This window comes from Pseudomonas sp. p1(2021b) (assembly GCF_020151015.1).
GTDB lineage: Bacteria > Pseudomonadota > Gammaproteobacteria > Pseudomonadales > Pseudomonadaceae > Aquipseudomonas > Aquipseudomonas putida_K.
Window position 1 is genome coordinate 57,672 of sequence record NZ_CP083746.1, and the last position, 115,343, is coordinate 173,014.

Here is a 115,343-nt window from a genome sequence, read left to right on the forward strand (position 1 = left end):
TGCTCACGCCTTGTCCTCCAACAGGGTCTGGACCCTGGTTTTGAACAACGTAAGGGAAAGCAGCAGCAGACCGAGCACATTGGCGGGTGTGAAATTCCATCGCCAGAGCGCCGCACTCAGGCCAAGCACAAGCGCGAGCACCACGCCCCAGGCTGCGAGCGGTTGCAGCAACAGGCGGCGTCGGCTTCCGGTTTGCGAGGTGGTCAACACCGGGCTTTCCAGGCGCCCCTTGAGGCTGGCGATGAGCGCCAGCAACAACAACTCGCCTACATCCAGCACGTCCACCGAGCCGGTGCCGGGCACACCCAGCTCGGCCAGGCTCTGCGTCGATCGGTAATAGCCCATGCCCCAATTGATCAGGTTGTCCAAGGCCATCGCATGGACATACACGCCGGCTATCTTGCCGTGCAGCGGTGAGAGCGTGACGTCACCGGTTCCGGCGATACGGGCACCTACCAGCACCAACTTGCCGGTCAGTAGTTGCTTGAGCAGCGCTTGGTCGTCGGCGTCCGTCGCTTCAAGATCGCTGGCAGACAATGTCAGGCTATAGGCGCAGTTCGCCTGAGCCTGGCTGCCAAGCTTCCAGAACACCGCGTGTAACAACTGGTCGGCCAGGCCAGGGAAGGAGCATTCGCTGATATCCGAAACCTTTGCCTGCGACGGCGACTGCTTCAGCCCCCACTGCACGGCCATGTCGGGCAAGCGTGCCGCAGCAATAGCATCGGCCGGCAACGGTGCGCAGGCATGGTGGTGGCAATATTCGCGGTAAAGCTGCAGGGCCGGTGTCTCCAGAACGCCGACCGCGGTGGGCACAGCTAAGGGATATTGGTTGCCATGGCCGCTCCAGCTCACCAAGGCGGGTTCGCTGACCTCGGCAAACCGTGGCAAGGCGTTGACCGCACCTTGGGTGTCTGCGGAAAAACCGGTATTGGCCAGGAAAAGAGGAATGCCTTGATGCCGGTAACGCTCCAAGACGTTGGCCAGCAATTGGCTTTCCATCCGTGGAGCCTGACCGGGGGTTTCCCGGGAATGATCATGGCTATACAGCAGGTCGATAAACACTGCGCCAGGCTTGTAGGCGAGCAGGCGTTTGAACAGTTTGCTCTGCTCGCTGTAAGGCAATGGCCAATAGGTCTGGTTGCGCTGCAGGTAAGCGTCGTCGATTAGAATGACGACCACCTGTTGCTGGCCTTTTTCTGCGTACCAACTGGCCAACAGCCGGTTCAACCAACGGGAAGACGCATCATCCGTGGCGCTGGCCAGGCCGAAGGGATCGAGGAGGGCGATGAGGACGACTGCAAGGCCAAAGAGCAATTGGCGCAGGACCAAGGGCGATAACGTGAGCATCCATGTCTCAGGCAATTGAATGGTGCCATTTTGCCATCACTTCTCAGTGGCATGAAAGTGCCATCAGTCTGGTCTTGACGGCCCCGTCCCTGGGCCGAGGATTTAAGGGCTACAGGCCACGCCCGGTCCGTGACCCGTACATGTCATTTCAAGCCAGTTGGCCGAGCTCCACGCCCAGTTGACGGGATAGGCATGGCCAGCGCTTCCAGGCGGCGCCGGTCTCGGGGCTGCAGAGTTTCTCCCGGTAGGCTTCCACCGACTCGACGGCGAAGCTTTCGTCGTCAAGCATTTGGTCCACCGAGTGGTGCACCACTTCATCGAGCTGGTTGGCGAAGGTTTCGCCGATCAGCTGATGGGCGATCAGGTTGGCCACGGTCGTATCCACCGGGATCAGCGGCTGCTGGAAGTGGCGGATGTACAGGTCGTTGACTTCTTCGACCAGGCGATGGGCCAGGTAGGCTTCGTCCAGCAGGCAATCCAGGCCGACATGGCCTTGCATGACGCTGGGCGGTTGCAGGAAATAGGTTTCGGCGATTTTCAGCACGGGCTTGATCTGTGACTCGATGCCAGCTTCGCGGGCCACGTCATGGGCGGCCTCCAGCAGCTCCGGAACCTGGTCGATGTAGGCGCTGACGAAACGCGCCAAGGTACCCTGGGCATCCTGCTCGGGCAGATGGATCGAAGGATGCAGATGCGGCAGTTGTTGTTCCAGACGCTGTTTCAGTTGGCCGGTCTGGCCCTCGTGTTGATGGGCGTGGGTGATCTGCTCGCGGACAGCAGCGATGTTCATGACAACTCCAGGGACAAGGCGTTACAAACGGAAGACACTAAATTAGCTCGGTTGTGAGAATGCCTAAGACGCATTTGTTATAACCCTGAGGCACGTTTGCCAGTGTGGTTATATCAATGTGCCATCATTTTGCTCCGCCCCAGTAACCATAAGGCTTTCAAACGATTGCGTGAATCGATGAAGTTGATTTCATGGCGGTCGTTGCGTGCCGTTGGTCGCTGTCTATACTCCCGGTGAACGTGATTCGTTGATGAGGCCCGACTGCCGTTTGCAGGGGCTCGGTCGTCGAAGTCAGGCAGTCTTGGCCACCCACCCCTCCTTAGCCGTAAGGTCGTCCACGCCTCCGGGACAACAAGAACGATAAGGGGAACCCGCAATGATGCGACATCCACATGTCTGGATGGGCCTCCTGTTGTGGTTGGTGTTTGGCCAGGCCCATGCCGCCTGGACCGTGAACATGGCACCGGGGGCGACGGACGTTTCCAACGCCGTGTTCGACCTGCACATGACCATCTTCTGGATCTGCGTGGTCATCGGCATCGTCGTGTTCGGTGCGATGTTCTGGTCGATGGTCATCCACCGCCGCTCCACGGGCCAGGAGCCTGCGCATTTCCACGAGCACACCTGGGTGGAAATCCTCTGGACCGTGGTTCCCTTCCTGATTCTCGTGGCCATGGCCATTCCGGCCACCAAGACCCTCATCGACATCTACGATGCCAGCGAGTCGGACATCGATATCCAGGTTACCGGCTACCAGTGGAAGTGGCACTACAAGTACCTGGGCCAGGACGTGGAGTTCTTCAGCAACCTGGCCACGCCCACCGAACAGATCCATAACAAGGCCCCCAAGGACGAGCACTACCTGCTCGAAGTCGACCAGCCGCTGGTACTGCCGGTCGGCGCCAAGGTGCGTTTCCTGGTGACCGCCGCCGATGTCATCCACTCCTGGTGGGTGCCGGCTTTCGCGGTCAAGCGTGACGCTATCCCCGGCTTCGTCAACGAGGCCTGGACGCGTATCGAGAAGCCCGGCATCTACCGCGGCCAGTGCACCGAGCTGTGCGGCAAGGACCACGGTTTCATGCCGGTGGTGGTCGAGGTCAAGTCCAAGGCCGACTACGACACCTGGCTCGGCGAGCGCAAGGCCGAGGCGGCCAAGCTCAAGGAGCTGACCAGCAAGGAGTGGACCCTTGAAGAGCTGGTCGAACGAGGCGACAAGGTCTACCACACCACCTGCGTGTCCTGTCACCAGGCCGAAGGCCAGGGCCTGCCACCGATGTTCCCGGCGCTCAAGGGCTCGAAGATCGCCACCGGGCCCAAGGAAGACCACCTGAGCGTGGTGTTCCATGGCCGGCCCGGCACTGCCATGGCCGCATTCGGCAAGCAGCTGTCGGAAGTCGACATCGCCGCCGTGGTGACCTACGAGCGCAACGCCTGGGGCAACAACAAGGGTGACATGGTCACGCCGAAGGACGTGCTGGCGCTCAAGCAGGCAGAAGGCCAATGAACCGGGCCGAAGGGTGTTCCCACGCCAGCCACCGGATTGCAGGAGACAGGACATGAGTGCAGTGATCGACGACCACGCCCAAGGCCACGACCATGCCCACGGCCCGGCCAAGGGCTTGATGCGCTGGGTGCTGACCACCAACCATAAGGACATCGGCACGATGTACCTGTGGTTCGCCTTCACCATGTTCCTGCTTGGCGGCTCCTTCGCCATGGTGATCCGTGCCGAGCTGTTCCAGCCCGGGCTGCAGATCGTGGAACCAGCGTTCTTCAACCAGATGACCACCATGCACGGCCTGATCATGGTGTTCGGTGCCGTGATGCCGGCCTTCGTCGGCCTCGCCAACTGGATGATCCCGCTGATGATCGGCGCGCCGGACATGGCCCTGCCACGGATGAACAACTTCAGCTTCTGGTTGCTGCCGGCGGCCTTCCTGCTGCTGGTCTCGACCCTGTTCAGCCCCGGCGGCGGGCCGAACTTCGGCTGGACCTTCTACGCCCCGCTGTCGACCACCTATGCTCCGGCCAGCGTGACCTTCTTCATATTCGCCATCCACCTGATGGGCATCAGCTCGATCATGGGCGCCATCAACGTGATCGCCACTGTACTCAACCTGCGCGCACCTGGCATGACCTTGATGAAGATGCCGCTGTTCGTCTGGACCTGGCTGATCACCGCGTTCCTGTTGATCGCGGTGATGCCGGTGCTGGCCGGCGTGGTGACCATGATGTTGATGGACATCCATTTCGGCACCAGCTTCTTCAGCGCGGCCGGGGGCGGTGACCCGGTGTTGTTCCAGCATGTGTTCTGGTTCTTCGGTCACCCCGAGGTGTACATCATGATCCTGCCGGCGTTCGGTGCGGTCAGCTCGATCATTCCGGCGTTCTCGCGCAAGCCGCTGTTCGGCTACACCTCGATGGTCTATGCCACCGGCGCCATTGCCTTCCTGTCGTTCATCGTCTGGGCTCACCACATGTTCGTGGTCGGCATTCCGGTGGTGGGCGAGCTGTTCTTCATGTACGCCACCATGCTGATCGCCGTACCTACAGGGGTGAAGGTGTTCAACTGGGTCAGCACCATGTGGCAGGGCTCGCTGACCTTCGAGGCGCCGATGCTGTTCGCCATCGCCTTCGTCATCCTGTTCACCATCGGTGGGTTCTCCGGCCTGATGCTGGCCATCGCCCCGGCGGACTTCCAATACCACGACACCTATTTCGTGGTCGCCCACTTCCACTACGTGCTGGTGCCGGGGGCGATCTTCGGCATCTTCGCCTCGGCCTACTACTGGTTGCCGAAATGGACCGGGCACATGTACGACGAAACCCTGGCCAAGCTGCATTTCTGGCTGTCGTTCATCGGCATGAACCTGGCCTTCTTCCCCATGCACTTCGTGGGGCTGGCCGGCATGCCGAGGCGCATTCCGGACTACAACCTGCAGTTCGCCGACTTCAACATGGTGTCCTCGATCGGTGCCTTCATGTTCGGCGCCACGCAGATCTTCTTCCTGTTCATCGTCATCAAGTGCATCCGCGGTGGCGCGCCGGCACCGGCCAAGCCCTGGGATGGCGCCGACGGGCTGGAATGGTCGGTGCCTTCGCCGGCGCCCTACCACACCTTCCAGACCCCGCCGGAAGTGAAGTAGGGCCCGGGCTATGAACGGCCTCTCGCTCAAGCGCCTGGTCACGCGCCTGTTGATGCTGACGGTGGTGATGTTCGCCTTCGGCTTCGCCCTGGTGCCGATCTACGACGTGATGTGCAAGGCGTTCGGCATCAACGGCAAGACCGGCGGGCAGTACGAGGGCAGCCAGGTCAGCGACCTGACGCGCACGGTGCGGGTGCAGTTCATGTCGACCAATGCCAGCGACATGGTCTGGGAGTTCCATTCCACCGCCGACCAGTTGGAAGTCAACCCGGGAGCGGTCAACCAGATGGTTTTCATCGCCCGCAACCCGACCGACAAGCCCATGAGCGCCCAGGCGATCCCCAGCATCACCCCGGCCGAGGCCGCGGCGTACTTCCACAAGACCGAATGCTTCTGCTTCACCCAGCAGGTGCTGCAGCCTGGCGAACGCATCGAGATGCCGGTGCGGTTCATCGTCGACCGCGACCTGCCGGCCAGTGTGAAGCACCTGACACTGGCCTACACCTTGTTCGACATCACCGCTCGCCACCCGCCGGTCGCCCATGTCGCGGCCCAGGACGACCAGGGCGCCCGTTAAGGGAAGGAGAACAGCAATGGCAAGTCACGAGCACTACTACGTCCCGGCGCAGAGCAAGTGGCCGATCATCGCGACGATCGGCATGTTCATCACGGTGTTCGGCCTGGGTACCTGGTTCAACGACCTCAAGGCCGGCCACCCCGAGTCCCATGGGCCGCTGATCTTCTTCATCGGTGCGCTGTTCCTGGCCTACATGCTGTTCGGCTGGTTCGGTGCGGTGGTCAAGGAGAGCCGTGCCGGGCTGTACAGCGCACAGATGGACCGCTCGTTCCGCTGGGGCATGAGCTGGTTCATCTTCTCCGAGGTGATGTTCTTCCTGGCGTTCTTCGGCGCGCTGTTCTACGTACGGGTGCTGGCCGGACCCTGGCTGGGTGGCGAGGGGCACAAGGGCATCGCCCATATGCTCTGGCCGACGTTCGAGTTCGCCTGGCCGCTGCTGCACACGCCGGACCCGAAACTGTTCCCGCCACCGAAGGAAATCATCGACCCGTGGCACCTGCCGCTGATCAATACCATCCTGCTGGTCAGCTCCAGCGTGACCGTGACCATCGCCCACCATGCCCTGCGCAAGAACCATCGTGGGCCGCTGAAGCTGTGGCTTGGGCTGACCATCGTCCTGGGCCTGTCGTTCCTGGCACTGCAGGCCTACGAGTATCACGAGGCGTATACCAAGCTCGGGTTGACCCTGGGGTCGGGGATCTACGGGGCGACCTTTTTTATGCTCACGGGGTTCCACGGTGCCCACGTGACCCTGGGTACCTTGATATTGATCGTGATGTTCGTGCGGGTTTTACGGGGGCATTTCGACCCTGACAAGCACTTCGGCTTCGAGGCGGCCAGCTGGTATTGGCACTTCGTGGATGTGGTGTGGGTGGGGTTGTTCATCTTTGTGTATGTGCTCTGACCCCGACATTTCGGGGTCGCAGCGCGGCCTATGTGAAGACGACACGGCCCTCTGTAGGAGCGGCCTTGTGCCGCGAAAGGGGCGCGAAGCGGCCCTGGGGTTTGAGCTCGAATGCACGACTGGCTGGGGCTGCTACGCAGCCCTTTCGCGGCACGAGGCCGCTCCAGGGATGGCGATGTGGGGATTAGAAGGGGGCGTGGGAGACCAACTGGCCGCTGATCAGGCCCCAGGCCACCAGGGCGATGGTCAAGGTAGCCAGGGTGACACGCACGGTGAGGGCTTTGAGCAAGCGGGTCGACTGGTCGTCGTCCTTGACCAGGAACACCAGGCCGCTGAACAGGCTGGCGATGGTGGCCAACAGCATCAGGACAATCGCGGCCTTGAGCATGGCGAAACTCCGGGGGGATGCAGTGATGAACATCAGTATAGCGATCGGCCTGGCGAGGCTGTGGTGAGGCCGTTTCGCCCAGGCGTGGTACCGACCCTGGTGGTGCTCGCGCTACTGCCAGGGTTGATCGCGCTCGGCTGCTGGCAACTGGGGCGTGCCGACGAAAAGCGGGCCCTGCTGGCCATCCATGCCGAGCGCCGTGTCGAAGCGCCACTGGCCAGCGGTCAGCTGGCGCAGGTGCCTGACCCAGCCTACCGCCGCGTGCACCTGTACGGACGCTTCGACAGCGAGCACAGCCTGCTGCTGGACAACCGCATGCGCGATGGCCGGGCTGGCGTCGAGCTGCTGCAACCCTTCCATGACCAGGCGTCCGGGCTGTGGCTGCTGGTCAATCGCGGCTGGTTGCCCTGGCCGGACCGCCGCGAGCCTGTGCAATTCGACACACCCACCCAGACCCTGGCCCTCGAAGCCACGGTTTATGTCGCTCCCGGCGCCACCTTCCAGCTGCACCCCGACCCGGTGGGCGGCCAATGGCCGCACCTGTTGACGGCCATCGACCCGGCCCGGCTGTGGCAACAACTGGGGCGTGAAGGTTTCGCCCATGAACTGCGTCTGGAGCCAGGCCCCGCCAGCTATCGACTGGACTGGCCGGTGGTCGCCATGGGCCCGGAAAAGCACTTGGGCTACGCCGTGCAGTGGTTTGCCCTGGCCACGGCACTGGTGCTGCTCTTCCTCTATTTCGGCTGGCATGACAAGAAAAAGGAGAACGACCATGGGCGCCGCAACGAGTCCACTGGACATGCCTGAACGCGGCAAACCCCGTGCGCGCGGGCGTTTGCAACTGATGCTGATCCTGCTGGTGGTGCTGGGGCCGATGATTCTCGCCACCAGTATGTACAAGCTCAAGTTCTGGGTGCCGGATGGCCGCAGCTATCACGGCCAGATGATCGGCAACGGCCAGGGCCGCAGTGATATCGGTATCGACGCCCAGGAGACGCGCTGGCAACTGCTGGTCAGTGCGCCGTCGGCCTGTGCTGCGGATTGCCAGCAGCTGGTGTACCTGGCGCGGCAAATCCAGATCGGCCTGGGCCGGGATGCCGCCCGTGCCAGCCATGCACTGGCCACGGCGCAACCGTTGGCAGCCGACTACCAAGCCTTGCTCGGCCGTGAGTACCCGCAGTTGCAGCGCTATTCGCTGGATACCCAGCGCTACGGCCAGAGCGTCAGTGAGCCGGGCCCGCAGCTGTGGATCGTCGACCCCCACGGCAATCTGGTGCTGCGCTACGACGCCAAGGTCAACGGCAAGCATGTGCTCGACGACCTGCGGCACCTGCTCAAGCTGTCCAACATCGGCTAGGAGGCCCCCATGGCCAGACCCGGATACCGCCTCGCTGTGTTCGCCACCCTGCTGGCACTGCTGGTCGTCCTGCTCGGTGCCTATACTCGCCTCACCCACGCCGGCCTCGGCTGCCCGGACTGGCCGGGTTGCTACGGTTTCATCGGGGTGCCCAAGACCGAAGCGCAGCTTGCCCATGCCGAACTGCGCTTCCCGGACCATCCGGTTGAGCAGGCCAAGGGCTGGGCAGAGATGGTCCATCGCTATTTCGCTGGCACCCTGGCGGCGGTGATTGCACTGCTGGCGCTCCAGGCCGTGCGCCGCCATGCCCGCGATGGTCAGCCCTATCGCTTGCCGCTGCTGTTGCTCGGGGTGGTGCTCGCCCAGGCGGCGTTCGGCATGTGGACGGTCACGCTCAAGCTCTGGCCCCAGGTGGTCACGGCCCATCTGCTGGGGGGCTTTACCACGCTGAGTTTGTTGTTCCTGTTGTCGCTGCGCCTGTCCCGGGCCTTTGCGCCATTGCCCAAGCTGCCCTTGAGCCTGCGTCGGATCGCGGCGCTGGCCTTGCTGGTGGTGATCGGGCAGATCGCCCTGGGGGGCTGGGTCAGCGCCAACTACGCGGCGGTGGCCTGCATCGACCTGCCTACCTGCCATGGCCAGTGGTGGCCAGCGGCGGATTTCAGCAACGGTTTCCACCTGACCCAGCACGTAGGGCCCAACTACCTGGGCGGGCAGCTGGACAGCGATGCGCGTACGGCCATTCACATCAGCCACCGCCTCGGTGCCCTGATGGTGGTCGCGGTACTGTTGATGCTCAGCTGGAAACTGCATCGCAATGGCCTTACCGCGCTGGCGCGCCTGGTGTTGCTGGCGCTGGCTGTGCAGGTGGGCCTGGGCATCAGCAACATACTGCTGCACCTGCCCCTGGGCGTTGCGGTGGCGCACAACGCCGGTGGCGCCCTGCTGCTGCTATGCATGGTGCTGGTCAACTACCGCATCCGCGTGGTCGACAAGGTCCGCGTGGGCCATGGCTGGCGCTTGACACCGGTGGCTGGCGTGGCGATCACTCCACAGATGAGGCATGAGTCGTGCCGACGCTTCTAGATCAAGGCTGGCGACAGGCCAGCTGGCGCGACTACCTGGAGCTGACCAAGCCGAAGGTGGTGGTGCTGATGCTGATCACGTCCCTGGTGGGCATGTTCCTCGCCACCCGCGCCGGCGTGCCCTGGACCGTGCTGGTGTTCGGCAACCTCGGCATCGCGCTGTGCGCCGGCGGTGCCGCGGCGGTCAACCATGTAGTGGACCGGCGCATCGATGCACTGATGGCCCGCACCCACAAGCGCCCGCTGGCCGAAGGCCGGGTTGCGCCCATGCCCGCCTTGGCCTTCGCCCTGGTCCTGGCGCTGCTGGGCATGGCGTTGCTGCTGGTGTTCACCAATGCCCTGACCGCTTGGCTGACGCTGGGCTCGCTAGTCGGCTACGCCGTGATCTACACGGGCTTTCTCAAGCGGGCCACGCCGCAGAACATCGTCATCGGCGGCCTGGCAGGCGCGACGCCTCCCTTGTTGGGCTGGGTGGCCGTCAGTGGGCACGTCAGCGCCGAGCCGCTGCTGCTGGTGCTGATCATCTTCGCCTGGACGCCGCCGCATTTCTGGGCCTTGGCCATCCACCGCAAGGAAGAATACGCCAAGGCGGATATCCCCATGCTGCCGGTCACCCATGGCGAGCGCTACACCAAGCTGCATATCCTGCTCTATGCCTTCGTGCTGCTGGCGGTGAGCCTGCTGCCCTTCGTCATCCACATGAGCGGCCTGCTGTACCTGGCCTGTGCCCTGGCGCTTGGCCTGCGCTTTGTCCGTTGGGCCTGGGTGTTGTACCGTGGTACCCAGCCGCACGCTGCGATCGGCACCTTCAAGTACTCCATCGGGTACCTGTTCCTGCTGTTCATCGCGCTGCTCTTGGACCACTACCTGTTGCCGAGCCTATGACCCGAACCCAGAAAACCGTCTTTATCCTCGTCGCCGTGGTCGCCCTGATCCTTGGGCTGACCGTCAACAAGGTACTCAACGACCGCGGCCAGGCGAACCCGGCCGAGTTGATCGATGCCGGCATCATTCTCCTGCCGCAGAGCCGTACCGTGCCGGACGTGAAGATGACCGACCAGGACGGCCAGCCGGTGGCGCTGGACGCGCTCAAGGGCAAATGGTCGCTACTGTTCTTCGGCTACACCTACTGCCCGGACATCTGCCCGACCACCCTGGCCCAGCTGCGTCAGGTGAAGAGCGAGCTGCCCAAGGAGGCGGTCGACCGTCTGCGGGTGGTGCTGGTGAGCGTCGACCCGAACCGGGACACGCCGAACCAGCTCAAGCAGTACCTGGGATATTTCGACAAGGATTTCGTCGGGGTGACGGGGTCGATCGAGGATACCCAGGCGCTGGCCAACGCCTTGAGCATTCCGTTCATCCCGGCCGATACCAGCAAGCCTGGGTACACCGTGGATCACAGCGGCAACCTGGCGATCGTCGGGCCGGATGGGCGCCAGCGTGGGTTCATTCGTGCGCCGGTTAACAATCAGAAACTAGTGGCGCAACTGCCAGGGCTGCTCAAGCAGGACTGACATCCGCGGGTCGGTTAGGATAACCACCCGTCCAACTGGCATGGAGTGCCCTACATGACGTCGCGTGACAAACGCACCTTGGCCTGGCGCCTGGTCTTGCTGCCATTGCTGCTGATGGCCATGGCCATCTGGCAAGGCCAGCGTGCCGACGCCCACCGCAGCCTGCTGCTGGAAGAGCAGGCAAAGTTGCATGGCTTCATCGCCGATGTGACGTACATGGAAACGGTAAACGACAGGCGCCTCGTCGAATTCAACGGCAAGTCCCATGAGCCCTACGTCGCCCACAGCCTGGCCGTCAATTGGCTCGGGTACGTCGAGCGTGAGCTGGGCTTCGCGAAGGTCGGCACCTGGTTGCCGCATTTCTCCCTGCGCTTTTCGATCCTGCTGATACTGCTGGGGATAGCGTCGCTGCTGGCCTTCCACTGGGCCGGCAAGGCCGCGCTGCAGTCCAGGGACCGCCTGGTGCGGCTTTTCTTCACGCTCAGCCAGGTGCTGCCGGTGGTGCTGGTCGCTTGTATCCTGCTGCTGACGCTGACGGTCGTATTGGAGATCGGTTATGAGGCGCTGTGGCTGTTTGCCTTGCAGCCGACGTCGGCCGGTGTGATCAAGCTGCAGTTGCTGGTGGGGCTCCTGATGCTGGCGATGCTCTGGCCGTTGTATCGCCTGCCTGGCCAGTTGAAAGACATGCTGCAGCTGTTCAAGACCGAGCCCCATGACATCTACGGCGGCGAGCTCGCCGAGCAACAGGCCCCGGCGTTGTGGGCCCGGGTGCGGGGCCTGGCCAAGCAGTTGGATGCACTGGAGCCGGACAATATCGTGGTCGGCTTCCTCGACGGGTTCTATGTGACTTCCAGCGATGTGCTTCTGTACCCCGGCGAGCGACGCCTGCAGGGGCGTACCTTGTACCTGCCGTTGCCTTTGCTCGCGGTACTCAGTCGCAGTGAAAGCGATGCGGTGATCGCCCACGAACTGGCGCATTTCTCGGGCGAGGATACCGAGTACAGCATGCGCTTCATGCCCATCTATCAAGGCGCTGGGCGCAATATCGGCGTTGTCGGGGGGCACATGGAGGCTGGTATGCTGCAGGGCCTGCTGACACTGCCCGCGTATGCATTGGCGGTGCATTTCATGCAGCGTTTCGACTTTGCTGTCAGCCACTGGAGCCGTAAACGCGAGCTGCAGGCCGATGCCGCAGGCGCTCGGGTCGGTGGCCCGCAAGCCGTGGTGGACTCATTGGTGCGTATCAGCGCGCTGGAGCCGTTGATCGAGCAGCACCAGGCCGAGCTGTGCATGAAGCCCCAGGCGTGGCCCGAGGACCTGCTTGCTGCCACGCTCGAATATCTGGCCACCCAAGATATTTGCCTGTCGGACGACGAGCTGGCTGATGAATTGGCCCACCCCAGCGACAGCCACCCGCCCACCCGTCAGCGCATTCTGGCGCTGGGCCTGTCTGTCGAAAACGCCCGTGGCGGCGAGGCCCTGCGCCCGGTCGTGCCGGCGCAAGCGCTGGCCTGGCTTGCCGAGCAAGTGCCCGACCTGAACGCCCTGTCGCGGGCGTTGGGGGCCGCGATCGGCAGCCGCCTGCTGGAGCAGCGCAACGAGGTGCATGAGTATCTGCTGACCCGCGCCGAGGCTGTTACAGGTGACTGTATGCTCCACGAAGGTGCGCAGTGGCGCGGCCGGTTCCTGGTGGCCGTGGGCATTGCCTGCCTGGGCGCGGCGCTGTGGGTGCGCTTCGGGTCGCACGTTCAAGGAGGCAAGCCAGGGCTGGTCTCGTTCCTGAGCTTCTCGGCACTCTTTATCGTTGCCGTAGGCCTGTGGGCCGGTGTGCAGGGCTGGCGCATGGTCCGGCGCGCGGCCACCCCGGCGATGATCTTCACGCCACACTCCGTGCGGTTCGCCAATACCCCGGAGCCGATCCCGTTGCATCGGTTCGACCAGTACATGATCAAAGTCTCGCCCCGGCTGTCGGTGGGGCTCAAGTTGGCAGACGACGCACCGCTGCCGCTATTCAACAAGCGGCGCTTCTGGGAGCCGGATGCCAGGCTCGATGCCAAGACACGGTGGGTCAGCCTGGCGCTGGGCCGCTGGAGTATCGGCGGGAAAGGCCTGAAGGCCGGGGAATTGGCTGCGCTGGTCGAGCGCTATCTGGAAGCAGGGGCGGCGCGAGAGGCGCTACAAGCGTTCGAAGCGCCAACGGGCCCTACTGATGGGCAGAGTTAGCCAGCCTCTCTGGATACTTCTTGACGGGCCTGCTGCGCAGGCCATCGCCGCGCAAAGCCGCACACAGGGATTTTGCAAGCCTTGAGAGGGGCGCAATCTCGGTGGGAGCTGGCGACAGCCTGCGATGGGCTGCAAAGCAGCCCCAAGCTCTCAAACGGTGGAGCCCCTCCAGACTTATGGGGCCGCTTTGCGGCCCATCGCAGGCTCCGCCAGCTCCCACGAAGTAAGCGGAGTCTGGGCCGTATTTGCACGGCTGGGAAAACCAACCGAAGGCAATTTGAGTTAGTCCAGCACCATAGAATTTCCCATCAAGAGCGATGGCAAACCTGTAGGAGCGGGCTTGCCCCGCGATGGGGCCGCAAGGCGGCCCCTCTGGATAGCGGCTCAGAACGCCGGGATCACCGCACCTTTGTACTTCTCGGTGATGAACTGCTTCACCTCGGGCGAGTGCAGGGCATCGGCCAGTTTCTTCATGGCGGCGGAATCCTTGTTGTCCGGGCGGGCCACCAGGATGTTCACGTACGGCGAGTCGCTGCCTTCAATGACCAGGGCGTCTTTTTCCGGGTTCAGCTTGGCTTCCAGCGCATAGTTGGTGTTGATCAGCGCCAGGTCGACCTGGGTCAGTACGCGCGGGATGGTGGCCGCTTCCAGCTCGCGGAACTTCAGATTCTTGTCGTTACTGGTGATGTCTTTCACGGTCGACAGGATGTTCTTGTTGTCCTTGAGCTTGATCACGCCGGCCTTGTCCAGCAGCAACAGGGCACGGCCGCCGTTGGTGGCGTCGTTGGGGATGACCACGGTGGCGCCGGACGGCAGCTCGTCGAGCTTCTTGATCTTGCTGGAGTAGGCGCCCAGGGGCTCCAGGTGCACGCCGGTGACGCTCACCAGCTCGGTGCCCTTGGCTTTGTTGAATTCATCCAGGTACGGCTGGTGCTGGAAGAAGTTGGCGTCCAGGCGTTTTTCCGCAACCTGCACGTTGGGCTGGATGTAGTCGGTGAATTCCTTGACCTTCAGCTCCACGCCTTCCTTGGCCAATTGCGGCTTCACGAAGTTGAGGATCTCGGCGTGGGGTACCGGGGTGGCCGCGACGGTCAGGGATTCGGCGTTGGCCGAGAAGGCCGCGACAGCGGCGACAACAGCAAGCAGTTTCTTCATTGATCACTCCTTGTGAGGGCCGCGACGGCCCCCGAACGGGTCGGCCAGGCCGACCCCATTGGGGTTACTTACGGGAAAAATGCACCACCAGTTTGTCGCCGACGCTCTGCAGAACTTGAACCAGGATCAGCAGCAGCACCACGGTGACCACCATCACATCGGTCTGGAAGCGTTGGTAGCCGAAGCGGATGGCCAGGTCGCCCAGGCCGCCGGCACCGACCACACCAGCCATGGCGGTGTACGACACCAGGGTAATGGCGGTGACGGTGATGGCCGCAAAGATGCCCGGACGGGCCTCCGGCAGCAGGGCGCTCATGATGATCTGGCGCGTGGTGGCGCCCATCGACTGGGTGGCTTCGATGATGCCGCGGTCCACTTCACGCAGGGCCGTTTCCACCAGCCGCGCGAAGAACGGCGTGGCCCCTACCACCAAGGGTGGGATGGCACCGGCGACACCGAGCGAGGTGCCGGTGATAAGCACGGTGATCGGGATCATGACGATCAGCAGGATGATGAACGGCAGCGAGCGCAGGATGTTCACCACCAGCGACAGCAGCGCGTACACGCCCTTCTGTTCGAACATCTGCCGTGGGCCGCAGAGGAACAGCAGCACGCCCAGGGGCAGGCCCAGCAGCACGGTAAAGAACAGAGAGCCGAACAGCATGATCATGGTGTCGATGGTGGCCAGCCAGATTTCGGCCCAGTCGACGTTGGCGAAGAAATTCAGGGCGTCCATCAACGCAGTACCTCCATATGAACATCAGCTGCCTTGAAGCGCGCGAACGCCGCTTCCATGTCGCCGCCGGTGACGGCGAGCGTGAGCTGCCCATAGGGGACATCCTTGATGCGGTCGATACGCCCGGCCAGGATGCTGTAGTCCACACCTGTTTCGCGAGCCACGGTGCCCAGCAGCGGCGCATAGGTGGCGTCGCCCTGGAAGGTCAGGCGCACGATGCGGCCCGGCACATGGGCGAAGTCGTCGCGCTGCTCGCTTTCGTCGATCTGTTCGTCTTCCTGGACGAAGCGCTTGGTGGTCGGGTGCTGCGGGTGGAGGAACACATCGGCCACCGGGCCTTGCTCGACGATCTGCCCGGCATCCATCACCGCCACGCGGTCGCAGACCCGGCGGATCACGTCCATCTCATGGGTGATCAGCACGATGGTCAGTTTCAGCTCGCGGTTGATCTCGGCCAGCAACTGCAGGACCTGCCCGGTCGTCTGCGGGTCGAGCGCGCTGGTGGCCTCGTCGCACAGCAGGATCTTGGGGTTGGTGGACAGCGCGCGAGCGATGCCGACGCGTTGCTTCTGGCCGCCGGAGAGCTGGGCCGGGTACTTCTTCGCGTGGTCCGAAAGGCCCACGCGGGCCAGCAGTTCGACCACGCGCTTGTCGATCTCGGCGCGCGACAGCTCGCCAGCCAGGGTCAACGGCAGGGCCACGTTGTCGGCCACGGTCTTGGAGGCCAGCAGGTTGAAGTGCTGGAAGATCATCCCGACCTGCTGGCGGAAGCGGCGCAGCTGGTTGGCATCGAAGGCGGTGACGTCCTCGCCGTCGACGATGATCTTGCCGCCGGTGGGCGCTTCCAGGCGGTTGATCAGGCGCAGCAAGGTGCTCTTGCCGGCGCCGGAGTGCCCGATCAGGCCGAACACCTGGCCATTTTCGATGGCCAGGCTGGTCGGATTGAGGGCGGGAATATCCCTACCGCCGACGCGGTAGGTTTTGTGGACATTTTGAAACTCGATCACTGAGCGAACCTTGTGGGGCGCATGGAATTTGGGTCAGCGGTAAGCCGGGCCGCGCATTTTAGCCTGTTCCCATAGTTGTTCTTAGCATTTATTTCGACTTCAACCAATCCGTTGGGCATAACGCGACAACCGGTAATCCGATTGAACGCTCACGAACGGCTGCCAGTCACTACTTGAACGAGCCCGAACGGGCCGCCTGTAGACAGCTGAGGAGAGCCGACCATGTCCAGCAAGACCCCGGATTCGCCCAAGGAAAGCCAACTCGCGGGCACCCACACCCCCGATCGCGCCAACACCAACGCCAAGCTGCAAAGCCTGGAGGATGTACGCCGCGACGCCACCGGCCAGGCCTTGCGCACCAACCAGGGGGTGAAGATCGCCGACAACCAGAACACCCTGAAAGCCGGTGCGCGTGGGCCTTCGCTGCTCGAAGACTTCATCATGCGCGAGAAGATCACCCACTTCGACCATGAGCGCATACCCGAACGCATCGTCCATGCCCGCGGGACCGGCGCCCATGGCTACTTCCAGAGCTATGGCTGCCATGCGCAGCTGACCAAGGCCGGGTTCCTGCAGGACCCGGAAAAGATCACCCCGGTATTCGTGCGCTTCTCCACGGTACAAGGGCCGCGCGGCTCAGGCGATACGGTGCGCGACGTGCGTGGCTTCGCGGTGAAGTTCTACACCGACGAAGGCAATTTCGACCTGGTGGGCAACAACATGCCGGTGTTCTTCATCCAGGACGCGATCAAGTTTCCTGATTTCGTCCACGCGGTGAAGCCCGAGCCGCACAATGAGGTCCCCACCGGCGCTTCGGCCCACGACACGTTCTGGGACTTCGTCTCGCTGGTGCCGGAGTCGGCGCACATGGTGATGTGGGCGATGTCCGACCGCGCCATCCCCCGCAGCCTGCGGATGATGGAGGGCTTCGGCGTGCACACCTTCCGCCTGGTCAATGCCCAGGGCGAGGCGACCTTCGTCAAGTTCCACTGGAAGCCGCGCCAGGGCGTGCATTCGGTGCTCTGGGACGAAGCCCAGAAGCTTGGCGGCAAAGACCCCGACTTCCACCGCCGCGACCTGTGGGAAGCCATCGAGACCGGCGACTACCCCGAGTGGGAACTGGGCGTACAGATCGTCCCAGAAGCAGACGAACACGCATTCGACTTCGACCTGCTCGACCCGACCAAGATCATCCCCGAGGAGCTGGTGCCGGTGACGCCGCTGGGCAAGATGGTGCTCAACCGCAATCCGGACAACTTCTTCGCCGAAGTCGAGCAGGTGGCGTTCTGCCCGGGCCACATCGTGCCGGGCATCGACTTCACCAACGACCCGCTGCTGCAGGGCCGGTTGTTCTCCTATACCGACACCCAGCTCAGCCGCCTCGGTGGGCCGAACTTCCACGAAATCCCGATCAACCGGCCGATCGTGCCGAACCACAGCGGCCAGCGCGACGCCATGCACCGCATGACCATCGACAAAGGCCGAACCTCCTACGAGCCCAATTCCATCGATGGCGGCTGGCCCAAGGAAACGCCGCCGGCCGCACGTGATGGTGGCTTCGAGAGCTACCAGGAGCGCATCGATGCGCACAAGATCCGCCAGCGCAGCGACTCGTTCGGCGACCATTTCTCCCAGGCGCGCCTGTTCTTCCAGAGCATGAGCCCTACCGAGCAACAGCACATCATCAAGGCCTACAGCTTCGAGCTGGGCAAGGTGGAGCGCGAGGCCATCCGGGCCCGGGAAGTCAACGAAATCCTGGCCAATATCGACCTGAAGCTCGCCGCTGCGGTGGCCGCCAACCTGGGCCTGCCCGCACCCACGGCCGGTACCGTGCAGGTCAAGGGGCCAACGCCGGCGCAGTCTCCGGCCCTGAGCCAGATGAACCACCCCGGCAGTGTCGGCATCAAGGGGCGTAAGGTCGCCTTGCTGGTCGCCGAGGGTGTCGATGGTGCGGATGTCGATCGGCTGGTCAAGGCGTTCGAGGCCCAGAGTGCGCGCATCCTGGTACTGGGGCCGACCTCGGCGCCGGTCACCACCGCCCAGGGCCAGACGTTGCCGGTGGATGCCTCGATGGAAGGCATGCCGTCGGTGATGGTGGATGGCCTGTGGGTGCCGGCTGGCAAGGCGGCGTTGGAGGCGTTGGGCAAGAGCGGCCTGGCCAAGCATTACCTGCTCGAGGCCTACAAGCACCTCAAGCCCATGGGGTTGGCCAGGGATGGCAAGGCGCTGCTGGATGCGCTGGGGCTCAAGGAGGATGCTGGCTTGCTGTTGGGCGATGACCAGGCGGCGGTGGATGCCTTCGTGAAGGCGTTGGAGCAGCACCGGGTATGGGCGCGGGAGGCGATGGCCGAGGCGATTCCCGCATGAAGGCCAAGGCGACCCGCTTTCCATAGCGACCCCCAGCCCCTGTGGCGGACTTGACCCGCGATCAGGCCGGGCCCGATAACACCGTCGCCTGGCAAGGGCTGCGCCCTTGATCGCGGGACAAGCCCGCTACAAAGAGTGCGCAGGATCAGATGGGGCGCAAAGCGCCCCCGGATTCGTCAGGACCGATGCGGAACCAGCACCACCTGCGCTGGCAGCGCGCGCTGGATCTCATGCCGCTGCTTGAGCTCGAACCCGCTATCGAGCTTGTGCACACGCTTGTGCAGCAAGGTCTTGAGCCATGGCGCGTCGTCCTTGCGCGGTACCTGGAACACCACCTCGCACTGGTAGTTCACCACGTCGGCGGCGATGTCATCCAGCTGGCGGCGCATGGCGCGAATATCGGTGGTCTTCAAGGCCACCACGGTGCTGGGCGCGCTCGGGTCGAGCACGCGGGCCTTGGGCTTGGCCTCGGCCGCCTTCAGCGCAGCTTCTGCTTTCTCCAGCTCGGCCCTGCGTGCCTGGGCCACGGCATCGCCACCGGTGACCGCCGGTGCCTGAGGCATCAGCGCGCGCGCGCGGGCCAGTGCGACGGCGGCGGCATTGACGTCACCTTTTTGCAACACGATCTGGCTGCGCTGCAGGTAGGCTTCGGCCAGTTGGCGCTGGTAGGGCTCCAGGCGCGCATCACCGGGCGACTGGGCCTGCAGAGCTGCCAGCTGGTCTTCGGCGGTGGCCAACTCGTTGCTGGCGATACTCTGTTGCAATGCCTGCCAGGCATCGACCTGGGCCGGTGCGGCCGGTTCGGTCGGGGTACTGGAACAGGCTGCCAGGAACAGGGAAAACGCGGCAACAAGCAGAAAACGGGAGGCGAACGGCTTCATTCCTGCGACTCTCTATTTGCGCAAAAAGCGAGCAAGTCTACACCCAGGTGCGCACGCTCGAAAATAAGTCTTACAGACCCTTTACCCACGAAAAGGTTGCAGGTGTACCTGTGTGACCATCCTGAAATTTTCAGCGTTTGGGCAACGCCAGGCTCAGCAAGAATAGCACTGCGGCGCAGACCACGATCGACGGGCCGGCCGGGGTGTCCTTGAACCAGGACATGGCCAGGCCGCCGCAGACCGCGACGACGCCCAGCAGGCTGGCACCCAGGGCCATCTGTTCGGGCGAGCGGGCGTGACGTTGCGCCGCGGCCGCAGGAATGATCAGCAGCGAGGTGATCAGCAGCACGCCAACGATCTTCATGGCCACGGCGATCACCACGGCGATCAACAGCATCAGCGCCAGGCGCAGGCCGGTCACTGGCAGCCCCTCGACCATCGCCAGCTCCTCATGCACGGTCACTGCCAGCAACGGCCGCCACAGGGCGGCGAGCAGCAGCAGGACCAAGGCGCTGCCGCCCAGGATCCAGGCCAGGTCGGTGGGGCTGATGGCCAGAAGGTCGCCAAACAGGTAGGCCATCAGGTCGATGCGTACATCGCGCATGAAGCTCAGGGCCACCAGGCCCAGCGACAGGGTACTGGGTGCGAGGATGCCGAGCAGGGTGTCGGAGGCCAGGGGCTGGCGTTGCTGCAGGGTGACCAACAGGATGGCCAGCAGCAGGCAGCCGACGGTGACCGCCAGCGCCGGGCTGATGTCCAGCGCCAGGCCCAAGGCGACGCCGAGCAATGCGGCGTGGGACAGGGTATCGCCGAAATAGGCCATGCGCCGCCACACCACGAACGAACCCAGGGGGCCAGCCACCAGCGCCAGGGCCAGGCCTGCAAGCAAGGCGTAGAGAAGAAAATCAGCCATGCTTGCAGTGCTCTCCGTGAACATGGGTGCCGGGGGCTATCACCGAGCCGTGCAGGTCGTGGCGGTGATCGTGATGATGGTGGTAGACGGCCAGGCTCGGGGCGTTCTGGCCGAACAGCTCGACGAAGGCCGGATCGCCGCTGACCTGCTCCGGGTGGCCCGAACAGCACACATGGCGGTTCAGGCAGACCACTTGGTCGGTGGTGCTCATCACCAGGTGCAGGTCGTGGGATACCATCAGCACGCCGCAGCCATGGCGGTCGCGCAGACGGGTGATCAGGCTGTACAGCTCGGCCTGGCCGGCCACGTCGACGCCCTGCACGGGTTCGTCGAGCACCAGCAGCTCCGGTTCACGCAGCAGTGCACGGGCCAGCAGCACGCGTTGCATCTCGCCGCCGGAGATGGTCTGGATGGGGCTGTCGATGACCTGCTCGGCGCCCACTTCCTGCAACGCGGCCAGCGCTGCGGCGCGGTCGACACCCGGCACCAGGCGCAGGAAGCGCAGCACGGACAGCGGTAGGGTGGCATCCACCTGGATTTTCTGCGGCATGTAGCCGATGCGCAGCCGGGGTTTGCGCCAGACCTTGCCACGGTGGGGCTTGAGCAGGCCGAGCACGGCGCGTACCAACGTGGTCTTGCCGGCGCCATTGGGGCCGATCAGGGTCACGATCTGGCGCGGGGCTACCGACAGGTCGATGCTGTCGAGCACCGCCTCGCCGGCGAAGGTGACCCCGACCTGCTCGAGGCGGATCAGCGCGTCGCTCATGCTTGCCCCTGGCAGTTGCCACACAGGCCGACCACCTCGACGGTTTGCGTCTCGACGGTGAAGCCCACGCCCTTGGCGCTGCTGACGATGGCGTCGCTGATGCTCTCCTGCTCCAGCTCGATGGCTACGTGGCAGTGGCGGCAGATCAGGAACTGCCCCTGATGCGCGTGCTCGGGGTGGCTGCAGCCGATGAAGGCATTGAGCGAGGCGATGCGGTGTACCAGGCCATTCTCCAACAGGAAGTCCAGGGCGCGGTACACGGTTGGTGGTGCGGCGCGGCGGCCGTCCTGCTCGCTCAATACCGCGAGGATATCGTAGGCGCCCAGCGGTTTGTGGCTCTGCCAGACCAACTCCAGCACACGCCGGCGCAAGGCGGTCAGGCGCAGCCCTTGGCGGTTGCACAGGGTATCGGCTTCGGCCAACGCACTGTGGACGCAGTGGGAGTGATCGTGTGGACGGTTGGCCAGCGGCGTGATGGACATGGGCAGCGACGGTTCTGGATGGAGACGTTATTATGTTACTCCTTTCTGGCCCGCCGAGTATTCATCGTGTCCCGATTGCTAGCTCTTTTTGTCGCTTTCATCGCCTTCTCGGCCCATGCCGAGGTGCGCGTGCTGACCAGTATCAAGCCCTTGCAGCAGATCGCCGCGGCGGTCCAGGACGGGATGGGCAGCCCGGAAGTATTGCTCCCGCCTGGCGCTTCGCCGCATCACTACGCCTTGCGCCCTTCCGATGTGCGGCGTGTCGCCGAGGCCGACCTGCTGTACTGGATCGGCCCGGACATGGAAAGTTTCCTGCCTCGCGTGCTCACGGGTCGCAGCAAAGCAAGCGTGGCGGTGCAGTCGCTCGAAGGCATGCATTTGCGTCACTTCGGCGAAGGTGGCGAAGCCCATGAGGAAGACCACGACGACCATGACCATGACCATCGCCCGGGCAGCCTCGATGCGCACCTGTGGCTGGCGTCGGCCAATGCACGGGTGATCGCGGCGAAGATGGCCAGCGATATGGCTGCCGCCGACCCGGCCAATGCCGCCCGCTACCAGGCCAACCTCAAGGCCTTCGTCGCGCGCCTGGACGCCCTCGACCAGCGCTTGCAGGCCCGCGTCGCCGGCATCAAGGGCAAGCCCTACTTCGTGTTCCACGAGGCGTTCGACTACTTCGAGGCGGCCTATGGCCTGGCTCATGCCGGAGTGTTCAGCGTGGCCTCGGAAGTGCAGCCGGGCGCACAGCATGTCGCGGCCATGCGCAAACGCCTGCAGGCAGTGGGCAAGACCTGTGTGTTCAGCGAGCCACCGCTGCGTCCGCGCCTGGCCGAGACCCTGACGGCCGGCCTGCCGGTGCGGTTGGCCGAGCTCGATGCCCTGGGCGGGAACGACCCTGTGGATGCCAAGGGGTATGAGCGGTTGCTGGAGAAGCTGGGCAATGACCTGGCGGGGTGCCTGGAACAGCTGTAAATCGATGGAGACCTTTTCGCGAGTAAACTCGCTCCCACGGGGCTAGCGCACATTTCGAGGCTGGCGCTGTGGGGAGCGGGTTCACCCGCGAAGAAGCAGGCGAGGTCAGAGGGCGAACGGCAGGCTCAGCGCCACCTGCTGGCGCTGCGCCAGGCGCACTTCGAACTCGCTCGGGTCATGGATCATCACGTCCATCCCGGCGAACGCCTGGGCCGCGATCAGCCGCGACAGCCAGAATCGCACGCAACCTACGCGCAGCATGACCGGCCATAGCTCGGCCTCGGCAGCGGTGAACGGGCGCAGCGCTGCATAGGCTGCCAGCAGCGCCTGGGCGCGGGGCACGTCGATGCCGCCGGCCTCGTCCAGGCACCAGTCGTTCACGGTGATGGCGATGTCATACAGCATCGGGCCCGAGCAGGCGTTGTAGAAGTCGATCAAGCCTGTCAGGTGCGTGCCTTCGAACATCACGTTGTCGCGGAACAGGTCGGCATGCAGGTTGGCCCGTGGCAAGGCCAGGATCTGTGCCTTGTGCGCGGTGATTTCATCCAGTGCCGGCGTCAACAGCGCGGCCTGCGCCTGACTCAGGCCCGGCAGCAGCTGCGCACCGGAGGCCAGCATCCAGTCCAGGCCGCGGTCGGTGCGGCGTTCGATGATGCGCTCGCGGGTAGCCAGGTGAATGTGCGCCAGCAGCTCACCCACCTGGGCGCAATGCTGATTGTTCGGCGCCTTGATGTGCTTGCCCGACAGCCGCGGCTGCAGCAGCGCAGGCTTGCCGCACAGCTCGCGCAGGCCTTTGCCGTTGCGGTCGCGCACGGCATAGGGCACCGGCATGTCGGCATCGTGCAGCACGTCGAGCAGCTCGATGAAGAACGGCATGTCTTCGGCCGGCCCGCGCTCGATCAGTGTGAGGACGAATTCCCCTTGCTCCAGGCTGACGAAGAAATTGCTGTTCTCGGTACCGGCGGCGATGCCCTGGAAGTCGAGCAAGCGGCCCAGCTCGTATGGCGCCAGAAAGGTTTCCAGCTCAGGCCGGGTCACGGGGGTGAAGACTGACATGATGAAAAGAAGCCCATGCGGGCACTCCCACCCGGAAGTGCCTGGTTGATAAGAACGATACGCCTCAGATTACCACTCGAAGATCTTCCAGGACGGAATCAGCATGTCCGGCTGGTCGGAACGAATGAAATTACCTTCGGAGCCATCGGCGCGTACCAGGAAATAAGGCTTGCCGTGCTTGGGCGTCACCTTGATCGCATACAGGAAGCCGTTCTGCCGGTACTCCTGGATGGTTTTGTCGCCTTCCGTGCGAATGGTCACATCGGGATCAGCCGATGGGGCGTCTTCCGCCGCCAGGGTGACGACTGGCATGGTGGCCAACAGACCGAGCAGTAACAGGCGATTGAGTGTACGCATGATAACCTTGTCCCTTTGTCGTCAATTGTTCCCGCTATTCTAGCGCCGGACCTGCCGAAAAGGTTGATTCTCCTCATGAGCCAAGCGCCTCTCGTCCTGGTGGACGGTTCCTCCTACCTCTACCGCGCCTTCCATGCGCTGCCGCCGCTGACCACGTCCAAGGGCATGCCCACCGGTGCGGTCAAGGGCGTGCTGAACATGCTCAAGAGCCTGCGCAAGCAGTACCCGGACAGCCTGTTCGCGGTGGTCTTCGACGCCAAGGGTGGCACCTTCCGCGACGCCATGTTCGCCGAATACAAGGCCAACCGCCCCAGCATGCCTGACGACCTGCGGGTACAGATCGAGCCGTTGCATGCCAGCGTCAAGGCGCTGGGCTATCCACTGCTGTGCGTCGAAGGGGTCGAGGCCGACGACGTCATCGGCACCCTGGCGCGCAGCAGTGCGGCCCTGGGCCGACCGGTGGTCATCTCCACCGGTGACAAGGACATGGCGCAGCTGGTGGACGGGCACATTACCTTGGTCAACACCATGACCGGTAGCGTGCTGGACGTGGCTGGCGTGCACGAGAAATTTGGCGTCGGCCCGGAACACATCATCGACTTCCTGGCCTTGATGGGCGACAAGGTCGACAACATTCCCGGCGTACCTGGCGTAGGCGAGAAGACCGCGGTCGGCCTGCTGACCGGTATCGGCGGCGGCCTGAGCGAGCTGTACGCCAACCTGGACAAGGTGCCGGCCCTGCCGATCCGCGGCGCCAAGGGCCTGCCGGCCAAGCTCGAGGAACACCGTGACGCGGCGTTCCTGTCCTATGAGCTGGCGACCATCAAGGTCGATGTGCCGCTGGATATCGAGGTCGAGGCGCTGGTGTGCGGCGAGCCCGACCGTGAAGCCTTGCTGGCGCTGTATACCGAGATGGAGTTCAAGAGCTGGATCGCCGAGGTGCAGCGCGACGCCGCCCAGGCGGGCGAAGCCATTGCCCCGCTGGAAGCACCGCAGGCCAAGGTCGAACCCAAGTACGAGACGATCCTCGACCAGGCGCGCTTCGAGGTCTGGCTGGCCAAGCTGCGCCAGGCGCCGCTGTTCGCCTTCGACACCGAGACCACCAGCCTGGACGCCCAGCAGGCGAAACTGGTGGGCCTGTCGTTCGCGGTCGAGCCCCACGAAGCCGCCTATGTGCCGCTGGCTCATGACTACGAAGGCGCGCCTGCCCAGCTGGACCGTGACAGCGTGCTGCTGGCACTCAAGCCGCTGCTGGAAGACCCTGCCAAAGGCAAGATCGGCCAGAACGCCAAGTACGACATCAACATCCTGGCCAATTGCGCCATCGGTGGCGACCCGACCCAGGGCATCCAGATGCGGGGCGTGGCCTACGACACCATGCTCGAGTCCTACGTACTCGACTCCACCGCCACCCGCCACGACATGGACAGCCTGGCGCTCAAGTACCTGGATCACAGCACCATCGCCTTCGAGGACATCGCCGGCAAGGGTGCCAAGCAGCTGACCTTCAACCAGATCCCATTGGACAAAGCCGGCCCCTACGCTGCCGAGGACGCCGACATCACCCTGCGCCTGCACCATGCCCTGCAGGCACGCCTGGCCAAGACGCCCAGCGTGCAGCCGGTGTTGATGGACATCGAGATGCCGCTGGTGCCGGTGCTGGCCAAGATCGAGCGCCAGGGCGCACTGGTCGATGCTGCGTTGCTCAAGGTGCAGAGCACCGAGCTGGGCGTGAAGATGGCAGAGCTCGAGCGCACGGCCTTCGCCCTGGCGGGCGAGGAATTCAACCTGGGTTCGCCCAAGCAGCTTGGGGTGATCCTCTACGACAAGCTGGGCATGCCGGTGCTGAGCAAGACCGCCAAGGGCCAGCCCTCCACCGCCGAGGCCGTGCTCGCGGAGCTCGCCGAGCAGGACTACCCGCTGCCGACGGTTTTGATGGAGTACCGCTCCCTGAGCAAGCTCAAGAGCACCTACACCGACAAGCTGCCGGAGCAGATCAACCCGCGCACCGGGCGTATCCACACGTCCTACCAGCAGGCCGTGGCTGCCACCGGGCGTCTGTCTTCCAGCGACCCGAATCTGCAGAACATCCCGGTGCGCACGGCCGAGGGCCGGCGCATCCGCCAGGCATTCGTCGCCAGCCCCGGCTACAAGTTGCTGGCCGCCGACTATTCGCAGATCGAGCTGCGCATCATGGCCCACCTGGCCAAGGACGAAGGTTTGCTGCACGCCTTCCGCAACGACCTGGACGTGCACCGCGCCACCGCCGCCGAAGTCTTCGGCGTGCCGCTGGAGCAGGTGACCACCGACCAGCGCCGCAGCGCCAAGGCGATCAACTTCGGGCTCATCTATGGCATGAGCGCCTTCGGCCTGGCCAAGCAGATCGGCGTGGACCGCAAGCAGTCCCAGGACTATATCGATCGGTACTTCGCTCGCTACCCAGGCGTGCTGGCCTACATGGAACGTACCCGTGCCCAGGCCGCCGAGCAGGGCTTCGTCGAAACCCTCTTTGGCCGGCGCCTGTACCTGCCGGACATCAACGCGAAGAACCCGGCACTGCGCAAGGGTGCCGAGCGCACGGCGATCAACGCGCCGATGCAGGGCACCGCGGCGGACATCATCAAACGCGCCATGGTGGCAGTGGACACCTGGCTGACCGACAGCGGCCTGGATGCACGGGTGATCCTGCAGGTGCACGACGAACTGGTGCTGGAGGTGCGCGAGGACTTGGTCGAGCAGGTGAAGGAACAGATCCGCCCGTACATGAGCAACGCCGCGCAACTGGACGTTCCGCTGCTGGTGGAAGTAGGCGTTGGTTCGAATTGGGACGAAGCTCACTGAATCGGAGCCTGAAGGCAGGGTAGGATCTGCGATGTGGTGTCGTGGATCCGCGAAGGCTCAGTGCCAGGGGTTCTCAAGTTTCATGAAACTATCGCAAATAGTTTCCAGGGCTTTGGAACTAAACCGGTGAACCGGGACTCAGAGTAACTGAATGGCTGGTGAAGCCTTTCGATGCTCCTATGTTGTGTTAAGTGTTGGCAGATACCCGGACCCCGCCCTAGCGGTCCGGACTTGAACCCCGAACTTCTCCCTCCCCATACGAAGTCCGGGGTTTTTTTTGCCCGGAATTTGACTTATGGCTTGTAGAGATACCCTGTGGGAGATTACCCAGCCCTTCGGGCTGCGCTGTCGCGCAGAGAACAAGTGGCTAGCGCCGCCTTCTTCTGTAGGAGCGGGCTTGTCCCGCGATCAAGGGCGAAGCCCTTGCCAGGCGACGGTGATATCGGGCCCGGCCTAATCGCGGGACAAGCCCGCTCCTACAGGGTGCCGCAAATCAAACGGTTATGCGTTGTTCTATGAGAGCGGGTTAACCCGTTCCCACAGATTACGAGCAAACCTTCAAATGACGGGCTTGTCTTCCAGCTCCATCCACTCGGCCAGCACGCCGTAGGCTTCTTCCAGACCCATGCGCTTGGGCGCCGAGAACAGCTGGATGGTCACCCCGTCGCCCCAGCCCTTGCGGATTTCCGACTGCACCTTGAGCAGCGTGTTCTTGGCCGCGCCGAAGGTGAGCTTGTCGGCCTTGGTCAGCAGGATGTGCATGGGCATGGCGCTGGCCTTGGACCAGTCGAGCATCATCTTGTCGAAATCGGTCATCGGGTGACGCACGTCCATCAACAGGATCACCCCGCGCAGGCACTCGCGGCTGCCCAGGTAGGCCTCCAGGTGATGCTGCCAGTGCTGCTTGAGCGGAATCGGCACTTTTGCATATCCGTAGCCCGGCAGGTCGACCAAACGCCGTTCATCGTCCAGACTGAAGAAATTCAACAACTGAGTGCGACCCGGAGTCTTGGAGGTACGCGCCAGGCTGGCATGGGTCAGGGTGTTGAGAGCGCTGGATTTGCCGGCATTGGAACGGCCGGCGAAAGCCACCTCGTAACCCTGGTCTTGAGGGCATTGTTCGACCTTGGCGGCGCTGAGGGCGAATTTGGCTTTCTGGCAGAGGCCGAGGATGGGGTTTTTGACTTGCATGGGATATCCGATGTGGGTGTTGCCAAGGCCCGCCATTCAGGCACTGGGCGCGGCAAGCGGTGTCGTTTCCGTTTGGATGGCGGAAGTATATAATGCCCCAGTTTTTGTGTGCGCATTATCCCGGCGTAGGGTGATGTGCATGGGGTGTCGAACAATAGCTCGCGCATCAGAACGCAGCGCGGCCCCCAACCCTGAAAGGTCGTTGCGCATGGCGAAATGGCTGCTTGCTGTCGGTTTGTTCCTGCCGATTTTCAGCGCTCAGGCTACACAGGATCCCGAGGCGTTGTACAACCGCACCTGTGCGGCCTGTCACGCCGGCCAGTTGCCCCAGGCCCCCAAGCAGGGAGACCGGGCAGCATGGGAACCCAGGCTGGCGCAAGGCATGGAGACACTGGTGGCACATGTTACCCAGGGTTTCAAGGCTATGCCGCCGCGTGGATTGTGCATGGATTGCAGTAACGAGGACTACCGCAACCTCATCCTCTGGATGAGCGGCAGCCCCGATACATAACATTTCACCCCTAGCCGTGTTGGATTAGCTGATGAACAAACTATTCGTGAGTCTGCTGTTGACCATGGGTGTCGCAGGTGCGGCCAATGCTGCGCAACCCATCAAAGGCGATGCTGCTGCCGGCCAGGCCAAGACAGCTGTCTGTGGAGCCTGCCACAACCCCGATGGCAACAGCTTGGCGCCGAACTTCCCCAAACTCGCCGGCCAAGGCCAGCGCTACCTCGAAAAACAACTGCACGACATCAAGTCCGGCAAGCGTACCGTGCTGGAAATGACCGGCATGCTGGCCAACTTCAGCGACCAGGACCTGGCCGATATCGCCGCCTATTTCTCCAGCCAGAAAGGCAGCGTCGGCGCAGCCGATCCGAAACTGGTCGAGCGTGGCCGGGCGCTGTTCAACGGCGGCGACCTGGAGAAAGGCATGCCGGCCTGCACGGGCTGCCACTCGCCGAACGGCGCTGGCATCGCCCTGGCCGGTTTCCCGCACTTGGGCGGCCAGCATGCTCAGTACGTGGCCAAGCAGCTCACCGACTTCCGTGAAGGCAACCGCACCAACGACGGCGATGCCATGACCATGCGTTCGATCGCCGGCAAGCTGAGCAACAAGGACATCGAGGCCTTGGCCAGCTATATCCAGGGGCTGCACTGAGGCCTGTGGGGCCCTATCGCCGGCAAGCCGGCTCCTACAAGGCTGGCGCTGTACCTGTGGGGGCGGCTTTACCCGCGAACCGGCCCATGCATTAACATTCGGTTAATGCTGTGCGGCAAAGATGAAAGGGCGGCTCGGGCCGTCCTTTTTTCCTTCCGTAGCCGTACACTAGAGAACTCGAGCCCTTCCCGGCCGGTCACAGTACCGGTCGCGTCGAGGCGACCAATGACTGCTCAGGAGTAAAGCATGCGTAAACTGATTCTCAGCGCTGCGCTGGTCGCCGCCAGCGTATTCGGAATGACCGCCGTCCAGGCTGCGGAGCCTGTCGAGGGCCAGCAGTATTTCGAGCTGAGCAACCCTGTCCCTGTTTCCGAACCGGGCAAGATCGAAGTCGTCGAGCTGTTCTGGTACGGCTGCCCGCATTGCTACCACTTCGAACCGACCATCAACCCATGGGCCGAGAAACTGCCGGCCGATGTCCACTTCAAGCGCGTACCGGCCATGTTCGGTGGCCCTTGGGATGCCCACGGCCAGATGTTCCTGACCCTCGAAGCCATGGGTGTCGAACACAAAGTTCACGCCGCCGTCTTCGATGCCATCCAGAACCAGCGCAAGCGCCTGACCAAGCCTGAAGAAATGGCCGACTTCCTGGCCACCCAGGGTGTGGACAAGGACAAGTTCCTCGCCACCTTCAATTCCTTCGCCATCAAAGGCCAGGTGCAGCAGGCCAAGGACCTGGCGAAGAAATACGAAATCACAGGCGTGCCGAGCATGGTGGTCAACGGCAAGTACCGCTTCGACCTGGGTACCGCCGGCGGGCCGGAAGGTGTGCTGGACGTTGCCGACCAGCTGATCGCCAAGGAGCGCGCCGCCAAGTAAGCGGCGTTGCCCATGAACCGCTTTCGGTCCACCCGCCTGGTCGGCCTGCGACAACCGCAGGTCAACGAGCACCACCTGCAGGCCCCTGGCCTGCCGGAGGACGGGCGCCTGCGGTTGCTCAGCTTCAATATCCAGGTGGGCATCAGCACCGAGCGCTACCGGCACTACCTGACCCGCAGCTGGCAGCACTTGCTGCCGCACAACGGGCGTGCCGGCAACCTGCAGAAAATCGGTGACCTGCTCGCCGATTTCGACCTGGTGGCCTTGCAGGAAGCCGATGGCGGCAGCCTGCGGTCGGGTTATGTCAATCAGGTCGAACACCTGGCCCAGCTCGGTGCCTTTCCCTATTGGTACCAGCAATTGAACCGCAACCTGGGCCGTTTCGCACAGCACAGCAATGGTGTGCTCAGCCGGCTCAAGCCCCAGCATCTGGAGGACCACCCCCTGCCCGGCCCTGCCGGCCGCGGTGCGATCCTGGTACGTTTCGGCGAAGGCGACGATGCCCTGATCGTGGTGATGATGCACCTGGCCCTGGGCGCCAAGACCCGTGCTCGGCAACTGGCCTACGTGCGCGAGTTGATTGGCGGCTATCGCCACCAGGTGCTGATGGGAGACATGAACACCCATGCCACCGACCTGCTCGAGCATTCGCCGCTGCGTGACCTTGGGCTGGTCGCCCCCCAGGTCGAGGCGACGTTCCCCAGCTGGCGCCCACAGCGTTGCCTGGACCATATCCTGCTCAGCCCCAGCCTGACCTTGGAGCGGGTCGAGGTATTGGCCCAGCCGATTTCCGATCACCTTCCGGTTGCCGTCGAGATTCGTTTGCCTGATGCATTGACTGTGGATACGCTGCCGGTTTTGGGCTAGTTGCCATCACCGGTTCGCGGATTCAGGCATGACAGACGAAGGCGAGCGCTGGAAAGAGAAGTACCTCAAGAGCATTGAACGGCAAGAGCAGCTTGAGCGCCGCTGGGAGGCTCGCCTGGACCTGTTGCGTCGTGGTCTGGTGCGCAGCACCCTCGCGGCCGAGGGTAGCGACAAGACTGTCGACCAGTGCATGAAGGAGCTGCGCGAAGTCATCCGCAGCGACAATATGGATGCTGGCCTGGCAGGGCTACTGCCACGCTTGGAAAAGGCCGTGCTCGACTCCGAGCAGCGCCGCGAGACGCGCATGACCCAGGTCAGCGAGGCGCTGACAGCGTTGGTTGATCAACTGCAGGGCCTGTCGTTGCCCGGCGAGGTGGCTCGCCCGCTGAAAAAGCTGTCCAAGAAGCTCGAGGCGGGTGTCAGCCAATCCCGCGAGCTGCCGCCCCTGCTGGGCGAGCTCAGTGGCCTGCAGGGGCGTGCGTTGAGCGCGCTGCAACGGCCGGACGAAGAGATACGGCCAGGCTTTCTCCAGCGCCTGTTTGGCGGCCGGGAGGCCGAGGCGGAGCCCGCCGCCGCGTCGGTGGATGTCACTCATGTCGATCCCGCACCTCAACCGCCAAGTGAACCTTCGCTTCCGGTCGACGTGGATGCCCTGCAACCCTTGACTGAGCCGCAAGAATCAACCACCCCACCGAACGAACCAGACGCGCAGGCGCGGCCCATCGACCCGATGACGCCTTCGGAAGAAACGGTCTTGGCACCTGCCACCCAGCCCCCGGCGCCAGCGCTGCAACCGCAACCGGTCGAGGTCGAGGCGCCAGAGGCCTTGCCGATGACAATTCTGGATGGCCCCGGCGAGGGCTCCTTCGACCTGCCCGACGCCGTCGAACCGCCCTACAGCATGGTTGCCATGCATATCGAGCAGACGTTGATCGGGTTGCTCGATGACCTGAGCCTGCCGGAGCCCTACAAGGCCCAGGCGCAGGCCATGCGTGAGCGGGTGTCACGAGGGCTGAACTGGTACGAGCTGATCCCGGTACTGGATGACCTGGCCGTGCTGATGCTGGCGATCACCGACAGCGGCCAGCATGAATTCGAGGCCTACCTGCAACAGCTCAACGAACGCCTGGCCACCTTCCAGAGCCATCTGCACGAGGCCAGCGCCGGGCATGCCGACAACAGCAGTGCTGCCCGCCAGTTGGATCATCAGTTGCGCGAGCAGGTCGACGGGCTGCAGAGCAGCGTCCAGGGCGCGGCTGACCTGGGTAGCCTCAAGCGCGTGCTGGAGACCCGCCTGGAAGGCCTGTTGTCCACCATGGACGAACACCAGCACGAGCGCGACCGTCGTGAACAGGAACTGGCGAGTCGCCTGCAAGGCCTGGCCGAGCGCGTGCAGAACATGGAGCAGGAAGCCCTCGGCTACCGCGAGCACCTGGAGGAGCAGCGCCAGAAAGCCCTGCTCGACCCCCTGACTGGCCTGCCCAACCGCGCGGCCTGGTCGGAGCGTGTGGAGCAGGAAGTGAAGAAATGGCAGGTCCAAGGTGGCACCCTGCTGATGGCGATCCTCGACCTCGATCACTTCAAGCGGATCAACGACAGCTATGGCCACCTGGCCGGTGACAAGGTGCTGAAGATCGTCGCAGGCCAGCTGCGCAAACGCCTGCGTGGGCAGGACTTCATTGCCCGGTTCGGGGGAGAGGAGTTCGTTCTGCTGCTGCCGCAGACCGTTCCGGAGGTCGGCGCCAAGCTGGCAGAGGTGCTGCGGGCGACGGTCGAGGCCTGTCCATTCCACTTCAAGGGAGAACGGGTGGTCATCACCACTTCCATCGGTTTCAGTGCGTTCCGCGTCGGTGAGCGCGCCGACCAGGTTCTCAAACGTGCCGATGCAGCGCTCTACCGCGCCAAGGACCAGGGACGCAACCGGGTGGAACAGGCATAGATATGTACTGCAGCTGACACCTGTCTCGGTCTGACAATTGCCTGCCGTATGCCTGATGGTCAGGCGGCGGCGCGTCGATCAGACAGGAGTAGCTGATGAAAATCACCAAAGGGCTTGCAGCATTGGTAATCGGTCTGGGTATTCAGACTTCCGTAGTGGCCAAGGAACACCTGTTCACCGCTCAAGTGGCGGCGGATGGTACGGTTCTTCGGCAATGGCCGGAATGGATCGTGAAGGTCGAGCACCAGCCTCAGCCAAACTACTTCAGTTTGTACAAGCTTCATCTGAACAAGCGCATCGTTCACCAAGACCCCGGCTTTTGCAGCGTGTCCCCCATCGATGCGAGCGATTACGACCGGCAGCTGTACGGGCAGGCCAAGGTCATCGGTAAACCCGTGGTGGCCAAAGTCGATGTGATGACCCAGTTGGTCGACAAGAACGGAAGCAGCGGTGACAACTCGCTGGAATTCCTTGTCATGTGCACCCGCTGATGGTCGTTTACTGAAGCACCGGATCAGGGGGCACGTTATACTGTAGCGCTTACGCGATCATTGATGTGCCCTCTCCCATGAAAACGCTATTTGGCGGGCTGTTGCTCTTATTGCTGGTGGGCTGCTCCACCGGCCTGCGCATCGACCGCAATCACCCTTCGGTCAACCACGACAGCCGTATCCAGTTCGTGGTCCTGCATTACACCAACGCTTCGCTGGAACGCTCGCTGGCGCTGCTGACCCATGGCGAAGTCAGCAGCCACTACCTGATCGGCGACGGGCCTGCCACGGTCTACCAGCTGGTCGACGAGAACCGCCGGGCCTGGCATGCCGGCGATAGCCAATGGCAAGACCGCACTTGGCTGAACTCCAGCTCCATCGGCATTGAAATCGTCAACCCAGGCTACACCGACACGCCCAACGGGCGGGTCTGGCACCCCTACAGCGAGGCGCAGATCCAGGCGTTGATCGCGCTGCTCAAGGACATCGTCAAGCGCAACAATATCGAGCCCCGACACATCATTGGCCACAGCGACATCGCACCGTTGCGCAAGCTCGACCCGGGGCCGATGTTCCCCTGGAAACGCCTGGCCGATGCTGGGCTGGGTGTGTGGCCAGAGGCCAATGCGGTGGCTCGCCAGCAGGCCTACTTCAGCGTCAACCCGCCGACGATCACCTGGTATCAGCAGCAGCTGGCACGCTTCGGCTACGCCATCGACCAGACCGGCGAGCTGGATGTGTCCACCCGTCACGTAATCGCGGCTTTCCAAATGCGCTTCCGCCCGCAGCGTTTCGATGGCATGCCTGACGCCCAGACCGCCGCCATGCTGCAGGTGCTCAACCGCACACGCTGATCGGTTATTGCCCCGAACGGGTCGGGATTGCGCCCAACGGCAACGCTGACCGTGTGCACAGTTGCTATACCTCTTGGTAATCAACTGGATGTCTGCGATGTCAGCGTTCCTTGCGGCACTGCGTCAATTTTTCCACCGTCCCTGGATGCTGGCTGGGCTGGCCGCATTTTCCAGCGCCGTCCTGTTGCTCACGGCAAGCCTCGGCGTGGCCTTCCAGCAGGTGAAGCAGAACGAAAGCGCGCAGATGAATGCCCGGGGCGAGCGTTTCCTGGAGCGGCTGGAACAGATCTTCGGGCAACTGCGCGAAGGGGTCGACCAGCTCCAGGCGCAACCGTTGCGTGGTTGCGATGCCGCGATGATCGCCGCGTTGCAGCAAGTGGGGCTGAGTTCGCGCTTCATCTACGAGGCGGCGTACGTCGATGGTGCCGAAGCGTGCTCCAACCGCGGCGGCGAACGAGCCATCGAGCCGTTCCGGGCCCCGGACATCCAAGGGCCGACCTACAGCTATTGGCTCAATACCTCCACCGAGCCCAACGAGAACCTGGCGGCGTTGATGCTTGGCCGGGGCAAGTTCCTGGTCTCCACTTCGCGGGGGCACCTCACCGATGTGGTCGACCTGCCCCTGGGCAGCAGCGTGTTGGTGGTCCTCGACCACGGCAGCCGCGCCATCCCGGTGCTTGGCCCGCCCCAGCGCTGGCCGCCGGCGGCTGATTGGCCGCCACCGTCGCGTCAGCCCCTGGTGGAACAGGATGACCGGCTGCTCTATTACATGCAGACCAAATCGCCGGACTACCAACTGGTGCTGATCGCGCCGCGAGCAAGCCTGCCCCTGAAAATGAACGGCATGCTCTGGCTGTTGTTCCCTGGCAGCCTGGTGCTGGCGTGCTGCATCGGCTGGCTGGTCCTGCAACTGATCCTGCAACGGCGCTCGATGAGTTCGGAATTGCAGAACGCCCTGCGCCGGGGAGAGTTGCAGGTGCTCTACCAGCCGATCTTCGAATTGAACAGCCGGCGCTGCGTCGGTGCCGAGGCGCTGGTGCGCTGGCTACGGCCCGATGGCACCCTGACCAGCCCGGAGCTGTTCATCCCCTTGGCCGAGAACACCGGGCAGATCCGCCAGATAACCGACTTCGTCCTGCAGCGGGTACTGGAGCAGCTGAGCCAGTTGCTGCGGGCCAACCCTGAACTGTATATCTCGGTGAACCTCGCGGCGTGCGATGTCATGGTCCCCCGTATCGGCCGGGTGGCGGCCCGGCTGCTGGCGCATCACCGGGTGGCTGCCAGCCAGATAGCCTTCGAAGTGACTGAACGTGGCCTGATCGATGTGGTGGTGGCGCGTAACAACCTGCAGGCCCTGAGGGCCGTGGGCCACCAGGTGCTGATCGACGACTTCGGCACCGGCTACTGCAGCCTGGCCTACTTGCAGACCCTGCCGGTGGACTGTCTGAAGATCGACAAGGCCTTCGTCGATGCCTTGGGTCACGATGCGGCGAGCAGTGGCGTAGCGCCGCACATCATCCGCATGGCCCATTCCCTGCACTTGCGGGTGATCGCCGAGGGCATCGAATGCGAAGACCAGGCGGTACTGCTCAACAGCGAAGGGGTCAATTACGGCCAGGGCTGGCTGTTCGCCCATCCACTCACCGCCCGCCAGTTCACCGTGCTGGTCACCCGCGAGCGGCGCAACCGCAGGTAGCCGAGTGTGGTGTTCACAAATACCACCACACTAGACAGGCAAGGCCATGTAGAACTGGGTGCCCTGCCCAGGCCGGGAGTACACGCCCATGCGGCCACCATGCAGCTGGACGATTTCCTTGCACAAGGCCAGGCCAAGCCCGGCACCGCCCTTCTTGCGACCGACCTGGACGAACGGCTCGAAGATTCGGCCTTGTTGGCCATAGGCGATGCCTTCGCCGTTGTCCTCGACCCCGATGATGACCCGTTCGGCATGCCGCCGCGCGTGCAGGCGAATGCGCCCGCCGCTGGCGGTATGGCGGATGGCGTTGTGCAGCAGGTTGTCCAATACTCGGTCCAGCTGGGCTGCGTCCGCCTGGATACGTGGCAAGGGCGACTCCAGGTCGATGAACAGCTCGATCGCCTTCTGCGCGGCCAGCTCGGCGAAGCGCGCCTGAGCATGCTCAAGCAACTGGTCGATGGCGCAAGGGGCCAGCTCCAGCTTCTGCAGGCCACTCTGGTAGCGGGAGAAGTTGAGCAGGTCGTTGATCAGCTGGGTCAGGCGCTGCATTTCCTCGCCAATGGTCTCGAGCAGGTCGTTCTCCCGCGCTTCGGGTGGAAAGCTCACGCGCTCGCGCAGCAGGCCGAAGGCCATGTGCATGCCGGTGACCGGCGTGCGCAATTCGTGGGAGGCTCTTAGGACGAATTCACTGCGAACCCGTTCGAAGGCACGTTGCTCGGTGACGTCATGCAGTACCATCACGGCGCCCAGGATCGGCCCCTGTGGGTGGCAGACCGGCGTAAGGCTGTAGGTCAGCAGCCGGGTCTCCTCGTCTATTTCGATGCTCAGGTCATCGGGCGGCCGGTCCAGGCTACCGCCGCGCAGGACCTGGCGAAGTTGCTGCTCCAGTTCCGGGCGTTGCAACGCCTCGGCCAGGCCGCTGCCAACTCGGCCTGCGTCCCAGCCCAGTTGGCGCTGGGCCACGGGGTTCAGGTGCTCCAGGCAACCCTGGCGATCGATGATCAGCAGGCCGTCGTCGATGCTGTCGAGCACTGCCTGAAGGCGTTGCTGGCCGGCCAGCAATTCATCGACATTGGTAGCCTGGTGCTTGCGCAAGGCATCGGCCATCAGCCCGAAGCGCCGGGTGAGCTGGTTGAGCTCGCTGGCCTGGGTGATCGGCAAGGTGACATCGAAATTGCCTTGGCCGACCTGGTCGGCGGCCTTGGCCAAGGCCTCGATCGGCTGGCCGAAGCGCTGGGCGATGTTGTGGGCGGTGGCGAACCCCAGTACCAATACTGCCAGGCCAAGCAGGCTGAGCAGACCACTGACCAGCAAGGCGCGATCGCGGGTATGGGCCTCTGCGCTGGTGATATGTTCAAGGGCCTGCCTGTGGGAGTCGATGAGGTCGTTGCGGACCTGGTGGAAGGCGGCTCCCAGCGGCAGGTCGGGGCTCATGTTTCGCGCGGGTGCCGTACTGTCCCGGTAGGCCTGGAGAAACGCCTGGTAGTTGCTGCTGGTCTTGCTGAAAGCGGTACGTTCTGCGCCTTCGGCCAGGTCCTGGTTGAGCAGGGACTGGAAGTCTTCCTGCAACGCCAGCAGGCTGCGCGAGTCAGTGTTTTCATCGAGAATCAGGGTCAACTGCTCACCGAGGTTTTGCCGCAGCTTCAGCCCGATCTCCAATGTTCGCGTGGTTTCCTCCACCAGCCGCTGGTGAACGGTGGCCATCTGCACCACGCTCACCAGCCCGAGCAACAGGCCAAGCAAGGCGACGCTGACCAGCGCCGAGATGCTCAGGAAAAGCCGCGTACGCAGCTTCATCGGCCATTTCATAGGTTGTACTGCTTGCGCTTGCGGTACAGGGTCGAGGCATCGATACCCAAGGTTTTGGCCGCCTGGTCCAGGGTATCGCTGGCTGCCAGGACCGCGCCGATGTGCGCGCGCTCAAGCTCGTCCAGGCTCAAGGCGGCGCCGATACGCGGTGCGTTGCTGGTGGGCGCTTCGGCCATGCCCAGGTGGGCGATTTCCACCCGTTCCTGTGGGCAGATGATGCTCGCCCGTTCCACCACGTTGCGCAGTTCCCGGATGTTGCCGGGCCAGCGGTAGTTGAGCAGCGCCGTGCGCGCCTCGTCGCTGAACACCCGGGCTGGGCGTGCGTACTCCTTGACGAAGCGGGCCAGGAAGCGCTCGGCCAGGGTGAGGATGTCTTCGCTGCGCTCACGCAGCGGCGGCAGGTGCAGGGTGATGACGTTCAGGCGATAGAGCAGGTCTTCACGGAAGCGCCCGTCGCGGACCATTTCCTCGAGGTTGAGGTTGGTCGCGGCAAGGATGCGGACATCGGCGCGGCGGGTGACCGGGTCGCCGACCCGCTCGTATTCCTTGTCCTGGATGAAACGCAGCAGCTTGGGTTGCAAGGTCAGGGGGAAATCGCCGATCTCATCGAGGAACAGGGTGCCGCCGTCGGCCTGGTTGACTCGCCCCAGGGTACTTTCGCTGGCGCCGGTAAAGGCCCCGCGGGTATGGCCGAACAGTTCGCTTTCCATCAGTTCGGCATTCAGCGACGGGCAGTTGATGGTCACGCAGGCCTTGCGCGTTCGCTTGCTCCAGCCGTGGATGGCGCGTGCCAGTTCGCCCTTGCCGGTGCCTGACTCGCCGAGGATGAGAATGTTGGCATCGGTGCTCGCTACCTGCCGGGCGGTTTCCAGTACTGCCATCATCGCTGGGCTGTGGGAGTCCAGGCCGTCCTTGGGCTTGCGTACTTCGCCTTCCAGCGCCTCCAGGCGTGCCGACAGCTGGCGCACCTCCAGCTGCTTGGCGGTGGCAAGGCGCAATTGGTCCGGGCTGCATGGCTTGACCAGGTAATCGGCGGCGCCGGCCTGGATGGCATCCACTGCGGTGTCCACCGCGGAATGGGCTGTCACGATGACCACGCGCATCCAGGGGGCCTGGATGCGCATCTGGGCGAGTACGTCGAGGCCGTTGTCTTCGCCCAGGCGCAAATCGAGGAAGCACAGGTCGAACACCTGGCGCTGCAGCAAGGCATCGGCCTGGGCAGCGCTGCTGGCCGTGGCCACGCTATAGCCTTCATCTTCGAGGCAGTAGCGGAAGGTTCGCAGGATTGCGGATTCATCATCCACCAGCAGAATGCGGCCTTGGTTGTCCTGGGCTGATTCCATTTTCCTACGCTCCTTCGGGATTGATCTCAATTAGTGTCGGAAAAATCGGGCAAGTTGCATGGTCCATTCTGAAGGAATCTGTCGTTTGCATGCTAGCCATTGGCCTGTTCATTCACCGATGCGAAACAGATCGGGCGTTTTGACAGACCATTCGACTGGCATGGCAGTTGCGACGATCTTCAATTTTTTGCCACGAAAGGAGGTGCCCCCATGCCTGTATTCCCTCGAACCGCTCTGCTGGCAGCCTTGTTGTTGCCCACGCTTACGCCTGCCTTGGCCGATACCGCGCAAAACGCCCGCCTCGAAGGTGCGCTGCAAACGGCCCTGTCGCTCAACCGGGTGCTCAACCCGTTCCGTATCGAGGTGGCTGTGGATGGGCCCAAAGCCATGCTGTCCGGTGAGGTGGAGAACGAGGTGGAGCGCCAGCTGGCCGAGCATGTCGCCTTGGCGACCCGTGGTATCGAACAGGTCGACAACCAGCTGCGGGTCAACCCCCAACTCGTCGAGCGTCCGCTGGAACTGCGCGCCTATGCCCAGCGGTTGGAGGACGCGACGCTGGCTGCGGTCATACGCGCCCGATTGCTTTGGAGCACGGTCACCGAAAAGGCATCGATCGAAGTGGAGAGCCGTGAGGGCGTGGTGACTTTACGCGGCAAGGTCGACAGCGCCGAGGCCAAGGAGCTTGCCGGTGTGCTGGCGCGCACCACCGAAGGGGTGCACCTGGTCAACAACCTGGTCAGCCTGGACAGCGCGGCCATGGCCAAGGCCCGGGAAAAACCCGTGGATGCACCGACCGGGCCGCAGCCGAGCGATAACTGGATCGTCGATAAGATCCAGGCGAGCTACCGCTTCAGCCGAAACCTCGACGGCCTCAACCTCAAGGTGGCCAGCGAACAAGGCCTGGTGCGCCTTTCAGGCGAGGTGGTCAGCAGTGAGCAGAAAACCATCGCCGTCGAAGTGGCGCGCCAGATCATCGGCGTAAGAGGAGTGGACGCGGACCTGTTGAAAGTGGCCAGTAAAGTCGAAGGCTGATCGTGCAAAACGCACGGCTTGGAAAAGGCCATCGTGCAGGATACGTGCCCAGGGAGGACTCTAAATTTGCCTAACTCTTTGAAATAAAAGGATTTTAAAAGTCGGCCCGGGCTGGCATGCAGGCTGCAACTTCCCTGTCAGGTTCGAATAAAAAACACAGCAGGAGGAGCCGGCATGAATCGCCAATCCGTCAACCGCTCGCAGACCGCCGAACTGCCCTGGCGCCAGTGCCTGTACCTCGGCCTGGCCCTGCTGCTGACGCTCGCCGCTGGCCAGTTCTACTACAGCTGGCAGACCGCACGGCTCGCCGAGCAGGTCGCGGCGCAGACCGCATTGTTGACGCAGTTGCAGTCGACTCGTGCCAACACCCTGGTGAGAGCGGCAGCGCCGCTGCCAGCGGAAAACGTTTCATCCGACACTCTGGAGAGCGTCGTCACTCAGGAACGCTGGGTGTTCTGAGCAGACAGATTTCGAAAAAGAAAGGAGAACCATCATGCTGAGTTGGGCCATCACTTTCCTGATCATCGCCATTGTCGCCGCCGTGCTGGGCTTCGGTGGTATTGCCGGCGCCGCCACGGGTATCGCGAAGATCCTGTTCATCGTCTTCCTGGTCCTGTTCGTGGCTTCCTTCTTCTTCGGACGCGGTAGAGGTTGAGCATGAGCCGGATGCTATGCAACGTCCTGGCTGCCGCCCTGCTTCTGGGCGGCAGCGCGGCGGCGATGGCGGCCAATGACGGCCAGGTCCGGGTCAGCCAACTGCTGGGTTCGGACCCCGAATATCGAGAAACCTGGCAGGACACCATAAAAGATGAGGAACGCCTGCCCGATTGGGTGATCAACCTCAGCGGCAGCTCTCAGGAGCAGATGTCGGCCGTGACCGAGGATGGCGACAAGTACCTGGTCGGGCCCTTGTGCGAATCCGAGAGCAACTGCACCTACAAGCGCCTGATAGTGGCGTTCAGTTGGGACAAGGAGGATGCCTACGGGATGCTCGTTGAAGTGCCCGAAGGCCTGCCTTCGGACAAATCGCCTACCCGTCACGCGCAGTACCGTTGGCTGGGCGACCCAGACGAAGGCATGAAAGCCATGCTGCGCGAGCAGCTCAAGCGCGACCCGAAGTGGTACTGACCGAAGGTCGTGGTTTGTAACCAGATAGAAGCTGAACCTTTTTATCTTTCAGGCTTCTATGGTGCGCCGCTCCGAGGAGGGGTGGCGCATGACCAGGGGGCCGGGCTGTTCTGATTGCTTCAGGATCGGAGTGGCCTAGGGGTACAGGGAGTACCTCCGTCATGGGCCGGGTCAGGTAAGGCGGCATCGGAAGTCATGGCCGGCGAGTCAGGCGACACAAGTGCCAGGCCGGACTTCCGAGGCGCCTATATAGGAAAGGGCCTACTGTTTGGCTTTTTCATCCCGAGGCACATTTTGCCTCGACCGTACATCGAAATTTTTTTCTTCCAGGTGCGTTGCCGCGCAGTCCTATTCGGCGCCATTCGGATTGTCGAACAAAGCGCGGGAACATCCAAATGACCACTGTCAAATCTGCCGAAAAATGGCGCTTTGGTCTTGTTCGGAAATCCGAACGCAGGAAGCCCAACCCTCTCAGATGCTCGTTTTTGCCTCCGAGCCTCATGCCGATTCGGCATGGGGTAGTCGTTTCCGGCATTAGACTGCCCCTCTTCCCGTCGCAATAGTTGCCGCCTTTTTCGCTGGCCCGAGCGCCCAGACGCTCGCTTGCGGTGACCTTCGATGGCGTCGCCGGACGGAAGCCCAACGTTGCCCAATGTGCTGCCAAAGGCCCTGGGATGCGTTTTTCCGCTTGGCACCCATGACCACTAGAAGAAAGGGTAATGACATGAAGAAGGCAAAACTGAGCCTCGCCTGGCAGATCCTCATCGGACTCGTCCTTGGCGTTGCGATCGGCGCGCTGCTGAACCATTTCAGTGCAGAAAAGGCATGGTGGATCAGTAATGTCCTGCAGCCAGCCGGTGACATCTTCATTCGCCTGATCAAGATGATCGTCGTCCCGATCGTGATTTCGTCGCTGATCGTGGGTATTGCCGGGGTTGGCGACGCGAAGAAACTGGGCAGTATCGGCCTGAAGACCATCGTCTACTTCGAGGTGGTGACCACCATCGCCATCGTCGTCGGCCTGGTGCTGGCCAACCTGTTCCATCCGGGTGCGGGCATCGACATGAGCACCCTGGGTACCGTCGACATCTCCAAGTACCAGGCCACCGCGGCCGAAGTGCAGCATGAGCATGCGTTCATCGAGACCCTGCTGAACCTGATCCCGTCCAACATCTTCGCGGCCGTGGCCCGTGGCGAGATGCTGCCGATCATCTTCTTCTCGGTGATGTTCGGCCTGGGTCTGTCGAGCCTGCCGGGCGATCTGCGCGATCCGCTGGTCCGTACCTTCCAGGGCGTGTCGGAGACCATGTTCAAGGTCACCCACATGATCATGAACTATGCCCCGATCGGTGTGTTCGCCCTGATCGCCGTGACCGTCGCCAACTTCGGCTTCGCCTCGCTGCTGCCATTGGCCAAGCTGGTACTGCTGGTGTACTTCGCCATCGCCTTCTTCGCCTTCATGGTGCTGGGCCTGGTGGCGCGCCTGTTCGGCTTCTCGGTCATCAAGATCATGCGCATCATGAAAGACGAGCTGATCCTGGCCTACTCCACCTCCAGCTCGGAAACCGTGCTGCCGCGGGTGATCGAGAAAATGGAAGCCTACGGCGCGCCGAAGTCGATCTGCAGCTTCGTGGTCCCGACCGGCTACTCGTTCAACTTGGACGGTTCGACCCTGTACCAGAGCATCGCGGCCATCTTCATCGCCCAGCTGTACGGTATCGACCTGTCCTGGAGCCAGCAACTGCTGCTGGTGCTGACCCTGATGGTCACCTCCAAGGGTATCGCCGGTGTACCGGGTGTTTCCTTCGTGGTGCTGCTGGCGACCCTGGGCAGCGTGGGCATCCCGCTGGAAGGCCTGGCCTTCATCGCCGGTGTCGACCGCATCATGGACATGGCCCGCACCGCCCTGAACGTGATCGGCAACGCCCTGGCGGCACTGGTGGTCGCCCGCTGGGAAGGCATGTACGACGCTGCCAAGGGCGAGCGCTACTACAGCTCGCTGATGGCCGGTAACAAGCATGAGGCGGTGGTGGCGGCTGGCAAGCCGGCCCAGCAGAACCAGTAAGGTATTCAGCGCTGCACAGGAAGCCCCGGCTTTGGTCGGGGCTTTTTGTTGGCCGCAGGAAAAATCGCCGGTAAACCGGCTCCTACAGGGGCAGCGCTGGCGGCGTACCTGGGAGCCGGCTCGCCGGCGATTGGGCCGGTACAGCCACCCTGCAATTCCGCTATCATTCGGAGCATTTTTCAGGGGGAACACACGGATGCTCAACGGCCTTTGGCTCGGCTTTTTCCTGGTGGCGGCGGTATCCGCCCTGGCCCAATGGCTGGTGGCAGGCAACGCCGGCATCTTCGCCGCGATGGTCGAGAGCATCTTCGCCATGGCCAAGCTCTCGGTGGAGGTCATGGTCTTGCTGTTCGGCACCCTCACCCTCTGGCTGGGCTTTCTGAAAATCGCCGAACAGGCTGGTATCGTCGAATGGCTGGCCAAGGTCCTGGGCCCGCTGTTCGCCCGGCTGATGCCCGAAGTGCCACCTGGGCACCCTGCCTTGGGCCTGATCACCATGAACTTCGCCGCCAATGGCCTGGGCCTGGACAACGCGGCCACGCCCATCGGCCTGAAGGCCATGCGCGCCCTGCAGGACCTCAACCCCAGCAGCACCACGGCGAGCAATGCACAGATCCTGTTCCTGGTGCTCAACGCCTCGTCGCTGACCCTGTTGCCGGTGACCATCTTCATGTATCGCGCCCAGCAAGGCGCCATGGACCCTACCCTGGTGTTCCTGCCGATCCTGCTGGCCACCAGCGCCTCGACCCTGGTGGGCCTGCTGTCGGTGGCGGTCATGCAGCGCCTGCGCCTGTGGGACCCGGTGGTACTGGCCTACCTGGTGCCTGGCGCCCTGTTGCTGGGGGCCTTCATGGCGTTTCTTGGCACCCTCTCGGCGACAGCGCTGGCCAGCCTGTCGTCGATCCTCGGCAACCTGACGCTGTTCGGCGTGATCGTCGTGTTCCTGGTCGTCGGCGCGTTACGGCGGGTCAAGGTCTATGAAGCGTTCGTGGAGGGCGCCAAAGAAGGTTTCGATGTCGCCAAGGGGCTGCTGCCGTACCTCGTCGCCATGCTTTGCGCGGTTGGCGTGCTGCGTGCCTCCGGCGCCCTGGAACTGGCGTTGGACGGCATTCGCCACACCGTCGAGTGGATGGGCCTGGACACCCGCTTCGTCGAAGGCCTGCCCACGGCATTGGTCAAGCCGTTCTCCGGCAGCGCGGCGCGCGCCATGCTGATCGAAACCATGCAGACCCACGGTGTCGATAGCTTCCCTGCACTGGTAGCGGCGACTGTACAAGGCAGTACCGAGACCACCTTTTATGTGCTGGCGGTGTATTTCGGCGCAGTGGGCATCCAACGCGTACGCCACGCGGTGGGCTGCGCCCTGCTTGCCGAGCTTGCCGGGGTGATCGCGGCGATCTGCGTCTGCTACTGGTTCTTCGCCTGAGCCTGGCTGGCCTGGGCTACCGTCCAGTCCACCAATTGCCCCACCAACCGATCGCTCGCTGCGCCGAAACCGCCGACCACCGCCGAGACCTGCGTGTCGCCCAGCGGCTGGCGCACCTCGAAGCGGTGGCTGGCGAGGATGCGCTGGCTGCGCCCTTGCACCAGGCGTGCGTCATAGCGGATCACCACTTCCACGGCACCGTCGGCACGGTACTCGCTCTGGAAGGCCTGCAGCTCGCCGACCAGCTCGTAGTCGGCTTGCAGGTTGCTGTCATCGGCGCTCAGGCGCTGTACCCGACCATCGCGCTGGAACCCATCGAGCAGGCGGTTGCGTACCAGCAGCGGCACTGGGTCGCTCCAGCGCGCGCCCTTGTAGCTGCTGATCACATCGCCCTGGGGGATTACCGCGATGCGAGGCCCGGCCAGGGTTTCGCTGGCCAGCGGCTTGTTCAGGCGCAGCGACCAGTCCAACGGCGGGACCGTGCGGCCAGCCTGATGCACCGGCAGGCGGTAGATGTCCACCGGCTCGCTCTGCGGCAGGATCGAACAGGCCGTGGCCAGGCTCAGCGTGGCGGCCAGCGCCAGAAGGCGCAGGGGCGGTCTCATGGCTGGAACTCCTTGTTGTTGTCACGGCCCAGCAGGTAGCCGCTCGGGTCTGCTTCCAGGCGCCGGGAGATGCCCTTGAGGGCATTCAAGGTTTCGCGTAGCTCGCGGATGGCCGGGGCCAGCTGGTTCAGGCCTTGAGCGCCGTCGTCGAGGGCTTCGCGGTTGTCCTTGAGCAGGCTGTTGATGGTCGCCGTGCTTTCGGCCAGTGACTGCATGGCCTGTTCGGCGCTGTCGAAGGCCTGCCTGCCCTCGCTGCCGAGCAGCCCATTGGCGTTGTGCATCAGGGCCTGGGTTTCGGCCAGGGTGGCGTTGGCCTGCCTGCCCACTTCGGCCAGTTGCTCGATGGCCTGGCTGATGCCGCCCTTGTTGTCGGCGAAGGCGCCGGTTGTCTGTTCCAGGTTGGCCAGGGTGTTGCTCAGGCGCTCGATGTTGCCTTCGGAGAACATCTGGTTGGCGTTGTGCAGCAGCAAGTTGACGTTGGTCACCAGGTCGCTGCTGTCGCTGAGCAGGCGCGAGATGGGCGATGGCGAGGCCACGATCACCGGCAGCTTGCCGTCCCTGCCCTTGAGCTCCGGGCTTTGCGGGGTGCCGCCACTGAGCTGGATGAACGAGTTGCCGGTCACTCCGGCCAGGGTCAGCTTGGCCTGGGTGTCCTCCTTGACCGGGGTATCGGCGCTCAGGCGAATGCGCGCCAGTACCCGGCGCGGGTCCTTGGGATCCAGGCGCAGGGTGCTGACATCGCCGACCTTGATGCCGTTGTATTGCACCGGGCTGCCCCGGGACAGGCCTGAAACGGCCTCATTGAACACCACTTCGTAGTCTTTGAAGGTGTCGTCCACGCTGGACTTGGTCAGCCACAGGCCGAACAGCATGGCACCGGCCACCACCAGGACGGTGACCAGGCCGATCAGGACATGATGAGCTCGGGTTTCCATTGTTCAGCGCTCCTGCCCGGCACTGGCGGCGGCATGCTCCGCCGCCCGCCCGCGTGGGCCGTGAAAGTATTCGTGGATCCAGGCATCGTCGGTCTGTTCGACCTGGGCCAGGGGGCCGGCCACCAGGACCTTCTTCTGGGACAGCACCGCGACTCGGTCGGTGATGGTATAGAGGGTATCCAGGTCGTGGGTGATCAGGAACACCGACAGGCCCAGGGCATCGCGCAGGGTCAGGATCAGTTGGTCGAAGGCCGCTGCGCCGATTGGGTCCAGGCCGGCGGTGGGTTCATCGAGAAACAGGATGTCGGGGTCCAGCGCCAGGGCCCGGGCCAAGGCGGCACGCTTGATCATGCCGCCGGACAGCGACGAGGGGTATTTGTCGGCGGCGGAGATCGGCAGCCCGGCCAGCGCCAGCTTGACCCCGGCCAGGTGTTCGGCGTCGGCACGGGACAGCCCGGCGTGCTCGATCAGCGGCAGGGCCACATTCTCGGTCACAGTCAGCGAGGAGAACAATGCGCCCTTCTGGAACAGCACGCCGAAACGCCGTTCCACTTGCGAGCGTTGTTCATTGTTCAACGTGGCCAAGTCTTGACCGAAGACCTTGACCTGCCCTTCGTTGGGCCGACGCAGGCCGATGATGCTGCGCAGCAGTACCGACTTGCCGCTGCCGGAACCGCCGACCACGGCGAGAATTTCACCACGGTACAGGTCCAGGTCGAGGTTTTCGTGCACGCTCTGGCTGCCGAAGCGGTTGCAGATGCCCCGGGCCTCGATCACGGCTTCACGTGCGCCACTCACCAGCCCATCTCCATGAAGAACAGCGCCGCCACGGCATCGAGCACGATCACCACGAAGATCGACTGGACCACGCTGGAAGTGGTGTGCGCGCCTACCGATTCGGCGCTGCCAGTGACCTTGAAGCCTTCGAGGCAGCCGATGGCCGCGATCAGGAAGGCGAAGAACGGCGCCTTGACCAGGCCGACGAGGAAGTGCTGCACGCCGATATCGCTTTGCAGCAGCGAGAGGAACATGGCCGGTGAGATGCCCAGCGACAGGGCGCAGACCACTGCGCCCCCGACGATGCCGCAGATCATCGCGACGAATGTCAGCAACGGCAGGGAGATCAGCAAGGCCAGCACTCGAGGGGCCACCAGCAGTTCGATGGGGTTGAGCCCGAGGGTGCGGATGGCGTCGATCTCTTCGTTGGCCTTCATCGAGCCGATCTGCGCGGTAAAGGCGCTGGCGGTGCGCCCGGCCATGAGGATGGCTGTCAGCAGTACGGCGAACTCACGCAGGAAGGAGAAGGCCACCAGGTCGACCGTGAAGATCGTGGCGCCGAAGTCGGCCAGCACCGTGGCGCCGAGGAAGGCCACCACCGCACCCACCAGGAAGGTGAGCAAGGCGACGATGGGCGCGGCGTCCAGGCCGGTCTGCTCGATGTGCGCGACCACCGGCGTGACGCGCCAGCGATGGGGCTGCAGGGCCCGGCGGGCGAGGGTTTCCAGGATCAGGCCAATGAAGCCGAGCAGTTGCCGGGTATCCTGCCAGAGGGTCGCGACCGCGCAGCCGATGCGTTCGAGCAACAGCAGCAGGACGTGGCGCTCGGGCTCTTTGACCGGAATGCAGTAGTCCTGCACCGAGCAGTAGACGTTCTTGAGCAAGGCACGGCTGGCGTCGGGGAGCTCGCTGGTGCAGCGCGAGAGGCGCTCGGAGCCGAGCAGCTCGGCCAGCAGCGAGGCGCCGGCGGTGTCCAGGCGGCCCAGTTGGCTCAGGTCGGCGATGGCATCGTCGCCATATTGCGTGCGCAACTGATCGCTCTCGCGCTTGAGCTCGGCGTAGTGGGCCAGGGTCCAATCACCGGCAATGCGCAGGCAGGCCGGTTGGCTGCTGGTGTCCAGGGTGGCGCTGGGGGTGGTCATAGGCTCCATGCATCTGACAGGGCGCGAGGCGTCGACTCAGATCATAGCGTAATGGTGCCGCTGGGGATGCGCTGCTAGCACCGTCCACTCCCACAGATTTCATTGTGCTGGCGCATCCTCGATGATCTTGAAGCGCAGCACGCCGATCACCTGGCCATCCTCGGTCAGCACCCTCACCTGCCATTTGCCCACGGGGTTGGGCGGGAAGTTCTGCTTGTGGGTCCAGGCCCGGTAGCCCTCCTTGCGCCCACCATGGATATCCAGAGCGATGCGGTCCACCTCTTTGCCGTTCAACTGCCATACGTGGTAGATGCGCTCGTTCAGGCCGCGCGGGGCATTGATCGCGGTGTAGGCGTACAGGCCGCCGCTGCGTATGCGGCTGGCGGGGACTTCATCGAGCGAGTCCCCAGGCTGACGGTTCTGCACTTCGGTGCTGACTGCCACTTCGGTCATCCACAGGGTGGCCGGCGGCACCCAGGAGCGCAGCAGCCAACCACCGCCGCCTACTGCTAGGGTCACCAGCACCAGGGCCACTGCGCGACGCCAGTTATTGATGGGGAAACTGCTGGCAAGGCTGGGGAAGGACAACGCCATGGCGGCGATCAAGGCCAGCTTGAAGCTCTGCGCCGTGGTCAGGTGCAGGATGATCGGCAGGGCGGTCAGCAGCGCAGCGAACAGGGTCAGGGTGTGCAGCGCGAGGAACAACCAACGCCTGGGTGCCAGCCACTTGTAGTACAACGGGTCGATGATCGAGATCAGCCCGGCGGCGGCGAGCAGGCCGGTGAATACCACCTGGCTGCTGTTCCAGGTGGTGGTGATGAAGAAGAACGGCAGGACGAAGAACAGGCTCTCCTGGTGGATCATCTGCGTGGCATAGCGCAGCAGCGGTTGCGGGATCTCGCGCTTGAACACCTTGGTGAACAGGCCTGTGAGGGCGTTCTCCAGCATCAGCCAGATCCAGCTGACCAACATCAGCACGGCGATCCAGCTGGCCAAGCCGGCCTGGCGGTCCACCAGGATGAAACTGCCGATACCGGACAGGAAACCGGCCAGCGCGATGACGCCGGGGTAGCGCTTGAGCAGCTCGATCACACGGATGACGAAGTGGGGTATTGGGGGCATGGGGGCAACAGAGAGGGCATGAATTTAGGGGGCCATACTGGCCCCATCGCGGGACAAGCCCGCCCCTACAGGGGCGATAGGGCCGCAGCTGGCAATATGATGTTGCAAGGATACTGCCAAATCAGGGCTCGCGTGTAGCGTCGCCAGGCTTTGGCGCCGAATGGCGTCGACGTCGCAGCAGGCCGCCGGCCAGGACCAGGCCCAGCAACAGCGCGACCAGCCCGTAGAGCTCGTCATAGCCTAGCAGCGGTTTCTCGATGCGCACGTAGCCCTGGGACTTGAGCATTTCACGCAGGGCCGCATCCGCCTGCTCGAGGCTGACCTGGCGCAGCTTGCGCGCTGGGTCCAGGAAGCGCCCATCGTTGTAGTTGTTGAGCGCGCTCCAGTAGTAGTCGGCCAGGGCGCTGTTGCCTTGGGTGTTCCAGCTTTCACGGGCAATGGCGGCATCCTTGATGCGGGCGAAGGTATCCGGGTCCAGGCCGTGCTCGCGCAGGTGTTCGAACAGCTGCTGCAGCACCTTGACTGCGACGTCCACATCCTGGCGCTCAAGGTCTGCGTTGAGCGCGAGCATGCCGGTATCGCCGAAGCTTTCGCGCCGCACCGATGGCCCGTAGGACAGGCCGTGGCGCAGGCGCAGCTGGTCGTAAAGGGCCCATTCCAGGTAGCGCGAGAGCACGTCCAGGGTGGCCTCGTGGCCCTCTTCGAGTACCGGCTCGATGAACAGCCAGTGCAGCTTGACGTTGTCACCCAGCCAGCCGCGCGTCAGGTCGCGGCGTTGTTCGGCCTGCTGGCTGATGGACTCAAGGCTGCGACGCTCGCCCGGCTCGCTCGCCGGCAGCTCGCCGTAGGTGCGCTCCAGGTAGGCCGGCAGCAGGCGGTCGAGGCCTCCGACCACGATCAAGGTCATGTTGTTGGCAGCGTACCAGTGCTCGCGCAGGGCCTTGACCTGCTCGAGGGTCATGGCATCGACGTTGGAGCGCTCTGGGCACTTGAGGCCAAGCTCCACGGCCAGCTGGTCGCTGCCGGGGTGGCCGATGTCCTGGCGGTCGAGCCAGCGTTGCAGGTGGCCGTAGTGGCCGCCATCCTCGCGTTCGATGATCTTCTTGGCCGTGGCCAGGGCCTTGGCGTCGATGGGCGTATCGCGGATCACCGCCAGCAGCAAGTCGAGCACCTTGCGCTGGTTACGTGCCGGGGCTTCGATCACGAAGGTGGTGTCGGCGCTGCTGGTGTAGGCGTTCCACTCCCCGCCCAAGGCTTGGATGCGCTCTTCCAGGCCGCCTTCGCCGGTGTCGTCAATACCATTGAACAACAAGTGTTCGAGCAGGTGCGGCAGCTCTTTCTGGTCGCAGTCGAAATCGTCCAGGCCGACGCCCACCACCAGGCGTATCGCCACGTGGTCGCGCTCGTAGCCGGATTTGAGGATCACCTGCAAACCGTTGGGCAACAGGTAGCCCTCTACCCGTGAGCGATCGAGGGCAAGCGAAGGGAGGCTGCAGATCAGCAGGCAAACGAACATCAGGCAACGCATTGGCGAGCGAGGGTCTCCGGTGTGCAAGTTCAGGACAGGCGGGCTTCGTCCGGCACGCTGTCGAGCAGAAGCCCGCCCGTATCCCCGCCGCCCAGTACCACATAGGCACTGCTGCAGAACAAAGAGTTCAATCGCTTCATGTCGGCGATCAGCTCCAAGTGTAGCGAACTGGTCTCGATACTTTGCACCACTTTACGTTGCAGGCGGCTGACATGGGCATGGGCAAGGCGCCGTTCCTGGGCGCGAAAACGACGTTTCTCGCGCAACAGCAGGCGTGCGCTCTCCGGATCGGCGCTGAGGAACACCGACAACCCCAGGCGCAGGTTGGCCAACAGTTGCTCCTGAAGGCCGGTCAGTTCCTCCAGGCCGACCTGGGAGAACTCCCTGCGCTGGGACGTCTTCTGCTGCTGGACCTTGCGCAACATGCGCTCGATCAGGTCGCTGGCAAGCTTGAGGTTGATCGCCAGCTCGATGATCTCGGCCCAGCGCCGGTTATCCTGCTCGCTGAGATCTTCCCGGCTCATCTGCGCCAGGTACAGCTTGATGGCGCTGTACAACGCCTCGGCATCCTCGCCGAGCGCACGCACCTGCTGCGGCAAGGCGGTCTGAGTGCCGCGCAGGGCGCCGAGCATCGCTTCGAGCAGGCTGTCGACGATGTCGCCTAGGCGCAATGTCTCGCGCGCCGCGTTGGCCAGGGCCAGGCTTGGGGTACCCAGGGCGGTGGTATCCAGGTGGCGGGGGCGGATCTGCCCGTTGCCGTTATCCCGGTCAGGCAGTAGCCAGTTGCACAGGCGGCCCATGGGTTTGACCGTGGGCAGCATGATCAGGCAGCGCAGGGTGTTGTAGAGAAGGTGGAAGCCGATCACCAGCTCCTGGGGGCTGAAGCTCAGCGAGTCCATCCAGTCCACCAGCGGGTGCAGCACCGGAATCACCAGCACCAGGCCGATCAGCTTGTACAACAGGCTGCCCAGGGCCACCCGGCGCCCGGCGGCGTTCTGCATGCTGGTGGTGAGGAACGCCAGCAGGCCGCTGCCGATGTTGGCTCCGACCACCAGGCCGATGGCCACCGGCAGGCTGATCACTTCTGCCCCGGCCAGGGTGGCGGTGAGCAGCACGGCGGCGAGGCTGGAATAGGACACCAGGGCGAACAGGGCGCCGATCAGCGCATCGAGCAGGATGTCGCCGGTCAGGGAGGCGAACAGCACGCGTACGCCTTGGGCGTGGGTGATCGGTGCGGCGGCCTGGACGATCAGTTGCAGTGCCAGGATGATCAGGCCCAAGCCGATACCCACGCGGCCTAACTGGCCGGCGCGGGTCTGTTTGCGCGACAGGAAGAAGATCACGCCAAGGAAGATCAGCAGCGGCGACAGCCATGAGAGGTCGAACGTCAGCACCCGCGCCATCAGGGCCGTCCCGACGTCGGCACCGAGCATGATCGCCAGCGCCGGGGTCATGGCCATCAGGCCCTGGCCGACGAACGAGGTCACCAGCATCGCCGTAGCGTTGCTGCTTTGCACCAGGGCTGTCACCACGATGCCGGCGATGAAGGCCAGCGGACGCTTGCTCATGTTCTGGCTGAGCACGCGGCGCAGGTTGGAGCCATACACCCGCAGGATGCCGGTACGCACGATATGCGTGCCCCACACCAGCAGGGCCACGGCGGACAGCAGGTTGAGCAGGGTCAGCATGTTCAGGCCCCCCTTGTTGCCGATGCCCCAGGCTGGGGCCAATGGTGAAGCCGTGAGCCGGTGCCCGGGGGTGGGCGTTTTTATCTCGTGCTCACTCAAGCTTTAGTTGTTTTGCGGACCTGCCGCCAGCTTCGCATGCGCGGCAAGCTTTTGAAACATATCTGTCATGAAAGCGTTGTCATGACCCGGAAACGACAAAGGGCCCCGGAGGGCCCTCTGTTTTGCGCTTCCTGATCTTATTGACCCGGAATGTCCTTGCGCAGTTTCACTGGCTCGTGCTCTTTGCCTTCCTTGCGTGCCAAGGCGGTGCGCATGCGGATGTTGATCGCCTCCACCGCCAGGGAGAACGCCATGGCGAAGTAGACGTAGCCTTTCGGCACATGCACGTCGAAGGATTCGGCGATCAGCACGGTACCGACCACGATCAGGAACGACAGCGCGAGCATCTTCAGCGACGGGTGCTTGTCGATGAAGTCGCTGATGGTGCCGGCGCACAGCATCATCACCAGGACCGCGACGATGATCGCAGCGATCATCACCGGTACATGGGAGACCATGCCGACCGCGGTGATCACCGAGTCCAGGGAGAACACGATGTCGATGATGGCGATCTGAATGATGGTGTAGAAGAACTTGCCGCCCGCGCCCTTGGGCTCGTCCTGGCTTTCGTCTTCGCCTTCCAGACCGTGGTAGATCTCCTGGGAGCTTTTCCACAGCAGGAACAGGCCGCCGAAGAACAGGATCAGGTCGCGCCCCGAGATGCCTTGGCCGAAGACCTCGAACAGGTCGTCGGTCAGGCGCATCACCCAGGTGATCGACAGCAACAGCATGATGCGGGTGATCATGGCCAGGGCCAGGCCGAAGATCCGGGTGCGCGGCTGCATGTGCTTGGGCATGCGGCTGACCAGAATCGAGATCATGATGATGTTGTCGATACCGAGAACGATCTCAAGCGCGGTAAGGGTAAAAAAGGCAACCCAGATTTCCGGGCTGGTCAGCCATTCCATGTGTAATCCTTCGAGTGGTAGAGGCGATACGCCCGGCTGGGCGCATCGCGATGTGGGGTTCGCCTTACAGGCTGCTGAACAACGGGAAGATGCCCATCAGCAATGCGGCGAGCATTATGCACATGCACACGAGCACTGCCCACTTCAGTGTGAAGCGCTGGTGATCGCCGAATTCGATACCCGCCAGGGCCACCAGCAGGTACGTAGAAGGTACCAGCGGGCTCAGCAGATGTACCGGCTGCCCGACGATCGACGCACGGGCCATTTCCACCGGGCTGATGCCGTAGTGGCTGGCAGCTTCCGACAGTACGGGCAGTACGCCGTAGTAGAACGCGTCGTTGGACATGAAGAAGGTGAACGGCATGCTGACGATGGCCGTGATCACCGCCAGGTACGGTCCCAGAGTGTCTGGAATCACGGCCAGCAGGCTTTTGGACATGGCTTCGACCATGCCGGTACCCGACAGGATGCCGGTGAAAATACCCGCTGCGAAGATCAGGCCGGTCACCGCCAGCACGCTGCCGGCATGGGCGGCGATGCGGTCTTTTTGCTGCTGCAGGCAGGGGTAGTTGACGATCATGGCGATGCTGAAGGCGATCATGAACAGCACCGGCAACGGCAGCGCACCGGCGATCAGGGCCACCATCAGGGCGGCGGTCAGGGCGCCATTGAACCAGATCAGCTTCGGCCGGCGTGCTTCAGGGAACTGCGAGACGCTGATTTCGCTGTGATCGATGTCGTCGGTAGGCAAATGGAGTTCGCCCAAACGGGCCCGTTCGCGTTTGCCGTACATGTAGGCGATAGCCAGGATCGCCAGCACACCGAAGACCATGGCCGGGATCATTGGCACGAAGATATCCGAAGGGTCGACGTGCAGGGCGCTGGCGGCGCGGGCGGTGGGGCCACCCCAAGGGGTCATGTTCATCACGCCCCCGGCCAGGATGATCAGGCCGGCCATGATTCGCGGGCTCATGCCCAGGCGGCTGTACAGCGGCAGCATGGCGGCGCAGCAGATCATGTAGGTGGTGGCGCCGTCACCGTCGAGGGAGACCACCAGGGCCAACGCTGCGGTGCCGACCGATACCTTCAGCGGGTCGCCCTTGACCAGCTTGAGAATCTTGCGCACGGCCGGGTCGAACAGGCCGGAGTCGATCATCAGGGCGAAATAGAGAATGGCGAACATCAGCATCACGCCGGTGGGCGCAAGTTTGCTGATGCCTTCGAGCATCATCGGGCCGATATGGCTGTAGAAGCCCCCGAACAGGGCGAACAGGATCGGTACCAGGATCAGGGCGATCAAGGCCGACAGGCGCTTGGTCATGATCAGGTACATGAACGAAATGACCATGGCGAAGCCGAGGAAGGTCAGCATGGCGGTACTCCAGGCGTGGCGCGGCGAAAGGAAAGTCGATTCGGGCGGATCAGCGCGTCAGGCGCTGCGCGGGGAGCAACCGGGGGGGAACAGCGAAAAGGCGGGCACAGGAAAACATCGGTATCACCATTGTTGTTGTCGATTGGGCCGGGCGCGGAATGTTCCGGGTGCCCTGGCTGACCGGTCTGCTGCCGGTAGTGGGGCTATCCTATGGGCGCAACCTTTCAGCCAGCTTTCGTCTGGAACAAGGCGACCGGAGGTCATGGTGAGGGCGGCAGTACAGGCGGCTACGGCAATTGCAGGCCGCCCGCGGCCTTGTGCAGTGCCCGCAGGTGCTCGCCGATCTGCTTCACGTTGGCTTCGACTGCCGCGATCTCCCTGGCCCGGGAGGGCTCCAGCAAGGCGCGCACTTCCTTGTCCAGGTCGGTGCTCAGGCGCAGCAGCTGGGCCTGCCGTTCGCGGCTGACCTTTTCCAGGTGCTCGCGCTCCTGCGGCTGCGGCAGGCCATAGCCCTTGGCCTCCAGCAGCTCCGCCGGGCGGCTGAGGAAGCCGCTGTTGGCGAGCATCTGCTGCAAGGTGTCGTTGGCCTTGGCGATGCTGCCATCCTTGAGCGCTGCGGCGTTGAGGTAACGCTGCTTGACCTCGTCCTGGGCCAGCAGCAACTGGCGGCGCAGGCTGGCTTGCTCGAGCAGGAGCAAGGCCGCGCTGGTGCGCAGGTCGGCCTTTGGGAACCAGGCACGGCGCTGCTCGGCATCCAGGGCCAGCCAGTCCTCGACCTTGTCTTGCTTGATCGGCAACTGCTTTTTCAAGACGTCGAACATGGCCTGGTAGCGCTCGCGGTAGGAGTCGAAGCGATAGCCCAGGCGCAGGGCTTCGCGTGGGTCATCGAGCACGCTGGTATCGGCCAGCCCGCGCCCCTTGAGCACCTCCAGCAAACCGTTAGGCATGATGCTGTCCAGGTCGTTGAAACGTGGGTTGCCGGTACCGCTGCGCAGTAATTTCAACGACTCCACCGCGCAGTTGTTGGACAGGAAGAAGTAGCTGCCGTCATAGCTCCAGTGCATCTCGGCCGCCTGGCGCACCACGCTTTCCACTTCCTGGCGGGTCAGCTTGAGCGGGATCGAGGCCAGGCTGCGTAGCTCGGTCTTGGTGTATTCGTCGATCACCTGGCTCAACGGCAGCACGAACAGCCGCGAGGGGTAGGCGCCGGTGAGGCCGTCCCAGCTGGACAGCTGCAAGTCGTTGACGAATGCCCGGTAGGACAGCACCAGGTGCTGGTCCAGGTCCAGCCGGCAATCCGGGCCGCGTGGTCGGCCGGGGGCGCAGATGACCAGGCGCAGCATACTGTGGCCCCAGCGGCTGACCCAGTTCTGGTTGGCCTCGGCCAACAGGTAGTCGACTTCGTAGACCCGCTCGGGGTCGATCTCGCCCAAGGGCTGGCGAGCGAAGTCGCTGCCTGCATTGAGGAACGGCAGGCCGCTGGCGCATGGGGTGGGCTGTGGTGCCCAGCCAAAGTGCTCGCTCAGGTATTGGTTCAGGGCCGGCCGGCGGCAGGCGTAGCTCGGGTCGAGGAGGAAATACTCCATGTTGACCGCGATGTATTCCTTGGGGCTGCTCAGCTCGTAGCTGTCGGGGCTGCGCACGAACTGGCCGTTGTGCTGCTCGCGCTCGCCGCGCCTGCCGACGTATTGCGGCCAGCCGGCCAAGTCGAGCAAGCGTGGGTCGTCGCTCAAGGTAAAGCGCCGTTCTGCCTGGCCACGGCATTGTTGCGGCAGGCCAACCTTGCCCAGGCTGCCTTGCTGGCGCTTGCAACGGGTGATCAGCTGACGTTCGGCGGCAGGCCACAGGCGCGCGCGGTCGTAGATGTGGGTCAGCTCGTGGAGCACCGTGGCCAGCAGTTCCTGGCGCACCGTGCCGTGGGGGCGGCCGGTCTGCTCGCGCGCGGCGCTGCCATCGACCAGGCCTGGCAACAGGCGGCGGTTGAGGTCGAGTGTCGAGACCAAGGAGGCCTGGCCGTAGGCATCGGCAGGCATATGCGTACTCCAGCTGACCTGGATGCGTCGGTCCAGTTGCTGTTTGAAGCGTGGCGGAAGTTTCGCCATGGCCTCGTCGAGCAGGGCCTGGGTGGCCTGCTGCTGCTGCGGGTCGAGGCCGGTTGTCTGCGGCTCGAGCTGCAGGTCTGCCAGAGCGGGCGTGCCGAGCAGCGTCAGGGCGCAGCCCAGCAGCCAGGCACGCACGCGTTTCACAGGGCGAGAATGGCTTCGGCCAATACCTGGTCGCTGGCGTCGCGCGCTTCGGGAACGCGTTGGCGAATGGTGTTGAAGGCGGCTTCGAGCTGGGCGCCCCGGATCTCGCCGCGGCTGGCGACAAAGCTGGCCGCGTCGTCGTGGGCTTGCTGCACGACCTTCGAGTCGCGGATGGAGGTGGTGGTATCAGAGGTGAAATCGATCGAACGGCCGAAGGCACGGACGATGATATTGCTGGTGGCCACCAGGGTTTGTGCCTGGGCCAGGTCTGCCAGCAGCAGCATGCCGAGGGCGGCGGCGATCAGCGGTTTACGCATGGAGCATCTCCGGAGGATACGGGTATTCATTGGACGAGAATCGCTTCGGCCAGTTCAAGGTCGCCGACAGAATGATGCGGGTGGGCATGACGTAGCGAACTGAGGGCCGCCTGCAGGCGTGCGCCACGGATCAGGCCGTCTGTGGCGACGAAGGCCGCGGCATCGTCACGGGCTTGGATGACCAGTTTGCGATCGAACGGCGCGGTGGTCACCTGGCTGGTGACATAACCGCTGGCGACCAGGCTCTGGGTGGTGACATCCATGGCATGGGCGCTTCCCATGCCGACGAAGGCGAACAGCAATGGCAACAGATAACGCATGACTTTCGAGTGACGTTGGACATGGACGGCGAAGGCTACCCCGGAAGCGCCGGCCAAGGCCAGCGTATCCGGGTTGGCGCGTCGTGGATCAGAGCGCCAGGATGGCCTGGGCCAGTTGCGCGTCGCTGGCTTGCAGGCTTGGCTGTTGCTCGCGGATATGAATGAAAGCGCTTTCCAGCTTGGCGCCGCGGATGGCGCCTTCGCTGCCGACGAAGGTCGCGGCATCGTCACGGGCGGCCTGGACGATCTTGTCGTCTTTCAAGGACGAGGAGAGATCGGAAGTCGCGTCGGTGGACGCGGCAACACCGCGCACGACCGCGTCAGTCGTGACGACGAAGCTGGAGGCGTTGGCAGTGCCGGCCAGGGCCAGCAGCAGGGCGGCGCCGATGAAATGGTTACGGGACATGGTCGTGGACTCCTGCGTAAGGGTCTTGGGTGGTTCTGGTTATCGGGCGTCGCTCGGCTCGTCACGGTATTTGCCAAGCGGCTGAAGCGAAGCGTATCACGCGCCAGTGCAATGCAGCTCATCGCCGACAGTTTTTGCGTAACTGTTGCGGTACTAATTGGCTATCCGAAAACTGTACTGGTTGGGACTGTAAGCCCCATGCCAGACGCTTAGAAAACAAAAAGCCCGCCGCGGTCTCCCGCGACGGGCTTCAGGAATTCTGGGTGCTGGCCGAGGCCAGCGAGCCCGGGCTTAGCGCCAGAACGGCTTGCTCAGCTCTTCGTAACGCTGCGACTCGCTGATACCGGCGTCGGCCAGCAGGCGGGCGTCCAGGCGAGCCAGCTGACGGCGGCTGGAGACGCGGCGCTGCCACAGCAGCAGGGTCGACAGGGCGCGCAGAGGCAGCGAAGCGTGGGAGGCTTGAGCGTTGTTTTCAAAAACCAGATCGGAACTGAGGGTGCGTTCCATGATGTGTCATCCTTCCGCTTGTGGCGGCATTAGGTAGTGATTTAACTGATGCCAATGATCCTCCTCTGTCGTCCAGAACAGTAGATACAGTTCATCTGTATTGCGATGGCTCAGTTAACTGTTTAACCCGACTGTTGCACTTGAAATTGGCGCAACTGTACTGGTCAGCACTGATTTGGTGCATTTTTAAGTCGTGAAGGAATTTGCAAGGCGGGAAAGCCGGTTATTTACCGGTACAGTTGAACAGTTTTTTGGTTTCTGTTCGAGGTTGTTTTGAAACTGTGGTGGTCGTTTGTAGGAGCGGGCTTGTCCCGCGATCAAGGGCGAAGCCCTTTGCCATGAAAACGTGATGGCAGGGCAGCCTGATCGTGGGGCAAGCCCGCTCCTACAGGGTTCAATCAAGACAGCTGCGGATCAGCTGGCGAGCATGCGTCCGCTTTCTTCCAGGTTCTCGTGCCAGCTCAGCGCCTCGCGCAGGATGTGCGGGGTATGGCCGCCACGCTGGCAGGCACGGTCGAAGTAGTCGTTGAGCGCAGCGCGGTAGTCTGGGTGCACGCAGTTGTCGATGATCGCCCGGGCACGTTCGCGTGGCGCCAGGCCACGCAGGTCGGCCAGGCCTTGCTCGGTGACGAGGATATCCACGTCGTGCTCGGTGTGGTCGACATGGCTGACCATCGGAACCACGCTGGAAATCGCACCGCCCTTGGCGATCGACTTGGTGACGAACACCGCCAGGTGGGCATTGCGGGCGAAGTCGCCGGAGCCACCGATGCCGTTCATCATCTTGGTGCCGCAGACGTGGGTCGAGTTGACGTTGCCATAGATGTCGAACTCAAGCGCAGTGTTGATGCCGATGATCCCCAGGCGGCGCACCACTTCCGGGTGGTTGGAGATCTCTTGCGGGCGCAGCACGAGCTTGTCCTTGTAACGCTCCAGGTTGCCGAACACATCGGCATTGCGGCGCGTCGACAGGGTGATCGAGCTGCCCGAGGCGAAGCGCAGCTTGCCGGCGTCGATCAGGTCGAAGGTCGAGTCCTGCAGGACTTCGGAGTACATGGTCAGGTCTTCGAACGGCGACTCGATCAGGCCGCACATCACCGCGTTGGCAATGCTGCCGATGCCAGCCTGCAGCGGGCCGAGCTTGTTGGTCATGCGGCCTGCGTCCACTTCGCGCTTGAAGAAGTCGATCAGGTGATCGGCGATGGCCTGGGTCTCGTGGTCCGGTGGCAGCACGGTGGACGGCGAGTCCGGCTGGTCGCTGATGACGATGCCGACGATCTTCGCCGGGTCGATCGGAATGGCGGTGCTGCCGATGCGGTCGTCCACCTTCACCAACGGGATCGGGGTGCGAGTCGGGCGGTAGGTGGGGATATAGATGTCGTGCAGGCCTTCGAGGTTGGCATTGTGCGACAGGTTGATCTCGACGATGACCTGCTTGGCGAAGATCGCGAAGCTGGCCGAGTTGCCCACCGAGGTGGTCGGCACGATGTGGCCTTGTTCGGTGATCGCTACCGCTTCGATGACTGCGATGTCCGGCAGCTTGAGTTGCTGGTTGCGCAGTTGCTCGACGGTTTCCGACAGGTGCTGGTCGATGAACATCACCTGGCCGTCATTGATGGCCTTGCGCAGGGTGCTGTCCACCTGGAATGGCATGCGCCGGGCCAGGACACCGGCCTCGGTCAGCTGCTTGTCCAGGTCGTTACCCAGGCTGGCGCCGGTCATCAGGCTGATCTTCAGGGGCGATTGCCTGGCGCGTTCGGCCAGGGCATGGGGCACGGCCTTGGCTTCGCCGGCGCGGGTGAAACCGCTCATGCCGACGGTCATGCCGTCCTGGATCAGGCCAGCGGCATCAGCCGCACTCATTACCTTGCTGTGCAGGGAGGACAAGCGGATACGATCACGGTACATGGATTGTTATCTCGGGCTACTGAAGCTACTGGAGCGCAGTCTAGAGATTTCACCCGGTGCCGTCCCGCGACCATGGTCGTAGGCGAAGGCTGGAAATAGAGCCGTTGATCTGGATCACATAAATGCGAAAGCCCCCGGGAAGGTCGTTCCCGGAGGCTGTTCAAACGGCTGCGCTGGCCTTATCGCCGGCTTGCCGGCCATGGGCTGCAAATCGCCCCGGAAGAGGCGTGTTACTCGACCGCCTTGACCATGTCCTCGATCACCTTCTTGGCATCGCCGAACACCATCATGGTCTTGTCCAGGTAGAACAGTTCGTTGTCCAGCCCAGCATAACCGCTGGCCATGGAGCGCTTGTTGACGATGATGGTCTTGGCCTTGAACGCCTCGAGGATCGGCATGCCGGCGATAGGCGACTTGGGGTCGTTCTTCGCAGCAGGGTTGACCACGTCGTTGGCGCCCAGCACCAGCACCACGTCGGCCTGGCCGAAGTCGGCGTTGATGTCTTCCATCTCGAACACCTGGTCGTATGGCACCTCGGCTTCGGCCAGCAGCACGTTCATGTGCCCGGGCATACGGCCTGCCACCGGGTGGATCGCATACTTCACGTTCACCCCGTTGTGGGTCAGCTTCTCGGTCAGCTCCTTGAGCGCATGCTGGGCGCGGGCCACCGCCAGGCCGTAGCCAGGAACGATGATCACGCTGTCGGCGTTGCTCAGCAGGAAGGTAGCATCGTCGGCCGAGCCGGACTTCACCGGGCGCTGCTCCTTGGAGCCGGCAGCTGCGCCTGCGTCTACATCGGCGCCGAAGCCGCCGAGGATGACGTTGAAGAACGAGCGGTTCATCGCCTTGCACATGATGTAGGAGAGGATTGCACCGGACGAGCCCACCAGGGAGCCTGCGATGATCAGCATCGAATTGTTCAGCGAGAAGCCGATACCCGCCGCGGCCCAGCCCGAGTAGCTGTTGAGCATCGACACCACCACCGGCATGTCGGCGCCGCCGATCGGGATGATGATCAGCACGCCCATGATGAAGGCCAGGGCCAGCATCAGGGTGAAGGCGCTGTAATGGCCGGTGAAGGTGAACAGCAGGCCCAGGGCGATGGTGGTCAGGCCCAGGATCAGGTTCAGCTTGTGCTGGCCGGCGAACTGTACCGGTGCGCCCTGGAACAGGCGGAACTTGTACTTGCCAGACAGCTTGCCGAAGGCGATCACCGAGCCGGAGAAGGTGATGGCACCGATCGCCGCGCCGAGGAACAGCTCCAGGCGGTTGCCGGTGGGGATCGGGTCGCTGATGCTGGCGACGATGCCCAGCGATTGCGGTTCGAGTACTGCGGCGATGGCGATGAACACCGCTGCCAGGCCGATCATGCTGTGCATGAAGGCGACCAGTTCAGGCATCTTGGTCATTTCCACGCGCTTGGCCATGATCGAGCCGGCGGTACCGCCGATCAGCAGGCCGACGATCACGTAGCCGATGCCGGCGGTGGCCAGCTCGGCACCGAGCTTGTAGATGAGGCCGACGGTGGTGAGGATCGCGATCCCCATCCCGATCATGCCGAACAGGTTGCCCCGACGCGACGTCGTCGGGTGCGACAGCCCCTTGAGCGCCTGGATGAAGCAGACCGAGGCGACCAGGTAGAGAAGCGTTACCAGATTCATGCTCATGCTTACTTCTGCGCCTCGTTCTTGGTTTTCTTCTTGAACATTTCCAGCATGCGGCGGGTGACCAGGAAGCCACCGAAGACGTTGACCGCCGCCAGGGCCACGGCCAGGGTCCCCATCACCTTGCCTGCAGGGGTGACAGTCAGGGCGGCAGCCAGCATGGCGCCGACGATGACGATTGCGGAAATGGCGTTGGTGACGGCCATCAACGGCGTATGCAGGGCCGGGGTGACGTTCCAGACCACGTGGTAGCCCACATAGATGGCCAGCACGAAGATGATCAGGTTGTAGATGCCATGGGAAATCAGCATGTCTTCCATTGTCGTGCTCCTTAGCCGTTCTTGCGCACGACCTGGCCGTCGCGGCACATCAGGCACGCGGCGACGATGTCGTCTTCGAGGTTGATGACCAGCGCGCCGTCCTTGTCGAACAGCAGCTTCATGAAGTCCAGCAGGTTGCGTGCATACAGCGCCGAGGCGTCCGCAGCCACCTGGGCCGGTAGGTTGGTCGGGCCGACGATGGTCACGCCGTTCTCCACGACTACTTGGTCCGGTACGGTCAGCGGGCAGTTGCCGCCCTGGGCGGCAGCCAGGTCGATGACCACTGCGCCGGGCTTCATCTGCGCGACGGTTTCCGCACTGAGCAGGGTTGGCGCCTTGCGCCCCGGGATCAACGCGGTGGTGATGACGATGTCGGACTGCTTGGCGCGCTCGTGCACCGCTTGGGCCTGGCGCTGCATCCAGCTGGCCGGCATGGGGCGGGCGTAACCGCCGACGCCTTCGGCGCACTCGCGCTCTTCATCGGTTTCGTAGGGAACATCGATGAACTTGGCGCCGAGCGACTCGATCTGCTCCTTGACTGCCGGGCGCACGTCCGAGGCCTCGATCACCGCCCCCAGGCGCTTGGCCGTGGCGATGGCCTGCAGGCCAGCGACGCCAGCGCCGAGGATCAGCACGCGAGCAGCTTTCACGGTACCTGCGGCGGTCATCAGCATGGGCATGAAGCGCGGGTAGTGATGGGCAGCCAGCAACACGGCCTTGTAGCCGGCAATATTGGCCTGGGACGACAGCACGTCCAGGCTCTGGGCGCGCGATGTGCGTGGCGCGGCCTCGAGGGCGAAGGCGGTAATGCCGCGCTCGGCCATCTTGGCGATCAGTTCGCTGTTGAACGGGTTGAGCATGCCGACCAGTAGGCTGCCGCTGTTGATCTGGGCGAGCTCCTGGTCGTTGGGGGCGACTACCTTGAGGACCAACTGCGCGCCGAAGGCATCGGCGGCATTGCCCAGGGAGGCGCCAACGGCTTCATAGGCACTGTCCGGAATGCTGGCGTTGAGCCCTGCCCCCCGTTGGACGGTGACCTGATGCCCCTGGCCAACCAGCTTCTTGATGGTTTCCGGGGTAGCGGCGACCCGCGTTTCGCCCGTCTGCGTCTCGAGAGGAACACCAATGTGCACGACTTTGTCTCCTGCGGTGACCTTTTGTCTTTGTTGAAACCAGTGCACTTCGGGTGGTGCATCTGGAGCGGCCGTTCAGCAACGAACCCGCCTGAATCCCGGGCGGGCCGAGCATTTTGCAGACGAACCGAAGGGGCTTCAACCGGTTCTGGAGCGATACGAAGCCAAAACTACAAGTCACCCTGTGACCGTATGTCGCAACGATTCGAAAGCAGCCCGTCAAATGCGGGCAATTCAGAGATTACGGCAAAATTTGCAATTTTTTGTAGGCGTTGCGCGGATACGTTCGTGGATGTCGCAAATAAACCCTGAAAGCCGCGTGGTTGGGAGGCTTGAGTGCATTTTTCGGATAAGCAGGAACAGTTTGTTTATTCGCGACAATTCCTTATATCTGTAGGTGTTTAAAATAATTGACTACAGAGTCAGGAATGAAGGTCGTCACGGTGGGTCGCGGTATAGCGTGCGGCCTGTTCTACCAGCCAGTCGCGGAAGGCCCGAAGCGAGGCGGATTCCACCTTGCGCTCCGGAATCATCAGGTAGTAGGCCTTGGCGCTGGTCAGGGCCTGGCGGTTGGCGATGACCAGCCTGCCCTCCTCCAGCTCGCGCTGGATGAGGAACGGCGGAATCAGTGCAATGCCCATCTCGTGCATGGCTGCCTGGGCCAGCATGGAGAATAGCTCATAGCGTGGGCCTGTCATGTCGCGTTCCACGGTCATGCCCAGTGTGCCGAACCATTGGCGCCAGGCGTAGGGCCTGGTGGTTTGCTGCAGCAGTGGCAACTCGGCGATGCGCTGTGCCTCCAGGCTGGCCTGCCCTCCCAACAGCGTCGGGTTGCATACGGGCACCGGGTTTTCGCCCATCAGCCGGTGGGACTGGGTGCCGGACCAGTCCGCGTCCCCGAAATAGATGGCGGCATCGAAGGCTGTATCGGCGAACAGGAACGGACGCGTGCGGTTGGTGAGGTTGACCGTGACTTCCGGATGACGCTGTTGGAAATCCTTCAACCGCGGCAGCAGCCATTGCGTGCCGAATGTCGGCACCACGGCCAGTTCGATCACGTTGGCGCCCTGCTGACGCATCACCGACAAAGTGTCTCGTTCCACAGCGTCCAGTTGCGCAGCCACTTGGCGGCTGTAGGAAAGGCCGGCCTCGGTCAGCTTTACGCCGCGGCGAGAACGCCTGAACAGCTCGACATTGAGAAAGGCTTCCAGGCCGCCGATCTGGCGACAAACGGCCCCTTGCGTCAAGGCCAGTTCCTGCGCCGCCTTGGTGAAGCTCTCGTGGCGGGCGGCCGCTTCGAAGCAGACCAGGGCCGTGGTGCTGGGGATCTTGCGGCGCATGTACGTTAACCTCACTTCTTGGGTGTTGAATATGGCGTTTTTTGCCATTTCGGAGTGACAAAATATCACTAAACCGTGCGCAATCCTCGTTTGTCCCCGCGGCTGATCAGGCCTAGGATCAAGGCACAAGACATTTTCGTTCCCACATTTCGAGGAATTCGCTCATGGCCGGTAAAGCAAGCTTCAACTGGATCGACCCGCTGCTGCTCGACCAGCAGCTCACTGAAGAAGAGCGCATGGTTCGGGACAGCGCCTATCAGTTCGCCCAGGACAAGCTGGCCCCCCGCGTGCTGGAGGCCTTCCGCCACGAGCAGACCGACCCTGCGATTTTCCGCGAAATGGGCGAAGTCGGCCTGCTGGGTGCGACGATTCCGGTCGAGTACGGTGGCAGCGGTTTGAATTATGTGTGCTACGGCCTGATCGCCCGTGAGGTGGAGCGCATCGACTCTGGCTACCGCTCGATGATGAGCGTGCAGTCGTCGTTGGTGATGGTGCCGATCAATGAGTTCGGCAGCGAAGCGCAGAAACAGAAGTACCTGCCCAAGCTGGCCACCGGCGAGTGGATCGGCTGCTTCGGCCTGACCGAGCCCAACCATGGTTCCGACCCAGGCTCGATGATCACCCGTGCACGCTCGGTCGACGGCGGCTACCGCCTGACCGGCAGCAAGATGTGGATCACCAACAGCCCGATCGCCGACGTGTTCGTGGTCTGGGCCAAGGATGATGCCGGCGATATCCGCGGCTTCATCCTCGAGAAGGGCTGGGAAGGCCTGAGCGCTCCGGCCATCCATGGCAAAGTTGGCCTGCGTGCGTCGATCACCGGTGAAATCGTCATGGACAACGTGTTCGTGCCGCAAGAGAACATCTTCCCCGAAGTGCGAGGCCTCAAAGGCCCGTTCACCTGCCTGAACTCGGCCCGCTATGGCATCTCCTGGGGCGCGCTGGGTGCGGCCGAGGCGTGCTGGCATACCGCTCGCCAGTACACCCTGGACCGCAAGCAGTTCGGCCGCCCGCTGGCTGCCAACCAGCTGATCCAGAAGAAGCTGGCCGATATGCAGACCGAGATCACCCTGGCCCTGCAAGGCTGCCTGCGCCTGGGCCGGATGAAGGACGAAGGCACCGCAGCAGTGGAAATCACCTCGATCATGAAGCGCAACTCCTGCGGCAAGGCCCTGGATATCGCGCGTATGGCTCGCGACATGCTCGGCGGCAATGGCATCTCCGACGAGTTCGGTGTGGCCCGTCACCTGGTCAACCTCGAGGTGGTGAATACCTACGAAGGCACCCATGACGTCCATGCGCTGATCCTTGGCCGCGCCCAGACCGGCATCCAGGCGTTCTACTGATCGGAGGAGCCTGCCATGGGGGCACTATCACATCTGCGGGTGCTGGACCTTTCGCGCGTGCTGGCGGGGCCTTGGTCCGGCCAGATCCTTGCCGACCTTGGGGCTGACGTGATCAAGGTCGAGCGCCCTGGCACGGGTGACGACACCCGCTCCTGGGGGCCACCCTTCCTCAAGGATGCCCAGGGCGAGAACACCAGTGAGGCGGCTTACTACCTGTCGGCCAACCGCAACAAGCGCTCGGTGACCATCGACTTCACCCAGCCGGACGGCCAGCGCCTGGTGCGCGAGTTGGCGGCGAAGTCGGATATTGTCATAGAGAACTTCAAGGTGGGTGGGTTGGCCGCCTATGGGCTGGACTACGAGAGCCTGAAAGCGGTCAACCCGAAGCTTATCTATTGCTCGATCACTGGATTCGGGCAAACCGGGCCTTACGCCAAGCGTGCGGGCTATGACTTCATGATCCAGGGGCTGGGTGGGCTGATGAGCCTGACCGGGCGTCCTGAAGGTGAAGAGGGGGCTGGCCCTATAAAGGTTGGCGTTGCCTTGACCGACATCCTGACCGGGCTCTACTCGACGGTCGCGATCCTGGCGGCTCTGGCCTATCGTGACCAGACTGGCGTCGGTCAGCATGTCGATATGGCGCTGCTGGATGTGCAAGTCGCCTGCCTGGCGAACCAGGCGATGAACTACCTCACCACGGGCACGCCGCCACGGCGCCTGGGGAACGCTCATCCGAACATCGTGCCTTACCAGGACTTCCCGACGGCGGATGGTAATTTCATCCTCACCGTGGGCAACGATGGGCAGTTCCGCAAGTTCGCCGAAGTGGCCGGGCAGCCGCAGTGGGCGGACGATCCGCGCTTTGCCACCAACAAGCAGCGGGTTGCCAACCGTGCCGAACTGATTCCATTGATTCGCCAGGCCACGGTGTTCAAGACCACGGCCGAATGGGTCAGCGAACTGGAAAAGGCCGGCGTGCCCTGCGGGCCGATCAACGACCTGGCGCAGATGTTCCAGGACCCGCAGGTGCTGGCCCGAGGCTTGGCGCTGAATATCGCCCACCCGCTGGCGGGCAGTGTGCCGCAGGTGGCGAGCCCTATTCGGTTGTCCGAAACACCGGTGGAATATCGCCAGGCCCCTCCTTTGCTGGGTGAGCATACCAATGCGGTACTGGAGGAGGTGTTGGGGATGGATGTCGAGGCGGTACAGCGCTTGCGGGGTGCTGGGGTGCTGTGAACGGCGGGTAGCCATATAAGCAGCGGGAAGGCCGAAAGGCTTTCCCGTTTTGTTTTTCGGCGATATTAAAGTTTTTTGAAAATAACGGTTGACGTGCCGTTTCAGAGGCCTATAATGCGCCCCACTTCCGACGCAGTCGAAACGCAAAACTCCTTGAGATTCAATGGGTTGAACGCTTCAGGTAGTATCGGAAGGCTTCGGTCTCACAGATCGGCAGCGGTGAAAAAGGCAGTTGACAGCAGGTTTTAACGCTGTATGATTCGCCTCCCGCTACGAGAGATCGCGGCGCGTTAAGCGGTTGAAGTTGAACGAAAAACTTCAAAATAAACGCTTGACAGACTCTGAGGAAAGCGTAGAATGCGCGGCCTCGGTTGAGCAAAGCGCTTAACCAAATCGCTCTTTAACAATCGAATCAAGCAATTCGTGTGGGTGCTTGTGAGTACGGTCTGATAGTCGCCAAGATTATCAGCATCACAAGTGGCCATGCGAGAAATCACATAGTCATTTGAGATTGCTGAGCCAAGTTTAGGGTTTCTTAAAACCCAAGCAGTATTGAACTGAAGAGTTTGATCATGGCTCAGATTGAACGCTGGCGGCAGGCCTAACACATGCAAGTCGAGCGGATGACGGGAGCTTGCTCCTTGATTCAGCGGCGGACGGGTGAGTAATGCCTAGGAATCTGCCTGGTAGTGGGGGACAACGTTCCGAAAGGGGCGCTAATACCGCATACGTCCTACGGGAGAAAGTGGGGATCTTCGGACCTCACGCTATCAGATGAGCCTAGGTCGGATTAGCTAGTTGGTGAGGTAATGGCTCACCAAGGCGACGATCCGTAACTGGTCTGAGAGGATGATCAGTCACACTGGAACTGAGACACGGTCCAGACTCCTACGGGAGGCAGCAGTGGGGAATATTGGACAATGGGCGAAAGCCTGATCCAGCCATGCCGCGTGTGTGAAGAAGGTCTTCGGATTGTAAAGCACTTTAAGTTGGGAGGAAGGGCAGTAAGTTAATACCTTGCTGTTTTGACGTTACCGACAGAATAAGCACCGGCTAACTCTGTGCCAGCAGCCGCGGTAATACAGAGGGTGCAAGCGTTAATCGGAATTACTGGGCGTAAAGCGCGCGTAGGTGGTTCGTTAAGTTGGATGTGAAAGCCCCGGGCTCAACCTGGGAACTGCATCCAAAACTGGCGAGCTAGAGTATGGTAGAGGGTGGTGGAATTTCCTGTGTAGCGGTGAAATGCGTAGATATAGGAAGGAACACCAGTGGCGAAGGCGACCACCTGGACTGATACTGACACTGAGGTGCGAAAGCGTGGGGAGCAAACAGGATTAGATACCCTGGTAGTCCACGCCGTAAACGATGTCAACTAGCCGTTGGAATCCTTGAGATTTTAGTGGCGCAGCTAACGCATTAAGTTGACCGCCTGGGGAGTACGGCCGCAAGGTTAAAACTCAAATGAATTGACGGGGGCCCGCACAAGCGGTGGAGCATGTGGTTTAATTCGAAGCAACGCGAAGAACCTTACCAGGCCTTGACATGCAGAGAACTTTCCAGAGATGGATCGGTGCCTTCGGGAACTCTGACACAGGTGCTGCATGGCTGTCGTCAGCTCGTGTCGTGAGATGTTGGGTTAAGTCCCGTAACGAGCGCAACCCTTGTCCTTAGTTACCAGCACGTCATGGTGGGCACTCTAAGGAGACTGCCGGTGACAAACCGGAGGAAGGTGGGGATGACGTCAAGTCATCATGGCCCTTACGGCCTGGGCTACACACGTGCTACAATGGTCGGTACAGAGGGTTGCCAAGCCGCGAGGTGGAGCTAATCTCACAAAACCGATCGTAGTCCGGATCGCAGTCTGCAACTCGACTGCGTGAAGTCGGAATCGCTAGTAATCGCGAATCAGAATGTCGCGGTGAATACGTTCCCGGGCCTTGTACACACCGCCCGTCACACCATGGGAGTGGGTTGCACCAGAAGTAGCTAGTCTAACCTTCGGGAGGACGGTTACCACGGTGTGATTCATGACTGGGGTGAAGTCGTAACAAGGTAGCCGTAGGGGAACCTGCGGCTGGATCACCTCCTTAATCGAAGACATCAGCCTGCTGATGAGCTCCCACACGAATTGCTTGATTCCTTGAAGAAGACGATGCTGTAACGCGACCCTGTTATAGGTCTGTAGCTCAGTTGGTTAGAGCGCACCCCTGATAAGGGTGAGGTCGGCAGTTCAAATCTGCCCAGACCTACCATTCGCTGGGTGCAGAGACGACGGGGCCATAGCTCAGCTGGGAGAGCGCCTGCCTTGCACGCAGGAGGTCAGCGGTTCGATCCCGCTTGGCTCCACCATTTGCTTTGCTGCACAGTTACCTGCAGAACTTAGAAATGAGCATTCCGCTGCGAATGTTGATTTCTGACTTTTGTCAGATCGTTCTTTAAAAATTCGGATATGTGATAGATAGACTGATGACCACTTTCACTGGTGGGCCATCAGGCTAAGGTAAAATTTGTGAGTTGCTCGCAAGAGCATCAATGCGAATTTTCGGCGAATGTCGTCTTCACAGTATAACCAGATTGCTTGGGGTTATATGGTCAAGTGAAGAAGCGCATACGGTGGATGCCTTGGCAGTCAGAGGCGATGAAAGACGTGGTAGCCTGCGATAAGCTTTGGGGAGTCGGCAAACAGACTGTGATCCAGAGATCTCTGAATGGGGGAACCCACCTAGGATAACCTAGGTATCTTGCACTGAATACATAGGTGTAAGAGGCGAACCAGGGGAACTGAAACATCTAAGTACCCTGAGGAAAAGAAATCAACCGAGATTCCCTTAGTAGTGGCGAGCGAACGGGGACCAGCCCTTAAGCTGGCTTGAGATTAGTGGAACGCTCTGGAAAGTGCGGCCATAGTGGGTGATAGCCCCGTACACGAAAATCTCTTGCCAGTGAAATCGAGTAGGACGGAGCACGAGAAACTTTGTCTGAACATGGGGGGACCATCCTCCAAGGCTAAATACTACTGACTGACCGATAGTGAACCAGTACCGTGAGGAAAGGCGAAAAGAACCCCGGAGAGGGAGTGAAATAGAACCTGAAACCGTATGCGTACAAGCAGTGGGAGCCTACTTTGTTAGGTGACTGCGTACCTTTTGTATAATGGGTCAGCGACTTATATTCAGTGGCGAGCTTAACCGAATAGGGGAGGCGTAGCGAAAGCGAGTCTTAATAGGGCGTTTAGTCGCTGGGTATAGACCCGAAACCGGGCGATCTATCCATGGGCAGGTTGAAGGTTAGGTAACACTGACTGGAGGACCGAACCGACTACCGTTGAAAAGTTAGCGGATGACCTGTGGATCGGAGTGAAAGGCTAATCAAGCTCGGAGATAGCTGGTTCTCCTCGAAAGCTATTTAGGTAGCGCCTCATGTATCACTCCAGGGGGTAGAGCACTGTTTCGGCTAGGGGGTCATCCCGACTTACCAAACCGATGCAAACTCCGAATACCTGGAAGTGCCGAGCATGGGAGACACACGGCGGGTGCTAACGTCCGTCGTGAAAAGGGAAACAACCCAGACCGTCAGCTAAGGTCCCAAAGTCATGGTTAAGTGGGAAACGATGTGGGAAGGCTTAGACAGCTAGGAGGTTGGCTTAGAAGCAGCCATCCTTTAAAGAAAGCGTAATAGCTCACTAGTCGAGTCGGCCTGCGCGGAAGATGTAACGGGGCTCAAACCATGCACCGAAGCTACGGGTATCACCTTAGGGTGATGCGGTAGAGGAGCGTTCTGTAAGCCTGTGAAGGTGAGTTGAGAAGCTTGCTGGAGGTATCAGAAGTGCGAATGCTGACATGAGTAACGACAATGCGAGTGAAAAACTCGCACGCCGAAAGACCAAGGTTTCCTGCGCAACGTTAATCGACGCAGGGTTAGTCGGTCCCTAAGGCGAGGCTGAAAAGCGTAGTCGATGGAAAACAGGTTAATATTCCTGTACTTCCAGTTATTGCGATGGAGGGACGGAGAAGGCTAGGCCAGCTTGGCGTTGGTTGTCCAAGTTTAAGGTGGTAGGCTGAAATCTTAGGCAAATCCGGGATTTCAAGGCCGAGAGCTGATGACGAGTTGCCTTCAGGCGACGAAGTGGTTGATGCCATGCTTCCAAGAAAAGCTCCTAAGCTTCAGATAACTGGGAACCGTACCCCAAACCGACACAGGTGGTCGGGTAGAGAATACCAAGGCGCTTGAGAGAACTCGGGTGAAGGAACTAGGCAAAATGGCACCGTAACTTCGGGAGAAGGTGCGCCGGCGAGGGTGAAGGACTTGCTCCGTAAGCCCATGCCGGTCGAAGATACCAGGCCGCTGCGACTGTTTATTAAAAACACAGCACTCTGCAAACACGAAAGTGGACGTATAGGGTGTGACGCCTGCCCGGTGCCGGAAGGTTAATTGATGGGGTTAGCGCAAGCGAAGCTCTTGATCGAAGCCCCGGTAAACGGCGGCCGTAACTATAACGGTCCTAAGGTAGCGAAATTCCTTGTCGGGTAAGTTCCGACCTGCACGAATGGCGTAACGATGGCGGCGCTGTCTCCACCCGAGACTCAGTGAAATTGAAATCGCTGTGAAGATGCAGTGTATCCGCGGCTAGACGGAAAGACCCCGTGAACCTTTACTATAGCTTTGCACTGGACTTTGAGCTTGCTTGTGTAGGATAGGTGGGAGGCTTTGAAGTGGGGACGCCAGTTCTCATGGAGCCATCCTTGAAATACCACCCTGGCAACCTTGAGGTTCTAACTCAGGTCCGTGATCCGGATCGAGGACAGTGTATGGTGGGTAGTTTGACTGGGGCGGTCTCCTCCCAAAGAGTAACGGAGGAGTACGAAGGTGCGCTCAGACCGGTCGGAAATCGGTCGCAGAGTATAAAGGCAAAAGCGCGCTTGACTGCGAGACCCACACGTCGAGCAGGTACGAAAGTAGGTCTTAGTGATCCGGTGGTTCTGTATGGAAGGGCCATCGCTCAACGGATAAAAGGTACTCCGGGGATAACAGGCTGATACCGCCCAAGAGTTCATATCGACGGCGGTGTTTGGCACCTCGATGTCGGCTCATCACATCCTGGGGCTGAAGCCGGTCCCAAGGGTATGGCTGTTCGCCATTTAAAGTGGTACGCGAGCTGGGTTTAGAACGTCGTGAGACAGTTCGGTCCCTATCTGCCGTGGACGTTTGAGATTTGAGAGGGGCTGCTCCTAGTACGAGAGGACCGGAGTGGACGAACCTCTGGTGTTCCGGTTGTCACGCCAGTGGCATTGCCGGGTAGCTATGTTCGGAAGAGATAACCGCTGAAAGCATCTAAGCGGGAAACTTGCCTCAAGATGAGATCTCACTGGGATCTTGAATCCCCTGAAGGGCCGTCGAAGACTACGACGTTGATAGGTCGGGTGTGTAAGCGCTGTGAGGCGTTGAGCTAACCGATACTAATTGCCCGTGAGGCTTGACCATATAACACCCAAGCAATTTGCTGTTGAGAATTGCGGTGGTGAAGACGAACGAACCGAAAGTTTGCATCACAAATTCACATATCCGAATTGGCTGGCATGTCCATCTGGACGTTCTGGCAACAGAATTTCTTGACGACCATAGAGCATTGGAACCACCTGATCCCATCCCGAACTCAGCAGTGAAACGATGCATCGCCGATGGTAGTGTGGGGCTTCCCCATGTGAGAGTAGGTCATCGTCAAGATTCATTTCGCAAAACCCCTATCTGCGTGAGCAGGTAGGGGTTTTGTCTTTAAGTAGAGAGACCAGAGATTCGCCGGCACGTCCTGAGGACGGGCTAGCACACAGAATTTCTTGACGACCATAGAGCGTTGGAACCACCTGATCCCATCCCGAACTCAGCAGTGAAACGACGCATCGCCGATGGTAGTGTGGGGCTTCCCCATGTGAGAGTAGGTCATCGTCAAGATTCATTTCGCAAAACCCCTATCTGCGTGAGCAGGTAGGGGTTTTGTCTTTCCGCTCTCCAAAAGACTCACGCCTCCCCTGTAGGAGCGGCCTTGTGCCGCGAATCGGGCGCGCAGCGCACGTGGGTCCAGGCAGCGCGGTGCACCAGGGTGATCGAGGTTGGTAAGGTAACGGCCGCTACGCGCCCGATTCGCGGCACAAGGCCGCTCCTACAGCGGGCCGGGTTCAACGTACCTTGATCCTGCGCAGCCTGCTGCTACGCCTGGCCTGCAGCTTGCGCCACCAGATATACACCCCGGTGATCGAAAGCACCGCTATCACCACCCCCAGAATCGCAATCAGCACCTGCCCGGTAACCCCAATGATGCGTCCCCCATGGATGGGTAATTGCAAGCGGTAGAACTGTTCTCCCAGTGTTCCCTGACCGGCGATCTCCTGGCCTAACAATCGCCCATCGGTGCCGTGGAAGAACAACCAGGACTTACCATGCGCATCGGTATCGTGCTGGCCAAAACCTGCGCCATAGAAGTTGTATTCGAAGCTGTAGTAGAGCTCGCCTATCGGCGCGGTCAGCCCTAACCGCGCGCCTTCCTCCTGGGCTAGCTGATACGCTTGTTGGTAAGTCAGCTGGGTCACCCCCAGCGCCTCTTTCGGCATTGCGCCTCGGGCTTCGTAGACGCTCGGTTCGATCGGTGAGAAAAGCGATACCGCTGGCTTGAACACTTGTGCAGGCAAGTTCATCGCCACGCTGCTGATCGCGATGGGTAATAGCAACAGCCACAACCACAAGCCACTCGCCCTGTGGACATCCATGTTCAACCGATAGGTATGACCGCCCTTGATCTTCCAGGCCGTGGCCCACTTGCGCCAGAACGGTCGACCACGGGGCAGGGTGAGCAACACGGCAATGAAGCAGTCCAGCACCCAGAGGATGGCCACCACACCCATCAACAGGACGCCCCAATTGCCAGGCAAGGTCAGGCTGTAATGCAGTTCCAGGATGAACGGCATGAAGTTCTCGCGAGAGAAGCAGCATTCGCCCCAATAGCGCTGACCGAGTGTTTCGCCGCTGACCGGATCGAGGTAGAAGACCGTGTTCTTTTCGTCATAGGGCTGGCCAGACTGCGGATCGTTGCGCGGTACCATGGCCAAGAGCGCGGAGTGCCCGGGCTCCTGTGGATATTCCATGTACCAGACCTGCAGACGGGGATGTTCGCTCTGTACCTTATCCACAAGCACGCCCGGCTGTTGAAGCGTGCCTACGGCCGACGCTTCATAGAAGCCTGGGTTGAGCCATTCATCGATTTCATGATGGAAGGCCAGCAAACTGCCAGTCAGGCCGGCCAGCGCAAGAAACACTGCGGTGACCAAGCCCAGGTAGCGATGCAGCAGGACATAGCATTGACGCATGGAAACGGGACTCCGATAAAACGCCAGAAACGAAAAAGCCAGCCCCTGGTTCAGGCGCTGGCTTCATGCACGGAAAGTGGGTCAGAACTGATAGCTGACCGTGGCGCTGACATTGCGTTCTTCGCCCATGTAGCAGTAGTTCAGGCTTGCGCAGGAGGCGACATAGGACTCGTTGGTCAGGTTGTTGGCATTCAGGCGCACATCCATGCCCTTGAGGCCAACCTTGCCCAGGTCGTAGCCGATGGATGCGTCGAACAGGGTGTAGGAGGGCACCTTCATGCTGTTTTCCGCGTCGACCCAGCTGTACCCCACGTAACGGACCCCACCGCCCAGGCGCAGGCCATCCAGGGAGCCCTGGTTGAAGTTGTAATCAGCCCAGAGCGAGTACATCTGTTCAGGCGCCTGGGTCGGTGAATTGCCCTTGTTGTCCAGGCCTGGCGTCACCAGGCTGGGCATTGCCTTGGTGTACTCGACGTTCGTGTAGGTGTAGCCACCGATCAGCTTGAGGTTATCGGTGACTTGCACATGAGCCTCGAGCTCCAGGCCTTGGGAGCGCACTTCACCCACGGCACGATAGAACTCTTCGTCCGGTTGCTTGGAGGCCAGGTTTTCCTGTTCGATGCGGAACACCGAGGCCGTGAACAGGTTATCGGTACCCGGTGGCTGGTACTTGATACCGGCTTCCCATTGCGTGCCTTCGGTAGGCGCCAGCGGGCGGCCGTCCTGGTCGGAAACGGTGTTGGGGTTGAACGACTCGGAATAGCTCACATAGGGCGCAATACCATTCTCGAACAGGTAGAGCACGCCGGCCCGGGTCGTGAACTTGGAACGGTCGTCGTTGACCTTGGTGTCGGTATCGCGGTTTTCCTCGGACACCTTCACCCAGTCCTGGCGCAGGCCAAGGGAAAAGCGCCACTGATCCAGCTCGACCAAGTCCTGCAGGTACACGCCGGTTTGCTGCAGACGTCGCAGGTAATTGTTCTCACCCAGAATCTGCAGGTTGCCGTTGCCATATTGCGGGTTGCTGGCGTCCAACGGGTCGACCGTGCCATAGCGCCAGGCGACATCGGCTTTGCGCCGCTGGTAGTCGGCACCGAGCAGCACGGTGTGCTTGGCAGCCCCGGTGAAGAATTCCGCCTGAAGCATGTTGTCGATGATGAATGAATGCAGGCGCTCGTCACCACCGGTATAGGCCCGGTTGAGGATATTGCTGGTGGCATCGGCCCAGCCGGCCGAATAGACCTGGTCCATCGAAACATCCGAATCCTGGTAGCGGAAGTTCTGACGCGCCGTGAAGACATCGTTGAAGCGATGCTCGAATTGATAGCTGAATGACTGCTGGGTGCGCTCGTAGTTGTCGATCCCGGGCTCACCTTCGAAGAAATGGTCGGAAAGACGCAGCCCATTACGCGGGTGGAGCATGCCATCGGCCGGGTTACCGCCGTGGTAGCCACCATTGGGGTCGTGTTGCAGGTAAGCCTGCAAGGTCAGCGAGGTGTCTTCGCTGAAGTCGATGCTCACCGCAGGGGCGATGGCATAACGCTCTTCCTTGTTGTGGTCGAACTGTGTGTCGGAGGCATCGGCAAGGCCGGTCAGGCGGTAGGCGATGCGTTTGTCGTCATCCAAGGGCCCGCTGAAGTCGAACCCCATGCCGCGTTGCCCTTGGGTGCCCACGGTGCCCTGGATTTGGTGATACGCATCGAACAGCGGTTTCTTGGTGGTCAACGCGACCAGGCCACCGGGTGAGCTGCGGCCGTACAGCACGGAGGAGGGGCCCTTGAGGATATCGATACGTTCGAGGAAATACGGGTCTACCTGCATGGTGCTGTAGGTGCCGTTGTCGCCCATGGACTTCAGGCCATCGACATAAATGTTGTCCACGGAGCCATCGTTGAAGCCGCGCATGGCGACATAGTCGTAGCGGTGGGTCGCGCCATAGGGATTGGTCAGCACACCCGGTGTGTAGCGCATGGCCTGGGCGACGGTCTGTGAACCCTGGTCGTCCATCTGTTGGCGAGTGACCACCGACACCGACTGGGTGGTTTCCAGTATCGGCATGCTGGTTTTGGTCGCCACCTGACTGTGTGTGGCGTTATAGCCTTCCATGCTGCCCAGGGCATTGCCGAGGGTGAAGGCGCGCACGTCGGTGCTTGGCAGGGCAAGCGCCGCATCCTCGGGCTGGGCGCGCAACACATAGCTGCGACCATCCTGGCTGACCGCTTCCAGGCCAGTGCCATTGAGCAGCTGGCGTAGAGCCTGGTCCGTGGAATAGTGCCCTTGCAACCCCGGGGATTGCAGCGCGCCAGTCAGTTGTGGGGTACTGGAAAGAGTGATGCCAGCTTGGCGCGCGAATTGGTTGAGTACAGTGTCCAGGCTCCCTGCGGGAATCGCATAGGGCTGGCTGACGCTTACCGGCTCGGCAGCCATGGCCAGCGGCGCAATGCCGGCCATGCCGAGGGTGGTGCCGAGCAGGGCGGCGCGTATCGCCTTTCCGAGCAATATTGAATCCAAGACAGGTCGAAACTCATTCGTATTTATGGGTTTCAGCAAGGGCTGGGCGTCTGGCATGGGTAGGGTCCGTGAAAATCGATTAGGGCTGAAGGCGTTGCTTACAGTCCTAGCCGGACCTGAAGGAAAAACCCGCCAGAAAGTGTTAGAGAAATATAAGAAATCAAGCCAGCCGTTCTACCCGGACCCACCAACGTGTGCGCAGGCGAAGTGTAATTGGCAGCGTCTGTGGCAGCAGCCCAAGCAGTTTGTCGGTGTCTTCCAGGCGGAACACACCGGAAAGGCGTAGGTCGGCAACGTCATCGCTGCAGCCGAGATAGCCATGACGATACCGGGCGACTTCTGCGAGAAAGTCGACCAGGCGCATATTACGGGTGACGATCAGCCCTTCGGCCCAGGCGCTGGCGTCCATCGTGGGGTGTTCGATCAGCCGGACGCCCTGGTGGTCGAGACGCCAAGTCTGCCCGCTGGTGAGCCACGACAACGGACCGCCCGCCGCGTGATGCATGGCCACCTTGCCTGTACTGACGCTGACACGGGTGCAATCAGTGTCCTGGCGCACCACGAAACGGCCGTCGAAGCCTTCGAGCAGCGCATCGCGGGTTTCCACCAGAAGTGGGCGTCCATGGGCCTGCTGGGTGTTGCAGGTGAGCATCAGCTCGCCCTGCCTGAGGCGCACAAGCCGCTTGTGCTCATCGAAGGCCAGGTCAGCGGTGCTGCGGGTGTTGAGCTGCAACTGCGAGCCGTCTGGTAGCGTGAATGTGCGGCGTTCGCCGGTACTGGTCGCGAAGTCCGATGTCCAGTTGCTCAGCAGTTGCAGGTCCTTGGCCAGCCAGGCAGCCGAGCCTGCCAGGGCGACACCGCTCAACAGGGTCAGGGCCTGGCGTCGGTGCAGGCGGCGTTGGCTGGTCTCCAGGGTTTGCAGGGCGACGCTGGCGCCAGGGATGGTGCGAAGGTTGAGCTCCTGATGCAGGCTGGTGACCCGCTGCCAGGCCAGCTCGTGATCATGATGCGCTTTGCGCCATTGCTCGCACTGCATCAGCAGGCTGGGGTTCTGGCCGCTTTCACGCAGGCGCAGCATCCAGTGGATCGCCTGCTTCACCACCTTGGGCGAGGGATTGTTGATGCCCATCGTTTCAGGGCTCGTCTTCATAGCGCAGCAGATAGCAATGATAGAGCGCATCCGCTACGTAGCGTTCGACGGAGCGCAGGGAGATACCCATCTGTTCGGCAATGGCTTTGTGGCTCAGCCCATCGCATTGAGCCAGGAGGAAGGCGCGACGCACCTTGGGCTTGAGACCTTCGAGCATGCGTGCGATGCGTTCGAGCAATTCCAGCATGAGTTCGCGGGTTTCGGCACAGGGTACCTCGGCCTGCGGCGCATGGGCGAGCGCTTCGAAGTAGGCGCGCTCCAACTCCTCGCGGCGCCAATGGTCGATCACCAGGCCCCGTGCAACGGTCCTTAAGAAGGCACGGGGCGCATTGAGCTCCAGCTGCTCGCGTTGCAGCAGGCGAACGAAGGTGTCCTGGGCTAGGTCCGCCGCGTCGGCAGCATTGCCGAGCTTGCTGCGCAGCCAGGTATACAGCCAACCATGGTGGTGGTTGTAGAGCGTGTGCACAGAGTCTCTGGAAGGCATGGAGGCGCACTGCGGTGATGGGCATGAATGATAATTAGTCTCATTGTTGGCGGGATGGCGTTTTTTTGCAACAGCCCGCGGGTGCTATCGTCGCGCCATCCATCATAAAAGGGCTCCGCCGGCCAACGGCCGGCGGAGGCACGCTTAGCTCAGCAGGTTCTTCACATTGTGCATGGCCTCGTCGGCGAAGCCCTGAAGAAACGCCTGGAACCCCGGCAGCGCCTCGGCCCCACCTTCCCATGGCTCGGCCTGGATGGTCCAGGTGGCCCGGCTGTGGGTATCGTCGAGGGCTTTGACCTGCATCGCCGCCCACAGGTTGCCGATATTCAAACTGGTGTAGATCAGGCTCCAGGTCATATACATGGCCTGCTCGTCCCGAGCGTTCAACTGCTCGATGACCACATTGCCGTCCTTGAACAGTTTCTTGCGGATGGAGCGCACGCCGCTACCGGTCATCTCGATGTGCGAGAGTGCGGGAATGAATACCGGGAACCCTGCGAAATTGCCCACGATGCTCCACACGCTGGTGGCGGGAGCTGCGATGTCCACATGGGCCACAACCTGGCAGCCTTCGGGGTTACGGATCAGGGTATCGGGTTTGAGGGTTTGCATGTGCATTGCTCCTGTTGTGGATAAAAGTGATCAGATGAAACCGATATCGCTCAGATGGCGGCAGCCCAGGCGCAGCAGCGCCGGGCTTTTGGCCGGATAGCAGGCCCCCATGCGCTGCACGCCGGCACGGGCATTGGTGTGTTCGATGGCGCTGATATCGCCGATGTCTTCGCCGAACCCTTCGAGGTAGAAGCCCAGGACATCGAACAGGGCGTTGTCGCGGTCGACCCGGTGCAGTTGACGTTGCCACTGCTCTACCGAGACCAGGTCGAACCTGTGCCCCTGCTCCTGGAAAGCCGCCACGTAGTCACGCCAGCGCAATGGCTCGGGGTTGTGCAGGTTGAACACCCACGCATTGGCCTGGTGGCGGCTGGCATGGAAGCCGATGAAGCGGGCCAGGAAATCCACTGGCATGAGGTCGAAGTCGATCGCCAGGTCCGGCACCAGGCCCAGTTGCAGCGAGCCCTTGAGCATGAGCATCAGGCGGTTGCGCTGGGGTTGGCAGATGCCGTTGCGGCTGTCGAAGGTGATGTTCCCTGGGCGGAACAGGTTGACCCACACGCCCTGGCCGCGGGCGCGCTGGAGAATGCGCTCACCGACCCATTTGCTCAGGTTGTAGCCGTTGCGGATGTAGATCGGCGCAGTGGCCGCCGGTGCTTGTTCGAGCACGCGTCCATCAGCATCCACCGCACTGCAGGCAGAAAGGGTCGAGACGAAGTTGAAGATCTTCTTGCGCCGCCCTTCGCACAGGCGCAGGCATTCGAACAGAGGTTCGATGTTGTCTGCAGCCAGGGCCTGGTAATCCAGCACATGGTTGACCTGCGCGGCGTTGTGCAACAGCGCGCCATAGTGGCTGTCCAGGTAGTCGTAGTCGCTTTCGCACAGGCCCAGGCGCGGCTGGCGCAAATCGGCGTCGAACACCCGCAGGCGGCTTGAATCCAGAGAGAGGCCGTTCTCCTCGATGGCCTGGGCGAAGCGTTCGCTAGCCGACTGGCCATCGCTGCTGCGCACCAGGCAGGCCACTTCGGTGGCGCCCCAGGCGAGCAGGGCTTCGACCAAGTGTACGCCGAGGAAGCTGTTGGCGCCGGTGACAATGACCTTGTGTACATCGCCCAGACAGTCCATCGGCAGTACTTGCAGGCCCAGTTCGCGATTGGCGTCCTGTTCCAGGCGCTCAAGCGGTCGTTCCTGTGGAGCCTCGGGGCGGTCGATCAGTTCGGCCAGGCGTTGCAGCGTTGGTCGTTCGATGAAGTGGTTGATCGGTACACCGTGGCCGAACTGCTGACGCACCTCCAGCAGCAGACGTGACAGCAGAATCGAGTGGCCACCCAGGTTGAAGAAGCTGTCGTGCGTGGATATCTGCGTTTCAGGCAACTCCAGCAGCTCGCTCCAAAGGTTGCACAAACGCTGCTCGGTCGCTGTACCAGGTACCGATCGCTCGTGCACCGGCAGCGCCAAGGGCCGTGCATGCAGGGCCTTGCGGTCGACCTTGCCGTTGGCGGTATAAGGCATGTGCTGCAGGACTTGGTAGAACGCTGGCCGCATGTAGTCGGGCAACTGCTGTTCGGCATGGGCACGCAGCGCGGCTTCGGCCCCGGTGTGGGCTGGCTGTGCGACGAAGGCCAGGACGCGTCGCTGGTCGTCGATCACCACGGCGACCTGGGCGAACAGGTTGCTGGCGCGCAGGCAGTGCTCGATCTCTTCCGGTTCGACCCGGAAACCGCGGATCTTCACTTGGTTGTCTCGTCGACCGCAGAGCTCGATGCCTTGCGCTGTCCATTGGGCGATATCGCCGGTACGGTAGGTCTGCAGGTTGCGTCCATCCGGCAAGCGCAGCTCGACGAAGCGTTCTGCAGTCAGCGCAGGGTTGTTCAGGTAGCCAAGCCCCACACCCGGCCCGCTGATGTACAGCTCGCCCGGGGTACGCTCACACACCGGGCGCAGATCGTCATCGAGGATCAGTACCTGGGTGTTGGCGATCGGTGTGCCAAGGTTACGGTTGCTGTCGCCGGGGGTGAACGTGCGGGTGGTGGCCAGCACTGTGGTTTCGGTCGGGCCATAGATATTGTGCATCCGGCACTGCCCGGCGAGGCGGGCAATGACCTGCGGCTCGCACACATCGCCACCGGTGATCAGATGGTGCAGGCCAAGGTGCTCGTCAGTGGGCAGGATGCTCAGCAGCGCGGGGGGCAGGAAGGCATGGCTGACTTCCTGGCTGTGGATAAGCCGTACCAGTTGTACCGGATCACGGCGCTGTTCCTCGCTGGGTACCACCAGTTCGGCGCCATGGGTGAAGGTCGGCAGAATGTCGAGCAGCGATGCATCGAAGCCGATGGTGGAAAACTGCAGGACCCGGCTGTTGGCATCGAGCGATACGTGATCGGCATACCAACTCGTGAAATGGGTGAGGTTGCGCTGGCTGAGCAGCACGCCCTTGGGCTGTCCCGTGGTGCCTGAGGTGTAGATCGCAACGCAAGGGGCATCCAGGGCGAGCTGGCGCACCTGCAGCGAAGGCAGTTGTCGCTCCGTCACTTCTGCCAGTGTGCGCACATCCAACCCAGGCATGCCGCCATGAACCTGCCCATCATGCAGAAGGGCGCAGGCGCCGGCATCGTCCAGGATGCGTTGGCGCCGTTCGAACGGAGTGGCCGGATCCAGCGGCAGGTACACCGCGGCGCAGCCGAGCACTGCCAGCAGGCTGGCATACAGTGCAGGTGACTTGGCCATGCAGACCGCAATTACCACCGGTCGTCCGTCAGCGCTGGGCAGCAGGGGCAGCAGTGCGCGCTGGATACCGACGGCCTGGGCGTGCAGTTGCCGATAGCAAGTACGCGTACCGTTCTCATTGAGAGCCGGTTGGGCGGCGAAGCGGTGCAGGCTCAGCTCGAGCCGGTCCATCAGGCAGGTTTCCGCTTTCTCCAGCAGGTCTGCCCGGAGGGTGCGGTTGAAGGGGTGGCGGTGTGCCAATGACTCCAGCCAACCCAACCCGTGTTCACGCTCCTGCAAGGCCGAGCCGAGCTGCGGGGCGTGTTCCAAGTATTGCGGGTCACGGGCGAAGCGCGTCACCACCGAGGCCAGCAGGTCCTCCAAGGCCAGCAAGGCCTCCTGCCGTAGCTGCTGGCCGTTGCCGGAGGCTGGGGTTTGCAGTGCTACGCGCTCGATCAGCCGTTGGGTATCGCCATCGGCGTACCAGCACAGGAGCTCGACGGCAGGCAGGACTCCCGCATAGCTCGCGCCCACGCGAAGCTTGAGCAACGGCGTGGCTCCTACCCCGCGCCGGTCGAGTTCGCGCAGTGAAAGGCTGCCATCGTCCACTACCAGGTGCGTGGCCTTGGCCGAGGCGGAACGCCAATCGTCCGGCGTTTGCACCACCGTCGTTCGATGAGCGTGCTCCTCGAGCAGGCTGGTCAGTTGTCGTATGGCGGGGCTGCTGCCCACCAGGAGTATGTCGAGGCGTCTCATGACGGCTTCCTCAAGGCAGATAGTTACGTAGCGCGTCCTGTACGCAGGGCGACTCGAGCATCGAGCTGCTGCGCAGGAAGCGCAGGATGTTGCCCAGCAGCGGATGCTGGTGATTGATCGGGTAGGCCAGGCTGCGGACTTCTTCGCGCAAGGCCTGGCGAACGTCCTGTGCCACCGGCAAGGCCTCGATCAACTGGAAATCGAATGCTTGTTGCAGATCGTTGGTCAGGTATTGGCCAAGGAACACAGGCAAGACATTCGCGATGGCTTCACGGTCGGGTTGGGGAGCGGTGTGCCAGTAGATCCGCGTCAGGCGTGTCCAGAAGCTGGAATGGCGACCTTCATCGAGCAGGTGGTCGGCCATCAGGCCCTTGATCGAAGGCTTGACCGTATCGTCGCGGGAAAAGGCGGCGACATCGTCGGTCAAGGTGTTTTCGGCTATTCCCACACAGATGAGCTCCATGGCGTCACGCAACCGCTCAGGGACTTCGGCCAGCGCTGCGGGGATGGCCCGGCTGAGTTCGATCTGTCGAGGCAGGGCGATCGGCTCGATGCCAGTCATGGCGATGGTCTGCTGGAGGAAGTCCATGGCCACCAGCGCGTGGTAGTCCTCATCCACGACAACGGTCATGGCGTCGTAGCGGCAGGCATTGGGGAACGGTATGGCGAAGCGTTCCTTGGCGATGCGCCGTGCGGTGCTATCGACGATTTCGGTCTCGAAGATCACGACGTCGTTGATGAACTTGTAGAGGCTCTGTACCAACACGAAATCGCGTAGTTGCGGGCATTCGCGCTGGAAGGTGGCGCTGAGTACCAGCGGTTGACGGCAGAGTGGATAGATCAGTCGCTGGTCGTTCTCCAACAGTCGGCGCGGCCGGGTGCGGATGGTTGCCCGTGCTTCCCACACATCGGCGAACGAACTGTACTTGGGTGCGCTCATTGGGCCACCTCGCCGAGTGCGGCGTGAAGCTGGGTTCGCACCCGGTCCCACAGAGCCATCCGGTTATCCACGGCAGTAATGGCGGCCTGATACACCTCTGCCAGGCGCTGCGGGTCGCCCTCGACCAGCCGGGCCAGCAGCCGTTCCGCCGCAGGGCCATGGTCTTGCGAGTCGACTTCAATATGGCGTTGCAGGTAATAGCGGAAGGTCGGGGCCTGTTCGCTACCGATATCCCATTGATCGAGGATCTGCTGGAACATCGTCGGGATGACGCTTTCGCGTCCATGCAGGAATGCAGCGGCCACATGATGACGAGGGGCGTCGAGTGCAACGCTCAGGGTCTGGCGAACGAAACGCTGGGCGGCGTCCGGGGCACCACAGCGCTGCAGGGCGTCCAGGTAGTGAATGCCTTGCTGCTGAAGTGCAACGAATTGCTCGATGGCTGTAGTGTTCGCGCCTACTTCCCGCATGGCATCCAGATACAGTTCGAAATGGCTGTAGTAGCCACGATCGACACGGTCATCGGATTCCTCGCCCAGGACGATCTCGTTGATCAGGCGGGCTGCTGCCGGGTCCACCGGTGGCAACCAGGGCAGGCTGACGCAGGTGAGTTCAAGTTGCAGGCGTTTGGTCAATGACATGAAGTCCCATACTGCGAATACATGGGTTTCCATGAAGCGTCGCAATACCGTCAAAGACGTAATTTCGGAAAAGACGGGGTGTTTGGAAAGTTGCTGTTTTTTGAGCGACAGCGTCTCGTGCAGTGAGTGCATGGTGAATTCCTTCGGTCATGTTTTCCAATGAGGTTGTTTTGTTGGCTTTTAATGCGTCATATTTATTAAGGGCGTGCGAAGGCCTCGAGGAAGAATTCGATGATGAATAGGCGTTGATATCCGCAGGCATTGGCATGCATTGCGATGGTCGCCGGCGCGCTGGTGGCCGGCTGACGGGATAAAAGTTAGAACAATTGCAAAGTTGCCTGCAATTATTTTTTTATATTTTTTGAACTTTCAATTTATTATGGGCGAGCGAGTTCGATAAAACTTTTGGCGAAGTTTTATTTGGCAAAAAAGTGCTCCTTCCGATAATAAGTATCAGAAAATTCTGAAGTTATAGGTGAATAGGTCACCCAAGCACTTGGTAAATAAGACGTTCGGAATTGGAAATTTTGGGGGCTGTTGTCTACTGTGCCCCGGTCGCTGGCCCCTCCTGATGAACGATTGGAAGGCAACGATCCAGCCTGCCCGATGGCGATCAGCATCGTTGCGAGGTGTAGAGTGGGCCGAAATGCTGGGCACTGCCATGCCGGTGGGCGAGGATTGCGAAAAGACCGGAAGGATGAGGGGGCGGCGAGGCTTGGGGAGGCAAGAAACCTATCGGTGTGCGACGGGAGGGGAGAAAGGCTTTGAGGGGTATCAGCGCTCGCGCGCGCGCATTGGGGTAGCGGGCAAGCGTATTGTCACGAGAGGTAGGGAGGTTCTGGAGCTGCGCAGTCGACCTCAGTGGGCCGACTGGCTGTTCAGGTACTTGCGGATGGTGCGAGAGGCATTGTTCAGGTGCTCTTCCAGCACCCTGATGGCTTCATCTACCGATTTGTCGCTGGCGGCGTCCACCAAGGCGATATGATCGTCTTGGGTAAGCTTGCCCAGGCCCATCGAGGAGAGGTGGAAGCGCAAAAAGCGTTCCTCTTCGTTGAGCTCGATCTCGATCATGCGCAGCAGCTTCTGATTGGGCGCCTTGCTGTAGAGGGTCATGTGCAACAGGCGGTTGAGGCGCCCGATCTCGGCATGACGGGTCTCATTCTCCAACTGCTGGATATAGCCGCGCGCCTGGGCGATATCATCGGCATCGAGCAGTGGGATCGACTGGCGTAGCGCTTCGGACTCGAGCAGGACACGCAGCGCATAGGTGTCGACGGCATCCTCACCGATCAGAGGGGCGACCACGGCTCCCTTGTGCATGACGACCTGCAGCAGCGATTGCGCCTCCAACTGGCGTAGGGCTTCACGCACCGGCATGCGACTTACGCCGAACAACGTGGCGATTTCCTGCTGGCGCAAGGCGGTGCCAGGCGGCAGGCGACCATCGACGATCGCGCTACGCAGGCGCTCTTCGATGACGCTACGGGCCTGGTGCGGTGGTACCTGCACACTACCTAGAACGGTTTTCAGAAGTCGAGTTTTTTCGGCCACGCGGTGGATGCCTCGATGCCTATTGGAAATTGGATCCAATTACAGTAGTGAGTTGAGGGGGCAATTGTCAAACTGTCGCGACGATGTGCGCACTGGCCAAGGGGGTTAGGCCGAGGCAGGAAAGAGGCTATCGTGAATGAACTCCCAGGGTGAGGAAAGCAGTACTTTTCTCTCTGGAATATGGAAGAAATCTGGTTCTGGATAACATACCATGATTGTAATGTGCCATTGTCTTTTCCTTCCACAGGCAGCACCATCACGGCTTTTCCAGGGGCTGAACGGGTCTGCACAGTGACAACACCCCCTATGCTGATAGTAGCTTGGCGGCGCATTGGCCTTGCCGCGCTGTTCGGCTGCCTGCTGTCGGGTGTTTTGCAGGCGGACTGGGATTTTTCCCAGATCAGCCGCCGTGCGCAATCGCTCTATGGCCAGTTGGGGGCGGGGCAAGGTCGTATCGATGCCTGGCAGAACCTGTTGGCCACCCAGAAGCAGGGCAGCGAGCTGGATCGCCTGCAGGCGGTCAACCGCTTCTTCAACCAACAGCTGCGCTATGTCGAGGATATCGACCTGTGGCACGACGTCGACTACTGGGCGACGCCGATCCAGTCGCTGATCAAAGGCGCCGGTGATTGCGAAGACTACGCGATCGCCAAGTACTTCAGCCTCAGGCGCATGGGCATACCCAGCGAAAAACTGCGCATTACCTACGTCAAGGCCCTGCGCCAGAACAGGGCGCACATGGTCCTGACCTATTATTCAAGCCCACAGGCCCAGCCGTTGGTGCTCGACAGCCTGATGGATGCCATCAAGCCGGCCAGCCAGCGTACCGACCTGTTGCCGGTATATGCCTTCAATGGTGAAGGCTTGTGGCTGACTGGGGCCGCAGGCAACAAGAAGGTCGGCGATACCAAGCGCTTGTCCCGTTGGCAGGATTTGCTGAAGAAAATGCAGGCCGAAGGGTTCCCTGCCGAACCGGTCTACTGAAGGAGCACAGATGTCACTGTTCAAACAATTGCTGCTTGCCATTTGCCTGTTCCTGGTGGTCGCCTTCAGCGGCAGCTTCATGGTCAGCCTCGAAAGCTCGCGCAGCCAGTACGTCAACCAGTTGCGTTCCCATGCCCAGGACGCGGCCACTGCACTGGCCCTGTCGCTGACCCCCAATATCGACGACCCGGCAATGGTCGAGCTGATGGTCAGCTCGATCTTCGACAGCGGTTACTACTCGAGCATCAAAGTCGTCGACCTGGGCTCCAATGCCGTATTGGTAGAGCGTCATGCCGAACCAGACAGCAATGGCGTACCCGCCTGGTTCATTCGCCTGATCGGCCTGGAGCCGGCCGGTGGCGATGCCATTGTCAGCCGTGGGTGGCAGCAGGCGGCGCGGGTCGAAGTGGTCAGTCACCCGATGTTCGCCTTGGCCAAGCTTTGGCAGAGCGCTCTGGGCAGTCTCGGCTGGCTGCTGCTGTGTGGCGCGGCGAGCGCTGTACTGGGCGCTCTGTTGCTGCGGCGCCAGTTGCGTCCGCTGGACTATATGGTTGCCCAGTCCCACGCTATTGCCCGGCGCGAGTTCCTCAGCCTGCCGGAGCTGCCACGCACGCCAGAACTGCGCCGGGTGGTGCAGGCCATGAACCAGATGGTCGAGAAGCTCAAGGCATTGTTCAACGAACAGGCCGAGCGTAGCGAGAGGCTGCGCTCGGAGTCTTACCAGGACAGCCTGACGGGTCTGGCCAACCGTCGTTATTTCGAGATGCAGCTCAACGCCCGTGTCAGCAACCTGGAGGACGCGCGTGCAGGCTACCTGCTGCTATTGCGGGTGCAGGACCTGGCGGGCCTGAATGCTCGCCTGGGCGGCCAGCGTACCGATCAGTTGTTGCAAGCGGTGGGTGAGCAGTTACGGCGAACCTGTGCCCACTACCCCGAAACCAATAACCTGATCACCCGCAGCCGTGGCGGCGAGTTCGCTGTGCTGGCGCCGGGCATGGTCCATGAGGAGGCCATACAGCTGGCCCAGGCTCTGGAGGCCACCCTGCAAAGCCTGCACCAGACTGGCGCCAGCGATGTCGACCCGGTGGCCTGCATAGGCCTTGCGCCTTATAGCCCAGGGGATGCGCCACATGCACTGTTGAAGCTGGCCGACGAAGCCCTGGCCCGTGCCGAGAGCCAGCCTGAGCCTGGCTGGGTATGCCTGGAGCAAGGGGTCGCGGCGCAGGCCGCCGATAGCCATCATGCCTGGCATGAACGGTTGGACCAGGCGCTGGCCAAGGGGCAATTCGAATTGTTCTTCCAGCCGGTGGTCGACAGCCGTAGGCCGGAGCGGGTGCTGCACTACAAGGTCATTTCTCGCCTGCACGATGCTTCGGCCGAGGCAGTGGCGGCAGGGCGCTTCCTGCCCTGGCTGGAGCGCTTCGGCTGGATGCCACGGCTGGATGTGCTGGTGCTGGAGAAAGTGCTGGCGCACCTGAGAACCCATGGCGATGCCTTGGCGGTGAACCTGTCTGCGGCGACCTTGGCCGATGCCGGTGCGCTACAGCGGATCCACGCATTGCTGAGCCAGTATGCCGGGTTTGGCTCGCGTCTTACGCTGGAGATCGGCGAGGAACAATTGCCTGAGCAGCAGGCGCTCGAACAACTGACGCGCCGTCTGCATGCCCTGGGGTTCGGCCTGGCACTGCAACGCTTTGGCGGCCGCTTCAGCATGATTGGCAACCTGGCCCATTTGGGCCTGGCCTATCTGAAGATCGATGGCAGCTACATCCGCAACATCGACCAGGAGCAGCACAAGCGCTTGTTCATCGAAGCTGTGCAGCGGGCGGCGCACAGCATCGACCTGCCGCTGATTGCCGAGCGTGTCGAGACAGAAGGCGAGTTGCAGGTGTTGCGCGAGATGGGAATTCAAGGGGTCCAGGGGCAACTGGTCGGCGAACCTGCGCCCTGGAATTGAATACAAATGGCATCGGCTGGCCGGTGTTCGCCGGACAGCCCAACGTGCTGAAGTTCAGATCAACCCACCTTCCTCGTCTTCCTCGATCAGGTTGGTCAAGCTGCCCAATGCCTTGCGCGCCGAAGAGCGATTGAGCAGCTTGGCCTGGGCGCCAGCGGGCAGGTCGGTGATGCTGATAACGCCCTTGGTGGTCAACACTTCGATCAGGTCTTCCAATACGCGGATCATGTCCAGGTCGCTCTGCTTGAGCTGACGCAGGCTGTTTTCCACCACATCGTCGGCGAACCATTCCTGGATTTCGGCATGGTCGGCCGGGAGTATTTCGGTGTACTCGGCGTAGGGCGCGGCTTCTACTCGCTGCAGCTGGCCCGCGGCGTCGCGTTGCACGTAGAACATGGCGTCGACCCTCGTCACATTGATTCCATCTTGGTAGGCAGCAGCATAGGCAAAGTTCACCCGGTGTGCCGTCGGCGCACGAGTATGCGCCGTCAGGCATTGGCCCGGGAAGCCCAGGCCTCGCTGGCGGCCACGAGGGCCGCCGCATCGGGTGGGCTCAGCTGTTGGAATTGTCGATCTTGATGGTCGGGTCGCCACCGCTGATCAACGAGTTGATCGTGGTGTTCGACCAGTTGACGCCCTCGAGCTTGATGGTCACGTCGGCGTTGGCCAGGCCGCCGGCCTCGTTGAGCTTGCCTTGGCTGCTGATCTGCAGGGTCGAATCGCCGCCGACCGTGGTGATCTTCAGGTAGTCATCGATGGTGCTGGCCTTCTCGCCCTGCAACAGGTCGCGCAGGTCGAGGCGATCGCCCTGGTCCCTGTTGAAGTCCTTGATGACGTCGTGGCCGGTGTCGCCGGCCTTCCACATGAAGATATCGGCACCGCCGCCGCCGACCAGTACATCGTTGCCTTGCCCGCCGATCAGCGTGTCATTTCCGGTACCTCCCAGCAGGATGTCATTGCCTTTGCCACCGTCCAGGAAGTCATTGCCACCCTGGCCGAAGAGGATGTCGTTGCCGTCGCCGCCAAGCAGGGTGTCGCTGCCATCGTTGCTGCCCGAGATGTCGAACTCGCTGACATGCTCGGTGATGTATTGGTGCAGCACACGGCCGTCGACCTGGTCGGCAGTGGTGCCCAGCTTGCCGGCCACATAGGCCTGCATGGCCTCGACGCCGTTACCCGGGATCGCATCGAAGCTGATCAGGTCGCCGAAGATGATGTCGTGACCATCGCCGCCGTTGACCGTGTCATTGCCTGGCGCGGCCGCTTCGGTGTGGCCCAGGATGGCTTCGGCCAGCTTGCTCGGGTCGATGTTGGTTTGCGGCTTGCCGTCGCTGTCGTAGGGCTTCAGGTCGTTGGCATTGACGCCTTTGTTCAGGCCGATGGCTTCGACAGTGGATACCTCTGACAGCTTCTCGAAGCCTTGCTGGGAATTCTGATCTACGGTTGATTGCCAGCGGCCCGCGGTGACTTCGGCAAGCTCGTAGGTTCCGTCGCCTTGGGCATGCAATTGTCCTGTGGCATTGGAGTCGGTCCACCACCTGCCATCGCTTTTGTATTCAACGGTCAGGTACCCGTTCTTGTCGATGCTGTAACGGGTATTGCTGCCAAGCATTTCCCGGTCCACGACGGTGCCAATCTTGTAGCCGTCCAGCACCTCATCCAATTTGTAGCCTGAATAACCGAAGGTTGGATTGGGGCGCTCACCACTTTGATAGTAGTTGGGCTTGCCATCGGTGATGAAGAATGTCTGGCGACTGCCGGTGCTGCCTGCTGCCATCAACTCATGGAACCAGTTTGCGGTGGTCTTGAACGCATCTTCGTAGTTGGTGTTGCCGGTAGCGCGCAGCTTGTCCAGCGCGGTATTGAGGTCCGCCAGGGCATTTTTGTTGGCGAGGTTCACCGAAATGGTCGTGTTGACCTGAGTGGAGAAGTCCACCAGCAGGACATTCACGGTGCCGGACTGCGCGCCCTTGACGCTGTTGGCCAGCGTCTCGAAAACCGATTTCAGCGAATTGCGTGCTGTGGTCACGCCAGATGAGCCCATGCTGCCGGAGGTATCGACGATGAACGCCAGGTTGTAGTCCTGGCCCGGTACTACATGCAGGCCATTGACGTCGGCAACCACGATGTCATTCCCGGTGGTGCCGGTAACGCTGTCGTTGTCCACCGTGAGGTTGCTGGTGTTGTAGATATCCGGATACACCGTGACCTTGATCGAGCCTTCGCTGACGGCCTTGCTGCCGCCGACGCTTTCGGTGGACGTCGAGGTGACCTTCACATCGAACTGGCCCTGGTAATACGCAGGTGGCTTGATGGTCAGACCGTTGAGGTTCCAGCCCGTCACGTCGACCTCGGTCTTGCCCACGGTCACGCTGTGGCCGGCGCCGTCGCTGAGCACAGAGCCTTGCGGGATGCCGCCCAGCTTGACGTTCAGCGACTCGGAGCCATCGGTATCGGTCAGCTGGGTGGAAATCCCTACCAGCTTGACCGTGCCGTTCTCGGCGCTTTCGTTGAGCTTGAAGCCATCGTAGTAACCCCTGCCACCATCGCCATGCAGCTCGGAGACGCTGACGCCTGCATTCACCAGAGCATCCACGTTCGGGAACATCGGGACGGCGCCGCTGTTGAGGTCTGTCACCGGCCCGGTGCCGACTCGGATGTTGACGTCGTAACTACCGGGACCTGCCTGGTTGGCATGAAGCATTTCCAGTGTGTAGTAGCCGCTCTTGGGCGGAGTGAAACTGCCCGAGACCTTGCCACCCGCACCCCAGGTAGCCTCCACCACATTGGTGCCGCCGATATTGATGACCATGCTGTCATCGGCTGTGCCGCTGAAGGTATAGGTCTGGCCGGCCTCCAGGTAGATCAGGCCGGAAACCTTGGTGCCGGTGCCAGGCGTCACGTCGCTCACGGACTGCACATTGCTGGTCGTTTCTGACTTGCTGGCCTGGCCGGAGTTGGCGAACACATCCTGCAACGCCTTGCCGGTGATGCCATTGCCGCCGGTACCCAGGCCTTTTAGGCTGTTCCAGGTTTCTTTGGTCAGGCCGATGGAGTCGATGGTGTTGCTGCCGATCTCCAGGGTCGGTTTGTCGGCTACGGGGGTGATGTCCACCTTCAGGGTGACTTCGCCACCGATATTGGTGCCATCGTTCGGTTTGTACTTGATGTGGGCGTAGTCGGCCTGCTGGTTGCCGACACCCGTGCCACCGTAGCCATCGACACCCGACTCGTTGGCCTTCGGCACGAATTTGAGGTGGCCAGCATCGATGTCCTGCTGGCTGATGGTCTGGTTGACCTTGACGTCGACCCAATTGCTGCCATCGAAGAACTTCAGGCTTCCCTGGCCCGGCAGCTGGCTGATGGTTACACCCAGCTCGGTATTGCCATCGGCATCGGAGACATTGAAGTCGCTCCAACCGAAGGTATAGCCGAGGTCTTCCACACCGGTGACGGCGCCGCCAGTGGACACCGGCACATGGTCATTGTCGATGATGGTGGTGGTGACGCTGGCATTGTTCGCATCGACTTGCAGGTTTTCGAAACCGCCGCCGCTGACCTTGTCGATCTTCACCACGAAGTGCTCGGCACCTTCGGCGAAGCGGTCATCGATGGTCCGGATGTCGAAGCTGGTCCCGGTGCTGTTGACCGGGACCTTCACCGTGACGACACCTTGGAAGTCCACGCCGTCGGTGGCGGTACCGCTGTAGGACAGGGTAACCGTGACTTCGCTCTTGGCTGGGTTGCTCAGGGTCAGATTGTAATGAGCGGTATCGCCTTCGATAACCGACCTGTCGCCGCTGATACCAATCGTGGTCAGGTCGCCCTGGCCGCTTGGCTCATCGGTCACGGTAGTGGTCAGCGTGGTGCCGTCGAGGCTCAATTTCTCGAAGTTGGCGCCGCCCTCGACCGATACGAGTTTGTTCACCAGGCTCGCTTGCCCGCCGACGTAGGGGTCGTCCTTGGTGGTGATGGTCAGGGACCCGCTGGCGCTACCGGCCGGGATGGTGATCTTGGTGCCATCGGTCAGAGTGAAGACCAGGCCACCGTGGCCGTTGACCGGTAGTTTCTGGCCATTGCTCAGGGTGACGGTATAGGTAATCTCGCCGCCCTCGGTGACGCTGGTCTTATCGACGGTGAGGGTTGCAACGACTTCGCTTTCGGTATCGGTAATCTTGACCGTGGCGTCATCGCCCAGTTGCAGATTCTCGAACTGCTTACCGGCAACGGTCGCATCGGTCACGCCCAGCGAAACTTCATCTGCGTCCTTGAATACGTCATCGCCCTGAGCCGGCAACGAATAATCGACTTCCGTTTTACCCGCTTGAATGACGACCTGCTGGTTGTTGCTCAGCGTGACGGTGACATCGTGCTCGAGCTTTTCGCTGATCCGAATGGTGAAGGTCGGCTGCTGGTCCTCGGTCACATCACCCTTGCTGACGATAGTGACTTCAAACTTATCGCCTTCGTTGCCGGTATTGGTGCCCGAACCTGGCTCATCGGTGATGTCAGTCGAGACGGATTGATCGTCGAGGGTCAGCTTCTCGAACTTGTCGCCACCTTCTACCGATTCAAGCTTGTTGGTAATGGTCGGCTGCCCACCGGTGAACACGTCATCCGGTGCTTTGACGGTAATAGAGCCGCTGGCGCTGCCGGCGGGGACAGAAACCTTGGTGCCGTCGGTCAGAGTGAAGACCAGGCCACCATGGCCGTTGACCGGCAGTTTCTGGCCATTGCTCAGGGTGACGGTATAGGTAATCTCGCCGCCTTCGGTGACGCTGGTCTTATCGACGGTGAGGGTTGCAACGACTTCGCTTTCGGTATCGGTAATTTTGACCGTGGCGTCATCGCCCAGTTGCAGATTCTCGAATTGCTTGCCGGCGACGGTCGCATCGGTCACGCCCAGCGAAACTTTACCTGCGTCTTTGAATACATCATCACCTTGGGCCGGCAACGAATAATCGACCTCCGTTTTACCCGCTTGAATGACGACCTGCTGGTTGTTGCTCAGCGTGACCGTTACATCGTGCTCGAGCTTTTCGCTGATCCGGATGGTGAAGGTCGGCTGCTGATCTTCGGTGACGTCACCCTTGCTGACGATGGTGACTTCGAACTTGTCGCCCTCGTTGCCGGTGCCAGTACCTGTGCCCGAACCTGGTTCATCGGTGATTTCCGTCGAAACAGAATTCTCACCCAAAGTCAGTTTCTCGAACTTCTCACTGCCCTCTACCGATTCAAGCTTGTTGGTGATGGTCGGCTGGCCACCGGTGAATACGTCGTCCGGCGCTTTGACGGTGATAGAGCCGCTGGCGCTGCCGGCGGGGATAGAAACCTTGGTGCCATCGGTCAGAGTGAAGACCAGGCCACCGTGGCCGTTGACCGGTAGTTTCTGGCCATTGCTCAGCGTGACGGTGTAAGTAATTTCACCGCCTTCGGCGACAGTAGATTTATCCACAGACAGCGTGGCTTTCACTTCGCTGATCGTGTCGGTGATGTTGACGGTGGCCTTGTCGCCCAGTTGCAGGTTTTCGAACTGCTTACCGGCAACGGTCGCATCGGTCACGCCCAGCGAAACTTCATCTGCGTCCTTGAATACGTCATCGCCCTGGGCCGGCAACGAATAATCGACTTCGGTTTTGCCGGCTTGGATAACAACCTGTTGGTTGTTGCTAAGCGTGACGGTGACATCGTGCTCGAGTTTTTCGCTGATCCGAATGGTGAAGGTCGGCTGCTGGTCCTCGGTCACATCACCCTTGCTGACGATAGTGACTTCAAACTTATCGCCTTCGTTGCCGGTATTGGTGCCCGAACCTGGCTCATCGGTGATTTCCGTCGAAACAGAATTCTCACCCAAAGTCAGTTTCTCGAACTTCTCACCGCCCTCTACCGACTCAAGCTTGTTGGTAATGGTCGGCTGGCCGCCGGTGAATACGTCATCCGGCGCTTTAACAGTAATGGAGCCGCTGGCGCTGCCGGCGGGGATAGAAACCTTGGTGCCGTCCGACAGGGTGAATTGAAGACCGTTATGGCCTGTCACCGGCAATTTCTGGCCGTTGCTCAGCGTGACGGTATAGGTAATCTCGCCGCCCTCGGTGACGCTGGTCTTATCGACGGTGAGGGTTGCAACGACTTCGCTTTCGGTGTCGGTAATTTTGACCGTGGCGTCATCGCCCAGTTGCAGATTCTCGAATTGCTTGCCGGCGACGGTCGCATCGGTCACGCCCAGCGAAACTTCATCTGCGTCTTTGAATACATCATCACCTTGGGCCGGCAGCAAGTAATCGACTTCGGTTTTGCCGGCTTGGATAACAACCTGTTGATTGTTGCTCAGCGTGACGGTGACATCATGCTCAAGCTTTTCGCTGATCCGGATGGTGAAGGACGGCTGCTGGTCTTCGGTGACATCCCCTTTGCTGACGATGGTGACTTCGAATTTGTCGCCTTCGTTGCCGGTGCCAGTACCCGTGCCCGAGCCTGGCTCATCGGTGATTTTCGTCGAAACGGCTTGATCGTCGAGGGTCAGTTTCTCGAACTTCTCACCGCCCTCTACCGACTCAAGCTTGTTGGTGATGGTCGGCTGGCCGCCGGTGAATACGTCGTCCGGTGCTTTGACAGTAATAGAGCCGCTGGCGCTGCCGGCGGGAATAGAAACCTTGGTGCCGTCCGACAGGGTGAATTGAAGACCGTTATGGCCTGTCACCGGCAATTTCTGGCCGTTGCTCAGCGTGACGGTATAGGTAATCTCGCCGCCCTCGGTGACGCTGGTCTTATCGACGGTGAGGGTTGCAACGACTTCGCTTTCGGTGTCGGTAATTTTGACCGTGGCGTCATCGCCCAGTTGCAGATTCTCGAATTGCTTGCCGGCGACGGTCGCATCGGTCACGCCCAGCGAAACTTCATCTGCGTCTTTGAATACATCATCACCTTGGGCCGGCAGCAAGTAATCGACTTCGGTTTTGCCGGCTTGGATAACAACCTGTTGATTGTTGCTCAGCGTGACGGTGACATCATGCTCAAGCTTTTCGCTGATCCGGATGGTGAAGGACGGCTGCTGGTCTTCGGTGACATCCCCTTTGCTGACGATGGTGACTTCGAATTTGTCGCCTTCGTTGCCGGTGCCAGTACCCGTGCCCGAGCCTGGCTCATCGGTGATTTTCGTCGAAACGGCTTGATCGTCGAGGGTCAGTTTCTCGAACTTCTCACCGCCCTCTACCGACTCAAGCTTGTTGGTGATGGTCGGCTGGCCGCCGGTGAATACGTCGTCCGGTGCTTTGACAGTAATAGAGCCGCTGGCGCTGCCGGCGGGAATAGAAACCTTGGTGCCGTCCGACAGGGTGAATTGAAGACCGTTATGGCCTGTCACCGGCAATTTCTGGCCGTTGCTCAGCGTGACGGTATAGGTAATCTCGCCGCCCTCGGTGACGCTGGTCTTATCGACGGTGAGGGTTGCAACGACTTCGCTTTCGGTGTCGGTAATTTTGACCGTGGCGTCATCGCCCAGTTGCAGATTCTCGAATTGCTTGCCGGCGACGGTCGCATCGGTCACGCCCAGCGAAACTTCATCTGCGTCTTTGAATACATCATCGCCCTGAGCCGGCAACGAATAATCGACTTCCGTTTTACCCGCTTGAATGACGACCTGCTGGTTGTTGCTCAGCGTGACGGTGACATCGTGCTCGAGCTTTTCACTGATCCGGATGGTGAAGGTCGGCAGCTGATCTTCGGTGACATCACCTTTGCTGACGATGGTGACTTCGAACTTGTCGCCTTCGTTGCCGGTATTGGTGCCCGAACCTGGTTCATCGGTGATTTCCGTCGAAACAGAATTCTCACCCAAAGTCAGTTTCTCGAACTTCTCACCGCCCTCTACCGACTCAAGCTTGTTGGTAATGGTCGGTTGGCCGCCGGTGAATACATCGTCCGGCGCTTTGACGGTGATAGAGCCGCTGGCGCTGCCGGCGGGGATAGAAACCTTGGTGCCGTCGGTCAGAGTGAAGACCAGGCCACCATGGCCGTTGACCGGCAGTTTCTGGCCATTGCTCAGGGTCACGGTATAGGTAATCTCACCACCTTCCGTAACGCTCGATTTATCCACAGACAACGTGGCCGTCACTTCGCTGACTGTATCGGTGATCGTAACGCTCGCTTCGCCACCCAGTTGCAGGTCTTCGAACTGCTTGCCATCAACGCTGGCATCGGTAACGCCCAATGTTACCTTGCCCGGATCGGTGAATACGTCGTCGCCCTGGGCGTCGAGCTTGTACTCGATCTCGGTCTCGCCAGCCTTGATGACCACTTTGTCCCCATTGCTCAACGTGACGGTCAGGTCGTGATCCAGCTTCTGGCTGACCTTGACAGTGAAGGCCGGCTGTTGGGCCTCGGTTACATCGCCGTTGCCAGTGATGCTGACCGTCACCGTGTCGATACTGTCCTTGATCTGGGTCTCGGCAGGTGTAGTGTTGGTCGTCAGCTTCTCGAAGTTGCCACCGCTCGCGCCTGTAATGGTCGTGCTGACAGTGCTGCCATTGACGAAGACATCATTGGCCGGGGTCTGGAAGTCTACGGTACCGGTGGTCTCGCCAGCCTTGATGGTGATGGTCTGGCCATTGGACAGGGTCACGGTGACTGGCGTTTGCGCTGGGTTGCTCAGGGTGGCGGTGTAGGTAATCACGCCCCCTTCGGTGATACCTGGCGTCGCGGTCAGGATGACGCTGGTGGTGTCGATCGAGTCGGTGATGACGGTTTCGGCAGGTGCCGGGTTCGGCGTCAGCTGCTCGAAGTTGCCGCCGGTGGCGCCGGTAATGGTGGTGCTGACGGTGCTGCCGTTGTTGTAGACGTCATTGGCCGGTGTCTGGAAGTTCACGGTGCCGGTGGTTTCGCCGGCCTTGATGGTGATGGTCTGGCCATTGGACAAGGTCACGGTGACCGGTGTCTGTGCCGGGTTGCTCAGGGTGGCGGTGTAGGTGATCACGCCCCCTTCGGTAATGCCTGGCGTCGCGGTCAGGGTGACGCTGGTAGTGTCGACCGAATCGGTGATGACGGTTTCGGCAGGCGCCGGGTTCGGCGTCAGCTGCTCGAAGTTGCCACCGCTCGCGCCTGTAATGGTGGTGCTGACGGTGCTGCCATTGTTGTAGACGTCATTGGCCGGGGTCTGGAAGTCCACGGTACCGGTGGTTTCGCCAGCCTTGATGGTGATGGTCTGGCCATTGGACAAGGTCACGGTGACCGGTGTCTGCGCCGGGTTGCTCAGGGTGGCGGTGTAGGTGATCACGCCCCCTTCGGTAATGCCTGGCGTCGCGGTCAGGGTGACACTGGTGATGTCGACCGAGTCGGTGATGACGGTTTCGGCAGGTGCCGGGTTCGGTGTCAGCTGCTCGAAGTTGCCGCCGGTGGCGCCGGTAATGGTGGTGCTGACGGTGCTGCCATTGTTGTAGACGTCATTGGCCGGGGTCTGGAAGTCCACGGTACCGGTGGTTTCGCCAGCCTTGATGGTGATGGTCTGGCCATTGGACAGGGTCACGGTGACCGGTGTCTGCGCCGGGTTGCTCAGGGTCACGGTATAAGTGATCACACCGCCTTCGCTCACGCTCGGCGTTGCGGTCAGCGTGGCGGTGGTGTTGTCGATGGTGTCGGTGACTTCGGTCACCGCCGGGCGCGTGTCGGGGGTGACGACCAAGCCATTGCCACCGCTGGTGCCGGTGATGGAGGCGGAGATTTCGCCGCCGTCGACATACACCGTGTCATTGGGCGCGATGGTGACATTGACGCTGGCGCTGGTTTGGCCAGCCGGAATTACGATGACAGCGCCGTTGGACAGGGTCACGGTCAGGTTGGTCAGTGGCGGCTGGCCCACAGTAGCGGTGTAGACGATTACGCCACCTGCTTCGGTGATCGAAGGGGTGGCGGTCAGGGTCAGCCCAGTGGCGACGGGGATGATGTTGTTGGTCGTCGTGCCGTTGGGGTCGAGCCCGCCGATTTCCTCGTTGGCTTGCGCGATGGCAAAGCCCAGCGGATCGGTCGGGAAGCCGATGGTCGGGTCCACGGCACCCGCAGTCTCCTCGAGCATCACGAAGCTATGGCCGCCCCCCAGGGCGCCGTTGCCACCCGCCGAGGCCGGGCCGGCTGCCGGCGCTTCCAGTTCGGTGGTCGGGTCGAGGCCTGCGGCAATGGCCTGTTGCAGTTCTTCCACGGAGGGGGCCGCCTGGGCGGTCGCCTGGCTCAGGTCGGCAGTGCTGTCGGGCGTGTCGGCGCTCCATTGGGTGTCGCGGCCCAAATCGAGCAGGCGGCCATCAGCCAACTCCAGGGTGACAGCACCGCCCGGGCCGGTCAGCACCTGCTCGCCGGCGAACAGGCGGTCGCCTTCGACCAGTACACGGCGGACACCTTCAGGGGATTCTGCGATGACTTGGCCAACAATGCTTTTGACGATAGCAACAACACTGCTCATTGGACTCTCCGGGTTTCCCGTTCAGGTGGCTTCCATGCCCAGCCGATGTACGTGTGCGGCCTTCCGATGGAATAGTTCAAAAAAGTTTTGACGCATTAATTCGTCAAATTTACGTCTATAATTTCTGGCTATTAACTTTATGCCAAACTATTGACCTTCTGGTTGCCATCCTAAACAATCGTCCAAGTAATGTCACATTGATATTTAACCGGCAGCCACCCTTCCTTCGTACATCCAGTACCCCTCCGGAAGTCCGTACTACGGTCCATCAGGCCGCCATTTTCCAAGGTTGGAACAGCTACGGCTGTGATTTGGGACAACAGCTCCCTCGGGAATCAGTAAAAATGCGTGCGTCACTGTTCACCGCTATTCCTCTGGCTTTCGCCGCCACTTTCGCCCAAGCACAAACCCTGCCTGAAGCCATGCAGAAGGCGCTCGAGGTGCATCCGGAAATCCAGGCCGGAGTCAACGCCCGGGTGGCTGCGGACTATCAACTGCGCGCCGCGCAGGGCGGCTATTTGCCGCGGGTCGACCTGACGGCCGGCTATGGTCGGGAGGGGACCGACAGCCCGAGCACCGGCAATCGATGGGAAACGCTGAACCGTGGCGAGTCCGCCGTGCGTCTTCGGCAAATGGTTTTTGACGGTTTCGCCACCTCCAGCGAGGTCGGGCGTCAACAAGCCACCGTCAACGCCCGTGCCTACTCGCTGATGGGGACTTCCGAACGCACCGCGTTGACGGTCGCCCAGGTGTACCTGGATGTATTGGCGCGTCGCGAGATGGTGCGCCTGGCCGAGGACAACCTGCGCAACCACGAACGCATCCTCGACCAGATCCAGCTGCGTACCAGCCGCGGTGTTGGGCGCATGGCCGACCTCGACCAGGCCGAGGCGCGTCTGGCCCAGGCGCGCAACAACCTCATCACCGAGCAGACCAACCTGGCCGATGCCAACACCAACTACCTGAGCGTGGTGGGCCAGATGCCGGATGAACTCAGCAAGCCCGCACCGTTCATCGACCTGCTGCCGGCCAACCTGGAAGAGGCGCGCTTGCAGATGATCGAGAGCAGCCCGGTGCTGCGTTCGGCCGAATCGGATATCGCGGCTGCGGAGAAACAGTACGAGGCGGCCAAGTCCACGTTCTACCCTCGCTTCGATGCAGAACTCGGCCGCACGGCCGATAACAACCTGGACGGTGCCCGCGGCCACAACAACGAGTGGCAGGCGATGCTGCGCATGAACTTCAACCTGTATGCCGGCGGCAGCAACAAGGCCGACCTGCAGTCCAAGTCGTACCTGGCCAACCAGGCGCTGGACATTCGCAACAATGCCTTGCGCCAGCTCAATGAAGAACTGGGCCTGGCCTGGAATGCTCTGGACAACGCCAATGCCCAGTTGCCGATCGCCCAGCAATACGTCGACCACAGCAACCGTGTACGCAGTGCCTATCAGCAGCAGTTCAGCCTGGGCGAGCGCACCTTGCTCGACTTGCTCGACAGTGAGAATGAAACCTTCACTGCCCAGCGTCGTCTCGTAGAGGTAAAAAACCTACAATTGTTTACTCAATATCGAATCAAGGCGACCATTGGCCAGCTGCTCAAGAGCCAGGGTGTCGTAGCTCCCATGGCCACCGTTGTGCAGAACGACCTGAAACCCAAAGTGAACCTTCCAGGCATGAACTGAAAGGTGCACCCGCCCCATCTAAACCAAGGATGAAGAGAGCGCCGCGTGGAATCCGAAGTCCGTCGAGTCCAACTCAGCCACGATCCACGCAGTCAGCATGACGACCCCTTGCTGGACAGTCTGCTGACCCTGTGTGTCCTGCATCAGAAACCCGCCAGTCGGGCCATGCTGACCACCGGCCTACCGCTGCCTGCCCAGCGCCTGAGCCCCGAGCTGCTGCCCCGCGCGGCCGCCCGGGCCGGCCTGCAGGGGCGCTTGCTGCAGCGCAAGCTCGAGCACATCCCCAGCATCGCGATGCCGGCCATGCTGCTGCTCAAGGAGGGGCGCAGCGCCGTCCTGCTCGGCTGGGAGAACCAGGACACTGCACGTCTGCTGCTCAGCGAGAGCGACGGTGGCGAGGTGCATGTCAGCCGCGAGGCGCTGCTGGACGACTACAGTGGCTTGGTGTTCTTCGCCCAGCCGCAGCACAAGTTCGACGTCAACCACGGCAACCTGATCCCGCGCGCCCGCTCCTGGTTCCGCGACACCCTGATGCGCAGCTGCTGGCTGTACATCGATGCCATCGCCGCGAGCCTGGTGATCAACCTCATCGCCCTGGCCGCGCCGCTATTCGTGATGAACGTCTACGATCGGGTGGTGCCCAACCAGGCCACCTCGACCCTGTGGGTGCTGGCGATCGGTATCACGGGCGCCTATATCTTCGACCTGATCCTAAAGGGCTTGCGCAGCCTCTGCCTGGACCTTGCCGGCAAGAAGACCGACCTGATCATTTCGGCGACCCTGTTCGAGCGCATCGTCGGCATGGCCATGAAGTACCGCCCCGCCAGGGTCGGCAGCTTTGCCCAGAACATTCATGAATTCCAGGGGCTGCGCGATTTCCTTGCCTCGCTGACCCTCACCAGCCTGATCGACCTGCCATTCACCGTCCTCATCCTGATCGTCATCGCCATCATCGGTGGGCATCTGGTGTGGATCCCGATCATTGCCTTCCCGCTGGCCTTGGGTATCGGCTACGCCCTGCAAAAACCGCTGATGGCTACCATGGAGCGAACCATGGCCCTGGCCGCGGAGCGCCAGTCCAGCCTGATCGAGACCCTGGCGGGACTCGATGCGGTGAAGGTCAACAACGCCGAAAGCGAACGCCAGTACATGTGGGAGCAGACCCTTGGCACCCTCAGCCGTCTGGAGCTGCGGGTCAAGATGCTGTCGAGCCTGGCGATGAACATCACCTCACTGGTCCAGCAACTGGCAGGCGTAGCGATGATCTGCGTCGGCGTCTACCTGATCATCGACGGCCAGCTCAGCATGGGCGGGCTGGTGGCCTGCTACATGCTCAGCGGCCGCGCCCTCGGCCCGCTCAGCCAGCTCAATGGGCTGCTGGCGCGCTACCAGCAGGCCAAGGTGACCATGACCGCCACCGACCAGATGATGGAGCTGCCTCAGGAGCGCAATTTCGAGGAGCGGCCCATGAGCCGTCGCACCCTGCAAGGCGCCATCGAGTTCCGAGGGGTCGACTTTACCTACCCGAACCAGCAGAACCAGGCGCTCAAGGGTATCAACCTGAACATTCGACCGGGCGAAAAGGTCGGCATCATTGGCCGCAGCGGCTCGGGCAAGAGCTCCCTGGCCAAGCTGATCGTCGGCCTCTACCAGGCCGATAACGGCTCGTTGCTGATCGATGGCGTGGACATTCGCCAGGTGGATGTCAGCGAGTTGCGCCACAACATCGGTTACGTGCCCCAGGACATCCAGCTGCTGGCCGGTACCCTGCGTGACAACTTGGTCAGCGGTGCTCGCTACATCGAAGATGAGCTGGTGCTGCAGGCGGCGGAGCTTGCCGGCGTGCACGAGTTTGCCCGGCTGCACCCGGATGGCTATGAGCTGCAGGTCGGCGAGCGTGGCCAGAACCTCTCCGGCGGCCAGCGGCAGAACGTCGCCCTGGGCCGTGCACTGCTGCTCAACCCGCAGATCCTGCTGCTCGACGAGCCCACCAGCGCCATGGACAACACCGGCGAAGAACGCCTCAAGCAGCGGCTGCAGGCGGTGATCGAGGGCAAGACCGTGCTCTTGGTCACCCACCGCGCCTCGCTGTTGTCGCTGGTGGACCGCCTGGTGGTCATCGACCGAGGGCAGATTGTCGCCGATGGCACGAAGGCCGCGGTCATGGATGCGCTGAAGAAGGGGCAGATCAGTGTTGCATAAGCTGGATATGGGGCGTTTCAAGGACAATCTGCGCCGCTATTTCAAAGGCTCGGAATCGCTCGGCGGGCAGCCCTTGCCCGAGGTCAACAAGGCCCTGATCGAAGATGCACCGCGTGTCGTGCGCCTGACCATCTGGGGGGTGATCGCCTTCTTCGTGTTCCTGATCGTCTGGGCCAGCTTCGCCCACATCGACGAGGTCACCCGTGGCGAAGGCAAGGCCATTCCGTCGTCCAAGGTGCAGAAGATCCAGAACCTGGAAGGCGGCATCGTTGCCGAGATCTTCGCCAAGGAAGGGGAGGTGGTGGAGGTCGGCCAGCCGCTGCTGCGCCTGGACGAAACCCGCTTCGCCTCCAATGTCGGCGAAACCGAGGCCGACCGCCTGGCCATGGCCCTGCGCGTCGAGCGGTTGAGCGCCGAGGTGGAGGACCGTCCGTTGAAGATCGACGAAACGTTGCGCAAGGCCGCACCGAGCCAGGCAGCCAATGAAGAATCGCTGTACCTGAGCCGTCGCCAGCAACTGCAGGATGAAATCGGCGGCCTGCAACAACAACTGGTGCAGCGCGAACAAGAACTGCGCGAATTCAATTCCAAGCGTGCCCAGTACGCCAACAGCCTGCGCCTGCTGCGCCAGGAAATCTCCATGTCCGAGCCGCTGGTAGCCCAGGGCGCGATTTCCCAGGTCGAGATCCTGCGCCTGCGCAGGGCCGAGGTAGAGAACCGTGGTCAGCTGGATGCCACGGCCCTGGCCATCCCGCGCGCCGAGGCGGCGATCAGGGAGGTTCAGAGCAAGGTCGAGGAAACCCGCGGCAAGTTCCGCAGCGAGGCCCTCACCCAGCTCAACGAGGCGCGTACCGAGCTGAACAAGGCCACCGCCACCAGCAAGGCGCTGGACGACCGGGTCAACCGTACCCTGGTCACCTCGCCGGTGCGCGGCATCGTCAAGCAATTGCTGGTCAACACCATCGGTGGCGTGATCCAGCCGGGCAGCGATATCGTCGAGATCGTACCGCTCGACGACAGCCTGGTCATCGAGGCGAAGATCCTGCCCAAGGACATCGCCTTCCTGCACCCAGGGCAGGAGGCCACGGTCAAGTTCACGGCCTATGATTACACCATCTACGGTGGGCTCAAGGCCAAGCTGGAACAGATCGGTGCCGATACCATCACCGACGAAGACAAGAAGACCACCTACTACCTGATCAAGCTGCGTACCGACCGCAGCCACCTGGGCACCGATGAAAAGCCGCTACTGATCATCCCCGGGATGGTCGCCACGGTGGACATCATGACCGGCAAGAAGACCATCATGAGCTACCTGCTCAAGCCGATCATCAAGGCCCAATCGGAAGCCTTGCGCGAGCGGTGACCTCCTTGGAGGTGCCACGGGCCTGTAGGAGCGGCCTTGTGCCGCGAAACGAGGGCGTAGCCCTCGCATATGTTTATGCGTTAAAGATATTTAAACTATAGTTCTTATGACTTTATAGTCATCCCCACTGCGTACCTGCCGACCAATCGGCGCGCCGCACGACTCGAACCCACACGGGAATTCCCCCGTGCGTTTCTGATCGTTGCGCGCCCTTTGGTCGCGCACTGCGTGGGAGTGAACAATGCCAGCCGCCTCGAACGCCTTGTCGTCCATCGACAGCGCCCAGCCGCAAACCTTCGATATCCGCCCATTCCCCGGTGCTGTCGGCGCCGAGGTCACGGGCCTCGACCTGGCCCGGCCGATCAATGCCGCGGACTTCACCCGGATCCACCGCGCCCACCTCGATCATCACGTCCTGGTGTTCCGCGACCAACACATCACTCCCGAGCAGCACATCGCCTTCAGCCGCCGCTTCGGCGAACTGCAGATCCATGTGCTCAAACAGTTCCTGCTCGAAGGGCACCCCGAGATCCTGATCGTTTCCAACATCATCGAAAACGGTCGCAACATCGGCCTGGGCGATGCGGGCAAATTCTGGCATTCCGACCTCTCCTACAAAACGCTGCCCAGCCTCGGCTCCATGCTGCATGCCCAAGAGCTGCCCAGCGAAGGCGGCGACACCCTGTTCGCCGACATGCACAGGGCCTGGGACGCGGTGCCTGAAGCATTGCGCAAGGTGGTCGAAGGCCGTAGCGCCGCTCACTCCTACACCGCCCGTTATGCCGAGACCAAGTTCGAGGGTGACTGGCGGCCCACCCTGACCGCCGCGCAACTGGCCGAGGTCAAGGAAGTCATCCACCCGGTGGTGCGCACCCACCCGGAGAACGGCCGCAAGGCGCTGTTCGTCAGCGAAGGCTTCACCACCCGCATCGTCGGCCTGCCGGACGACGAAAGCCGCGACGTGCTGCAGCAGCTCTACGCCTTGAGCGTGCTCGAGGCGAACATCTACCGCCACCGCTGGCAGCCTCACGACCTGGTGTTCTGGGACAACCGCTCGTTGATCCACCTGGCCGCCGGCTGCCCTGCGCACCTGCGGCGCAAGCTGTACCGCACCACCATCCAGGGCGATGCCCCTTTCTGACGACCGAGGATATTCATCATGCGCAAATCCATCAGCCGCCTGGCGGCGAGCATCGGCCTGGGCGTCACCCTGGTCGTCGGTAGCCTGGCCGCCCCGGCGGCGGCCCAGGCCGAAGGCAAGATCCGCATCGCCGAACAGTTCGGCATCGTCTACCTGCTGCTCAATGTGGTCCGCGACCAGCAGTTGATCGAGAAGCATGGCAAGGCGCAGGGCGTCGACATCCAGGTCGACTGGGCGCAGCTCTCCGGCGGCGCGGCGATCAACGACGCGCTGCTGTCCGGTTCGGTGGACATCGCCGGTGCAGGTGTCGGCCCGTTGTTGACCGTATGGGACCGCACCAGGGGGCGGCAGAACGTCAAGGCTGTCGCCTCGCTGGGCAACTTTCCGTACTACCTGGTCAGCAGCAACCCGAACGTGAAGACCATCGCCGACCTGGGCGCCAGCGACCGCATCGCGGTACCGGCGGTCGGCGTCTCGGTGCAGTCACGCTTCCTCCAGTACGCTGCGGCCCAGCAATGGGGCGACAAGGAATACGCCCGCCTGGACAAGTACACCCTGGCCGTGCCGCACCCGGACGCCACTGCAGCCCTGCTGGCCGGCGGCACCGAGCTCAACGGGCACTTCTCCAACCCGCCGTTCCAGGACCAGGTGCTGGCCAACAAGAACGTCCACGTGGTGCTCAACAGCTACGACCTGCTTGGCCCGAACTCACCGACCCTGCTGTTCGCCACCGAGAAGTTCCGCAAGGACAACCCCAAAACTTATAAAGCTTTCATCGATGCGCTGGCCGAGGCCGCAGAATTCGCCCAGAAGGACAAGGCCGCCGCTGCCGATACGTATATCCGCGTGACCAAGGCCAAGATCGACCGCGACACGCTGATCAAGCTGATCGACAACCCGCAGTACGAGTTCACCGTCACGCCGAAGAACACCTACAAGTTGGCCGAGTTCCTCTACCGGGTCGGCGCTATCAAGCACAAGCCCGAGTCGTGGAAGGACTACTTCTTCCAGGACGAACGCCCGCTGCAAGGGAGCTGATCGCCGATGACCGCCCCACTGCCAGGCCACGCGGCCAGCACCCTGAGCCGTGTCGCCACGCCACCGCTGTTGCAAGTGGACGACTTGAGCCTTGAATACCGCACCGCCCAGCGCGTGGTGCGGGCCACCCACCAGGTCAGCTTCGAAATCGATCACGCTGACCGCTTCGTCCTGCTGGGGCCCTCCGGTTGTGGCAAATCCACGCTGCTCAAGGCCGTGGCCGGGTTCATCGAGCCCAGGGAAGGGCAGATCCTGCTCCAAGGGCAGCCGGTCAAGGGCCCTGGGCCCGACCGCATCGTCGTGTTCCAGGAGTTCGACCAGCTGCCGCCCTGGAAGACGGTGAAGCAGAACGTCATGTTCCCCCTGCTGGTGTGCGGCCAGCTCAAGCGCGCCGAGGCCGAGGAGCGGGCGCTGCATTATCTGGACAAGGTAGGCCTGGCCAACTTTGCAGACGCCTACCCGCATACGTTGTCTGGTGGCATGAAGGCACGGGTGGCCATTGCCCGGGCCTTGGCCACCCAGCCCAAGATCCTGCTGATGGATGAGCCCTTCGCCGCGCTCGACGCCCTGACCCGTCGCAAGATGCAGGAGGAACTGCTGCAGCTGTGGGAGGAGGTGCGTTTCACGTTGCTGTTCGTCACCCATTCCATCGAGGAGGCTTTGGTGGTCGGCAACCGCATCCTGTTGCTTTCGCCCCACCCGGGCAGGGTACGAGCGGAAGTGCACAGCCACCAGTACAGCTTCGGCAGCCTGGGCGGTGCCGACTTCCAGGCCAGCGCCCGGCGCATCCATCGCCTGCTGTTCGACCAGGCTCCTGAGGCGCAGGCCGCGGCGGAGCTTGGTTTCAACGATATCCGCATCGCCTACTGACAGGAGCTTGTGCCATGACGACCCTACCTGCACGCCAGGAATATGAAGTGCAGCTGGCGCCTCTGCCCGATGTAAGCCTCGAACGGCGGCTGCCCATTGCCCAGCGTCTCTGGCAACACGGCTGGTTGCGAAAGGCAGTGATTCTGCTGATATTGGCGGCGATCTGGGAAAGTATCGCTCGCTTCCAGGGCAACGACCTGCTGTTGCCCAGCTTCCTGCAAACGGCCACGGCGCTGTGGGATGGCCTGCGCAGCGGCGAGTTGCCAGCCAAGGTGGGTGTTTCGCTGGTGGTCCTGCTCAAGGGCTATGTGCTGGGCATCGTCCTGGCTTTCGGCCTGACCAGCCTGGCGGTGTCGACCCAGTTCGGCCGTGACCTGCTCGGCACCCTGACGTCGATGTTCAACCCACTGCCGGCGATCGCGTTGCTACCCCTGGCGCTGTTGTGGTTTGGCCTGGGCGACAACAGCTTGATCTTCGTCCTGGTGCACTCGGTGCTCTGGGCGCTGGCGCTCAATACTTATGCCGGGTTCCTTGGGGTCTCGCAGACCCTGCGCATGGCCGGGCGCAACTATGGGCTGCGAGGCTTGCGCCTGGTGCTGCATATCCTGGTACCGGCGGCGCTGCCGTCGATACTCTCGGGGCTGAAGATCGGCTGGGCCTTCGCCTGGCGCACATTGATCGCTGCCGAGCTGGTGTTCGGCGCCAGCAGCGGCAAGGGCGGGTTGGGCTGGTATATCTTCCAGAACCGCAACGAGCTGTACACCGACAAAGTATTCGCCGGGTTGGCCGTGGTGATCGTCATCGGCTTGCTGGTCGAAGGGCTGGTGTTCAATAGCCTGGAGCGGGTGACCGTGCGCCGCTGGGGCATGCAGCGTTGATGCTTTAGCCGGGGCTGCTTTGCAGCCCATCGCAGGCTGTCGCCAGCTCCTACCGAGATCGCGCCGCTTTCAAGACTTGCGAAATCACTGTGGGCCTTGTCCCGCGATAGGGCCCACGCGGTGCCTACTCCTTGTACAACGCCGCCGCACTGTTCAGCGTCTGCGCAATCTCCTCGCGCAGTGCCAGCGGCAATTCCACCACCAGCCCACCCCCTTGGCTCAACAGCCACCAGCGCAGCGGTCCGCCATCGCTCACCGTGGCCCGCAGACGGTGCCCATGCTCCAGTGCGGTGAGCTGCATGTCGCGGGTCAGCGGCGCCTCGCGCAACTGGCGGGCCAGCGCGTCGCTGATCCAGGCCTGCAGCGTGATGCCTGCCTCCTGCACCGGCTGCAGCGCTTCGCTGCGCAGGTAGCCGTGCAGGTCGAAATTACCCCGCAGCTCACCCACGGCGCTGGCCGACCAATGCCAGCCGTACGGGATGCTCTTGTCGTTGCGTTCCAGCGGAAAGATCAACGACAGCTCGTTGAGGTCGCGTTCGATCGTGCGTTTGCTGACGCTGAAGCCCACATCGCGCAGGCGCCAGACCAGCTCGGCGCTGGTGATACCCGGGGAGCGGCTGGGCAGCTGGCGCAGCAGTGCCCATTGTCGGCTGAGGGTGGCGCGGGTGGTGGCGAACGGCAAAACGGAACGTCCTTGTCTAGGGTTGCCGCAATAGCATGGCGGCTGTCATGGCTGCGTGGCAATTGGCCATTGCGTTGCTCAGATCAAGGAACCGACGTTTGGTTGCCTGGCTCCGATTCGTCCGCGACAGGTTTTGACGTGCTGTCGCGCAGAATCTCTGGCTCGCACAGTCGTGGTCGGAGCTGTGGGTCGTTCAATGAGGATGAACATGTCTGCTGCCAGCAACATCCATTCGCTGCTCGCGCGCCTTCTACCCGAGCGGGTCATGCCAGCCCCGGCACGCCATGCCCTGCGCCATCGGCACTTCGTCGGCATCGGCCTGCCCAGCCAGCCCACACTGCCAGGCGAGCGTGCCAGGTTGGTCGCGCGTCTGGACGAGTCGAACGACCCGCAGCAGGTCTACCGCGACCTGCGTGGCCAGGCACTGGAAGGCAGCGTGGCGGCGCTCAATGACCTGGGCTGGATCTGGCTCAACGGCAAGTACTGGCGCGCCGATACGCTGCTGGCCGGGCACCTGCTGCGCATGGCGGCCATGCAAGGCGACGCCATGGCCTGGTTCAACCTGGGCCAGCAGCACTATTTCGGCAAAGGCGTGAAGGTGTCCTACAGCCAGGCTGCGGAATGCTATCGGCACGCCTTCGAGCGGGGCATGTGCCACGCCGCAGCGGCATTGGGCGACCTCTACGAAGAAGAGGTGTGCGACCCAGCCCTGCAATGGCAGGTCGACCTGGCCGAAGCCTGCCAGTGGTTCCTGCGTGGGGCAGAACAGGGCGAGCCCCGTTGCCGCTTCGAAGTGGGCTACCGGTTGCTCCATGGCGTTCATGTGCAAGTCGATACCAAGGCCGCGTTGTACTGGCTGGAGCTGGCGGCGTCTGCAGGGGTGATGCAGGCGGCCGAGGAACTGGCTGTGCATTACAGCCGCCGCGACGGCGCCCGCTACCTGAGCTGGCGTGACCAAGCGATCGAAATGGGCAGTGCGCTGGCGCTGACCATGAAGCTGGAAGACCAGGTCCAAGGCTGAAGCCGACGCTCACATGAACAACAATTCATCCAGGCAACCTGTCGCCCCCGGTTGACGACAGGGGGAGGGCAGGGCGTAATATTGATAGTTAGCAAACTATGAATATCCTCGGTTCCTCACATGACACTTGATGCACTGCACATGAAGATCAGCAGCGGCATGGTCGTGGCTGCCCGCCATTGGCGGCGCATCTGCCAGGCGGCCTTGACCGGCTACGGGATTTCCGAGGCCTGCGCCGTACCGTTGCTGATGATCGTGCGCCTGGGCGATGGTGTGCACCAGGTGGCAGTGGCCCAGGCCGCGGGCCTGGAAAGCCCGTCATTGGTGCGCCTGCTCGACCAGCTGTGCAAGGCCGGCCTGGTGTGCCGCAGCGAAGACCCTCTGGACCGCCGGGCCAAGGCCTTGAGCCTGACTGGCGATGGCCGCGCGCTCGCCGAGTCCATCGAGGGCGAACTGGTACGCCTGCGCCGGGAGGTCCTGCGTGGCATCGACCAGGCTGACCTGGAAGCGACCTTGCGCGTCATCCATGCCTTCGAAGCAGCCGGCCAGGTAGCCCCGGCATGAGTGATTTCTTCAGCTCGGTGCCACCGGCCCGCGACTGGTTCTACGGCGTGCGGACCTTCGCTGCATCCATGATCGCCCTGTACATCGCCCTGCTCATGCAACTGCCACGGCCCTATTGGGCCATGGCGACGGTCTATATCGTCTCCAGCCCCTTCGTCGGCCCTACCAGTTCCAAGGCCTTGTACCGGGCGCTGGGCACGCTGCTCGGGGCCGGCGGCGCGGTGCTGCTGGTACCGCCTCTGGTGCAGTCGCCGGCATTGCTGGCCGTGGCCATCGCCCTATGGACCGGCACCTTGCTGTTCCTGTCGCTGAACCTGCGCACGGCCAACAACTATGTGCTGATGCTGGCTGGCTACACCCTGCCGATGATCGCCCTGGCGGTGGTGGACAACCCCTTGGCCGTATTCGACGTGGCTTCTTCCCGCGCCCAGGAGATCTGCCTGGGCATCGTCTGCGCGGCGGTGGTCGGCGCGATCTTCTGGCCGCGTCGCCTGGCTCCGGTGGTGCTGGGCTCGGCCAACAGTTGGTTCAACGAAGCGATACGCTACAGCGACACCTACCTGGCCCGTGAGGTCGCCGCCGACAAGGTCGGCGGCATGCGGGCCGCGATGGTCGCCACCTTCAACAGCCTGGAAATGATGATCGGCCAGCTGGGGCATGAAGGCGCTGGGCCGCACACCTTGAAGAACGCCCGCGAGCTGCGCGGGCGGATGATCCACCTGCTGCCAGTGATCGATGCCCTGGACGATGCCTTGGTCGCCCTGGAAGGCCGCGCCCCGGCCCAGTTCGCGCAGATCCAGCCGCTGCTGGAGGCGGCCCGTGACTGGCTCGCGGGCACGGCCGAAGACGCTTCGCTGGCACGCTGGAGCGCGCTGCACGAGCAGCTCGAGCGCTCGCAACCCAGTGCGGCGGCCATGGACCAGCGTCACGGGCTGCTGCTCTCCAACGCCTTGTACCGCCTGACGGAGTGGGTCGACCTCTGGCAGGACTGCTGCGCCCTTCAGCACGCTTTGCGCAAGGACGACGCCACGCCCTGGCGTGCGGTATATCGGCACTGGCGCCTGGGGCGACTTACGCCTTTCTTCGATCGCGGCCTGATGCTGTACTCGGTATTCTCCACCGTCACCGCGATCATCGTCGCCTGCGGCCTGTGGATCCTGCTCGGCTGGAACGATGGCGGCAGCGCGGTGATCCTCGCCGCGGTGGCCTGCAGCTTCTTCGCCGCCATGGACGACCCGGCACCGCAGATCTACCGGTTCTTCTTCTGGACGCTGATGTCGGTGATCTTCTCCAGCGTCTATCTGTTCCTGGTACTGCCCAACCTGCACGATTTTCCGATGCTGGTGCTGGCCTTCGCCGTGCCGTTCATCTGCGTCGGCACACTCACCGTGCAGCCGCGGTTCTACCTGGGCACGCTGCTGACCATCGTCAACACCGCCACCTTCATCAGTATCCAGGGGGCCTACGACGCGGACTTCCTGACGTTCATCAACGCCAACATGGCTGGCCCGGTCGGCTTGCTGTTCGCCTTCATCTGGACCCTGCTGCTGCGCCCGTTCGGTGTGGAGCTGGCGGCCAAGCGCCTGACCCGCTTCAGCTGGCGCGACATCGTCGAGATGACCCAGCCAGCGACCTTGGCCGAGCATCGCCATGTGGGCGTGCAGATGCTCGACCGCTTGATGCAGCACCTGCCGCGCCTGTCCCAGACCGGCCAGGACAGCGGCGTGGCCCTGCGCGACCTGCGCGTGGGGCTCAACCTGCTGGACTTGTTGGCCTATATGCCGCGGGTAGGTGAACAGGCCCGTGAGCGCCTGCAGACCGTGGTCGAGGAAGTGGGCGCCCACTATGCCGCCTGCCTGCGCGCCAATGAACGCCTGCACGCCCCGGCGGCGCTGCTGCGCAACATGGAGCGCGCCCGCCAGGCGCTGGCACTGGGCGCGCAGCATGACCGTGGCGATGCCCGCGTGCACCTGTTGCATGCCCTGAGCGGTCTACGCCTGGCCCTGTTGCCTGGCGTTGAAGTGATGCTCGAGCCTGCCGACCAACCGCAATTGCCCCCCGGCATCGATGGAGCGCCCTTGTGATCGGTGATCTGGATATCAGCGGGGTGTTCCTGCCCACGCTGCTGGTGATGATGGTCTTCACCTACCTGCTGTTCCTGGGCGTGCACGCCGTGCTGGTGCGCCTGCAGTTCTACCGCCTGGTCTGGCACCGGGCGCTGTTCAACGTTGCCCTTTACGCCGTGCTGCTTGGCGCGGTGGATCACTTTTGCCGAAACCTGATGGTGCCATGAAAAAACCGTTGTTGACCCTGGGCCGCGTGGTCCTGACATTGCTGGTGGTGACCTTCGCAGCCGTGCTGGTCTGGCAGATGGTCGTGTATTACATGTTCGCGCCCTGGACCCGCGACGGGCACATCCGTGCCGACGTGATCCAGATCGCCCCGGATGTTTCCGGGCTGATCCAGAAGGTCGAGGTGCGTGACAACCAGATGATCAAGCGCGGCGACGTGCTGTTCACCATCGACCAGGACCGCTTCACCCTGGCCCTGCGCCAGGCCAAGGCGACCCTGGCCGAACGCCAGGAGACCCTGGCCCAGGCCTCTCGTGAGGCGCGGCGCAATCGCAAACTGGGCAACCTGGTGGCGGCCGAGCAGCTGGAGGAGAGCCAGTCCCGCGAAGCCCGCGCCCGCTCGGCGGTAAGCGAGGCCCAGGTGGCGGTGGATACCGCCCAGCTCAACCTCGACCGCTCGGTGGTGCGCAGCCCCGTCGACGGCTACCTCAACGATCGCGCGCCACGTGCCCACGAGTTCGTCACCGCTGGCCGGCCGGTGCTGTCGGTGGTCGACAGCGCCTCCTACCACGTCGATGGCTACTTCGAGGAAACCAAGCTCAGCGGGATTCATATCGGCGATGCCGTCGATATCCGTGTGATGGGCGACAACACCCGCCTGCGCGGCCATGTGCAGAGCATGGCCGCCGGCATCGAGGACCGTGACCGCAGCAGCGGCGCCAACCTGTTGCCCAACGTCAACCCGGCCTTCAGCTGGGTGCGCCTGGCCCAGCGCATCCCGGTACGCATCGCCTTCGACGATGTGCCAGAGGACTTTCGCATGATCGCCGGGCGTACCGCCACGGTGTCGATCATCGAGGGCCAGCGGCCATGAAACACCTGATGCTGGTTGGCCTGGCACTGTCGCTGGGGGCATGCGCCCTGGTCGGCCCCGACTACGAAGTGCCCAAGGATGCTGCCGTGCAACGCAGCGACCTCAACGGCCCGTTGCGCCGGGATGCAGACAGCGTGGTATCGGCGCCGGTGCCGGAGAACTGGTGGCAGCTGTACCAAGACCCGCGCTTGAACGACCTGGTGCGCCAGGCCCTGGCTGCCAACACCGAGCTGCGTGTGGCGGCGGCCAATATCGCCAAGGCCCGTGCGCAGGTAGAAGTGGCCGAGGCCCAGGGCGGCTTCAACGGCGGCGTCAAGCTCGGGGCACAGCGCCTGCAGGAGTCCGGCGAGGCCTTCCTGCTGCCGGAGAAGGTCCCGGTTGCCAACATCGGCGAGGCCATCATCAGTGCCTCCTACCAGTTCGACCTGTGGGGCACCTTCAAGCGCGGCACCGAGGCGGCCAAGGCCAATGCCGACGCGGTGCAGGCCGCAGCTGACACTGCGCGCATCACCTTGGTGGCGGACGTGGTCAAGGCGTATATCCAGGTGTGCTCGGCCAACGAGGAATATCACATTGCCCGCCAGTCCCTCGACCTGCAGGAGCAGAGCGTGCAGTTGAACCAGCGCCTGCGCGATGCCGGGCGCGGCGACGAAACCCAGGTCACCCGTTCGCAGACCCAGTTCAAATCCCTGCGCGCCGAGCTGCCGCGTTTCAAGGCAGAGCGCGAAGCGGGCCTGTATACCCTGGCAGCGCTGCTGGCCAAGCCGGTCGGACAGCTGCCTGCCGGTACGGCCGAATGTGCCGAGCTGCCGCATATCGGCCAGCTGATCCCGGTGGGTGACGGCGCCGCGCTGCTCAAGCGCCGCCCGGACGTACGCCAGGCCGAACGCCAGCTGGCCGCTGCCACTGCTACCATCGGAGTTGCCACGGGTGCGTTGTACCCGGATATCAGCATCGGTGCCCAGGTCGGCACCATC

Annotated in this window: 90 protein-coding genes, 2 tRNA genes and 4 rRNA genes (1 of these 96 only partly in view); 50 read left to right on the plus strand and 46 right to left on the minus strand. The window is 62.2% G+C overall.

Going from position 1 to position 115,343, the window contains the following annotated elements; genetic code table 11:
• Positions 1 to 3 precede the first annotated feature (3 nt).
• The gene (locus K8374_RS00280; RefSeq protein ID WP_224457519.1) at positions 4 to 1,347 is read right to left on the minus strand and encodes a CHASE2 domain-containing protein; all 1,344 of its coding nucleotides are present in this window, start codon (positions 1,345 to 1,347) and stop codon (positions 4 to 6) included.
• Between the two features lie 148 nt (positions 1,348 to 1,495).
• Positions 1,496 to 2,137: a hypothetical protein gene (locus K8374_RS00285; protein ID WP_224457520.1), complete on the minus strand. Its 642-nt coding sequence runs from the start codon at positions 2,135 to 2,137 to the stop codon at positions 1,496 to 1,498.
• A gap of 376 nt (positions 2,138 to 2,513) precedes the next feature.
• Between K8374_RS00285 and coxB the strand changes: the two genes are divergently transcribed.
• From coxB to K8374_RS00305, 4 genes are read left to right on the plus strand one after another with little or no spacing between them, the layout of a single operon-like run.
• Positions 2,514 to 3,641 carry a cytochrome c oxidase subunit II gene (gene coxB, locus K8374_RS00290; RefSeq protein WP_224457521.1) on the plus strand — a complete coding sequence of 376 codons (1,128 nt, stop codon included), beginning with the start codon at positions 2,514 to 2,516 and terminating at the stop codon, positions 3,639 to 3,641.
• Between the two features lie 52 nt (positions 3,642 to 3,693).
• Complete coding sequence (gene ctaD, locus K8374_RS00295; protein WP_224457522.1) at positions 3,694 to 5,283, plus strand: cytochrome c oxidase subunit I; 1,590 nt, start codon at positions 3,694 to 3,696, stop codon at positions 5,281 to 5,283.
• A gap of 10 nt (positions 5,284 to 5,293) precedes the next feature.
• A complete protein-coding gene (locus tag K8374_RS00300) occupies positions 5,294 to 5,860 on the plus strand; it encodes a cytochrome c oxidase assembly protein (RefSeq protein ID WP_224457523.1) in 567 nt (188 codons plus the stop codon).
• 16 nt (positions 5,861 to 5,876) lie between these two features.
• A complete protein-coding gene (locus K8374_RS00305; protein ID WP_224457524.1) occupies positions 5,877 to 6,764 on the plus strand; it encodes a cytochrome c oxidase subunit 3 in 888 nt (295 codons plus the stop codon).
• Between the two features lie 184 nt (positions 6,765 to 6,948).
• Here the strand turns inward: K8374_RS00305 and K8374_RS00310 are convergent, their stop codons facing one another.
• Entirely contained in the window at positions 6,949 to 7,152 is a 204-nt protein-coding gene (locus tag K8374_RS00310; protein ID WP_084855197.1) for a twin transmembrane helix small protein, read from the minus strand.
• Positions 7,153 to 7,215: 63 nt separating this feature from the next.
• On the opposite strand from K8374_RS00310, the gene K8374_RS00315 reads away from it, so the two are divergent.
• The 6 genes from K8374_RS00315 to K8374_RS00340 are packed head-to-tail and all read left to right on the plus strand — an operon-like array spanning position 7,216 to position 13,328.
• Positions 7,216 to 7,959: an SURF1 family protein gene (locus K8374_RS00315; protein ID WP_224457525.1), complete on the plus strand. Its 744-nt coding sequence runs from the start codon at positions 7,216 to 7,218 to the stop codon at positions 7,957 to 7,959.
• Entirely contained in the window at positions 7,925 to 8,509 is a 585-nt protein-coding gene (locus K8374_RS00320; RefSeq protein ID WP_224457526.1) for a hypothetical protein, read from the plus strand. Before K8374_RS00315 ends, K8374_RS00320 begins: the two co-directional genes overlap by 35 nt.
• A gap of 9 nt (positions 8,510 to 8,518) precedes the next feature.
• Entirely contained in the window at positions 8,519 to 9,592 is a 1,074-nt protein-coding gene (locus K8374_RS00325; RefSeq protein ID WP_224457527.1) for a COX15/CtaA family protein, read from the plus strand.
• Entirely contained in the window at positions 9,577 to 10,476 is a 900-nt protein-coding gene (gene cyoE / locus K8374_RS00330; RefSeq protein WP_224457528.1) for a heme o synthase, read from the plus strand. The genes K8374_RS00325 and cyoE overlap by 16 nt, the downstream gene beginning before the upstream one ends.
• Entirely contained in the window at positions 10,473 to 11,105 is a 633-nt protein-coding gene (locus K8374_RS00335; RefSeq protein ID WP_224457529.1) for an SCO family protein, read from the plus strand. The genes cyoE and K8374_RS00335 overlap by 4 nt, the downstream gene beginning before the upstream one ends.
• Before the next feature lie 54 nt (positions 11,106 to 11,159).
• A complete protein-coding gene (locus K8374_RS00340; RefSeq protein WP_224457530.1) occupies positions 11,160 to 13,328 on the plus strand; it encodes a M48 family metallopeptidase in 2,169 nt (722 codons plus the stop codon).
• A gap of 384 nt (positions 13,329 to 13,712) precedes the next feature.
• On the opposite strand, the gene K8374_RS00345 is transcribed toward K8374_RS00340, so the two are convergent.
• The 3 genes from K8374_RS00345 to K8374_RS00355 form a co-directional block, all read right to left on the minus strand.
• Positions 13,713 to 14,483, minus strand: a complete 771-nt coding sequence (locus K8374_RS00345) for a MetQ/NlpA family ABC transporter substrate-binding protein (protein WP_224457531.1) — start codon at positions 14,481 to 14,483, stop codon at positions 13,713 to 13,715.
• A 64-nt stretch (positions 14,484 to 14,547) separates the two neighbouring features.
• The gene (locus K8374_RS00350; protein WP_084855190.1) at positions 14,548 to 15,219 is read right to left on the minus strand and encodes a methionine ABC transporter permease; all 672 of its coding nucleotides are present in this window, start codon (positions 15,217 to 15,219) and stop codon (positions 14,548 to 14,550) included.
• Positions 15,219 to 16,226 (minus strand): methionine ABC transporter ATP-binding protein, encoded by a 1,008-nt coding sequence (locus tag K8374_RS00355; RefSeq protein WP_224457532.1) that lies wholly within the window; start codon positions 16,224 to 16,226, stop codon positions 15,219 to 15,221. The genes K8374_RS00350 and K8374_RS00355 overlap by 1 nt, the downstream gene beginning before the upstream one ends.
• A gap of 222 nt (positions 16,227 to 16,448) precedes the next feature.
• Here K8374_RS00355 and katE point away from each other — a divergent pair, with 222 nt between their 5' ends.
• The gene (katE, locus tag K8374_RS00360) at positions 16,449 to 18,593 is read left to right on the plus strand and encodes a catalase HPII (RefSeq protein ID WP_224457533.1); all 2,145 of its coding nucleotides are present in this window, start codon (positions 16,449 to 16,451) and stop codon (positions 18,591 to 18,593) included.
• A 176-nt stretch (positions 18,594 to 18,769) separates the two neighbouring features.
• On the opposite strand, the gene K8374_RS00365 is transcribed toward katE, so the two are convergent.
• From K8374_RS00365 to zur, 4 genes are all read right to left on the minus strand, one after another.
• Positions 18,770 to 19,474, minus strand: a complete 705-nt coding sequence (locus K8374_RS00365; RefSeq protein ID WP_224457534.1) for a PA5502 family lipoprotein — start codon at positions 19,472 to 19,474, stop codon at positions 18,770 to 18,772.
• Positions 19,475 to 19,604: 130 nt separating this feature from the next.
• A complete protein-coding gene (znuB, locus tag K8374_RS00370) occupies positions 19,605 to 20,387 on the minus strand; it encodes a zinc ABC transporter permease subunit ZnuB (protein WP_084855186.1) in 783 nt (260 codons plus the stop codon).
• Entirely contained in the window at positions 20,380 to 21,153 is a 774-nt protein-coding gene (znuC, locus tag K8374_RS00375) for a zinc ABC transporter ATP-binding protein ZnuC (RefSeq protein ID WP_084855185.1), read from the minus strand. The genes znuB and znuC overlap by 8 nt, the downstream gene beginning before the upstream one ends.
• Positions 21,150 to 21,635, minus strand: coding sequence for a zinc uptake transcriptional repressor Zur (gene zur, locus K8374_RS00380; protein WP_224457535.1), 486 nt, complete (start codon positions 21,633 to 21,635; stop codon positions 21,150 to 21,152). Before zur ends, znuC begins: the two co-directional genes overlap by 4 nt.
• A gap of 18 nt (positions 21,636 to 21,653) precedes the next feature.
• On the opposite strand from zur, the gene K8374_RS00385 reads away from it, so the two are divergent.
• On the plus strand, positions 21,654 to 22,607 hold the full coding sequence (locus K8374_RS00385; protein ID WP_224457536.1) for a zinc ABC transporter substrate-binding protein: 954 nt from the start codon (positions 21,654 to 21,656) through the stop codon (positions 22,605 to 22,607).
• A 105-nt stretch (positions 22,608 to 22,712) separates the two neighbouring features.
• Here the strand turns inward: K8374_RS00385 and K8374_RS00390 are convergent, their stop codons facing one another.
• Positions 22,713 to 23,663: a homoserine kinase gene (locus K8374_RS00390; RefSeq protein ID WP_224457537.1), complete on the minus strand. Its 951-nt coding sequence runs from the start codon at positions 23,661 to 23,663 to the stop codon at positions 22,713 to 22,715.
• A 69-nt stretch (positions 23,664 to 23,732) separates the two neighbouring features.
• Positions 23,733 to 24,020, minus strand: coding sequence for a DUF2782 domain-containing protein (locus tag K8374_RS00395; RefSeq protein ID WP_043207720.1), 288 nt, complete (start codon positions 24,018 to 24,020; stop codon positions 23,733 to 23,735).
• Between the two features lie 75 nt (positions 24,021 to 24,095).
• On the opposite strand from K8374_RS00395, the gene polA reads away from it, so the two are divergent.
• Positions 24,096 to 26,861, plus strand: coding sequence for a DNA polymerase I (gene polA, locus K8374_RS00400; RefSeq protein ID WP_224457538.1), 2,766 nt, complete (start codon positions 24,096 to 24,098; stop codon positions 26,859 to 26,861).
• Positions 26,862 to 27,419: 558 nt separating this feature from the next.
• Here the strand turns inward: polA and yihA are convergent.
• Positions 27,420 to 28,052 carry a ribosome biogenesis GTP-binding protein YihA/YsxC gene (gene yihA, locus K8374_RS00405; protein ID WP_224457539.1) on the minus strand — a complete coding sequence of 211 codons (633 nt, stop codon included), beginning with the start codon at positions 28,050 to 28,052 and terminating at the stop codon, positions 27,420 to 27,422.
• Positions 28,053 to 28,260: 208 nt separating this feature from the next.
• On the opposite strand from yihA, the gene K8374_RS00410 reads away from it, so the two are divergent.
• From K8374_RS00410 to K8374_RS00445, 8 genes are all read left to right on the plus strand, one after another.
• A complete protein-coding gene (locus K8374_RS00410; RefSeq protein ID WP_084855180.1) occupies positions 28,261 to 28,563 on the plus strand; it encodes a c-type cytochrome in 303 nt (100 codons plus the stop codon).
• 31 nt (positions 28,564 to 28,594) lie between these two features.
• Positions 28,595 to 29,212: a c-type cytochrome gene (locus tag K8374_RS00415; protein WP_224457540.1), complete on the plus strand. Its 618-nt coding sequence runs from the start codon at positions 28,595 to 28,597 to the stop codon at positions 29,210 to 29,212.
• Positions 29,213 to 29,458: 246 nt separating this feature from the next.
• The gene (dsbA, locus tag K8374_RS00420) at positions 29,459 to 30,091 is read left to right on the plus strand and encodes a thiol:disulfide interchange protein DsbA (protein ID WP_224457541.1); all 633 of its coding nucleotides are present in this window, start codon (positions 29,459 to 29,461) and stop codon (positions 30,089 to 30,091) included.
• Positions 30,092 to 30,103: 12 nt separating this feature from the next.
• The gene (locus K8374_RS00425) at positions 30,104 to 30,958 is read left to right on the plus strand and encodes an endonuclease/exonuclease/phosphatase family protein (protein ID WP_084855177.1); all 855 of its coding nucleotides are present in this window, start codon (positions 30,104 to 30,106) and stop codon (positions 30,956 to 30,958) included.
• Positions 30,959 to 30,986: 28 nt separating this feature from the next.
• A complete protein-coding gene (locus tag K8374_RS00430) occupies positions 30,987 to 32,897 on the plus strand; it encodes a GGDEF domain-containing protein (RefSeq protein WP_224457542.1) in 1,911 nt (636 codons plus the stop codon).
• A 95-nt stretch (positions 32,898 to 32,992) separates the two neighbouring features.
• Entirely contained in the window at positions 32,993 to 33,388 is a 396-nt protein-coding gene (locus K8374_RS00435) for a hypothetical protein (protein WP_224457543.1), read from the plus strand.
• 77 nt (positions 33,389 to 33,465) lie between these two features.
• Complete coding sequence (locus tag K8374_RS00440; protein ID WP_224457544.1) at positions 33,466 to 34,242, plus strand: N-acetylmuramoyl-L-alanine amidase; 777 nt, start codon at positions 33,466 to 33,468, stop codon at positions 34,240 to 34,242.
• A gap of 97 nt (positions 34,243 to 34,339) precedes the next feature.
• Positions 34,340 to 35,938, plus strand: a complete 1,599-nt coding sequence (locus K8374_RS00445) for an EAL domain-containing protein (RefSeq protein WP_084855173.1) — start codon at positions 34,340 to 34,342, stop codon at positions 35,936 to 35,938.
• A 30-nt stretch (positions 35,939 to 35,968) separates the two neighbouring features.
• Here K8374_RS00445 and K8374_RS00450 read toward each other — a convergent pair whose 3' ends face one another.
• Positions 35,969 to 37,747, minus strand: coding sequence for a KinB sensor domain-containing domain (locus K8374_RS00450; RefSeq protein WP_224457545.1), 1,779 nt, complete (start codon positions 37,745 to 37,747; stop codon positions 35,969 to 35,971).
• The gene (gene algB, locus K8374_RS00455) at positions 37,744 to 39,090 is read right to left on the minus strand and encodes a sigma-54-dependent response regulator transcription factor AlgB (RefSeq protein ID WP_084855171.1); all 1,347 of its coding nucleotides are present in this window, start codon (positions 39,088 to 39,090) and stop codon (positions 37,744 to 37,746) included. Before algB ends, K8374_RS00450 begins: the two co-directional genes overlap by 4 nt.
• 210 nt (positions 39,091 to 39,300) lie before the next feature.
• On the opposite strand from algB, the gene K8374_RS00460 reads away from it, so the two are divergent.
• From K8374_RS00460 to K8374_RS00485, 6 genes are all read left to right on the plus strand, one after another.
• Positions 39,301 to 40,122 (plus strand): BON domain-containing protein, encoded by an 822-nt coding sequence (locus tag K8374_RS00460; protein ID WP_224457546.1) that lies wholly within the window; start codon positions 39,301 to 39,303, stop codon positions 40,120 to 40,122.
• A 174-nt stretch (positions 40,123 to 40,296) separates the two neighbouring features.
• On the plus strand, positions 40,297 to 40,581 hold the full coding sequence (locus K8374_RS00465; protein WP_224457547.1) for a hypothetical protein: 285 nt from the start codon (positions 40,297 to 40,299) through the stop codon (positions 40,579 to 40,581).
• Between the two features lie 34 nt (positions 40,582 to 40,615).
• Positions 40,616 to 40,777, plus strand: a complete 162-nt coding sequence (locus K8374_RS00470; RefSeq protein WP_003252966.1) for a DUF1328 domain-containing protein — start codon at positions 40,616 to 40,618, stop codon at positions 40,775 to 40,777.
• Between the two features lie 2 nt (positions 40,778 to 40,779).
• Positions 40,780 to 41,250: an inhibitor of vertebrate lysozyme family protein gene (locus K8374_RS00475; protein WP_224457548.1), complete on the plus strand. Its 471-nt coding sequence runs from the start codon at positions 40,780 to 40,782 to the stop codon at positions 41,248 to 41,250.
• Positions 41,251 to 41,974: 724 nt separating this feature from the next.
• Positions 41,975 to 43,315 (plus strand): glutamate/aspartate:proton symporter GltP, encoded by a 1,341-nt coding sequence (gltP, locus tag K8374_RS00480; RefSeq protein ID WP_224457549.1) that lies wholly within the window; start codon positions 41,975 to 41,977, stop codon positions 43,313 to 43,315.
• A gap of 196 nt (positions 43,316 to 43,511) precedes the next feature.
• A complete protein-coding gene (locus K8374_RS00485) occupies positions 43,512 to 44,741 on the plus strand; it encodes a nucleoside recognition domain-containing protein (RefSeq protein ID WP_224457550.1) in 1,230 nt (409 codons plus the stop codon).
• On the opposite strand, the gene K8374_RS00490 is transcribed toward K8374_RS00485, so the two are convergent.
• The 19 genes from K8374_RS00490 to K8374_RS00580 all read right to left on the minus strand — a co-directional run bounded on the left by K8374_RS00490 (position 44,723) and on the right by K8374_RS00580 (position 65,078).
• Positions 44,723 to 45,346, minus strand: a complete 624-nt coding sequence (locus tag K8374_RS00490) for an ABC-type transport auxiliary lipoprotein family protein (protein WP_224457551.1) — start codon at positions 45,344 to 45,346, stop codon at positions 44,723 to 44,725. The genes K8374_RS00485 and K8374_RS00490 overlap by 19 nt on opposite strands.
• Positions 45,343 to 46,281 (minus strand): MlaD family protein, encoded by a 939-nt coding sequence (locus tag K8374_RS00495; protein WP_224457552.1) that lies wholly within the window; start codon positions 46,279 to 46,281, stop codon positions 45,343 to 45,345. The genes K8374_RS00490 and K8374_RS00495 overlap by 4 nt, the downstream gene beginning before the upstream one ends.
• A gap of 3 nt (positions 46,282 to 46,284) precedes the next feature.
• Positions 46,285 to 47,079: an ABC transporter ATP-binding protein gene (locus K8374_RS00500; protein WP_224457553.1), complete on the minus strand. Its 795-nt coding sequence runs from the start codon at positions 47,077 to 47,079 to the stop codon at positions 46,285 to 46,287.
• The gene (locus tag K8374_RS00505) at positions 47,076 to 48,209 is read right to left on the minus strand and encodes an ABC transporter permease (protein WP_224457554.1); all 1,134 of its coding nucleotides are present in this window, start codon (positions 48,207 to 48,209) and stop codon (positions 47,076 to 47,078) included. The genes K8374_RS00500 and K8374_RS00505 overlap by 4 nt, the downstream gene beginning before the upstream one ends.
• A 90-nt stretch (positions 48,210 to 48,299) precedes the next feature.
• Positions 48,300 to 49,322, minus strand: coding sequence for a DUF5924 family protein (locus K8374_RS00510; RefSeq protein ID WP_224457555.1), 1,023 nt, complete (start codon positions 49,320 to 49,322; stop codon positions 48,300 to 48,302).
• Between the two features lie 121 nt (positions 49,323 to 49,443).
• On the minus strand, positions 49,444 to 50,850 hold the full coding sequence (locus K8374_RS00515; protein ID WP_224457556.1) for a M16 family metallopeptidase: 1,407 nt from the start codon (positions 50,848 to 50,850) through the stop codon (positions 49,444 to 49,446).
• Between the two features lie 29 nt (positions 50,851 to 50,879).
• The gene (locus K8374_RS00520; protein ID WP_224459395.1) at positions 50,880 to 52,538 is read right to left on the minus strand and encodes a Na/Pi cotransporter family protein; all 1,659 of its coding nucleotides are present in this window, start codon (positions 52,536 to 52,538) and stop codon (positions 50,880 to 50,882) included.
• Positions 52,539 to 52,774: 236 nt separating this feature from the next.
• Positions 52,775 to 53,545, minus strand: a complete 771-nt coding sequence (locus K8374_RS00525) for a TerC family protein (RefSeq protein ID WP_084855158.1) — start codon at positions 53,543 to 53,545, stop codon at positions 52,775 to 52,777.
• A 64-nt stretch (positions 53,546 to 53,609) separates the two neighbouring features.
• The gene (locus K8374_RS00530) at positions 53,610 to 54,917 is read right to left on the minus strand and encodes a CitMHS family transporter (protein WP_224457557.1); all 1,308 of its coding nucleotides are present in this window, start codon (positions 54,915 to 54,917) and stop codon (positions 53,610 to 53,612) included.
• 287 nt (positions 54,918 to 55,204) lie between these two features.
• On the minus strand, positions 55,205 to 57,163 hold the full coding sequence (locus K8374_RS00535; RefSeq protein ID WP_224457558.1) for a DUF4105 domain-containing protein: 1,959 nt from the start codon (positions 57,161 to 57,163) through the stop codon (positions 55,205 to 55,207).
• Entirely contained in the window at positions 57,160 to 57,480 is a 321-nt protein-coding gene (locus K8374_RS00540) for a DUF2388 domain-containing protein (protein ID WP_084855155.1), read from the minus strand. The genes K8374_RS00535 and K8374_RS00540 overlap by 4 nt, the downstream gene beginning before the upstream one ends.
• Positions 57,481 to 57,506: 26 nt before the next feature.
• Positions 57,507 to 57,800, minus strand: a complete 294-nt coding sequence (locus K8374_RS00545) for a DUF2388 domain-containing protein (RefSeq protein WP_084855154.1) — start codon at positions 57,798 to 57,800, stop codon at positions 57,507 to 57,509.
• Positions 57,801 to 57,888: 88 nt separating this feature from the next.
• The gene (locus tag K8374_RS00550; RefSeq protein WP_224457559.1) at positions 57,889 to 58,206 is read right to left on the minus strand and encodes a DUF2388 domain-containing protein; all 318 of its coding nucleotides are present in this window, start codon (positions 58,204 to 58,206) and stop codon (positions 57,889 to 57,891) included.
• 291 nt (positions 58,207 to 58,497) lie between these two features.
• Positions 58,498 to 58,713, minus strand: coding sequence for a DUF1127 domain-containing protein (locus K8374_RS00555; RefSeq protein WP_084855152.1), 216 nt, complete (start codon positions 58,711 to 58,713; stop codon positions 58,498 to 58,500).
• A gap of 414 nt (positions 58,714 to 59,127) precedes the next feature.
• Complete coding sequence (locus tag K8374_RS00560) at positions 59,128 to 60,621, minus strand: acetyl-CoA hydrolase/transferase family protein (protein WP_084855151.1); 1,494 nt, start codon at positions 60,619 to 60,621, stop codon at positions 59,128 to 59,130.
• A 230-nt stretch (positions 60,622 to 60,851) separates the two neighbouring features.
• Positions 60,852 to 62,288 carry an NAD(P)(+) transhydrogenase (Re/Si-specific) subunit beta gene (locus K8374_RS00565; RefSeq protein ID WP_084855150.1) on the minus strand — a complete coding sequence of 479 codons (1,437 nt, stop codon included), beginning with the start codon at positions 62,286 to 62,288 and terminating at the stop codon, positions 60,852 to 60,854.
• A gap of 2 nt (positions 62,289 to 62,290) precedes the next feature.
• A complete protein-coding gene (locus K8374_RS00570; protein ID WP_008097413.1) occupies positions 62,291 to 62,605 on the minus strand; it encodes an NAD(P) transhydrogenase subunit alpha in 315 nt (104 codons plus the stop codon).
• A gap of 11 nt (positions 62,606 to 62,616) precedes the next feature.
• Complete coding sequence (locus K8374_RS00575) at positions 62,617 to 63,738, minus strand: Re/Si-specific NAD(P)(+) transhydrogenase subunit alpha (protein ID WP_084855149.1); 1,122 nt, start codon at positions 63,736 to 63,738, stop codon at positions 62,617 to 62,619.
• 422 nt (positions 63,739 to 64,160) lie between these two features.
• Positions 64,161 to 65,078, minus strand: a complete 918-nt coding sequence (locus K8374_RS00580) for a LysR family transcriptional regulator (RefSeq protein ID WP_224457560.1) — start codon at positions 65,076 to 65,078, stop codon at positions 64,161 to 64,163.
• A 164-nt stretch (positions 65,079 to 65,242) separates the two neighbouring features.
• Here K8374_RS00580 and K8374_RS00585 point away from each other — a divergent pair, with 164 nt between their 5' ends.
• The 8 genes from K8374_RS00585 to rrf (K8374_RS00620) all read left to right on the plus strand — a co-directional run bounded on the left by K8374_RS00585 (position 65,243) and on the right by rrf (K8374_RS00620) (position 73,609).
• Complete coding sequence (locus K8374_RS00585) at positions 65,243 to 66,424, plus strand: acyl-CoA dehydrogenase (protein WP_224457561.1); 1,182 nt, start codon at positions 65,243 to 65,245, stop codon at positions 66,422 to 66,424.
• A 15-nt stretch (positions 66,425 to 66,439) separates the two neighbouring features.
• On the plus strand, positions 66,440 to 67,660 hold the full coding sequence (locus K8374_RS00590) for a CaiB/BaiF CoA transferase family protein (protein WP_224457562.1): 1,221 nt from the start codon (positions 66,440 to 66,442) through the stop codon (positions 67,658 to 67,660).
• 554 nt (positions 67,661 to 68,214) lie between these two features.
• Positions 68,215 to 69,750 (plus strand): 16S ribosomal RNA (locus K8374_RS00595).
• A gap of 85 nt (positions 69,751 to 69,835) precedes the next feature.
• Positions 69,836 to 69,912, plus strand: a tRNA-Ile gene (locus K8374_RS00600).
• A 21-nt stretch (positions 69,913 to 69,933) separates the two neighbouring features.
• Positions 69,934 to 70,009 (plus strand) — tRNA-Ala (locus tag K8374_RS00605).
• 241 nt (positions 70,010 to 70,250) lie between these two features.
• Positions 70,251 to 73,141, plus strand: a 23S ribosomal RNA gene (locus K8374_RS00610).
• A gap of 127 nt (positions 73,142 to 73,268) precedes the next feature.
• A 5S ribosomal RNA gene (gene rrf, locus K8374_RS00615) occupies positions 73,269 to 73,384 on the plus strand.
• Positions 73,385 to 73,493: 109 nt separating this feature from the next.
• A 5S ribosomal RNA gene (rrf, locus tag K8374_RS00620) occupies positions 73,494 to 73,609 on the plus strand.
• Together the 16S, 23S and 5S rRNA genes with 2 tRNA genes alongside form the textbook arrangement of a ribosomal RNA operon.
• A gap of 224 nt (positions 73,610 to 73,833) precedes the next feature.
• Here rrf (K8374_RS00620) and K8374_RS00625 read toward each other — a convergent pair.
• The 9 genes from K8374_RS00625 to K8374_RS00665 form a co-directional block, all read right to left on the minus strand.
• Positions 73,834 to 75,018: a PepSY-associated TM helix domain-containing protein gene (locus tag K8374_RS00625; RefSeq protein WP_224457563.1), complete on the minus strand. Its 1,185-nt coding sequence runs from the start codon at positions 75,016 to 75,018 to the stop codon at positions 73,834 to 73,836.
• Between the two features lie 81 nt (positions 75,019 to 75,099).
• The gene (locus K8374_RS00630; protein ID WP_224459237.1) at positions 75,100 to 77,469 is read right to left on the minus strand and encodes a TonB-dependent siderophore receptor; all 2,370 of its coding nucleotides are present in this window, start codon (positions 77,467 to 77,469) and stop codon (positions 75,100 to 75,102) included.
• 220 nt (positions 77,470 to 77,689) lie between these two features.
• Positions 77,690 to 78,658: a FecR family protein gene (locus K8374_RS00635; protein ID WP_224457564.1), complete on the minus strand. Its 969-nt coding sequence runs from the start codon at positions 78,656 to 78,658 to the stop codon at positions 77,690 to 77,692.
• Between the two features lie 4 nt (positions 78,659 to 78,662).
• The gene (locus K8374_RS00640; RefSeq protein WP_224457565.1) at positions 78,663 to 79,163 is read right to left on the minus strand and encodes a sigma-70 family RNA polymerase sigma factor; all 501 of its coding nucleotides are present in this window, start codon (positions 79,161 to 79,163) and stop codon (positions 78,663 to 78,665) included.
• A 144-nt stretch (positions 79,164 to 79,307) separates the two neighbouring features.
• Positions 79,308 to 79,775, minus strand: a complete 468-nt coding sequence (locus K8374_RS00645) for an SRPBCC family protein (RefSeq protein WP_224457566.1) — start codon at positions 79,773 to 79,775, stop codon at positions 79,308 to 79,310.
• A 30-nt stretch (positions 79,776 to 79,805) separates the two neighbouring features.
• Positions 79,806 to 83,237 (minus strand): amino acid adenylation domain-containing protein, encoded by a 3,432-nt coding sequence (locus tag K8374_RS00650; protein ID WP_224457567.1) that lies wholly within the window; start codon positions 83,235 to 83,237, stop codon positions 79,806 to 79,808.
• 10 nt (positions 83,238 to 83,247) lie between these two features.
• Positions 83,248 to 84,177, minus strand: coding sequence for a diiron oxygenase (locus K8374_RS00655; RefSeq protein ID WP_224457568.1), 930 nt, complete (start codon positions 84,175 to 84,177; stop codon positions 83,248 to 83,250).
• The gene (locus K8374_RS00660; RefSeq protein ID WP_224457569.1) at positions 84,174 to 84,950 is read right to left on the minus strand and encodes a DUF3050 domain-containing protein; all 777 of its coding nucleotides are present in this window, start codon (positions 84,948 to 84,950) and stop codon (positions 84,174 to 84,176) included. Before K8374_RS00660 ends, K8374_RS00655 begins: the two co-directional genes overlap by 4 nt.
• A gap of 726 nt (positions 84,951 to 85,676) precedes the next feature.
• On the minus strand, positions 85,677 to 86,369 hold the full coding sequence (locus K8374_RS00665) for a GntR family transcriptional regulator (protein WP_224457570.1): 693 nt from the start codon (positions 86,367 to 86,369) through the stop codon (positions 85,677 to 85,679).
• A gap of 222 nt (positions 86,370 to 86,591) precedes the next feature.
• On the opposite strand from K8374_RS00665, the gene lapG reads away from it, so the two are divergent.
• A complete protein-coding gene (gene lapG, locus K8374_RS00670; RefSeq protein ID WP_224457571.1) occupies positions 86,592 to 87,353 on the plus strand; it encodes a cysteine protease LapG in 762 nt (253 codons plus the stop codon).
• A gap of 10 nt (positions 87,354 to 87,363) precedes the next feature.
• A complete protein-coding gene (lapD, locus tag K8374_RS00675) occupies positions 87,364 to 89,310 on the plus strand; it encodes a cyclic di-GMP receptor LapD (RefSeq protein ID WP_224457572.1) in 1,947 nt (648 codons plus the stop codon).
• Positions 89,311 to 89,364: 54 nt separating this feature from the next.
• Here lapD and K8374_RS00680 read toward each other — a convergent pair whose 3' ends face one another.
• The gene (locus K8374_RS00680; RefSeq protein WP_224459238.1) at positions 89,365 to 89,706 is read right to left on the minus strand and encodes a tryptophan synthase subunit beta; all 342 of its coding nucleotides are present in this window, start codon (positions 89,704 to 89,706) and stop codon (positions 89,365 to 89,367) included.
• Positions 89,707 to 89,863: 157 nt separating this feature from the next.
• A complete protein-coding gene (locus K8374_RS00685) occupies positions 89,864 to 99,757 on the minus strand; it encodes a retention module-containing protein (protein WP_224457573.1) in 9,894 nt (3,297 codons plus the stop codon).
• A 344-nt stretch (positions 99,758 to 100,101) separates the two neighbouring features.
• Between K8374_RS00685 and K8374_RS00690 the strand changes: the two genes are divergently transcribed.
• The 7 genes from K8374_RS00690 (at position 100,102) to K8374_RS00720 (ending at position 108,934) form a co-directional block, all read left to right on the plus strand.
• Positions 100,102 to 101,439 (plus strand): TolC family outer membrane protein, encoded by a 1,338-nt coding sequence (locus K8374_RS00690; protein ID WP_224457574.1) that lies wholly within the window; start codon positions 100,102 to 100,104, stop codon positions 101,437 to 101,439.
• Between the two features lie 45 nt (positions 101,440 to 101,484).
• Positions 101,485 to 103,641 (plus strand): type I secretion system permease/ATPase, encoded by a 2,157-nt coding sequence (locus K8374_RS00695; RefSeq protein WP_224457575.1) that lies wholly within the window; start codon positions 101,485 to 101,487, stop codon positions 103,639 to 103,641.
• Between the two features lie 7 nt (positions 103,642 to 103,648).
• Positions 103,649 to 105,007, plus strand: a complete 1,359-nt coding sequence (locus K8374_RS00700) for an HlyD family type I secretion periplasmic adaptor subunit (RefSeq protein ID WP_224459239.1) — start codon at positions 103,649 to 103,651, stop codon at positions 105,005 to 105,007.
• 241 nt (positions 105,008 to 105,248) lie between these two features.
• Positions 105,249 to 106,148, plus strand: coding sequence for a TauD/TfdA dioxygenase family protein (locus K8374_RS00705; protein WP_224457576.1), 900 nt, complete (start codon positions 105,249 to 105,251; stop codon positions 106,146 to 106,148).
• A gap of 18 nt (positions 106,149 to 106,166) precedes the next feature.
• Positions 106,167 to 107,186: an ABC transporter substrate-binding protein gene (locus K8374_RS00710; RefSeq protein WP_224457577.1), complete on the plus strand. Its 1,020-nt coding sequence runs from the start codon at positions 106,167 to 106,169 to the stop codon at positions 107,184 to 107,186.
• A gap of 6 nt (positions 107,187 to 107,192) precedes the next feature.
• Positions 107,193 to 108,056, plus strand: coding sequence for an ABC transporter ATP-binding protein (locus K8374_RS00715; RefSeq protein ID WP_224457578.1), 864 nt, complete (start codon positions 107,193 to 107,195; stop codon positions 108,054 to 108,056).
• A gap of 14 nt (positions 108,057 to 108,070) precedes the next feature.
• Positions 108,071 to 108,934 carry an ABC transporter permease gene (locus tag K8374_RS00720; protein WP_224457579.1) on the plus strand — a complete coding sequence of 288 codons (864 nt, stop codon included), beginning with the start codon at positions 108,071 to 108,073 and terminating at the stop codon, positions 108,932 to 108,934.
• 124 nt (positions 108,935 to 109,058) lie between these two features.
• Here the strand turns inward: K8374_RS00720 and K8374_RS00725 are convergent, their stop codons facing one another.
• Complete coding sequence (locus tag K8374_RS00725; protein WP_224457580.1) at positions 109,059 to 109,616, minus strand: WYL domain-containing protein; 558 nt, start codon at positions 109,614 to 109,616, stop codon at positions 109,059 to 109,061.
• 208 nt (positions 109,617 to 109,824) lie between these two features.
• Here K8374_RS00725 and K8374_RS00730 point away from each other — a divergent pair, with 208 nt between their 5' ends.
• The 6 genes from K8374_RS00730 to K8374_RS00755 all read left to right on the plus strand — a co-directional run.
• Entirely contained in the window at positions 109,825 to 110,637 is an 813-nt protein-coding gene (locus K8374_RS00730; protein ID WP_224457581.1) for a tetratricopeptide repeat protein, read from the plus strand.
• 120 nt (positions 110,638 to 110,757) lie between these two features.
• Positions 110,758 to 111,201: a MarR family winged helix-turn-helix transcriptional regulator gene (locus K8374_RS00735; RefSeq protein ID WP_224457582.1), complete on the plus strand. Its 444-nt coding sequence runs from the start codon at positions 110,758 to 110,760 to the stop codon at positions 111,199 to 111,201.
• Positions 111,198 to 113,285 carry an FUSC family protein gene (locus tag K8374_RS00740; protein ID WP_224457583.1) on the plus strand — a complete coding sequence of 696 codons (2,088 nt, stop codon included), beginning with the start codon at positions 111,198 to 111,200 and terminating at the stop codon, positions 113,283 to 113,285. Before K8374_RS00735 ends, K8374_RS00740 begins: the two co-directional genes overlap by 4 nt.
• Positions 113,282 to 113,494 (plus strand): DUF1656 domain-containing protein, encoded by a 213-nt coding sequence (locus K8374_RS00745; RefSeq protein WP_084856592.1) that lies wholly within the window; start codon positions 113,282 to 113,284, stop codon positions 113,492 to 113,494. The genes K8374_RS00740 and K8374_RS00745 overlap by 4 nt, the downstream gene beginning before the upstream one ends.
• Positions 113,491 to 114,366 (plus strand): HlyD family secretion protein, encoded by an 876-nt coding sequence (locus K8374_RS00750; protein WP_224457584.1) that lies wholly within the window; start codon positions 113,491 to 113,493, stop codon positions 114,364 to 114,366. The genes K8374_RS00745 and K8374_RS00750 overlap by 4 nt, the downstream gene beginning before the upstream one ends.
• Positions 114,363 to 115,343, plus strand: partial view of an efflux transporter outer membrane subunit gene (locus tag K8374_RS00755; protein ID WP_224457585.1) — the 5' portion only. Its footprint extends 438 nt past the window's final position; 981 of the gene's 1,419 nt are visible here — the first part of the coding sequence; its start codon is at positions 114,363 to 114,365; its stop codon lies beyond the right edge, outside the window. Before K8374_RS00750 ends, K8374_RS00755 begins: the two co-directional genes overlap by 4 nt.

Excerpts from the sequence above, each read along its gene's own strand:
- K8374_RS00280 (WP_224457519.1), bottom strand. The coding sequence starts at position 1,347 with ATGCTCACGTTATCGCCCTTGGTCCTGCGCCAATTGCTCTTTGGCCTT.
- K8374_RS00285 (WP_224457520.1), bottom strand. The coding sequence starts at position 2,137 with ATGAACATCGCTGCTGTCCGCGAGCAGATCACCCACGCCCATCAACAC.
- coxB (WP_224457521.1), top strand. The coding sequence starts at position 2,514 with ATGATGCGACATCCACATGTCTGGATGGGCCTCCTGTTGTGGTTGGTG.
- ctaD (WP_224457522.1), top strand. The coding sequence starts at position 3,694 with ATGAGTGCAGTGATCGACGACCACGCCCAAGGCCACGACCATGCCCAC.
- K8374_RS00300 (WP_224457523.1), top strand. The coding sequence starts at position 5,294 with ATGAACGGCCTCTCGCTCAAGCGCCTGGTCACGCGCCTGTTGATGCTG.
- K8374_RS00305 (WP_224457524.1), top strand. The coding sequence starts at position 5,877 with ATGGCAAGTCACGAGCACTACTACGTCCCGGCGCAGAGCAAGTGGCCG.
- K8374_RS00310 (WP_084855197.1), bottom strand. The coding sequence starts at position 7,152 with ATGCTCAAGGCCGCGATTGTCCTGATGCTGTTGGCCACCATCGCCAGC.
- K8374_RS00320 (WP_224457526.1), top strand. The coding sequence starts at position 7,925 with ATGGGCGCCGCAACGAGTCCACTGGACATGCCTGAACGCGGCAAACCC.
- K8374_RS00325 (WP_224457527.1), top strand. The coding sequence starts at position 8,519 with ATGGCCAGACCCGGATACCGCCTCGCTGTGTTCGCCACCCTGCTGGCA.
- K8374_RS00335 (WP_224457529.1), top strand. The coding sequence starts at position 10,473 with ATGACCCGAACCCAGAAAACCGTCTTTATCCTCGTCGCCGTGGTCGCC.
- K8374_RS00340 (WP_224457530.1), top strand. The coding sequence starts at position 11,160 with ATGACGTCGCGTGACAAACGCACCTTGGCCTGGCGCCTGGTCTTGCTG.
- K8374_RS00345 (WP_224457531.1), bottom strand. The coding sequence starts at position 14,483 with ATGAAGAAACTGCTTGCTGTTGTCGCCGCTGTCGCGGCCTTCTCGGCC.
- K8374_RS00350 (WP_084855190.1), bottom strand. The coding sequence starts at position 15,219 with ATGGACGCCCTGAATTTCTTCGCCAACGTCGACTGGGCCGAAATCTGG.
- katE (WP_224457533.1), top strand. The coding sequence starts at position 16,449 with ATGTCCAGCAAGACCCCGGATTCGCCCAAGGAAAGCCAACTCGCGGGC.
- K8374_RS00365 (WP_224457534.1), bottom strand. The coding sequence starts at position 19,474 with ATGAAGCCGTTCGCCTCCCGTTTTCTGCTTGTTGCCGCGTTTTCCCTG.
- znuB (WP_084855186.1), bottom strand. The coding sequence starts at position 20,387 with ATGGCTGATTTTCTTCTCTACGCCTTGCTTGCAGGCCTGGCCCTGGCG.
- znuC (WP_084855185.1), bottom strand. The coding sequence starts at position 21,153 with ATGAGCGACGCGCTGATCCGCCTCGAGCAGGTCGGGGTCACCTTCGCC.
- zur (WP_224457535.1), bottom strand. The coding sequence starts at position 21,635 with ATGTCCATCACGCCGCTGGCCAACCGTCCACACGATCACTCCCACTGC.
- K8374_RS00385 (WP_224457536.1), top strand. The coding sequence starts at position 21,654 with ATGGAGACGTTATTATGTTACTCCTTTCTGGCCCGCCGAGTATTCATC.
- K8374_RS00390 (WP_224457537.1), bottom strand. The coding sequence starts at position 23,663 with ATGTCAGTCTTCACCCCCGTGACCCGGCCTGAGCTGGAAACCTTTCTG.
- K8374_RS00395 (WP_043207720.1), bottom strand. The coding sequence starts at position 24,020 with ATGCGTACACTCAATCGCCTGTTACTGCTCGGTCTGTTGGCCACCATG.
- polA (WP_224457538.1), top strand. The coding sequence starts at position 24,096 with ATGAGCCAAGCGCCTCTCGTCCTGGTGGACGGTTCCTCCTACCTCTAC.
- yihA (WP_224457539.1), bottom strand. The coding sequence starts at position 28,052 with ATGCAAGTCAAAAACCCCATCCTCGGCCTCTGCCAGAAAGCCAAATTC.
- K8374_RS00410 (WP_084855180.1), top strand. The coding sequence starts at position 28,261 with ATGGCGAAATGGCTGCTTGCTGTCGGTTTGTTCCTGCCGATTTTCAGC.
- K8374_RS00415 (WP_224457540.1), top strand. The coding sequence starts at position 28,595 with ATGAACAAACTATTCGTGAGTCTGCTGTTGACCATGGGTGTCGCAGGT.
- dsbA (WP_224457541.1), top strand. The coding sequence starts at position 29,459 with ATGCGTAAACTGATTCTCAGCGCTGCGCTGGTCGCCGCCAGCGTATTC.
- K8374_RS00425 (WP_084855177.1), top strand. The coding sequence starts at position 30,104 with ATGAACCGCTTTCGGTCCACCCGCCTGGTCGGCCTGCGACAACCGCAG.
- K8374_RS00430 (WP_224457542.1), top strand. The coding sequence starts at position 30,987 with ATGACAGACGAAGGCGAGCGCTGGAAAGAGAAGTACCTCAAGAGCATT.
- K8374_RS00435 (WP_224457543.1), top strand. The coding sequence starts at position 32,993 with ATGAAAATCACCAAAGGGCTTGCAGCATTGGTAATCGGTCTGGGTATT.
- K8374_RS00440 (WP_224457544.1), top strand. The coding sequence starts at position 33,466 with ATGAAAACGCTATTTGGCGGGCTGTTGCTCTTATTGCTGGTGGGCTGC.
- K8374_RS00445 (WP_084855173.1), top strand. The coding sequence starts at position 34,340 with ATGTCAGCGTTCCTTGCGGCACTGCGTCAATTTTTCCACCGTCCCTGG.
- K8374_RS00450 (WP_224457545.1), bottom strand. The coding sequence starts at position 37,747 with ATGAAATGGCCGATGAAGCTGCGTACGCGGCTTTTCCTGAGCATCTCG.
- algB (WP_084855171.1), bottom strand. The coding sequence starts at position 39,090 with ATGGAATCAGCCCAGGACAACCAAGGCCGCATTCTGCTGGTGGATGAT.
- K8374_RS00460 (WP_224457546.1), top strand. The coding sequence starts at position 39,301 with ATGCCTGTATTCCCTCGAACCGCTCTGCTGGCAGCCTTGTTGTTGCCC.
- K8374_RS00465 (WP_224457547.1), top strand. The coding sequence starts at position 40,297 with ATGAATCGCCAATCCGTCAACCGCTCGCAGACCGCCGAACTGCCCTGG.
- K8374_RS00470 (WP_003252966.1), top strand. The coding sequence starts at position 40,616 with ATGCTGAGTTGGGCCATCACTTTCCTGATCATCGCCATTGTCGCCGCC.
- K8374_RS00475 (WP_224457548.1), top strand. The coding sequence starts at position 40,780 with ATGAGCCGGATGCTATGCAACGTCCTGGCTGCCGCCCTGCTTCTGGGC.
- gltP (WP_224457549.1), top strand. The coding sequence starts at position 41,975 with ATGAAGAAGGCAAAACTGAGCCTCGCCTGGCAGATCCTCATCGGACTC.
- K8374_RS00485 (WP_224457550.1), top strand. The coding sequence starts at position 43,512 with ATGCTCAACGGCCTTTGGCTCGGCTTTTTCCTGGTGGCGGCGGTATCC.
- K8374_RS00490 (WP_224457551.1), bottom strand. The coding sequence starts at position 45,346 with ATGAGACCGCCCCTGCGCCTTCTGGCGCTGGCCGCCACGCTGAGCCTG.
- K8374_RS00495 (WP_224457552.1), bottom strand. The coding sequence starts at position 46,281 with ATGGAAACCCGAGCTCATCATGTCCTGATCGGCCTGGTCACCGTCCTG.
- K8374_RS00505 (WP_224457554.1), bottom strand. The coding sequence starts at position 48,209 with ATGGAGCCTATGACCACCCCCAGCGCCACCCTGGACACCAGCAGCCAA.
- K8374_RS00510 (WP_224457555.1), bottom strand. The coding sequence starts at position 49,322 with ATGCCCCCAATACCCCACTTCGTCATCCGTGTGATCGAGCTGCTCAAG.
- K8374_RS00515 (WP_224457556.1), bottom strand. The coding sequence starts at position 50,850 with ATGCGTTGCCTGATGTTCGTTTGCCTGCTGATCTGCAGCCTCCCTTCG.
- K8374_RS00520 (WP_224459395.1), bottom strand. The coding sequence starts at position 52,538 with ATGCTGACCCTGCTCAACCTGCTGTCCGCCGTGGCCCTGCTGGTGTGG.
- K8374_RS00525 (WP_084855158.1), bottom strand. The coding sequence starts at position 53,545 with ATGGAATGGCTGACCAGCCCGGAAATCTGGGTTGCCTTTTTTACCCTT.
- K8374_RS00530 (WP_224457557.1), bottom strand. The coding sequence starts at position 54,917 with ATGCTGACCTTCCTCGGCTTCGCCATGGTCATTTCGTTCATGTACCTG.
- K8374_RS00540 (WP_084855155.1), bottom strand. The coding sequence starts at position 57,480 with ATGCGTAAACCGCTGATCGCCGCCGCCCTCGGCATGCTGCTGCTGGCA.
- K8374_RS00545 (WP_084855154.1), bottom strand. The coding sequence starts at position 57,800 with ATGCGTTATCTGTTGCCATTGCTGTTCGCCTTCGTCGGCATGGGAAGC.
- K8374_RS00550 (WP_224457559.1), bottom strand. The coding sequence starts at position 58,206 with ATGTCCCGTAACCATTTCATCGGCGCCGCCCTGCTGCTGGCCCTGGCC.
- K8374_RS00555 (WP_084855152.1), bottom strand. The coding sequence starts at position 58,713 with ATGGAACGCACCCTCAGTTCCGATCTGGTTTTTGAAAACAACGCTCAA.
- K8374_RS00560 (WP_084855151.1), bottom strand. The coding sequence starts at position 60,621 with ATGTACCGTGATCGTATCCGCTTGTCCTCCCTGCACAGCAAGGTAATG.
- K8374_RS00565 (WP_084855150.1), bottom strand. The coding sequence starts at position 62,288 with ATGAGCATGAATCTGGTAACGCTTCTCTACCTGGTCGCCTCGGTCTGC.
- K8374_RS00570 (WP_008097413.1), bottom strand. The coding sequence starts at position 62,605 with ATGGAAGACATGCTGATTTCCCATGGCATCTACAACCTGATCATCTTC.
- K8374_RS00580 (WP_224457560.1), bottom strand. The coding sequence starts at position 65,078 with ATGCGCCGCAAGATCCCCAGCACCACGGCCCTGGTCTGCTTCGAAGCG.
- K8374_RS00585 (WP_224457561.1), top strand. The coding sequence starts at position 65,243 with ATGGCCGGTAAAGCAAGCTTCAACTGGATCGACCCGCTGCTGCTCGAC.
- K8374_RS00590 (WP_224457562.1), top strand. The coding sequence starts at position 66,440 with ATGGGGGCACTATCACATCTGCGGGTGCTGGACCTTTCGCGCGTGCTG.
- K8374_RS00625 (WP_224457563.1), bottom strand. The coding sequence starts at position 75,018 with ATGCGTCAATGCTATGTCCTGCTGCATCGCTACCTGGGCTTGGTCACC.
- K8374_RS00630 (WP_224459237.1), bottom strand. The coding sequence starts at position 77,469 with ATGGCCGGCATTGCGCCGCTGGCCATGGCTGCCGAGCCGGTAAGCGTC.
- K8374_RS00635 (WP_224457564.1), bottom strand. The coding sequence starts at position 78,658 with ATGGGCATCAACAATCCCTCGCCCAAGGTGGTGAAGCAGGCGATCCAC.
- K8374_RS00640 (WP_224457565.1), bottom strand. The coding sequence starts at position 79,163 with ATGCCTTCCAGAGACTCTGTGCACACGCTCTACAACCACCACCATGGT.
- K8374_RS00645 (WP_224457566.1), bottom strand. The coding sequence starts at position 79,775 with ATGCAAACCCTCAAACCCGATACCCTGATCCGTAACCCCGAAGGCTGC.
- K8374_RS00650 (WP_224457567.1), bottom strand. The coding sequence starts at position 83,237 with ATGAGACGCCTCGACATACTCCTGGTGGGCAGCAGCCCCGCCATACGA.
- K8374_RS00655 (WP_224457568.1), bottom strand. The coding sequence starts at position 84,177 with ATGAGCGCACCCAAGTACAGTTCGTTCGCCGATGTGTGGGAAGCACGG.
- K8374_RS00660 (WP_224457569.1), bottom strand. The coding sequence starts at position 84,950 with ATGCACTCACTGCACGAGACGCTGTCGCTCAAAAAACAGCAACTTTCC.
- lapD (WP_224457572.1), top strand. The coding sequence starts at position 87,364 with ATGTCACTGTTCAAACAATTGCTGCTTGCCATTTGCCTGTTCCTGGTG.
- K8374_RS00680 (WP_224459238.1), bottom strand. The coding sequence starts at position 89,706 with ATGTTCTACGTGCAACGCGACGCCGCGGGCCAGCTGCAGCGAGTAGAA.
- K8374_RS00685 (WP_224457573.1), bottom strand. The coding sequence starts at position 99,757 with ATGAGCAGTGTTGTTGCTATCGTCAAAAGCATTGTTGGCCAAGTCATC.
- K8374_RS00690 (WP_224457574.1), top strand. The coding sequence starts at position 100,102 with ATGCGTGCGTCACTGTTCACCGCTATTCCTCTGGCTTTCGCCGCCACT.
- K8374_RS00700 (WP_224459239.1), top strand. The coding sequence starts at position 103,649 with ATGGGGCGTTTCAAGGACAATCTGCGCCGCTATTTCAAAGGCTCGGAA.
- K8374_RS00705 (WP_224457576.1), top strand. The coding sequence starts at position 105,249 with ATGCCAGCCGCCTCGAACGCCTTGTCGTCCATCGACAGCGCCCAGCCG.
- K8374_RS00710 (WP_224457577.1), top strand. The coding sequence starts at position 106,167 with ATGCGCAAATCCATCAGCCGCCTGGCGGCGAGCATCGGCCTGGGCGTC.
- K8374_RS00715 (WP_224457578.1), top strand. The coding sequence starts at position 107,193 with ATGACCGCCCCACTGCCAGGCCACGCGGCCAGCACCCTGAGCCGTGTC.
- K8374_RS00720 (WP_224457579.1), top strand. The coding sequence starts at position 108,071 with ATGACGACCCTACCTGCACGCCAGGAATATGAAGTGCAGCTGGCGCCT.
- K8374_RS00730 (WP_224457581.1), top strand. The coding sequence starts at position 109,825 with ATGTCTGCTGCCAGCAACATCCATTCGCTGCTCGCGCGCCTTCTACCC.
- K8374_RS00735 (WP_224457582.1), top strand. The coding sequence starts at position 110,758 with ATGACACTTGATGCACTGCACATGAAGATCAGCAGCGGCATGGTCGTG.
- K8374_RS00740 (WP_224457583.1), top strand. The coding sequence starts at position 111,198 with ATGAGTGATTTCTTCAGCTCGGTGCCACCGGCCCGCGACTGGTTCTAC.
- K8374_RS00750 (WP_224457584.1), top strand. The coding sequence starts at position 113,491 with ATGAAAAAACCGTTGTTGACCCTGGGCCGCGTGGTCCTGACATTGCTG.